Raw genomic sequence first — 115,343 nt, forward strand, 5'->3', positions numbered from 1 at the left:
ATAGAACATTGATTTGTTACTAAGAATAGTACACGGTCCGGATAACGATGTGTTAGCCCTGGAACTGGTGAATCTTCGTCTTCGTGAAGTGGGTCTTCTAAATCATATTTTGTTTTATATAACTCTTCCGAAATCGGTACTGATTGCATCCGAATCGGACAGCGTGGATCATCAGGATTCATTAGCCAAGCATAGTACGGTGTAATGTTTAACGGGATCGTTTTCGTTGAAATTTTAACGCCCTCTTCTTCTTCAGGTGTTAAGTTAATCACTTTTCTTAAGTCATCTAACGTTTTGATCGTATTCGTTAATTGCCAAACCCAATCATTCCATTGCTCTTCAGTAACATCTTTCCATAATTCGATATCCTTCCAGTGACGATTTGGTTTGTATACATCATGTAACATTGCTATTCCCCCTTTTTATACGCTCATTCTTTATATAAGCAATAGTTATGCCAACTTTACATTGTTGATAAGTAAATGTGCGGAGAACCCTATTACATAAGCGAAAAAATATTTTTAAGCGTTGTATGAAATCAATACTTAACATCATATTCATTACTTTTTATATATGTAAACGCTCTTTTATTGGTGCAAACACACAAAAACCGCCGATTATTCGGCGGTTTTGTCGTACTTGCTCAGTTTATATTGAAGCGTTTGACGAGGGATACCCAATATTTTTGCGGCTTGTAATATATTCCCTTCCGTTTCAATCAACGCTTGATCTATTAATTCTTTTTCTGTTTGATGAAGTGCTTCTCTAAGTGGCATTATACCCTTCTTCTTCGAAAACTTCTCTTTCCGAAATGTACGTGGTAAACAATTGGCTGTTAATGTATTCCCTTCTGCAATAATAACAGCATGTTCAATCGTATGTTTTAACTCCCGTACATTTCCAGGCCACTGATAAGCTTGCAGTCTATCTTTCGCTTCCTCATCAATTTGAAGTACACCTTTTTTATAACTTTTATTATATTCTTTCAAAAAATAAGATGCTAATAATAGTACATCCTCAGTTCTTTCACGAAGCGGTGGGATATATAATGAAAATACGTTTAAGCGATAATATAAATCAGTGCGAATTTTATTCTCTCGTAAACATATTTCTGGAGGCTGGTTCATCGCGGTAATAACACGAACATCTACTTTTCTCGTCTTATTATCACCAATTCTTCTAATGACTCCATCTTCTAACACTCGTAACATTTTTGCCTGCAAATCAAGAGGCATTGAATTCAGTTCATCTAAAAATAATGTACCACCATCAACAAGTTCAAATAGCCCAGCTCTTTCAATCGCTCCCGTATAGCTTCCTTTTGTCGTTCCAAACAATAAACTTTCTAATAGCGACTCTGGTAAAGCTGCACAGTTTTGTGCAATAAATGGCTTGTTTTTTCTTTTAGAAGCTTCATGAATTGCTTGTACGAACAGTTCTTTTCCTGTTCCTGTTTCACCATATATTAAAACATTCGCGTCTGTTGGTGCTACTTTTTGTGCTAACTCTTTCGTCTGTTTAAACCGCGTATCATTTGTCACTATCGTCTCAAATGCAGCGTGCTTTTTAATCACTTTTTTTCTAGATGATCGCTTTATTTTCGACTGTAAGTCAACAATTGTGTCAGTAAGCTTTTGAATTGTAGAGTAATCCTTTGCAATTTCAACAGCCCCAGCAATATTCCCATCTATAAAAATAGGTAACGTCGTATTTACTGTACAAACATCTTCACCATTTAAATTTTGATAATGTTGTACCTGATGTACGATAGGTTTTTTTGTATCTAGTACTTTCATCAATGTACTCGTTTCCCTTGATAAAGACGGGAACGCTTCTAACAGATGTTTCCCTAACACTTTTTCAATCTTCGATCCATCGTGTTTTGCAGCTACAGAATTATAAAATATTGTAATTCCATTTTCATCTACAGCGTGTATAGCCTCATCAATACTGCCCAAAATCGCTTCAATGACTTCTTGTGTCGAAACTGCTAGCAATGTCATCCCCCCTCTTGCCGAAAATCCAGCAATTACATGCCGAATTTTCGGCACACCTATGTGCGATTGTAAGCATGACGATTCCGTTCTATAATTTTAATCAATTTTATATTTTCATTAGATAACTCGAAACTCTAATTAGTACGGCTTTTTCAAACACCCAGCTCCACCTAACTGTTTTGCTTTACAGCCAAATTTTGAGGTGGAAGTTTTACTGCTTTCGAATAGCTAGATAGATCTTTCACCCATATATTCATATCTTCCAACTTATCGAAAATGTAGCAATTATTCGCCAGTCTTCCTGTATACGTATAGCCTAATTGATGAAAGGCAGCATTCATTCCGAAAGAAAGCGATCGAGCAATTGTATAGGAGCAGAAAATAGATCTTTCTTGAAGTTCTTCCTCTAATTTAATTAGTAAACTTTTCATAAATCCATGTTTACGGTATTCAGGTAAAGTAGCACAATTCGTTAATTCTGCATTCCCTTCCTTTATGTTCATTTCTGCAGATGCTGTACTAATAATTTTCCCCTCAAATTCATACACGTAGTAAATTGTATCGTCTTCTTTCATCGTCTGTAATACATAACTCGCTTCATTTAAAGGTGTCGGATACACTTCAAATACTTTTCCGAATACAGTTGCTAATTCTTCTGCATCTTCTTCAGTCGCTTTTCTCAGCAAAAATTTCTCTGGAACTACTTTTTCTTTTATTTCTTTTCCTTTTACACCGCTTAATATAGTATCTTCCTCAATCCAATGCATACTATTTCGTCTTTCATCATTATTATATTTCACAAAAAAGTATGCATCGTGTCCTTGAAAATAATGAGGTATCGTTGCTTCCAACAAAAAACCGAAAGAGAGCCATGTTGAAACATGCTCTCCCTTTCCTTTAATAATACATTTAGTGAAAGAATGTTTCTCTGCTAGTTCGTCAATTGTCTGTATAATACTTTCAACATTTCCTGTATAGTGATCTACCCGAATACGCTTATTAAAATAATCTAAAACACCTTCTACTGTATAACAATTCGTCTGTTCTCTAAAAGATTCATAGTATTTCATTTTTTCACCTCACACCAATCTAGTAATGTACATGCAATAATTTTTGCGGCAGCTATCATTTTATCAACTTCTATATATTCGTTTGGATAGTGTGCTACTTTCGTCTCTCCTGGACCAAATACTATTGTTGGTACGTTTGCAATTTGTGTAAATAAACCTCCATCAGTCCCCCACGGAGATGCTTCAATAATTGGTTCGTTCCCTTCGATTTCAACAAAGTTGTGATGAAGTGTCGTAATGAGTTCATGATTCTCTTCTAGTTCACCAGGAACCCATCTCGCTCCAAACCATTCTACTTCTACTGGATTTTCAACAAACCAATTGTCCACATCATTTAATTCAGCAATCCAATTCTCAAACTCTTCTTTTGCCGCCTCTATAGTCTCATTCGGCGCAACACCGCATCTTCCTTCTAAAATTAATTCATCGGGAACAGAACTTGGCCAACTCCCTCCTTCAATTTTCCCAATGTTAATTGGAATTGGAATCGGAATTTCTTTAAATAACGGATCTGTAATTCGACTATTTCTTTTCTCCTCTAGCTTTCTTACATGTTCTATAACAAACATACTTTTTTCAATTGCACTAACCCCTTCATAGCGCGTTCCACCGTGTGCAGCTTTCCCTTTTACACGTAGACGAAACCACATAGAACCTTGTTGTTTCGGGAAAAACTTCATATTAGTAGGCTCCGGAATAATGACACCATCTGCCTTATATCCTCGTAATATAGTTGCCAATGTCCCTGCTCCGCCACTTTCCTCTTCTATTACACTTTGAAAATAGATGTCTCCTTTTAATTCAATGTTAGATTCAATAATCGCTTCCATCGCAAGCATAAGTGCGACATTTCCGCCCTTCATATCCGTCGTTCCACGGCCATATATACGATTTCCGATTTTCTCACCGCTATAAGGATGATGTTCCCACTGATTCACATCCCCTTCTGGAACTACATCAATATGCCCATTCAATATCATAGATTTCCCGTCGCCACTTCCTTTTAAAGTTGCTACAATATTTGGGCTATCTGAAAAACTTGTACGGGGTGATACAAAATAAGGATGATCTTTCATTTTAGAAAAAGAAGGCTCCCATATATCGAGCTCTAAACCTAATTCACGTAATTTTTCAATCACAATTGCCTGCGCACCGCTTTCATCACCAGATACGCTCTTTTCTTGAATTAATCGTTTTAAAAATTTCACACTTTCCTCTTCATGGCTCTCAATATAATCACAAACTTGCTTTTTTAATTGCTCCATATATTACATCTCCCTTCATTCAATTACTAGTAAGTTAGAACTAATTTGAAAATCAGCTTCTGTATGTCGTTTTATATCTTCTACTGTGTATGGGCTCATTAATTCTTGTAATATAAGTCCACTCGGAGTTACCTCCATGACTGCCATATCAGTAATAATTAAATCTACACATTTCTTTGAAGTTAATGGCAATGTACACTCTGAAACAATTTTTGCATTTCCGTACTTATCAACATGATTCATTACAACAACGACCCGCTTCGCTTTTTGTGCTAAATCCATTGCTCCACCAATACCTGGAACACGTTTTCCAGGTACAATCCAGTTTGCTAAATCACCATTTTCACTTACTTGTAATGAACCAAGAATCGTTATGTCTAGCAAACCTTTTCGAATCATCCCAAACGCTGTGCAGCTATCGAAATAACTCGCTCCTGTTATAAGAGAAGTTGGTAAACCTGCTGCATTACACAAATTTTCATCTTCATTCCCTTTACTTGGCGTTGGTCCCATGCCGACGATTCCATTTTCCGCATGAAACATAACATTTATGTCGTCAGGCAAATGATTTGGTACAAGCGATGGTATGCCAATACCTAAATTTACAATCATACCATTTTGTATTTCTTTCGCCGCACGCCTAGCAATCTTATCCCTCACTTCTACGCCCATACCCATTTCCAGTTCACTCCTTCCGACGGTACAATATAATTTACGAAAACACCTGGAACGACAATTTCCTCTGGATCTAAACTTCCAAGCGGGACTATTTCTTCTGCTTCTACAATTGTTATATCCCCAGCCATAGCTACATGGGGATTCATATTTCGTGCACTTTTGTCAAATACAAGATTACCAAACGGATCTGCCTTTTTCGCATATACAATTGAAACTTCAGCAGTTAATGCTGTTTCAACTAAGTAGGTCTTACCATTCATTTCAACTGTTCGTTTTCCCTCTTCCACAATCGTATCAACACCAACATCAACTAAAACACCACCAAGACCAACGCCACCAGCGCGAATACGCTCTGCTAATGTTCCCTGCGGAGAAAACTCAATTTGTAATCTTCCCTCGTTTAGTTGCCTTCCTGCATTTGGATTGGAGCCAATGTGAGAAGTAATTATTGATTTAACTCTTTCATTTGTAACAAGACGACCGATACCTACATCAGGAAATCCAGTGTCATTTCCAATTAAATTTAAATTTGTAACGCCTTTTTCTAAAATTGCCTGTATTAAAGATGGAGGGGATCCAATCCCTCCAAATCCCCCAAACATCAATGTCATATCATCATGGAACAAAGAAATTACTTCCTCAATTTCTTTTAATTTACCGAATGTATTTGTAATAGTTGTCATGCGATACTATGCCCTCCTTTTTGCATCATCTCTTCCACACTTTTAGAGAAAATTGAAAGTAATTCATCTAACTCGGAATATGTAGTTGTCATTGGCGGTGCTACAAGCAGTGCACTATCTTCTTTTCCTGCTTGCCCTGAAACTGCTTGGTATAAAAGCAGACCATTTTTAGCTGCAACTGAAATAAGCTCTGACGCTTTTGTAAACGGTTGCAATTCTACTCCGATTAGCAACCCTTTTCCGCGCACATCAGCAATGATTGTCGATTGTTGCTGAACTTTCTGTAAGCCTTTTATTAAATACTCTCCCTTTTCTGCTGTTTTTTCAGGAAGATTATGTTTCTCCATATATTCAATAACAGCTAAAGCCGTTGCTGCAGACAATGGATTTGCACTTAACGTATGACCGCTCATTACTGAACGTGATCCACGTAATATTGGTTCCATAACACGATCACTTACAACTGTCGCTGCCATCGGTGTATATCCCGCTCCTAACCCTTTACCAAGTGTCATAATATCCGGCTCTACGCCCCAATGCTCCATCGCAAACCATGCTCCAGTACGACCAAGCCCAGTCATTACTTCATCCGCAATAAATAAAATATCGTAATGGTCGCAAATCTCTTTAATGACTTTATAATAGTCTTTCGGCGGAACAACCGCGCCTCCAGCTGCTCCGATAATCGGCTCAGCAATAAAAGCAGCAATATGCTCTGCACCAATTCTTTCAATTGATCTTTCTAGTTCAGTCGCACATGCCAGCTGACAAGTTGGATATACCTTTTGAACAGGACATCTGAAACAATATGGAGCTGGTATAGTCGGATAATCTTCCAAAATAGATACGAAGCGTTGTCTACGTAGTGGATGCCCAGACATCGATAAAGCACCCATCGTAATACCGTGATAACTCATCCATCTTGATAAAATTTTATGTTTCCCTTGAATACCTCGCTCTTGAAAATGCTGAATTGCAATTTTCATAGCTGTTTCATTCGCTTCCGTACCACTATTTACAAAAAAACTCCAGTTCAAATCTCCTACACTTAAATCACTTAACTTCTTCGCTAATTTTTCAGCTGGTTCACTCGTAAACTGTGATCTATAAACAAAAGCAATCTCCTCAGCTTGCTTTTTAATAACGTCTGCAATCTCCTTTACGCCATGCCCAATACCTGCCGTAATTGCTCCTGACGAACCATCAAAATATTTATTGCCATTTTGATCATACAAATAAACACCTTTTCCATGTGAAATCATTGGATACGGCTGACCAACAAGTGGTTTAATTAAGTAATCGCGCATAGCGCTCCCCCATTTCTCCAATTTGTATATATATATGAAGAAAATTGACGTTTCTTTCATAAAAAAGAATCCTCTGCAAAAGCAGTGAATTTATCAAAAAACTATTATAAAATATACAAATGAGTGCTTAAAAATTTTTATAAAACAGAAAATTCAGAACTAAAAACGAAGACCAACCCTTTTCTATACGCCCAAATACCCCTCCCTTTTATATGAAATGAGTACATCACCAAATGTTTTTATAGCATAATGCCAGCTGTCCTTAAATGCCGACATTCTGTACACTTCGACGGAACTCCCGTTAAACTCCTTCCTATTATCCTACTTTAAATTGCATATTTTAAAACAAATTTCGACACCCACCTTACTAATCAATTCAGATTCCTATTCATTATGTAAACTTTTCAGTTTTAAACTATAAAAAAAGAACCGATTAACCACACTAATCAGTTCGTCATGACGCTCTCTTATGGGTTAATACTGTCAATTGCTAAAATAAATAGAAAAATGAAGTTTACAAATTCATCCTACAGCCTATAACACAAAACCTTTTCATAACTTCATTCACAATTACTATCGGGATATCCCTATCCCGAAGTGGCACTCCTTTCCTCAGATTCAAAGTATCTTTCCTTTATAATTTATGTAGGACAATTATCACTTTGTATGTGTATTTGCCTATAATTAAAAAAATCCCTAGTTTTCTAGCGATTTTTGGACATGTATTCAATATGTTAATTGAAATGCACTTTCAACTTGGCATTTATTTTACTTTCGTACAGTCATATGTACTGCTTTACTCTGCGAAATTCTCGTAAGCACCAGCACCTCTTTATGAAAACATATTTGTTGTCAATTTTTAATTTTCCCTTTATAAAATCATTTTTTTTGCATAACCGCTTTCTTGCTTCGCATATAGTTTTAATGATGACAAAGGAGGAATGTTCATGTCTCAATCTGAAATCGAAAAATATGGACAAGAAGTTACACAATACGAACAACTCGCACGTTACTATCAGTTTCGTAATCCTAAAAAATATATAGAATTATATATGAAATATTACGATGCACTATCAAAACTTGTACAGGCGTATGAAACAAGAGACTCACAAGAAGCTGCTTTACCGTCACATATAAGAATTTTTCATGCCGATCCAAATATACCAGCGGTTGACATTTTAGTAAACGGACAAACGGTTATTAAAAATATTTCATTTAAGCAATTCAGCCCTTATTTATCATTAGTGCAAGGTAAATACCGTATAGATATTGTTCCTGTCGGAAATGAAACTCCAATCTTTTCAGCGTTGGTACCAATAATGGGAAATCATACTTATACTCTCGCTGCAATAAATAGTGATAATCACCTACAATTACAGCCTATACTTGATAATACACATTTACCAGCTGGTCAAGCCAAAATACGGTTTGCACATTTCTCTCCAGATACCCCTGTTGTAAACGTAGATTTAAAAGATGGGGATCATTTATTTGAAAATGTACTCTTTAAACAAATAACAGATTTTTTGCAAGTTAGCCCTGGTACAGCAGATATTGAAATTTCACTCGCAGATAATAAAAACGTTTTATTGACTATACCGAAATTCAATGTTGAACCAAATGTTATTTATACAATTTCAATAGTAGGTTATTCAACTAAAGATCCTAAATTAGAAGCCCTTATACTCACAAATTAAAACAGTCTACACCATTCATTTGGTGTAGACTGTTTATTTTTGAAATGCAATTTGAAATTCTGTCCAATCGTTATCTGATCGACACATAATGGATCCATTATGTTTTTCCACAATTTGTTTACATACAAATAATCCAATACCAGTTCCTAACTTTTTAGTAGTTACAAATGGTTCAAAAATCGTTTCTACATTTTCAGCTGGAATCATTGGTCCATTATTTTTTATCACAATTCGAATAGCTTGATCTTCTTCAAATACATCAATGATAATTTTTCGTTCTTCTTTCATTGATTCAAGAGCATCAATTGAATTCATTAATATGTTTAAAAATACTTGCCTCACTTCACTCCGATAACCAACAAGCGGAATTGGATACGGTAAATTCTTTTCAATCAAAACATTCGCATTGACCAAACTCGGATATAAGAATTGTATAATGTCTTGAAACAAGTCATTAAGCCAAAACCGTTCCGATTCATTCCACATTTCTTTTTTCGATACGAGTAAAAATTGCGAAATACGAAAATTTAATTGATCTAATTCATGCGAAATAATATCTAAATACGATAAACTCGGATGATCCGCCTTTAATAATTTAACAAACCCCATAATGGAAGTAAGCGGATTACGAAATTCATGTACAAAACTAGCTGACATTTGCCCTAAAATCGTCAGCCTTTCTTTATGTGTTTCGTTAATATATTGCTGTTTTTCCTCTAAATTCTTCGATATAATTTCCGAGTATTTTAAAACGGTATAATAAATTAATTTGTCAAAACAAGTATGTATTTTTGCCATAATTGGTTTCAATTCACGAGCGCTAACATCTAATTCACACATCGCTTCGAAAAGTTCATTTCTTCCCACGTTTGCGTTATAAACAAAATCTCCAATATTCGCATCTGCTCCAGCACGTTCAATAGCAATTTTCTCACATAACGGTTGAAGATAATTTATATCTTTATCTTCCATAGTAAGTTCGATAATTAACTCTAGTAAATCCTCTCCATTTTGAACTACTTCTAGTTTAAATGGATCTTTTTCGGAAATTATCATTTTGTTTTTCCAGTTCTCTACGAATTGGTGCCTATTGTTTTTCAAGTGTGAACAAAATATTTCTTTAATATCCTTATCGATTGGAAAAACCTCCATTCCCTCCATTTCCATACGACGAATACCCTTTATATTTTGAATATTAACACAAAAAATACGATTCGTTAATAGATTTTTGTCACATTTTGTTAATTTCTGTTGATAAAATTATTTTTTCTTTCTTATTTAACTAATTGTATACAAATCCCCTTTTTCCTTCACATATTTTCATTATTTCCGTAATCAAAACGACTTTTTTTTGCATCATTTTTAATTCTTGCGTACAATAGAAAATGAAAGGTGTGAAAAATATGGTAAATAAAAATGTGGAAGATTATCTCCAAGAAGGCATTTACGGCCAAAAGCAAAACAAACCAGAAGAACGTAATATGTATTTAACTACATTACGTGAGCGTGTGGAAATCGCTTTAACAATCGGTCAAGTAATGCAAAGTAATGTATACTCTGAAGTAGCGGGTAGCATGCGCTCTTCTCAATCATTACAACTCCTCCTAAATGGTGGCATTGCTTACCCACATTTATCAAAATACATTAAATTAGCAAACGAAAAAAATGTTCCTTTTACAATTGTTCAAAATAAAGATACAAAAACACCAATCGGTTTAGTATTAACTCATGCTACTGCTATAGATAAAGAACAAATTTATGTAGAAGATACTATTTTCAAACAAGAAATGAAGTAAAAGTTACACTTAATTAAATAGTTACTAGAAGCGTAAAAAACGAGTATGGAATCGTAAACATTTCCTACTCGTTTTTTAGTGCAAGTTTTAAGTTTTTCCACTTTATTTTTTAATACATACTAATTTCATTTCTGTCATTTCTTCTATTGCATATTTAATTCCTTCGCGTCCCGTGCCACTTTCTTTCACACCACCATAAGGCATATGATCTACTCTGAACGTTGGAATATCATTAATCATGACACCACCAACCTCTAGCTCATCAATTGCACGCATTGCTTTAAATAAATTATTTGTAAATACTCCTGCCTGTAAGCCGTAACGCGAATTATTTACTTGCCCAATCGCTTCATCAAATTCTTTAAATGTATTTACTGTCATGAGTGGACCGAATACTTCTTGGCACTGCACAGATACATGATCTGGAACATTTGTTAATACAGTCGGTTCAAAAATTCTTGCATCCCGCTTCTTACCACCGCATAAAACAGTTGCTCCTTCCTTAATTGCTTCTTGAACCCACATATCAATTCGCTCTACATCTCTTTTTGAAATTAAAGCTGATACATCCGTTTCCTCAAGCAGTGGATCACCAACAACAACTGATTCCATCGCTTTCTTTAGCTTCGAAAGAAATTCATGCATTTTCGTTTCATGTACAAAAACACGTTGTACTGAAATACAAACTTGCCCATTATTAACAAATGCTCCCCATTTTACACGTTCAATTATTTCATCTGTTAACTCTACATCTTCATCAATGATAACAGCAGCATTTGAGCCTAGTTCTAACGTAACTCGTTTTAGCCCAGCCTTTTGTTTTATTCCGATTCCAACTTTTGGACTTCCGGTAAAAGTAATAGAAGCAACGTAATCATTTTTGACGATTGCCTCACCAACCGTGGAGCCAGGGCCAGAAATGATATTTAAAGCTCCATTTGGCAATCCTGCCTCTTCAAATAACTCAACTAATGCATAAGATGATAATGGCGTTTGATCAGCTGGCTTTAATACAACTGTATTTCCGGCAGCGATTGCTGGTCCAACTTTATGCGCTACTAAATTTAATGGGAAATTAAATGGTGTAATAGCCCCTATAACCCCAATCGGCTTTCGGATTGTATATGCAATACGCCCATCTGCACCAGGTGCGGCGTCTAATGGCAATGTCTCACCATATATACGCTTCGCTTCTTCAGCTGCAAATTTGTATGTTTGAACAGTACGATCTACTTCTCCCCTTGCAGCACGTATTGGTTTTGCAGCTTCTTTTGCAATAATCTCTGCAAATTCTTCTCTTCTTTCATCCATTTTTTGTGCAACTTTCTCTAAAATAGTCGCACGATCATATGCAGATAATGTATTCATTTTTGTCATTGCATTTTTTGCAGCGGTAACAGCCTCTTTTACATCTTCTTCCGTGCCTTGTGCAATTTCCGCTAATGTTTCTTCAGAATATGGTGCGTATAATGGTTTATACGTGTTTACAGATTTCCAATCTCCATTTATATATAAATGCTTTTTCATACTTCTGCTCCTTCCAAATATATGTATACAACAATACTTCACCTAGTGAAAGGTTTGACTTATGTCATTGTATCATAGCCCTTATCCCTCAAAAAACATTATGCTCAAAAAAACTCTGCTATATAGCAGAGTTTACGAGCTAATTTGCTCTTGTAACGAAATTTGTTTTTCATCTTCTAAAATAACAATCGATTCTACTATCTTTGTAACTTCTAATCTTTTTATATAATGTCCATCTAATTCTTTCACACAAAACTTATAATTTTCAATTTCAATGGAATCCTCTTCAGCAATCTCTATATTCTTCGTTAAAATCCAACCACCGATTGTATCAACACCATCATCATCAATCCCTAAACCAAATAACGTATTCACTTCACTAACAAGTACTTTTCCCTCTAGTATCGTCTTCGTTTCACTAACTTGTTGAATTTCTGGCTGCTCATCCGTATCAAACTCATCCTGAATATCTCCAACAATTTCTTCCAGAATATCTTCAACAGTAACAAGTCCAGATGTTCCACCATATTCATCTATCAATATAGCAATATGTGTTCTTTCTTTTTGCATTTTCAAAAACAAATCATGAATTGGAATAGAATCGATAACTAAAATAATTGGTCTCATATATTGCTCTACTGTCTTCTTATTAACAGCTTTATGTTGTACAAATTCAGTAAAAATATCTTTAAAATTCACAAAACCTATTACGTGGTCTTTGTCGCCATCAACAACTGGATACCTTGTATATTTTTCACGAGACATTTTTTGCAAAGCTTCTTCAGCAGGCATCTCTTTACTTATAATATTCATTTCAGTTCGAGGTACCATTATTTCTTTTGCAATCCGATCATCAAATTCAAAAATTTTATTCACATATTTATATTCAGATTGATTAATCTCACCATTTCTATAACTTTCTGAAACTAACAACCGTAATTCTTCTTCTGAATGAACCTCATCATGCCCCTTCGGCGGTTTCAGCCCTAGCAGCTTCGTAATGATTCGAGCTGAACCATTTAATAGCCAAATGAATGGGAATGCAATACGATAAAAGAAAATTAACGGTTTAGAAACAAGCAAACTCACTTGTTCAGACTTTTGAATTGCAAATGTTTTTGGGGCCAATTCCCCTATTACAACATGTAAAAAAGTAATTAACAAAAATACTAAAATTACAGCAAAAATGTCTGCTAGTTGAGTAGAGATATTCCAATTTGCAAAAAGCGTATCAAACATTTGCTTTAACGCAGGTTTACCAAACCACCCAATTCCTAAAGCTGTAACAGTAATTCCTAGCTGACAAGCAGATAAATATTCGTCTAAGTTTGTAATGACTGTTTTGACCGATGTTGCACGATTATTTCCTTCTGCAATTAAATAGTCAATTCGTGAACTTCTCACTTTAACAATTGCAAATTCTGCTGCAACGAAAAATGCCGTTAAGGCAATTAAAACAATCACTATACTTATACTATATATGTCCAAATACTTTTCCTTACTTACTTTGTAAGCAAGGAAGCCACCTCCTACTTAATTTTATTCAAGTGAAGTAAGCATTCTAATACTCTAACAAAATTCTACATTAGCAACCACCTTTTTATATATTATATGCATACATAAAAAAGATATTTATCATTATGATAATCTAATTCATTTACACTCGTCAAATTATTCTAAATGTTACGATAAGACATTTTTATTTAAAAGAACTATTCTCCTCAACTCAATTTCGTGAAAAAACACTTTCTTTGCCGATTCCACACTTCTTTTGTCGCACTAGAAGGGAACTTACTTCATAGCTCGAAATCATTCAACAGGATATATATAGGAGGGATTATTTTGGAATATAAAACACCATTTATCGCAAAGAAATTAGGTGTTAGCCCAAAGGCTGTTGTCCGGATCGCACAACAATTAAATCTTACGATAGAGAAAAACAAATATGGCCACTTTATTTTCACACAAGAGGATGTCGATCAAATGTTAGAACACCATCGATTTCAAATAGAGCAATCTCAAAATTCTCAATCTACTCAAAAGGCTTCCTCAAATGAAGTTGAGGAATTAAAAACTCAAGTTAATACAATTGTTCAAAACATATCATCGAATGATTTTGAGCAATTAGCTAATCAATTAAACACTATTACGAGAAGACTTGATCGAATGGAAGAACAAATGCAAGATAAGGCAAATGATGTCGTCACGTACCAACTTTTACAACACCGTCGTGAAATGGAGGAAATGTTAGAGCGAATTCAAAAGTTAGAAGCTGCCCTAACGAAAGAAGAACCCATTTATATTACTCCGGATTCAAAACCAACATATGAACGAGAAAAGAAACCGAAGCGCCGCAAAATGATTTTTAGTATATTTGGATTATAATTTTTAGACCCTTATTAAAATAATAAGGGTCTTTTTTAATGAAGAGTTATATCCTATACAAATATTATTCTCTTTATTATACATATTCACTTCGCTTTATTTCGTTAACATAATATTTTTACTGTATTCTGTAATTAATGCCTGTGCATGAGCATTCCCTTGAATCACATCACGAAATTCTTTTAAAGAATACAAATGCGTAACCCCTTTTCGAGCATGAATTCTTACTGGTACACCTTGTAAAGTATCATGAAACTGAAAAGGATTATCTATTGGTTCAATTGGAAAACCAAGTGTAAGTAAATACATATACATTCTTTTTGTTACTGCTGCAATGTACCATTCAGCTTTTGTTTCTAACGCATGTATAAATAAAATAGCTGTTAGCCTTTTGAAATGTCCTCTTCCACGAGACGTTTTCGAAATACTTAACTTGCCTATTTCATATACATTCTTCAAATCTTTTACTAAATCATTTTTAGAAAACGGATAGAAAAACTCAGAATTTGATTGTTCAGGTACCGTATACTTAATACATTCTACTGTACCAATAGGATGTTCATCTTCTATTAATAAAAATCGTGATGGATTTAAATTACGTTCTACGAACATTAAGTTTCTTTCTTCACAAAAATCTCCCCATAGTTGCTCGAACCCAAAATGTTCTTCCTTTGTTTGAACACGCTGGAACATATTTAACCGCCTTTCCCATCGCCGCTCTGTTTTTTGATAACGCTTTCACTATCTATCATATAAGAACAAATCTTCGTATGCAACTAAAAATATTTATGACTTATTATATTCTGCAAAATGAATTAGATTCCAATTTAATCGACTTTTATCCCGCGCTCACATTCCTTTTAATAACACATTTGTAGCACTTTTCAAATCTCAATTACACTACGTTTCTTTCCATACAGCATATAATTCTTCTTAATCTAAAGAAATCCTTTATGAAAAAGGATTTCTTTTACTTCTTAATGCTTTTTAGCCATTTTTCAAAAATTTGTACCATCCCATGTTTTCCAGCTAATTTCTCTTCCCCTTGTTTCGTCTTATATGGATATAACTGCAAGAAAACACCGCATCCAGACTCAATTTTTTTACTATGCATATGGCTTCCTGGATATACACAAATGACTTCATAAATTGACCTTCGATAATAGACTCGCTTTCCATCCTGTTCTTCTACATACTTTATAGACCAGTACTTATACATTTGCTCAGTTGCTTTCGTATTTCCGACGTGCTGAAAAATATTGTACATTGGACTATACTTCACTTCAATAATAATAGAAGATTTATATACGTATTTCCCATCTTCTTTTACATAACAGTCTAAGCGAATATCTGGCTTCTTCGTATCCTCACCATTGTAAAAATTACTACCTTTACTTAATGCAATAAGAGGATGTGTTTCAATTAAGTCATTAAATGCGACATGCACCTTTATATCATCTCGTTCTAAAACTACTGTCGTTCCATCTTGTAATCCATCTACATAAAAATGTTCTTGTATTTGTTCACGGATGGAGTTTCTAGCCTCAAAACCAATTTGCTCTAAAAGTGAAATAACGATAAAAAAAGCGTAATATTCATACACTAAAAACGTTGGCTTATAAACAAATAATAATGATGGAGATTGATCCGTATATTGCGGGAGTACTTCTAAATGATGTAGTAATTGTTGATGTGGTATCGGTAAATCATGTAAGTTCATGTTACTTGTTTCAGTAACTTCCCTCCAAAATGAAGAGTGCATTAACATTTGAAAGTATTGTACATTTTCATGCACAATATGCGCCAATATTTTATATTCTTGTATTTTCATTGAGCTCTTTCGTAAATCGGCTTCTTTTAGTAAATGTATATTTTTATATTTTTGCTTCTCTCTATCGGTTACTGATCCATTACGCTCAATTGTTTGTATAATCGTTTTTACAGCTTGAAACTCTTCTGATTTTTTCTTTTTTTCTCTTTCTAAGATTTCAATTGTTTGACGTAAAAAACTTTTAGCTTCAATTAAATAATGATAAAATTGCATCGCTTTATATTTAAGAAATGCATTTTCCTTACTATTTTTTTGTTCCATAAACTTACGATTATAATGTTTGGCATAAGGTTTTCGTTCTGCCACTATAGTTCCTTTTCTTGTTGGCTTTCGCTCTTTTCCTTCCCATTTATATTCATTTATAAAAGTTGAGCTTGATTCTATTTTCTTAAAGATTTGCTTTATCATTTTCATTTTTTGCGGTAACTTTCTAAGTAACACTAAATAAGAAGAATCCTCAATATCGCTAAGTGCAGAGAAGGTCTTTTTATAGTAACCTCTATCCAAAATCAACTCATTTAAAATTGACTTCACATAGTCTTGAATCATTTCAAATTGATCATCAAAAAAGTTTTTCGGTACGATTTGAAATGCGCCATAATACGTTGTATCTTCTATACGCACTTCAAAATGGTATAGACCACAGCGCCATGGATAAAAGAATTCTGTTTTCCCATGTTCATATATTAATACTCTTTGTTTTTTTTCATTTATTTCATATTGAGCCTCTTTTATATTTTTCTGTCCCTCATATACTTTATTCCATATAAAAGTAATATTCATTGGGATTTCATAATTGTACTGTAATCTTATTGGTTTTAATTCTTGTACTTTATAAATACATTGAACTAATGCTGTAGTAGATGTACAAAGACGATTTAATAAAATATAATCTCCTTTCCCTTCATTTCCAATGATTAACTTTAATACAAAAGGGAACGTTTCATTCGTATCAACGATTTTTGTTTCATAACGCCCTTCATTTTGCATATCCATACAACTCCAGTTCTCTACGTTTTTCTCGTATATATGCTAAAGAGTGTTCAAATGTAGATACTCTGTTTGCAAGTGTAGATTGCAAAAGAGGTACTAAGGTCGCCCCCCTTTTTGCTTCTTCAGAAAGTAAAGGCCCAACCATCATTTCGGTCCCTCTGATTTTCGTCAATACACGCTGCTTTATTTGTAAATCAAACCCCTCTTCTCTACTAATCATATAGGTATGGTTATTTTGAAACGGTATGTTTTGCAAATAAGTCGCAATTGCATTTGCACATCGGAAAGAAATTCCCTTAGACGCGTCATGTGATGACAATACGACATGCAACTTATCTAATAGCTCTAATTCTTCTTCAGAAAACACTTCAATCATCGCTTTATTTCTCATCCAATTTATCCGAAATTCTCCCGCCGTTACTTTCAAAGGTGGATGTAATACGACTTTCCCCTGTTCCATGCCCATCTCACAAAACGGAATTTTCTGTAACGTTATTAGGTTCGTTCGGTCTAATAATCGATCAGAGAGCTCTTTCGTTGTTTCATCAAAATTTACAGTACCTACAAATATAATATTTTCTCCAATTTCAATTGTTGATGGAATTGAATTCTCTATGTCCTGTACACCCTCATACAAGTTTAAAATACGATTTTTTGTTTCAAGTTCAAGAACAGATAGAAACGGAGTAAACCAATGCTCAATATGAGACATGTTCATTTCATCAAAAACGATTATATACAGTTGATTTGGATTTTCTTTCGCCTTCATTAACGTCCTAACTAACTTCGCTTCAGATTCAATAAAAGTACCATTTGGATGAAGGTAACCAAGTAAATCATGTGGTTCTTGATACGATGGCGAAATTGGAATCCAAACCAACTCTTCCCCATACTGTAACCCTAATGCTTCTGCATAAGTTTGCACAAAACGTGATTTTCCAACGCCCGGTATACCACCAAGAATCGTTAACATATTTGTTTTTACACTTATATGGAAATTATAAATATCCGTTTCATCCAAATATAACCCTTTATTATGCACCATACTTTGTACATACTGTAAAAAGGACGATTCACGCTCATCCCATTCCCATTCATCTTTTTGTATTTTTATATCCTCTACTTCAACTAGCTTACCTTCTTCATGCATTCGTTTTTTTAATTGCTCATACACATAATCACTTACAAAATATAATTGATCTTCTACCGCTATTTCTACATACTTCGTCCAGTCACTGCAGTTTATATATTTACATTCACGTTTCTGTTCAAAATAGGCGATTGAGCTAATTGATGACTTTAGGGATATGTTTCCGTACAGTCTTCCATCGTGCCACAATAATTCAGGAGGCTCAAAGTCTTTCGGAAATTTTGGCATAAGAAATGATAAATAACCGTTGCTAAGTTTTCGCTCTAAAGATTCTCTTTTTTTATGATTTGTAACTTTAGGTGCCGGAATCATTTTATAGCTGCTTGCTATTTCTTTCGGTTCTTCTGTACATATTAACTCCACGTATACATTTCCTCTTTCATAATAAAGACGAAACATTACTAATTGCTTTTCTAATTTCCTCTTCTTTAATTCCGAAAAGATTTTTTCATTCTTTTTATTGCTACATAACCCTTCAAATACATATGGTTCATTTATAAATTGTTCCTGTAAAGTGAATGGTATTGGCGATAAGCATTGTACAAAAAAATTCTCTCCACTCTTCTCTTTCTCAGCTTTTGTAAATTTCCCTAAAAATCTCATATAGTACATTCGTTTTATAAAACTTGGCTGAAGAGCTTTATGTAATTTCACCTTAGTCACCTTCTTTTTTCATACTATTCTTAGTGTATGAAAGAAACGAAAAACTAGAAATAAAAAACCTGACGTTATCCGCCAGGTTCAAAATAAAAACTTATATTAATGAGAAGGAAATGCTTTTTTCTCTTGTAAAATTGCATTATGAGCAATTTTCATTTTCGCAAGTACGTAACGTAATCGATCTTCAGCGTTTTCATCTTTACTTATTTGTAATTCCGCCAAATTTTCAACAGAACTTGCTAAATTTTCAATGACTCCTCTTAGTTCAGGATGATGATTAAAAAAAGATTCTTGCACTAATACTTTCCTTAACTCACTAGCTAAATCAATTATTCTAGACAACTGTTCTTTTTCTTCCATTCTCATCCCTCCTGAATATCTTATGTAGTAAATATTCTCTAAACAAAGAAAAAAGCCCTTTAAATGAAAAGGACTTTTTACATTTTTATATTTCCAGTTAATAACATATATATGGATGTGATAGCCGCAACAATAATTGCCCACATCACATACTTCTCTGCACCTACAAAGCAACGGTTCCCTTGTTCTTTTCTTGCAAACGTGTAAACAATAATTCCAATTCCATACACAATTGAAACGAGTAGTAAATTCTTTAAACCAGCTGCATAAAGAAGCCATACAGAGTAAATAGAAGCAATTAAAGCTAACGCTCCATTTTTTAATTTAGCGTCTTTTAACTCGTTTGTAATGACTAATTTAAATTGGAATAACGCTGATAATAAATATGGTAATAAAATTGATGTTGATGCAATGAAATACATAATTTGATATGTTGATTCCGAAAACAAAACGATGATAAATATAATTTGGGCAACACCATTTGAAATCCATAATGCCATGTGCGGTGTTTGCTTCTTATTTGTTTTCGTAAAGACTCTCGGAAATACGCCATCTTTTCCTGCTACATGAGAAATTTCAGAAACAAGTAAAAACCAGCCAATTAATGTACCGACAAGTGAAGCAACTAATCCGATGTTAATCGCAACTGCACCCCATGGACCAACAACGTGCTCTAATACATGTCCCATTGACGGAGTTTCTAACACAGAAAGTTCGCCTCTTGTCATAGCTCCCATTGACAGGACAGAAATTAAAATATAAATGGACATTACTAAAATAAGTCCCAATACTGTTGCCTTACCAACATCTCGACTATTCTTCGCTCTTCCAGATAATACAACCGCTCCTTCAACTCCAATGAAAACCCAAAGTGTTACAAGCATTGTATTTTTCACTTGACCAAGTATAGCGGAAAGTGAGATCGTTCCTTCTCCCCAAAAATCATGTGTAAATGTGTCCCAGCGAAAGGCTGTTACCATTACAACAATAAATAAAACGATTGGAACTAACTTCCCTATTGTTGCGATCACATTCATAATAGAAGCTTCACGGATTCCAAATAAAATTAAAAAATGAAGTGTCCATAATAAAAGTGATGCCCCAACGATAGACGCAACATTATTTCCTCCTTTGAAAATTGGAAAGAAATAACCTAATGTACTAAACAGTAACATAATTGTTGCGACATTACCTAAGATTCCTGCTAGCCAATATCCCCAAGCACTATTAAATCCAATGTATTCACCGAAACCAGCACGTGCATAACTATAAATTCCACCTTCAAGTTCCGGTTTTTGTCTTGCTAACGTTTGATATACGAGCGCAAGTGGAATCATTCCCATCGCTGTAATACACCAGCCAATTATTATTGCACCACTGTTTGCTCCTACTGCTAAATCATGCGGTAAACTAAAAACACCGCCACCAACCATTGTTCCAACTACTAATGCGATTAATGGAAAAAATCCTAACTTCTTTTCTATTTGTACCACCCCATCTGTCATTCTAGGTGTTATGTTCGTTCAACTATTAAAGTCACCTTTTTCTCTAATAGACGTTTCTCTTATATTTTTTCAGGAAAACATTACTTATTCTAAAAGAAAATGAGCAAAAATGGAATACTTTTTTGAAAAAATGTATAAGTATGCACAAAAAAACCGCTCATTTTGTAATGAACGGTCATTTCAAACATATAAATTTGTATATTTCTTGTAAATTTAACGAAGTAACTTCTCTTTTTGTAAAAATTGTTTTGCGACTTCTTCACTACTTTTACCATTTACGTTAACTTCATAATTCATTTTTCGCATTTCTTCATCTGTAATCTTTCCAGATAATTTATTTAATACCTTTTCAAGTTCAGGATATTTCTGTAACGTTTCTTTTCTTAATAATGGTGCTCCTTGATAAGGTGGGAATAACCCTTTATCATCTTTCAGCACTTTCAGTCCGTATTGCTCCAATTCACTATCTGTTGAATATGCATCAATTACGTTAACATCTCCAGATTCAATTGCGCTATAACGCAGCTTCGGCTCCATCGTTTTAACATTCGAGAACTTATAGTTATATAATTTTTGCATTCCTTTATAACCATCTTCACGATCAGCAAATTCCAATGTAAATCCTACTTTGGCTTCCTGCGCAACATTCCCTAAATCAGAAATTGTATTTATATTCTTTTGATCTGCTATTTTTTTCGGCATAGCTAGTGCATATGTATTGTTATACTCCATTGGCTTCAACATAATCATATTATATTTCTTTTCCATTCCAATGCGAGCCTGCTCATATACTTCATCACGATTTGTACTCTTTGGTTCTTCTTTCACGAAAGTAGATAAAGCTGTTCCTGAAAATTCTGGGTATATATCTACTTCCCCTGATTTCAACGCTTCAAATACAAATGCTGTTTTTCCAAGACCTGGTTTTAATTGTACGTGTAAATCTGTATCTTGTTCAATAAGCTGCTTATACATTTGAATTAAAATTTCAGGTTCTGATCCAAGTTTGCCCGCAATAACAATATCTTTCTTTTCTGTACTCCAAAGAAATGGAGAAGCAATCATTATACAAACAATACATATCGTCAATATAACACGCTTAGAAGAGCGTTTCGGTCGTTCAAGTATGCGAAGTACTATATCAAAGAATAAAGCGAGTAACGCGGCTGGTACGGCCCCTAAAATGATAAGTGCATGATCATTTCGATCTATACCTAATAGTATAAGCTTACCGAGCCCACCAGCACCAATGAGAGCTGCTAATGTAGCCGTTCCAACAATTAATACCATCGCTGTACGAATACCGGCCATAATAATAGGCAATGCAAGAGTAAGTTCTACCTTCCACAATCTTCTCCAACTATTCATCCCCATAGCTTTCGCGGCTTCTATTAGAGATTCATCTAATTCCCTTATTCCTGTATATGTATTTCGTAAAATAGGTAATAGTGCATACACAACTAATGCGATAATCGCTGGAAGTTTTCCGATTCCTACTAACGGAATTAAGAGTCCAAGCAATGCAAGTGATGGCACTGTCTGCATTACTGCAGAAGTTCCTATTATAAATTCAGCCATTCGTTCTTTTCTTGTTAATAAGATGCCAAGTGGCACTGCTATAATTACTGCAAAAAATAATGAAATAAGCGATATTTGTAAATGCTCACTTAATGCAGTTAGTAATTCTATTTTTCGTTCTTGGAACGTTTGTATAAAATTAGTCACTGTTTAGCCTCTTTCCTTCATTTGTTCAACAATGTAATTGACAATATGACGACTTGTTAACGCTCCAATATATTGACCGTTTTCTTCAACTGGAACGACCTCTTCATCACGCACACGAACTAGTGCTTCTTGTAAGGAAGAATGTAATGATAGCGCCTGCCCTTCTAATTGCACACTTTGATCAAGTGGCAATACATCTGCTACACTTTTCCCCTCATACCAAGTTCGCCCATGATTTCCAATGAACTCCTCTACAAATTCATTTTTCGGATTATGTATAATTCCTTCTGGTGTATCTAGTTGAACAACTTTTCCTTCTTTCATAATACAAATGCGATCTCCAAGTGATAATGCTTCTTGCATATCATGTGTTACGAACACGATTGTTTTTTGAATCTTTTTTTGCAACTGTACAATATCCTTCTGAAGCTGTTCCCTACTTAATGGATCTAACGCACTAAATGGTTCATCCATAAGAACGATTTTCGGGTTTGCGGCTAATGCTCGCACGACACCGACACGTTGTTTTTGTCCTCCTGACAATTCATCAGGCATACGATCTCGATATATATCCGGCTCTAATCCAACCATATGTAACAAGTCATCGACGCGTGCTTTAATTTCTTTTTTGCTCCATTGCCTCATTTCAGGAACAACTGCAATATTTTCAGCGATTGTCATATGAGGAAACAAAGCAATCTGTTGCAACACGTATCCTATATCCCAACGTAATTCGTTTATATTATATTGTTGAATATCTTTTCCATCGATTAAAATCGATCCTTCAGTCGTTTCGATTAAACGATTAATCATCTTCATTGTCGTTGTTTTCCCGCAACCACTCGGACCGATAAGAACAAAAAATTCTCCCTTTTTAATTTCTAAATGCAATGAATCCACTGCTTTCGTGCCATCTTCATACGATTTTGACACATGATTAAATTGAATCACAAATACAACTCCTTTACTGTTGTTTCCTTTATTTTGATGGAATATGGCATTCATTTCAAATGATACGCTTTTAAATTAAAAAAGAGCTCACATTTGAGCTCTAACGGTCGAACAATATTGTTTTCATAATAGCAGCATATTCGCGAACATACATTTTTCTCTTAGAACGAATTGGTGTTTCAGCAGCTAGTGCCTCCATCTTCATGCCTAAACGCTTTGCAATTATTTTCGTTCGATATAAATGATACGTATTACTTACAACTACCGCATGTTTCACATTATATAAATCCATACTAAACTTTAAGTTTTCATACGTATTTGTAGATTGATCTTCTATTAAAATACGACTCTCATCTATACCGTGTACCATTAAATAGTTTCTCATGCTGTGAGCTTCCGGTATATCTTCATCTTCTCCTTGACCACCTGAAACAATTACTTTCGCTTCAGGATGGGAAAATAAATACTCCAACGCTACATCCAAACGATTTTGAAGAGATAAAGACGGTCTATCTCCAAATAACTTTGCACCCAGTATAAGAACGTACGGAGAGTGATAGCTCAACTTTTCACGAGCAACTTTGTTCATTCTAAACGTCATATAAATGATGTATAGTGGCGGTAATAATAAAATGATAAGAAAGATCCATTTGTTCATAAATAAGTTTGCACTCCCTTTCTTTTTATTATACAGAAAAAGAAAGGGCGGCAGAAGTGTTTTTTTAAACGATTGATTTATTAGAAACATTCGCCGCTACTTTACGTTGTGATAGTACATAATAAATAGCGATTCCTAATGAGAAGATCAATATGCAGCTTAATACGTAAAACGGAAGCATTACTCCGGCTTTAGATACACCCGCTGTAAACAGCATTAATAATACAATTCGTATTCCAGTACCAATTAGGCGAAATAAGCTGTCTACACGTCCCATTACTTCGTTTGGAATTTCCTCCATCATCAATACATTTCTCGCCACTCTTGTACCCGCATTTCCAACTGCATGAAAAATTGCAAGTCCATATAAGAAAATTACGGAAGGTTCAATAATCATTGCGGTAATTGAAATTACATAAATGAACATCGTCATAACGATTGAAACTTCTGTTTTGATATATTTCATTATGAGTGGAATACAGATTCCTGCAACAACCGCTCCAACCCCGTACATCATCCCCTCTATTGCGTATACAGAGGCATTGGCTTTAAGTATATCCGAAATATAAACTGGTATTAAATAATTTGCCATCATAACACCTATAAACGGCATATAAGTGGCCAGTAAGAACCAAAAGAGCTTAGGACGTTTTTTCATAAAGTGAATTCCTTCAAACAATTGCTTCTTAAATGTTATTTTTCTTTTCACTTCTTTTTTCTTTACGTACGGTATACATAAGAAAAGAAAAAATGCTCCAGCAAAAGTTAACATGTCTACTAACAAAATCCACTTCAAAGATACAATTTCAATTAAGAAGCTCGCAGCCGCTCCAGAAATAACTTGTGTTAACTGTCCTTGTATTTCCATCGTTCCACTTAAACTTTTATAATGTTCTGCTTGAAATATCTCTTGGTTGAACGCAAATATTGTAGGATAAAATAATAAATAGTAGAATGATCCGGCTATATAAATAAGAATATAGTGAATAGAATGATAAGGTTGCCCAGCAAATCCCCATATAACCATTATTCCGATTACGGCTATTCCGATTCCTTCGTTACATAGCAATAAAGATTTTCTTGAAAAACGATCAATACTTTGCCCAATGAATGGTGTTAATAAAAACATAATGAGGGTTGCAATGATAGAAACATAACCAAATGTTGTCTCTCCTCCACTCTCTTTAATTAACAGCCAAGGAATCGTTATCATAACAATTCCGGAACCAATAGCAGATAGACTATTGGCTCCTAGAATGTAATACAAGCGAGAATCATGATAAAGTGAGGACATATCACTCCACTCCTAGTTGTTTTTTCACCTCTTTATATACGCTCATATATGCTTTCAATTCTTTAACTACATCATGAATTAATGGTTTTGCATCTTCCCCAAGTTCACCATCTTGCACATGTAATCCATCAAGCACAACTTGTTTTGGAATTGCATTTGCATAAACACCTCTAGCGACCGTTCGCATGCTGTTTAATGCATTTATTCCACCTTTACCGCCACCAGCAACCGCTAACAACGCAACTGGTTTATGAATAAATTCACTACTACTTAAGTAATCTAAAGAGTTTTTCAGCGCACCGCTCATCGCATTATGATATTCTGGTGTACATAATACAACCCCATCCGCAGCTTTCACTAACGTTTTTAATTTTTTTACTGCCTCTAAATCACGTTGCGACTCTTCTCCATTGTATAAAGGTAACTCCTCAATTGCTAAATCATATAATTCCCCTTCAAATTGATCCGCAATATATTTTGCCACCACGCGAGTTCTACCAAATTTTCTTGGTGTACCGTTAATAACGACTAGTTTCATGATTATTTCTCCCCTTTGTTTTCAAGTTCTACTTATATATTATCAGAAATTTCTATACAAAACACAATATAAAGAGTTAACTTGTTTCATAAAATAGTATGATAAACAAAAAAGAACTCATACTTTCGTATGAGTTTCGTACAATTACTTTGATTCATCTCTCATGCTCAATGTACCTAAACTTTCATTTGCTTCAAAATGATTATATGCTTTTTCCGCTAATCTTTTCCGTTCTTCTGGTAATTCTATATATTTCATTACGTTTTCAATTATTTTTTCGTACGGAGTAAATACAATTCCTGGCCACTCTACCTCATCTTCTGGATTACTATTTTCGGAAATAATAAATTTCTTATTTGCGACTGCATAAGATACGCGAGGTGTTTCAAGAATTCCTGATAAGTAAAAATGAATATTTAATATAATTTTAGCTCTAGCAATCAATTCATTTCGAACAATTCCCCACGCATTATTTTTAAAAACTATATTTAAATTCGGGGCAATCGCTTTTAGATGATCAAAAATAGCTTGTCGCCTCGGATTAAGAGCACCTATAAACAGAATATCAATATCTTCAATAATCTCATCTTCAAACGCATCTTTTTTTATTTCCAAAGTTGGAGCATAGTTCATTTCTACATGTTTTATTTCTTTTCCTACCCCTTTTTGTTTAAGCCATTCTATATTTTGTTTACTATAATCCCAAATCACTCTATCTTTTAATAATATTAAATAAAGGGGATGCGCATATGGACTTCCTTCGTATAGCTGTTCTAAATTATAAATAATTGCATCTTTCGGAAGAAGGTTCGGGTTATATGCGTATGTATGGGCTCCAAAAACAACTGTATTCTTTACATTTTCCAGTATTGTTTCTGATATAATTACTGTATTTCCCTCCTGCTCCAACCTCCACTTTAAAGCTCGCGCAACATCTATGAAACTACCGTATGTCTTTGGGCATATAAAAAGACAATAATCATATTCTTTATTCAAATAAACTTCCATTAATCTTAAATTATTTTTATATAGATCTACATCCGGATGTTTAAGTACCAACTCATTTGCATGTTTTCTTGCTACTTTATATAATCCAGCATAATAAGCAGCGATGCATCTTCTTAATTCGATTCTTTCCCGGTCTTCATCTAATACATCCATGTTTAAAAGAAGATTTGCGATACAATACGCTTTTAAATGATCACGATCATAATAATAGTCTAGTAGTGGCATCAATTCTTCATACGTATTTCCATGCACCGATTCTCCTAGTTCAATCGCCCATCGTATTAATTCCATGATTACTCCACTACTCCTTTAATCGAAAATGTATTTAATAAAATTTCGCATTATTCTCTACTATATTTGCTATATGAAATGGAATCTTTTCTTTTATCGATTCCAAATACTTTTGCGACACCGCCCCTAAATGTTTTTTATGAGGTATATAGAAAGCACTAATAGAAATTTCATAGTCAAATAAGTAATCATACACATGATAATCTACAAATAGTAGATCATCCTTTGGAAAAGGAATTTCCTTCCCTTGCAGAGCATACATCAAAGCAATATTGTTTTGAGATCGTAATCGATACAACCTTGCAAGTTGGTATAATGGTTCAGCCCGGGTTGGTCTATATTCCCAAGCTTTTTGAAAATAAAAAACAGCTAACGCTAAATATTGCTCTTCTTGCCCTTTAACAGTTTCTTTTTCATCAGCATCTGTCACTTCATTTTGTTTATTTGCTGAACGATTTGCTAACTGCTCATAACAAAATCCTATTCGCAATAACGAATAGAATACCTCTTCAACCCATCCTCCTGCTTCCACACGTTTTTTATACCATTTAATTGAATTCTCAAATTGACTTAAATGAAAATAAGTCTGAGCTAAATAAAATAAATATCTTATATGCAAATCTGGCGTTGTTTCTGGGTCGTTTATTCCCTGTAACAACAACCTCTCATCTCTTTCAAATTTATCAGCTTTGCTCCCGCCATCTCCGGGATCATTCACGACAAGAGTCTCTAACCGAGCTACCCTCGTATTGTAATTCGCTCCAACTTTTGAACGATCTATATCCCAATACTCATGAGTAACACCGACAGATTTCCATGGTAAAGAAGCTTTTAAAAGACGTGTAAGCCAATATTTAATATGAACATCATATTGTAATGTAAGATAATGATCTTCCGTTAAGCTCGTTTTATCGAAATTCGGATCAACCTCTAAAATCATATCCGCATCTAATATTAATAAATAATCTGCTTCTGGATATGTTTTTTGCGCTAATGAAACAGCTAAACTTCTGTTATAACCAAAGTTTTTAAACGGCTCATGATGAACCGTCCCAGGTATCTCATTTTCCTTACACCAATTTTCAATAATTTCAGGCGTATTATCCGTCGATCCAGTATCACAAATAGAAACATAATCTACAATTGATTTTGTTGCATTTAAACATCTTTCCATAATTCTAGACTCATTTTTGACAATCATACAAAGACATAACTTTTTTTCTTCCTTTACAGACTTCACTTGCTCATTTCCCATTTAACCACCTCATATTTTATTAACACGCTCTTCTCATATGTAACAACATTTTTTAGCTATACTGATGACATAAGCACCCTTTTACTATTTATGAAAACTTCATTTTATTTATTCTTACTTTTATGTTGGGACATATTTCATGCTTCGCTTTATATTTGATACAATCAATACAAAAAAACATAATACGGAAATCCGTACCTTTCAAAGTCTAAGAGGAGGTTATATTTTGTTGGATTACATTTGGCTAGATGATAAATCACCAATTTTAGAACAACTACCAAGTAATTTTAAATCTGCAGCTATATTGCTACATCCATTTGTCCAAATGCCTTTAGGATGGGAAAAGTCTGTGAGAAAAAGACCATATGAGCACATCTATCCTAGCGCTGAAGAAATCATTCACAATGGGAAATCCGTTTCTTGGAAGGAAATGATGTCTTGTAGTGGATTACATTCATACGCAGACCTAGCAATGGCCATGTTGACTTCCATTAGTGCCTTTTCAGAAGAATATAAAAGAGAGGATTTAGCTGAAAAGCTACATTCAAACTTTAAAAAAAATCTTTATTATCCAACAGAAGATTATACGTCTATATTTTTATTACACAAATTACTTAAACTCCTCGGTTCTAAAGGTGCAAAAAATCTATATTTCTCTGAACCAATTCTTAATACAAACGGATTATTACAGGTAAATAATACTACTCCATTAGATATTTGGGACATTAGCAATAATGAGTTAATTATTACTGGAGAAGACAATGAGTATGCGTTTATGAGTATATACGATTCCTTTACAACCTTATTATTAGCTAAAGAAGAAAATATAGAATATATTGTTCAATCAATGAATGTTGAAGCTGTCATTTGTGACAAAAAAACGATGATTGATTGGTATTTTTAAATTAGTAATTTCTTAAACTATAAAAAAGAAACTTGCGCTTATGCACAAGTTTCTTTTCAAAAACATCCTTATTTTTTCACAACTTCATGTCCACCGAACTGATTACGTAGTGCTGAAACTACTTTTCCATGGAATGTATCATCTTCCTGAGAACGATAGCGCATAAATAATGACATCGCGATTACTGGTGCCGCTGCTTGTAACTCAAGCGCAGTTTCAACAGTCCATTTCCCTTCTCCTGAAGAGTTCATTACACCTTTAATGCCATCAAGTTTAGGATCATCTGCAAATGCTTTTTCAGTTAAGTCCATTAACCAACCGCGGATTACTGATCCGTTCGCCCATACTTTTGCAACATCTTCATAATTGAAATCAAAGTCACTCTTATCTAGTACTTCAAATCCTTCAGCAATTGCTTGCATCATGCCGTATTCAATACCGTTATGAACCATTTTTAAGAAATGACCACTACCAACGCGGCCAGCATAAGAATAGCCATTTTCTACTGCTAAATCTTTAAATAAAGGTTCTAATTGGTCGTAAATTTCTTTTTCCCCACCAACCATTAAACAAGCACCGTATCTAGCTCCTTCTACACCGCCAGATGTACCGATATCTACATAATGTAATCCGAAGCTTTTTGCTTCTTCAGCACGGCGTAACGTATCTTTATAGAATGAATTTCCACCTTCAATAACGATATCACCTTCATCTAATAACGGATACACATCTTTTAATACTGACTCTACAACTTCTCCTGCAGGCACCATTACCCAGATTGTACGAGGAGCTTCTAGTTCAGCGATCATTTCTTTTAATGTATGACGTGCAGTAATTCCTAGTTTTCCTGCCTTTTCTACAAGCTCTTTATTTACATCGTATACAACTACTTCATGCTTGTCTTCATGTAAGTGTTCAGCTAATGGGAATCCCATTTTTCCTAATCCAATTAATCCTAGTTTCATATTAATCAATCTCCTATTCTATACAAATATATTTAATATCGAAATTAGCCCAAGTGCTACTACAGATAATATAGTCTCCATTGCAGTCCATGTTAATAATGTTTCTTTCACAGTCATTCCGAAATACTCTTTAATCATCCAAAATCCTGAATCATTCACGTGTGATAAAATTAATGACCCTGCACCAGTTGCAAGTGCTAATAATTCAACATTTACACCTGGTGTGCTTGCTGCAATCGGCGCAACAATACCAGCTGCTGTCATCATAGAAACAGTTGCCGATCCAGTTGCAATTCGGATTAGTGCCGCAATTCCCCACCCTAATAATATCGGTGAAATATGTGATTCTTTCGCCATATCTGCAATTGTCGTTCCAATTCCAGAATCTAATAATACTTTATTAAATGCGCCGCCTGCACCAATCACTAACAATATGTTTGCAATAGGTCCAAGGCAATCATTTGTAAATTGTAACACTTTATCTTTTGAGAAACCTTTTGCATATCCAAGACTAAAGAAAGAGTAAATGGTTGCAATTAATAAAGCCACAATCGGATCTCCAATAAAGTGTAATACTTGTGCTAGTTGACTCGTTTTATTTAATGCAACTTCTGCTATTGATGCACCAAGCATAAGAAATACTGGAAGTAAAATTGTAAACAATGTATTCCAAAAGCTAGGAAGCTCTTTTTTATTATCTTTTTCAACAAATTGCTCCGCTATATCTAATGGTACTTCCTTATGTATACGAGCACCAATCCATTTCCCGTAAAGTGGACCTGAAATAATTGCAGTTGGAAGTCCGACAATTAACGCATATAAAATTGTCTTCCCTACATCTGCTTTAAAAATACCAACTGCCGCCATTGCCGCTGGATGCGGTGGAACAAGTCCGTGTACGACTGACAGTCCTGCTACTAGCGGAATACCAATTGTAATAAGTGATACCCCAGTTTCTAACGCAATTGTAAATACTAACGGAATTAATAGTACAAATCCAACTTGGAAAAATACCGGAATCCCTACTAAAAATGCAACGAACATCATCGCCCAGTGAACTCGTTTCTTCCCAAAACGATTAATTAATGTGTTAGCGATACGTTCAGCACCACCAGATTCGGCCATCATTTTTCCAAGCATCGTTCCTAGTGCTAAAACTATCGCTAAAAACCCTAACGTATTACCAAGCCCTAGTTTAATAGAATCAATAATCCCTGGATCTTTTGGTGAAGTTCCAATTAAAGGCATTCCCATTGCTAATCCTACACCAATTGCTGTTAAAATTAATGCGACAAATGGATGCCATTTTACTACCGTAATAAGTAAAAGTAGTATGACAACTGCCGCTAGTACGATCCCAACTACCATTTCTCCCAATCCCCCTATTGTTTACGTTGGAAAGCAGCTATACAATCAAATTCTTCTTTCAAGCGATTGTAAAGTCGTTCATACATATAAAACATTTCTAAATATATAGCCGTATTTTCTTTATTCGGTACATGGTGATGGACAATATCAATCCAATCCTTTACCTCTTCAAGAGAATCAATTTTTCCTACAGCATATAAAGCAACTGCCGCTGCCCCAAGCGCAGATGCTTCATGACTTTCAGGTACAAGCAATTCTTTTCCCATCATATCGGACAACATTTGTCTCCAAAATGCAGATTTTGCAAACCCTCCTGAAACTCGTATTTCAGTAAGTGGCCCTGTACAATCCCTGATTGCGAGTGCTACTGAATATACACTCATACAAACACCTTCCATCACTGCACGTATAAAATGTTCTCGCTTATGTTGAAGATTGATTCCAAAGAATGTACCACGAGCATTTGCATTCCAGTAAGGTGCGCGTTCTCCAGATAAGAAAGGTAAGAACAATAGCCCATCCGCTCCAGCTGGTACGCTTTCTGCATATTTAATTAATAAATCATAAGGATCAATGCCGAGCTTTCTTGCTACTTCTTGCTCTGGACTACCAAATTCATCACGTAACCATCTCAGTAATATTCCGCCGTTATTCGTTGGACCACCGATTACCCAGTGCTCATCTGTTAATGCGTAACAAAACGTTCTCCCTTTCTCATCTGTATTTATATTTGATGAGATTGTTCGAACCGCACCACTCGTTCCAATCGTAATTGCAGCCGCACCCGGTGATATCGCACCAACTCCTACATTTGCAAGAACCCCATCACTTGCTCCGATGACAATTGGTGTTTCTGCACTTATCCCCATCTTCTGTGCTAATTCTGGCTTCATACCTGATAAAATATATGTAGTTGGTACAGGGGTTGATAATTGTTCTGGTGACATATGTAACATAGTTAAAACATCTTCATCCCAGTTTAATGTTTCTAAATTAAATAACCCCGTAGCAGAAGCAATCGAATAATCAACTACGTAGCGTGAAAATAATTGGTAAATCACATACTCTTTAATGGAAATGAATTTATAGGCACTTGTATATAACTCTGGTTCCTCTTCTTTCATCCATAACAATTTAGAAAGTGGTGACATTGGATGAATCGGTGTACCTGTACGTCTATAAATTTCATGCCCATTCATTTGTTGTAATAATTTTTCTGATTGCTTCGTACTTCGATTATCTGCCCAAATGATAGAACGCGTTAATGGCGCACCATTTTCATCTACTGCAATTAATGCGTGCATAGCTGTACTAATACCGATTGAAGAAATATCTTCTGGTAATACATTACCTTTTTCAATGGCAACGCTTACACTTTTGTATACAGCGGCACATATTACATCAGGATCTTGCTCAGCCCATCCTACATTCGGTTGAATAATTGGGTAATCGATTGCATGTGATGCAATGACTTTTCCTTTTTCTGTGAACACAACCGTTTTTGTACTTGTGGTACCGATATCAATCCCGATTACTCTCCCCCTTGTTTCCATGCGAATCTTCCCTTCATTTCTAGCAAAATACGATTTAGTAAACCGTTTACATGAATTAGTATATAAAATATTTTTTCGTTTATCAAGTTATAAAAAGAAAATTTTTTTCATATCAAAAAATAAATCCCCTCATTCCATTTCACTTATATACTAAATTTAGCTTTTCCATGCGGTAAAATGACGTTATATTCGTTACGCAATACACTCTTTCCTCTCATTAACAACACATACATAGTCCTCCATACGTTCTACTTATTTGCTTGAAGAAAGAGTTGAAAAGCAATATTTATTTTTAGCGGTCACGTAACATCACCATCAAGCCAAGAAAAGTAACTAACCGCAGAATGAGAATTCTGTGCATTTTACTCTTATTTATTGTTTTAGGTTCACTAGTCTTTTGTCTTGATAAACATAGAGCGTGACCCCCTATTATCACTTTTTTATCTTGTAAATATATCTTGCATACTATAAAACCGAAAAGTATTTTTATTTTTCAGAAAAATAAAAACAATAACACGAAATTTATTGTATAATGTTGTAAAAAGATGTCGGAGGGATTTAATGTTAAATAAAATATCTCAATTCACAATTAAGCTTTCATCAATTCTTTTATCACTCTTACTATTATTAAATTTACCTTATTTATTTATTACTCAACAAGGATTTACCTTTCAACCAATTTATTTTTTTAATCAGACCGTTACTATGTTAAAACAGGTTTTTTCCCCTGAATCATTAGTGATTATAGGATCAGACCCGAAGTTTGGCCATTTCAAAAAAACACCATTATTTCCAACTGTTTTAGAACCTTACCTATATTCATTTACTATATTATTTTTAGCCTTTTTTCTTGCTCTCTTTTTATCATCTAGCATGGCATTTTTTTATTTTTTAGCAAAAGATTATATAAAAAAATGGATAAACCGAATTGTGTTCATATTAGAAGCTGTCCCTGATATGATGATGATGATTTGTTTGCAAATTTTTTTCATATGGGTACTTCAGAAATTTGGGGAATCTCCTGTCACTATTATTTCCTTTAATGAAAATCGAGCTTATTTACTCCCTATTTTATCATTAGCTGTCTTACCTACATTACAAATGTTTCGGATGATGGTGTTATACATAAAAGAAGAGCAAGGAAAACATTACGTAGAGGTTGCATATGGAAAAGGCCTTTCATCAAGTTATATACTATGCATTCATTTATTCAAAAATATATCTATCCACTTCTTCCACCATTTAAAAACGATTTTTGTTTTCTTACTTTCTAATTTATTCATTTTAGAATTTGTTTTTAATATGGAAGGCATTATTCAATTTTTATTTAATAAGGCGTTTGTTTCACCTCCAGCTGCATTTATCATACTTGTTATGATTATTTTACCATTTTATGCTATTTTCCAAATAGTCTCATTCATGATGAATAGATGGAAAAAGCAATTGAAAGGAGTATCATTATGAAATCTATTTGGAAATCAAAACGCTTTTTAATCGGCTTTACTTATCTATTCATACTTATTTCAGCTAGTTTTATTTATAGTTGGTTCTTTAAAGATAACATCCCAAAACCTCCTCAGTTACTTTACAATGACAATAACGAATTACTTGGAAAGGCCCCCTTTCCGCCATCGTTAATTCCACCTTTTGGATCTGATCGTTTTGGAGAGTCTGTTTTCTTACAAATTGTAGAAGGAGCAAAATTCACTATTTTATTAGCCATGGCAATTAGCTTCTTTCGAATTTTATGCGGAACATGTATAGGAATCCTCTTAAGTTTATTTGCTCCAAAACTCAAGAGATTTTTCCAGTCATGCTCAGAAGTTTTTTATTATATTCCAACTCTATTTATCGCATTCATACTCATCACGCCCGTTAATATTATAATCACATCAAATGCTGATGGGGTAGATCCAAATATTTCATTTACGTTTTATCAAGTACTCGTACTTATTTTCGTCGCTCTGCCTACACTTTCTTTATACATATCCTCAGAGGTTGATGAATTTATGAAACAAGATTACATCTTAAGTTCACAATTACTGGGGGCTAGTCGTTTTCATATTATTAAAAAACACTTACGAGTCTTATTACTTGACCGCTTATTTGTATTATTTATGGAACATATCGTCCAAACACTCATACTCGTTATCCATTTAGCGCTGCTTAACATTGTAATTGGCGGCATACAAATGCGTGAACTCTATGACGGAGTGCTCAAACCTGTTTCTCTATCTAATGATTGGGCAGGTCTTATTGGATTAAATCGTAATGAAATGAATCTTTCATGGTGGATTATTTTTTATACTCTCGCTTCATTCTTTATTACGATTCTATTTATTAAGCTTATGACCATCGGGATTCAAGATGCACTGAAAGCAAGAGATTCGCAAATTGTAGCAATTCAAAACGTTCCAGATCATAAAAAATTTGTTAAACATAAAGATTCCTTTTCGTTTGCCAATAAAGTAAACCTTTAATCATTTCTCATTAATCAAGTATTAATTGGCATCGATATTAGTAGAAAATAAAGAAGATGATCCCTATTAAATACAGGGATCATCTTCTTATGCTGTCTAGCTTTTTTACATGTCCTTTGCTAGACTCATGCTTTTTATATTTAAAGTGAATTATTTGCAATCACAATTATGTTTTTTAAAATCAATTACCATACGCCCTTGAATTCTACCTTGTTCCATTTCTTCGAATACATTTTGTACTTTATCTAGAGAACAAGTTTGAACAACTGGCACTACTTTTCCTTCTGCCCCGAACATAAACGCCTCTTCCAAATCTTTACGAGTACCAACTAGAGAACCAACTACTTCAATTCCATCCAGTACAAGTCGTGGGATGTTTAAGTCCATTGTTTCTACTGGTAGCCCTACTGCAACTACTTTACCGCAAGCACGTACTGCATCAACTGCTGAGTTAAAGGCTACTTTAGAGACTGCTGTTACTACCGCAGCATAAGCGCCACCAAACTCCTCTTGCACAATTTTATCAGCAGGACCTTGAGAAATTGGATTGATAGTCATATCAGCACCAACTTCTTTCGCTAAGGCTAATTTGTCGTCATTAATGTCTACTGCGATTACCTTTGCACCAAATACATTTTTAGCATATTGGATAGCTAAGTTACCTAATCCACCGCAGCCATAGATTACAATAGGTTGACTAGGTTTAATATCTGATACTTTAATAGCTTTATATGTAGTTACACCAGCACAAGTAATTGATGATGCTTGAGCAGGATCTAATCCTTCTGGTACTTTTACCGCATAATCAGCTGTAACGATACATTGTTCAGCCATACCACCATCCACTGAATAACCAGCGTTTTTAACTTCACGGCAAAATGTTTCTCTACCAGTTACACAATATTCACAACGTCCACAAGATTGGAACATCCATGCAATACTTACACGGTCACCTATCTTTAGTGAAGTAACATCATCAGCTATTTTCGTAACAATACCTACACCCTCATGACCAAGAATACGGCCATCAGTGTTACCAAAATCATGATTCGCAACGTGTAAATCAGTGTGGCACACTCCACAATACTCTACATCTACTAACGCTTCACCTGAGTGTAACGGACGTAATTCTTTTTCAATCACTTCGATGTTTGCTTTGCTGTTTTTATTAACCACTACTGCTTTCATATGTGATCTCCCCTTTAGTGTTTTAGCATTTTAATGAGTTTATCTCACAACTACTTTCTTCACTACTTTGGCTAGTTATTGTACCAAATTTAAGTGTTCAATCATCATTACATCTTCATCATAACATGACACTTCATAAACAACTTGTGAAATTATGAACAATATTTGAATTATTACACAAATCGGTCTTTATTTTAAATTTTTAAAAATGAGAGTTTATCATTGACTATAAGTAAGTCACATATTTCTAAAACAAAATAAAGTAACAAACTTCTCACCGATAAAAAAGCTCTTCACTCAATATTTTCTACATGTAAACACTTAGTTTCACAGTAATATCCTTTGCCACCAACATAAACTTTTTCTATTTTATTTTTGCTATTGGTTGCTAATTTAACTAATATTTCAGAAGGCGAGTGTAGAGAATAACCTTGTTCAAATACATAGACTTCTTTTTTCAAGTAGTCCTGTTCATAAAGGTAGCAAGCTAATGCACCGTTCGAAGTTCCAGTCGCTGCTTCTTCATTGATGTCGTATAGCGGAGCAAAATTTCTGCATATAATTCGATTGTCATTAAAAGTATATAAATGCATCCCGACAACATTATAATACTTGCTGATTTCTTTAATTTTTTCAAAATTAGGTTGCAGTGCATGTAATTGTATTTCGCTTTTTATAGGAATTAAAATATCTTTTAAGCCCGTGGAGACAATTTGAATTGGGTATTTATTGTCTATATCTTTACTATCAAAACAGTCGGTGAACTCATTTGGAGATACAACATCATAGAATATCGGTTTATTTTGTTCCATGAATATGATGTCATCTGTTATAGTAATAGTAAGAACACCGCTGTTCGTTTCAATCGTATAGCGATTCCTGAAAAGTTTATTTAAATGCATCAGTATCGCGAAAGAGCCAATTGTGGCATGACCACATAAATCAACTTCTTCTTTTGGAGTAAAATACTCAAATTTATAATCAGCAAGTTCAGATTCTGATATAAATGCGGTTTCCGCATAACCCAGTTGTTTGGCTATTTCCATTTTTTGAGTAGTGGTCAATGTATTTGTATTCTCAATAAATACCACTCCTGCTTTATTTCCGCCTTTATGATCCTTGCTAAATGCACTTGCAACATAAACAGATATTTTCATAAGACATCTTCCTCACTTATAGTAAATTATAGTATAGAAAGCACTACATATAAATTCCATTGGATAAATTATCCCTAAAATAAGAAACAAACTATTTTTAGCATTTGAACTCTCCAAAAATAGTTTGTCTACAGTCTGAAAGCTCTTCATTTGAAGAGCTTTTTTTATATTCGCTTCATCGAAATCGTTTCACGTATACTTTGTAAATTTTTTAGAGTTTCCTCTTGTCGCTGCAACGACAACCCTACATACAAAGTATCTAATAAGCTTAACTGTGCTAATCGTGATGAACTTGCTTCTGTGCGGAATTCAGTCTCACGTGTTGATGTATATAACGTTATATCAGCAAGTTGACTTAATGCTGATTTCTTATAGCTCGTAATCGCAATAATTTTGGCCCCTCTTGCTTTCGCTACTTCTAACGCTTCAAGTAATCCTTTATTGCTACCAGAATGAGAAATACCAATAACAACTGAATTTTCCGAGAGTAAACCTGCTCCCATAATTTGAAAATGCGAATCAGTATGAGCGATACAAGAAATACCCGTTCTCATAAACTTATGATACGCATCCATTGCAATAATACCAGAGCCACCATTTCCATAAAACTCAATTCGACTTGCTTCTTGTAAGGCTCGTACAGCCTGCTCAAGTGCCGTTTCATTAAGCAAATGTAAAGTATCTTGCAGTCCTGTAATATGCGAATGAAAAACTTTTTTAGCAACAGTTACCATACTATCTTCTGCTGATACCTCTTCATGGATATTTTGCATCGGTGTATGTACAATTTCACGAGCTAATGTAATCTTTAAATCTTGAAAACCTTGCAAACCAAGGTTTTTACATAAGCGGAATATCGTAGCTTCGGAACTATTCGTAACTTCAGCTAATTCTGTAATAGATTTATGTACAACATCTTGTGGATGTTTCAAAATATGTTCGGCAATACTTCGCAATTTCGGTGATAAACCATTTAACGAAGCCTGAATCTTTCCAATCCCACTTCTTGTACCAGGCATAGCATATCCTCCCCTTCCATCGTAGCTTTATCCTGTAAAAACCGATTAGTTAAACTAATCATCAGTGGGGATGGTCCCCCACTGATTAGAGTTTCACTTTATTGTACCTAATTATCGAAAGAAGAAAAACCTATATTAGGGATTACTATAAATTTTAATTGCTCCTATGTATTCTGTCATACGATATAACAGAATTATTCATGCTTATGAATAATTCTCTCCATGTTTCACTGCGTATAATGCGGCTTGCGTACGATCATCCACTTCCAATTTAGCTAAAACGTTTGAAACGTGTGTTTTCACAGTTTGTTCTGTAATATGAAGTTCTGCTGCAATCTCCTTGTTGCTTCTTCCTTTCGCAATTTCGCGAAGTACCTCTTGCTCTCTTTTCGTTAACATTGAAAAAGGATTTTCTACTTCCTTCTTTACTGCAGAACGCCCCATTAATGCAGGTGTTACTTTCGGGTGAAAATTCGCATTTCCTTGATGTACTGCAATAATAGAAGCGACAAGTTGCTCAGGTTGTACTTCTTTTAATTGATAACCATCTGCTCCAGCTTCAAGTGCTGGTATAACATAATCTTGCTCTGAAAAACTACTTAATATAAGTACCTTTATTGTCTCATCATATTGCTTTAGACGTTTTGTTGCCTCAATTCCATCCATTTTCGGCATCGATACATCCATTAGTACGACATCTGGTCTTTCTTTTTGCACGAAATGTAATGCCTCTTCGCCATTTTCCGCTTCCCCAATAATTTCAAATTCTTCTCTCGTTTTCAAAAAGAATACAAGTCCTCTTCGAACGATATGATGATCCTCAACTAGTAGCAGTTTAATCTTCAACCTTATTCTCCCCTTCAAATCGGCAATTGAATTTCTATTTTTGTACCCTTTTTCAGCTCTGTTATAATTTGAAACGATCCCTTCATTAACTGAATACGTTCCTTCATACTTTTCAGGCCAAGTGCTGATTCCCTTACTTGTTCTTGTATAAATCCTATTCCATTGTCTTCTATGTAAAAATGTAACTGGTTATTTTCTATTTTCAAAAGAATATGTACCTTTTCACACGAAGCATGCTTTTTACAATTATGTAGCGCCTCTTGGCTAATACGCCATAAAACTTCTTCTATTTCATCCCCAATTGAAACCATCCCATCAATTCGAACTTCCACTTGAACTCCTAATAACTTCCCGTAATTTTGAATTGCTTCTGCTAATCCTTTCTCCAATCCTTCAGGTCTTAATTGCCAAATTAATAGCGTCATCTCTTGTAATGCTTCTTGTGATAATTCCCCAATATAACTTAACATCTCTTGCAATTCTCTATCTTGCGTCATATTCAGAGTACCTTTCGCCGTTAGCATAATAGAAAATAACAATTGTTTTACTGAATCATGTAAATCACGTGCAAGTCGATTTCTTTCCGCTACCACTACATATTTACGTTCTTTCTCAACTAATTGAATACGTTGTATTGTCGTTCCAATTTGAAATGCAATTGATTCTAATAAGGCTAACTCTTCCTCAGAAAAATGAGTCTTATGAGGTGCAGCCACATTTAGTAGACCAAATTTTTCTGATCCAGACCTAAGCGGAATTGTCGCATGATGTGTAACATCTTCTGTCTCTCCCCAATTACATTCAATTGCATCTTCTATTCGCTTACATTCAATAATATTAGTCGCTTTTTCCAATCTCCCATTCACAAAACGTTCTACACACCAACAGTTTCCTTCACACATCGGCTTCTTCTTTTGCCACGTAAGAGCCTCTGGTAAATTTTCGTCTACAAGCATGCTGTGCTTTCCACTTTCATCAATAAAGAATATCCACCCTGTTTGTAAATTCATTACTTGTAACAATGTATGCAACACTTTTTCCAACATATGCTGTAAGTTTGTTGCTTCATTTAATAATTCAGCAATTTCTTTTAATGCTTCTAAACGACGCATCTCTTTTTCTTCAAAGTTCATTCTCATCACCAACTACAATTATAACATTAAGAAATTTCTAAATTCTATAAATAAAAAAAGAACCGAATTCCTTCAGCCCTTTCTTTATATCAATCATTTTATTATTGTTATTCTATCCAATGTTGGAAGCAGAATTTTTGTTAACAAACGATTCTACTTTAGCTGTCCGATAAAGATTGTCCACCATGGATATGCTGTAAACCTTCAGTAGTAACAACCATATTCGCTGCTGGCATTTGCACTTGATTCTTATGGAACATAGACATTAATTCAAATCTTACTTGTCTAGAAGTTTCAAAATAATCTTCTGGCTTTATTAAACCTGTAATACAAAATTCATAGCCAACATATTTCAAGTTAGGATTTAAGTCTGTAACACCGACGTATTTAAATGGTTCAACAGCCTCATCCTCTACTCTATAAAGAGTTTGATTCAATTCTTCATTACATATAATACATACTTCTTCTAACAATTCCTTCACTCTTGTTGGATCTTCCTGATAACTTACCGTGATGCGTTCAATTACACGCATCCATCCTTTATTAAAATTTTGTATCGTTCTAATCTCTCCGTGCGGGATGGTAAGTAGTTTTCCTGACCATTCACGAATTTGCATAAAACGAATACTAATCTCTTCAATAGTTCCTGAATTTGTTCCGTTAAAAGTTACAAAATCACCAACCCGAAACTCTTTGTCCGCTAATCTTGCAAAGCCTAATATAACATCTTTTAGCATCTGTTGTGCAGCAAAACCGATGACAACTCCAGCTATCCCTGCACCTGCAATAATACTTTTTATATCTACAAATTGGCTAATTAAATATATGATAAGACTGATGATAATGATATATCTAAAAATAGATCGAATTACACTTTGAATCGTCTGCTCTACCTCTTCATCAAAAAAGCTTGATTTCCTAAAAAACCAATCAATAATACGGTTTATTACAAAAGAAATAATGATTAAAACTAAAGCAAATAGTAAAAATCTTAAAAGTAAAAACTCTCTTACATAATTAAAAAATTCTTCAGTATACGTTAATAAGCTCATTTAACCACTTCCTTACTAATTAAAAAATTCATAATCGCCTAAGTTTGTTCCAGAAAAATCTATTATCCTAATCTAAAATGCCACTATCCTTACTATGTATTTTGACTCTATTACTAATTCACCTTAAACAGTATGTCTAGGTGTTCTTTTTCCTTTCCCTTTAAATATACCCTTTTTAATAACCTAAGGGGGGAGCAAATCGTGAAATTTTTTTATACGTTAAAACTTTATTCATCTCATTACGATTTCAACTCATTTATTCATTAACTACGTAAAAAAAGAGCTGAATTTATCAGCTCTTTTATTCAATATTAATTGTTGTCTTACTACTTTTTTCTTCTTTCAATTTTGGCAATTCAATTGTCAATACGCCATCTTTATAATTTGCTTTAACATTTTCTTCCTCAACTTGTTTAAAATTAAAGCGTCGAGTTACAGAACCTATAGAACGTTCTTTACGAATATATGTGCCATTCTCGTCTTTTTCTTCTACTTCATTATGATTCGTTGCTTGGATCGTTAATATATCTTGTTCAAAATCAACTTGAATGTTTTCTTTTTGAAAACCTGGTAAATCTGCTTTCACAGTATATTTACCAGATTGCTCATGAACATCTACTTTAAAAGTATCCATGTTCAGTGGCTTAAAGAAAGCATCTGTCATCCCTTCTAATAAAGAAGGCCCAAAATCAAAAATGCCATTTTGACGTTTTGTTATCTCTGGAAATAAATTACGCATATTTTTTCCTCCTTATTATTTATGAATGAAAGATTATCTCTTTCTGCCTTTATTATAACATTTGGTCAAAAAAGGTCAAAGTTTTTGTTTGACCTTTTTTGATGTATATTTTACCAAATAAAACAAATAAGTTATATGTCATCTCTCCCCTTATAAAGAGGAATATATCTACATAATAACGAATAGTTTATTTGCTCTTATTTTTTCTTACGGAGGTTACATACAATGGGATATATTGAAGAACTTAGAAAAGTTGTCGGATCAAGACCACTCAATCTAGCAGGAGTTGCTGTAGCTGTTTTCAATGAACAAGGACAAATAAAAGAGACCTTTTTTAAAGGCCTCTTTTTTCACTTCACTTCTGCATGTAAGCATGACTTAAAATGTCCAAGTGCATATTCATGCCCTTGTGCATTAAAAGATGCAACCGCCTTTTCATAAACAACAATTTTAAACCCTTTATTATAAGCATCTACTGCTGTATGAAGAACACAAATATCGGTACAAACACCTACAAGATGAACTTCTTCTATTCCTCTTTCTCTTAGCTTCATATCTAAATCCGTTCCAGCAAATGCACTATACCGTGTTTTATCCATATAATATACATTCTCTGCATTTTTATATGTTTCGTACACATCTTGTAATTCACCAAACAAATCTCTTCCACTTGTACCAGCTATATTATGGGGCGGGAATAACTTTGATTCTGGATGATATACATCATTTTCTTCATGTTTATCAATAGCAAAGACAACGTAATCTCCATTTTCAATATATTGCTTCGTTATATGTACAATTTCCTTCTCAATTTCCTGTCCTGGTTTCCCGCAAGTTAAAGCCCCCTTTTCCGCTACAAAATCATATGTATAATCAATATTAATAAGAGCTCGTTTCATAACCACTATCTCTCCTTCTTCTGTTTCACAGTAAACAATAGAAAATTTGTTATTACGACATCGTATGTACTATTCGACATTTCAAATGAAATACCTACATTTTTCTTCTGAAACTTACCTTAGTCCGAGTTTATCATATAATAGATAAACAATGGTAAAACAAATAACTCCTATTAACAAGTCATGAATTTGATAATTGAGCGTTATTTGCATAAACTCTTGTATCGTAAACCAAATTACTGCCATCATTAGGCTAATCAAAATGATACGAATACACCAATTCACGTATTCAACCTCTTTCTCTGTCATAGTAGTAACAAGTGATTACTTCCTATTTAATCGTATTAGAAAATGAAATAAGTTATTCACTCTTGCACACTCTAGTCCAAACAAAAAAGCACACTACTTTTTGAGTAATGTACTTTTTATTCTTATTAAGACGCAGGTTTTGTCTCAAATGTTGCTTGATTAAAACTAATAACCTTTCCTTTCGGATCATTGTTTTCATACTGAACTGCAGTAATTGTATGACTACCTGTTTCCAGCGTTTTTTCTTTTAACTGCACTGTTGTCTGCGTTGTACTAGTTACTTGATGTTTATCTGTATACATTTGATCTACAAATACGAATGTTTCTTTATCACTTTGAAAATTAGAAAGTTCTAATTCAACTTGCTGAATTAACGTATCCTTTTTGATGAATACAGTCGGTATATTGCCGTTTTCAGAAGTACCATCTGGAGTAATAACTTTTACTTTCCCTTCTCCAATTGACATTGCTCCTTCAGGAAATACAACCATATTCTCATCACTTGCGTTTACAACTTGTTCTTCCTGTTTTGATTGCGCGTCCTCTTTTTCCTGTGGAGCACCGCAACCAACTAATAACAATACAGACAATCCAGTGATTATGAATTTTTTCAAAATTCATCCCCCCTGTAACTTCATTATAATTTATTATACAAAAATAACTTTTAAATTTTGAGACTACATTCAACACTTTCATGAACAAATAGAATCCTGCTCACGATTAATGTATCATACTTTCCTTAATAGAACATTAATTTTTTTTATGAAATAAATAGTAATTCCCTCTTATCTATCATTTTAGCCCAACATATGAATTACATACCCTCAAAAATAAAAAGACATTGTTAATTCAATGTCTTTTCTATACAGCAATTAAAAAACAAACGTTGTAATCTCATCTACTTCTTTTCTTGGAAGTTTCTTCGGTTTATCTTTCGGAAATCCGAGTGAAATAACCATATTTATTTGTTTTTCAGGCTCAATTTGTAAATATTGGCGCAGTTCATCTTGAGCTAGCAATACTGGCCCTGTCATTGGACAAGTACCAAGTCCCTTTGCATGTGCAGCTAACATTAAGTTTTGTGCCGCTAAACAGCTACTCTTAATGCCTTCTTCTTCCCAAACTGAATCTGGAACAAAAGCAATTGGATCAAATATCTTTTCACGGAACTTTGATTCATATGGTGTTGCCAAACATACGATTAATACTGGTGCCTCCGAGAAAGCTGTTGCATATGGTCCGAAAGAACGTGTAAGTAATTTCCCTGCTTTCTCTTCTCCATTTTCTGCTGCTTTTGCCGCAAGTTTATGTAATGCATCCCATGTCATTTGTTCAATTTCTTTAATCTTCTCTCGATTCATGATAACTAAGAATTCCCACGTTTGTGAATTCGTATCACTTGGTGCGTAACGAGCACAATCAATTATTTCTTTTATATCATTAGTAGATACTTCTTGATCTGTAAACTTTCTAACACTTCGTCTTCCGTGAATTACTTCTTTAAAATCTTCATAATTCATATATTAAATCCCCTTTTTACAGCGTTTTCAAAACTTGTCCTATGCTTGAATTATATCATGAAAAAAAGCTGGAAGAATACCAGCTTTTTTCTTCATGATTAATTTGTCACTTTCAACAAACGAATACTCTCTTCGTATGCAGCTTGTAGTTTTTTCGTAATTGTTCCTCTTTCACCAGCCCCGAACTGTTCATCACCAATTTGAACGACTGGGAATATTTCAAGTGGCGTCGCTGTAAAGAAGCACTCCTCAGCCTCATATACTTCTTGTAATGAAAACTCTCGCTCCTCTACATCGATATGTAACTCTTTCGCTAATGTAATTACATAGTGACGTGTAATACCATGTAAAATGAAATGATCCGCTGGATGTGTAATCAACTTATTATTCTTCACGATAAAGAAATTGGAATGACACCCTTCAGTCACAATACCATCTCGTACTAATATTGCTTCTTGATACCCTTGTTCATTTATTTTGTTTTTGATCATGATATTAGGAAGCAAATTTAAAGATTTTATATGGCAAAACTTCCACCTGATGTCCTCTTCTACTGTCACCTTAATCCCTGCCTCCATTGAAGCAACTGGTCTTGGGAACGAAACAAGATTTGCAAAATATGTCGGTTGTAAATCTGATTCATATAAATGATTGCGCGGTTGTGCACCTCTTGATATTTGTAAATATACATTCCCATCTTCCTGAAATTGATTTTTTTCAATCATTTGATATAACTCTTCTACTAATTCTTCCTTCGTAAATGGTGGAATTAGTTTTATTTCTGCCATAGAGTTAAAGAATCGTTCCAAATGTAAATCTAATAAATGAGGCTTGCCATCGTATAGTCTAAATACTTCATAAATCCCATCACCAAATTGGAAGCCTCGCTCTTCTAATGCTACCATCGGCTGTTCTTCTTTCGTATTAATCATTCTCCCATTAAACAAGATCCAATCTTTATGAATAGCTTTCATTCTTCCCCACTCCTTTATCACATGATTGATTTTATTGTACAACTTATGACACCCTGAAAGAAGGAATTTTCTGTATTTTTACAAACTAAAAATACATCACTTCGTAAAAGTGATGTATTTTATCATTTATTTAAGGAAATATTTTTCAATATCATCTAACATAAGGTTCGCAGCTTTAATACCGCCTGCTGTATTCCAAATTACCTCATCTACTTGGAATACTTTATTATTTTTAGAAGCCTGTAGTTGCTTAAAGAGTGGATCTTCTGTCCATTCCTTCGCTAACGAATTTCCTTCATTATTCTTATCTGCATCTTTATCAGACGTGAAATAGAATAAGTAGTCTCCGTCCATATTTGGAATCTGCTCTTTTGTAATTCCTTTTATCGCAAAATCATCTTTATCTTGTAATGGTGGTCGTTTAAATCCAATATCATTTAAAACAACGCCCGAGAATGAGTTTTTTTGATAAATACGAACATCACCTGGCACGAAACGAATAATAGAAACTTTAGAATTCAATTTATCGCCCAACTTCTCTTTCATTCCTTCAATGCGTTTTTTATAATCATCAAGAGCTTTTTGCCCTTCTTTTTCTTTATTTACAGCTTTTGTATAAAGTGTAAAGTTTTCTTTCCAATCACCGCGTAATGTTTCTGCATAAACAGTTGGTGCGATTTCTTTTAGCTGATCATATATTTTTTCATGACGCATTTTATTTCCGATAATTAAATCTGGCTTAAGCTTCATTACAGCCTCTAAATTAATATCACGTTCAGTTCCTACAACTTCCGTGTTTTTTAACTCTTTCGCTAAATGAGGATACCATTCATCACCAGCACGTGGTTTCGTAGTCCCCACTGGCGTTACGCCCACAGCTAGGAGAGCCTCTGCGCCTTCATTTGTTAAAACAACAACTTTTTTAGGTGTACCATTTACTGTCGTTTCACCCATTGCATGCTTTACCGTATATGAATCTTTTGCTTTCGCTGATATATTATTTTCTTTTTTCTCTTCTTTACTACATCCTGCAATTACAACCATGAGTATCATAATGCAGAACATAATTAGTTTTTTAGTATGTATCATATGTCCTCCCTAGATGAAATCGATTATCATTAACATTTAAAGATTAATGTATCTTACATACATTGTCAATGTATATCAGAAAACTTTTTTAATATATACTATTTAGATTCTATCCGCTTTTCTAATGTTTCTTTTTAAAACATAGTGCATAAGTATGAAAAAAAATGTTGTTATTAAAATGCGTACCCTTGTTATACATAACAAGGATACGCATCCATATTGCACTATCATTTCAATTCCTAATATTGAGTATACTTAATATACGCTGGGTCATTATATACCCACTGATTTCCACCAAGGTTTAACCAACCATTTTCATTTATATATACTAAATAAGATTCTGGAGAATTTAATTGGCGGATAACTGCAGATGTAGTTGATGGACCACTTCTTAAATTTACATTCATCCCTTGTATATATGCAACCCCAATCGGGCTTCCATCACTATTGCTTGTCTTTACAAAATTAATGTAAGAAGAATCATTATACACCCATTGTCCATTCCCCAAATCTAGCCATCCATTACTTTCTTGATATACAACGTAAGATTCTGGAGAATTTAATTGACGAATAACTGAGGAAGAAGTTGATGGACCATTTCTTAAATTTACATTTTTCCCAAGAACATAAGCGATTCCCTTCGTTTGAGGTGTCGGTTGTGGGTTAGGAGGTTGTGGATTTGGAGTTACTCCAAAAATAGCTGCTATTCCATTTGCATACGCTTGACTTAGATCTTCAATAAATTGTGGATTTTTTAATAAATTTGCATCAAAAGCTGTATCAATAAAAGCAGTCTCAGTTAAAATTGCATCCATTGCGGTTTCTCTTAATACCGCATAATTTTCTTTTTTTGCTCCTCGATCACGAAGACCATATTTTGTTAATACAGGATTGACAGCTGTATGCATTTTTTGTTGCTTTGCATATGCAGTGCTGCTATTGGATAACGCATTATAAATATAACTTTCAAAACCTGTACCCCCGCCGCTATTAATATGAAATGAAATAAAATAATCCGCACTGAAAGCATTAGCAATATTAGCACGTTCAGATAAAGAAATAAACACATCACTATCACGTGTCATTTTAATTGTAATTGGGTAATTTACCGTTAAAATGTCTCGAACGCGTCTAGCAATTTGAAGTGTTAAGTTTTTTTCTACTAAACCATTACCAACAGCACCAGAATCATATCCACCGTGCCCTGCGTCTATAACAAGTTTCATTTTATTGCCCCGCCCCTTTCTTGTAATATGTTTGCATTTCTACTCGTCCTATTTTATGTGAAATGTACAGGTTCTGTTACAATTGCAAATAAAAAAACCGCCTTATGTAAGGCGGTTTCTATCATCTTGCTTTAACCAATTTAAAATAAATATATACGATTGATAGTGAACATAACGTATGCAAAATAAAATAAATAAAAGTGCTATTCCAACACCACTATAAAGTAAACCAAACTTTAAAAAAACATTTACAAGTGGTGGAAAGTTCATTAAATTTTGTAATGTACTAAGCATACAAAACATAATGAAAAAGACAGGGATGTATTGTAATTCATACGGCTTTTTTTTCTTACTCATTCTTTTCCGAATGATTATATGACATAATTCTGCTACTATAAAGCACCCTCCAATTAATACAAGACCAGAAGTCATCGTCATACATCCACCTGCCTTATATTTATTGTATCGCATAAATAATCATCGTTATATTTTCTTTACATACTCTTCATCTTCTGAAGCAAAACCAAAACTCTCTATGAAAGACTTCGCCTTTTCTGTTAATTTCTCTTGTAGCACTTTTATTTCTTTCACATTTCTTTGTTTCATCATTTCTTCAAATGTAAAATACGTATTTGTACCATAACCGTAACCTTGGTAATCAAAATGAATAATTAGCTGTGATAAAACAGCCCGTTCCTCTTGTACACTATAATCTATTACACCAATATATGTATCATCAACTTTCACACAGTACTGTACCTTTTTCTCACCTAAACTATGCGATTTAAACATTTCTTTAACAACGCTTTCATTTTCTACAGTAACTTTCTCAAACGTAATCATATGTTGTCCATCCTTTTACTATTATTGTATCAATAATACTTCCTATTTATGAAAAAAACCTTAAGACCGTATGCGATCTTAAGGTTTTTCTAATTAAACTAAGCTATACGCACGTTTTGTTTCTTCATGGAACTTATTCGTATCGTATTTATGCTCAACATAAATTTGGTGCCATACCATAAACGCAAGTACAGTCCAAATTTTACGGCTATAATCGCCTTTATCTGCACAATGTGCTTCCAGTAAGTTTAATACATACTGTTTGTCGATTAAATGCTCTGTCTTACTTTCGTTTATAATATTTATAGCCCAATCATGCATTTCGTCTTTTAACCAGTGACGAATTGGTACTGGGAATCCAAGTTTTTTACGATCTAATACGTGATCTGGAACGATTCCGCGTGCTGCTTCACGTAAAATAGCTTTCGTAGTTCCGTTAGCAATCTTAAATTCAGTTGGAATTTTAGATGCAACATCGAATACTTCTTTATCTAAGAACGGTACACGAAGTTCTAATGAGTTTGCCATTGTCATTTTATCAGCTTTTAATAAAATGTCACCGCGTAGCCATGTGAACATGTCAATGTACTGCATTTTACTTACATCATCATAATCTTTAATCTCGTTATACAATGGTTTCGTGATATCCATATAGTTAACACTTTCATTGTAATACTTCATTAATTCAGCTTTTTCTTCTTCACGGAAGATTTTAGCATTTCCATAGTAACGCTCTTCAATTGGTGTACATCCACGCTCTAGGAAGCTCTTACCTTTAAATCCTTCTTTAAGAGCACCACTTAATGCTTTTAGAACGCTCTTACCTGGGCTAGGAATGTAAGAGAACATTTTTAGTGAGTTTGGCTCACGGTAAATGTTATAACCACCAAATAGCTCGTCTGCGCCTTCACCAGAAAGAACAACTGTTACATGTTTACGTGCTTCTTTCGCAACGAAGTACAATGGTACAGCTGCTGGATCAGCTAAAGGATCATCCATATGCCAAATGATTTTTGGGAACTCATCCATAAATTCTTTCGCTGAAATGAATACGTTATGGTTTTTAACGCCTAATTTCTCAGCAGTTTCTTTCGCAACATCAACTTCACTGAAACCACGTTGCTCAAAACCAACAGAGAATGTTAAAAGATTTGGATTCATTTCTCTTGCGATAGAAGCGATGATAGATGAATCGATACCACCAGATAAGAATGAACCTACTGGTACATCACTACGCATATGCACTTTTACTGAATCATATAACACATCACGAATTGCTTGGATATGCTCCTCTTTCGTTGCACTTGAAGCATTGAAATAAGGTTTCCAGTAGCGATGGATTTCCATCTCTTTACCGATTTCTTTTACGAAATAATGACCAGGCTCGATTTTATTAACATCAATTGTTAAAGTTTCTGGCTCTGGACCATATTGGTACGTAAAGTAATGTTGTAGTGACGTTGGATTAACGCCTTTATCTTCCATCACATGCATAATACTTTTCTTCTCAGATGCGAAGAATGTAGTATCACCTTGTTGTGCGATGTATAAAGGTTTAATACCGAAGTGGTCACGTGCACCGAAAAGTTTCTTTTCTTCACGATCCCAAATCATAAATGCAAACATACCACGAAGGTAGTCTACACATTTTTCTTTCATATGTGCATACAATGCAATGATAACTTCTGTATCAGATTGCGTTGCAAACGTTGCACCTTTTTCAAGTAACATTTCACGTAATTCTACATAGTTGTAAATTTCACCATTAAAAATAATTACATATCGATCATTTTCATAAGTTAGCGGCTGATGTCCTGCCTCTAAGTCAATGATGCTTAAACGGCGGAAGCCAAATTGTACATGTTCATCACGAAAATATCCTTCGTCATCTGGACCACGGTGGAAAATCATCGTGTTCATATTTTCAAATTGATGTTTTTCTGTTTCTGAAAACTCTCTAGGGTTTTCACATAAACATCCTACAAAACCACACATACTTCTTACCCTCTTTCAGTTTTCATTCTGTCTCTATACTACTATATCAACCCTATTTATACTAGCATAATCAACTGAATATGGCGACCAAAAACTATAAAAAAATCACTCCATTTCACATTTTTAACAATTTTTTATGAAAACATGAAAACTAGGCACTCACCTTTCTCCGCTTTTGTCATATGATATTGCAAATTGATTTCTAGGAGGGAATACCATGAGTGAAGAAAAAAAAGATTCTTCTCGCCCACCGGTTCGTAATTACTTAAAGCAAATTGATGATTTCTTCGAGCAAACACCTCTTCGCAATGTAATCGCTGATTTAAATCATTTTTTCCAAAAAGGAAACCGTTTATTAACATTCCCTGTAGATTTATATGAAGTTGGTGAAGAACTCGTTGTTACAGCTGAACTACCAGGTATACAAAAAGAACAAATCCAAATTGAAATACAAAGTGAATACTTAAAAGTCTCTGTAAAAGAAGAGATACTTGAAGAGGAAGAAGAACAAACATCCCATAACTATTATCGCCGAGAACGTTCCATTTCAGAAGCATCAAGATTGATTAAATTGCCGTATTCAATTAATAAAAAAGCGGCAAAAGCTTCTTATCAAAACGGCGTATTAGAAATTCGGGCGCCGAAACTTCCCCAGCAACATGACATTTTATCAATAGACTAATGCAAAAAAATAAGGGTGCTATGCACCCTTATTTTTAACCCACTAATCGCTTCATATCACGTATAATGTCTTCGTATGGCGTATTACTAATGCCACTATACTTTTTCATTACTTTTCCGTTTTGATCAATTAAATAAAATGATGTACCATGCATGACCTGACCGTTCTCCGGCTTATCTACAAGTGATTGGAAATTATCTTTTGAAAACTTTGTAATATCTTCTAACGAATACCCCGTTAATAAATTCCAGTTACTAGTATCCTCTGTAAACTTTTGAATAAAAGCTTTCAGATTTTCTGGCTTATCAAGGTCTGGATCTACACTAAATGAAACAAACTGAACGTCTAATTTCTCTTCTTTTGCCATCTTTTGAAGCTTGGCCATATTTGCAGTCATTGGTGGACAAACTGTCTGACAATTTGTGAACATAAAATCTGCAACCCAAACTTTCCCTTTTAAATCTTTTGTACCAAATTGCTTTCCATCTTGATTTGTAAATTGGAAGGTTTCTAAATCCCAATTTAATGGTTTACGAAGCTTTGAACCTGATTCACTACATCCAGCAAGTACAAAGAGACAAAATACAACCATAAGACCAATTATTTTTTGATAACGCTTCATTTATAAACCTCTTTTCTCTATCCTAAATTTAAATAGGTTATGTTTATAATAACAAAAGTTAACACTACGAGAAAATTGTTTACTACATTTGTTCACGAAATCGTACGAATTTACGTATGTTACTTCTTTATTTCAAGCGAATTACTAGACAAAATATATTTTTTTACTATTATTTCTCTAAATAAAAGTGATAAAACTAATTTTATTGTTACTTTTGTAAATACCTCTCCCTATTTTTTAACAATTCCTTAAACATTAATCCATGTTTTACACTGTATTCCTTAACAACATTTCGGTACAATACAAATACAACGATTTTAAATGAGGTGATGTTCATGGCAAAGCGCTATGAAAATATGGATAATGTTAGTACAAAAAAATCAATTCGCTCTTTTTTACGCTGGCGTAAAGAACGAAAGCAAAACAAAAAAGATTTTTCTTTCTTAGTAGAACAATCACCCGTTAAACAAAGTGCATTTTTGCAAAGTAATGTTGAAAAAACGACTATCACATGGATTGGGCATTCCACTTTTCTTATCCAAACGAATGGACTTAATATATTAACAGATCCAGTATGGGCTAATAAATTAAAGCTAGTTCCAAGACTTACAGAACCTGGACTCTCTATAGAAGCACTACCTAAAATTGATATTGTCCTTATTTCACATGGTCATTATGATCATTTAGATTTTTCAACTCTTCGTCAGTTGAATGATGATGTTCTATATCTTGTACCTATTGGATTAAAAAAATTATTTACTCGTAAGAAATTTAAACATGTAGAAGAGTATAAATGGTGGGAAAGTACGATAATTAACGAAGTTTCTTTTCACTTCGTACCTGCTCAGCACTGGACGAGAAGATTCTTATTTGATATGAATACGTCTCACTGGGGCGGATGGATTATTGATAATGAAACGACTATGGAAACCATATATTTTTGTGGCGACAGTGGCTATTTCCAAGGTTTCAAAGAAATTGGTGAACGCTTTTTAATTGATATTGCTCTTATGCCCATTGGCGCTTATGAACCAGAATGGTTTATGAAAGTATCTCATGTTTCACCTGAAGAGGCCGTGCAAGCTTATTTAGATTTAAACGCTACACATTTTATACCAATGCATTACGGAGCTTTTGCACTCGCCGATGAAACACCTCGTGAAGCAATAACTAGACTTCGAAATAATTGGAATTTGCGCATGTTACCGTGGGAACAACTGCATGTACTCTTTTTAGGTCAAACTTTTATTTATAGTAACGCAACAAATGATAAGCAAATAAACGAAAAAATTGAAACTTTACATGTGTAACGTAATGACTGATTTTCTATATCCAACATATAATATAGAAAATCCTATAGTGAAACTTTAATTAGTGGGATTTCTTCATCCCCACTGATTATTTGCCTTCACCAATCAAGCTTTTACGGGCAGCCCGCTACCTAACCTCTTTGCTCCAGCTAAATTTGAGGTAGAGAGTTTTACTGTCCGCAAATAGCGGGATAAAGGGTGTTTTCTATGAATGAATATTTACAGACTCGCTATATCATTAGCGGTAGTGCCTGTGTAGCTCTTCTTATTTCTTACTTTCTATTTACATAGAAAAGCTACTTGAAATATATTTTCAAGTAGCTTTTTTATTACTCTGCTAAATACATAAATCCGATTGCGCCCGGACCTGTATGAGTACTAATAATAGGCGTTGTATAGAAAATTTCTGATTGAGCAAATCCACTCACTTTTTCAACCGCCGCTTTCATACTTTCAGCTAAAGGAATTGCTTTCGCATGCGGAATTGCAACAGCTTTTACGACTTTTCCAGCCGTATCTTGCTCAAATAACTTAGCTAATGTTTTTACAATTTGGCCTTGGCTACGAACTTTCGTTACAGGATTATAAACACCTTCTTCAAGACTAGCAATTGGCTTTATATTAAGTAGCGAACCGATAAACGCTTTTCCTTTACCGATACGTCCACCCTTCACTAAGTTTTCTAATGTATCCACTACTACATATAAACGAGTATTCTTTCTTACTTCATCTACACGTTTTAAAATTTCTTCTAGTGAGCGTCCGTCATTTGCCATTTTTGCAGCTTCAATTACTTGATATGCTAAAGCATGTGTAATAAATTGAGAATCAACAACTGTTACTTTTGTATCAGTCATTGATGCAGCGCTATTTGCAGTTGCTACAGTACCGCTCATTCCACTTGTCATATGGATAGAAAGGACTTCGCTTCCATCTTCCCCTAGCTTGTCATACATTTCTACAAATGTACCCATAGCTGGTTGTGATGTTTTTGGTAATTCCTCTGATTTAATCATTTCTTCAATAAATTCGTCAGGTTGTAAATCAACGCGATCTAAATATGTTTGTCCATTTACAGAGATTGATAATGGTAAAACATGAATGTCATACTTTTCGATTACGTCTTGTGATAAATCTGCCGTTGAATCTGTTACAATTTTAATTTTTTGCATACTATACTTCTTCCCTTTCCAATACGCTCTCCTTGTTATTATACTAGTATTCCCATTGCTTTCAACAATTTGGAACGAAATTTCATCAAATTAATTATATTTTCATATCTAAAATAAAAAAGACAGAGTTTACTAACCCTGTCCGTACTTCGTATCATGCATTTTTTTCAAGGGTATTTGTTTTATATACATTTAAATAATCATTCCACTTCAAACAATTTTGTAAATATTCACGGAAAGAATACGAAAATCTTGGGTGTTTTTGTTTTTGAATTTTTGCAATAAATAATTGAAGACGAGACTGAATTAGAAACGATAATGGATGCTGTGCCTGTAGGACAGGGATTTCGAATATTTTAATGCAATCCCCTGTTGAATGAGTGAAATAAAAACTTTTCGTAATCACAATATCAATCCTCTTTTTCATTGGATTTTTGAACTTCCTCTACTTTGCGCTGTAACACGTTGTTTAAAGTGGAGTAAAATCAGACTTATATGATTTCTGTAGTCCTTATGGCTAGAAGATTTATACTCTATTCATCTCCACCTAATTCACCTTCCCGTTCTAAATATCTCTGAGACGGGAATCTCATTATCCATCAATTGTTTAATACATTTAGTATAAGCTTATAAAAGCGCAAAGTTTGTCTAAATTTTGGAGATTCTATAATTTTTTTCTTCTATATATTGTATACGTTTATAGCTATAGTATAACAAATAAATAAAAAAGTGCCTTTATAACGAGGCACTTTTTGACTGCATTTCTTCTCTTTTCTTTTTCCTCTTACTAACAACCTTTGATAACGCAATACTTACTTCATAAATAAAAATAAGCGGCACTGCAACTAAACTATGAGATAAAAAGTCTGGCGGTGATATACAAGATGCAATGATAATTAATGCTACGTAAGCATACCTTCTTATTTTTATTAAAAATTCCGCCGTAAGTATTCCAATACTAGTTAAAAACATTACAACGACTGGCAATTCAAAAATCACAGCAAATGGAACTGTTAAATTAAGTACAAAATGAAAATACTTTTCTGTCGTAAACATCGTATTAAACATTTCATTACCTATCGTAGTTAAAAAGTGAAATAGAAACGGCATTACAATGAAATATCCAAAACATAAACCTGCGAGAAATAATATAGACAATACCGGTATATACATTATTGTCATCTTTTGTTCATTTGGATGTAAACCCGGTTTTACAAATAACCAAATTTGTATAGCAGCAAAAGGAATTGTACAAACGATAGCAAATACTGTAGCAATCGAGAAAAAAATCCACAATACATCACTTGGACCGAGAACAGTTAATTTCATTGGTAAATCTTTTACAAGCCAAAAATAAATATCCTTTGTAAAAGTAAATCCAATAATTAAAAATAGTACAAAGGATAACACCGTATATATTACTCTTTTTCGAAGCTCAACAATATGTTCTACTACGCTCATTTCCCGATCTTCCATCTCGTTCACCACACTTTATTTATCCATTACAAGGAAAATACACTACATTTTTTCTTTCTTTTCCTTTTCTTGAAATGCGTCATCTGTCAATTCTTTCGTTGATTTTTTAAACTCTTTTAACGTTTCCCCTAAAGCCTTCCCGATTTCCGGCAATTTTTTAGGTCCAAATAAAATGAGTACTGCTACTAAAATTAAAATTAACCCTGGAAAGCCAATATTTGAAAACATTTCCCCATCCCCTTTATTAGTAGTTTCCTTGTCCTACTATTACATAATTTTATTTTGTCAAAAAAGTTTGAAAACGTCAACAAATCCATTGTCTTTTGTCAAAAAAATTCAAAAATATAATCAATTATACAAATTTCATTTTCTATTGCTCTTGTGTATGATATGGTAAGGGAAATGACATATTATTTTATGATAGTAGAAAGGATTTGCATTATGACTGAAAAAATGACACGAATGACCCAATTTGTAAAAGAAGAAATTGCAAATGCAATTACACATGGTATCGGTGCCATTTTAAGCATCCCTGCCTTAATCATATTGATTATTCATGCTTCTAAGCACGGTACCGCATCAGCTGTAGTTGCATTTACTGTTTATGGTGTAAGCATGTTCTTACTGTACTTGTTTTCAACATTGCTACATAGCATTCATCATCCTAAAGTAGAAAAAATATTTACTATTTTAGATCATTCAGCCATTTACTTATTGATTGCTGGCACGTATACTCCTTTTCTACTTATTACACTTCGTGGCCCATTAGGATGGACGTTGCTTGCTATAATATGGACACTAGCAATCGGAGGTATCGTCTTCAAAATTTTCTTTGTACGTCGCTTTATAAAGGCTTCAACTTTATGTTACATCATTATGGGTTGGCTCATAATCGTTGCCATTAAACCACTTTATGAAAATCTAACTGGACATGGTTTTTCACTACTTTTAGCAGGTGGAATTTTATATTCTGTCGGAGCTATATTCTTCCTTTGGGAAAAGCTACCTTTCAACCATGCCATATGGCACCTGTTCGTTTTAGGTGGTAGTGCGATGATGTTCTTCTGTGTACTCTTTTATGTCTTACCTACAGCATAATAAAAAAGGATTCAGCTTACTATAAGCTGAATCCTTTTTTATTACTTATGTAATTGTGATGCGATAACTTCCTGTGTATGCTTCGTTAATTCTTTAATATCCATATTCGCATAATCTTCAGGTGTAATCGGCTTAGAAATTGTTACTGTTGCATGAGCTGGCTTCATACGATTTCCATTCGCTTCAAACATCTTATATGTACCATCTAACGTTACAGGTAAAATTGCTACACCTGACTTTACTGCCAGATGAAAACTACCAGCCTTAAACTCTCCAACTTCGCCACCCTTACTTCTCGTTCCTTCAGGGAAAATTACGATAGAATGTCCATTCTTTAATAGTTCAATTCCATCTTTAATCGCTTGAAGAGATTGACGACGATCGCTACGATCCATAAATACACAATTCATAAGTTCCATCCAAGTTGGTACAACTGGGAACTTTTTAATCTCTGCTTTTGAAACGAATCCAATTGGTTTATTTAAGTAACCTAGTAAAACAGGGATATCCATATTACTTTGGTGATTACTTACAACTAGTACTGGCTTGTCTTTCGGAACATTTTCAAGTCCTTTCACTTCTACTGCCCCTCCAGCTACACGTACCATTTTCTTACCAAACCAATTTGTCGTTTTATACACAGCATTATCTTTTTCTTTTGGCGCTATCGTATTTACTTGTCTTTTAAGACGCCACATTCTCGGTGTAATCGCAATTACGATTAAAATTAAATAAAAGATTTTAAAAAACGTTTGAATCATACAGAACCCCCACCTATTATCATTCCGACCTTCATTATACTAGACAAACGAAGGAAAAAGAAGAAAAAAAGTCCAAACAGCAAGTGTTTGGACTTTTTAAGCATTCTATATTAGAAACGTTTTGCTAATTCACGAGCATTAGCAATTGCTGCTTCTTTAATTTCTTGTGCTTTTTCAGGGTTTGCATTCATACCTTCAACTGCGATATATTCAGTATCATTTACACCGATAAATCCTAATACAGTCTTTAAGTGATTGCGACCGAAGTCTACAGCTGCGTATGCTCCTTCAGAATATACGCCACCTGTTGCCTGAATGTGAAGTGCTTTTTTACCTTCTAATAAGCCGACTGGACCATTTTCAGTATATTTGAATGTTTTACCTGCGATTGCTACGTTATCTAAGTATGCTTTTACTACTGGTGGATAGCTAAAGTTCCACATTGGAGTTACGAATACATAACGATCTGCATTCATAAATGTTTCTAAGTTTGTGTTCATTGCTGCTACTTTTTGTTGTTGAACTTCAGTTAAAGCTTCAAAGCCTTCACCTGCTGCAAATTTACCCCAAGCAGCAAATACATCTGCATCAATTGCTGGTACTGTAGTATTGAATAAATCAATTGTTACAACTTCGTCTTGTGGATGTTCATTTTTATAAGCTTCGATGAAAGCTTCCCCTACTGCCATTCCGAAAGAACCTTCTGCTGAATTTGGATTTGCTGTAATAAATAGTACTTTTGTCATTGTATTCTCTCCCTTTTTTCTCTTTATCTTTAATTCAAGATTTATTTTTTAAAAGTTAACAACTTACCTTATGTAAGTATAATACAAAAAGTTTTAATCAATGTCAATAAAAAATAGCTACTTTTTTTTCGTAAGTTAATGATTTACTTTGTTTCCTTAAAATTTAGTATACAGATATTCAGAACTCTTTCATATAAATAGGCTACCTCTACAACTTATAGAGATAGCCTACTATTACATATTATTTTTGAAATACATGTTTTACTTTTTCAGCTGGAATATTACTTCCGCCTCTACCTTTTACATCTTCAATCATCATTGTAATGACCATATCTGGGGAATTTAAATCAAATGCAGCGAACCAACCTAGTTCTTTTCCTTCGGCCTCTTTTGATACTTTTAATTCCGCTGTACCTGTTTTTCCAGCAAGAGTCATGCCATCAATTTTAGCAATTTTCCCTGTACCATCTGGATCATTAATTACTTTCGTCATTGCAGTTTTTAATATATCCTGATTTCCTTTAGAAATTACATTTTCTTTCCAAGCTTTTGGTTGTTTATCTGTTTTAATAATATACGGTGACGGAATCGTTCCATCATTTACAATTGGCGCATACGTTAAAGCTAAATGAAGAGGAGTCATTAATACTTGTCCTTGTCCATATCCCGTATCTGCCATTTGAATATCATTTTTAATGCCGTCATTTGCAATTTTAGAAGCAGGGAATCCATATTCAATTGGTAGTTTCTCATCGAATCCGAATTTTTTTGCTTCACTCATAAACTTGTCTTTTCCGATTTTCAAAGCTTCTTGTGCGAAGTAAATATTATCCGAGTATTTCATCGCCTTATCAAGATCAATCGGATTTGCATCTTTCACACGCGTTACATAGTAATTACCCCAAGAAGAATCTTTTGTCCATTTTAATCCTTCAATTTTCAACTCTTCTTTTGGATCAATCGTTTTCGTTTCAAGACCAATTGCAGCTGTAATAGGTTTAAATACAGAACCTGGTACCGACAATTGTGTAAAGCGATTTGTCATTGGTTTTTTCGGATCATTATTCCAAGCTTCGCGTTGTGCCTTCGATGTCCCTCGTGCAATTATATTAGGATCATATGCTGGACTACTTACTAGTGCAATTGTTTCTCCACTTTTCGGATTAATTGCTGCACTTGAACCAGCTTCACCCTTCATTTCATTATACGTTTTTTCTTGAACAGCACTATCAATAGTTAAAGTTACATTTTCTCCATCAACAGCATCTGTTTTTGCCAAGTTTTTAATTTCTTTTCCTTGCGCATCTTCTACAAAGACACGGCCACCTTTTTTACCGCGTAACTTTTCCTCTAATACTTGCTCTAAACCAGCTTTACCAACTGGGTCATCAGCTTGATAGCCTTTCTTTTGTAGCGTTTTTAAATCTTCAGCATTTACCTTTCCAATATAACCAGTCAGATGAGCTGCCGCTTCCCCTAACGGATATGTACGAACATTTACAGGTTTTGTTGAAACACCTGGTAAATCAATGTACGTATTTTGTGTTGCCCCTTCAGGCAAAATTCCAATTGGTACGAGATACCCTGGTTTTACCCATTTAGCAGCTAATTTTTGATCAATTTCTTCTACAGACATATTTAATAACTTCGCTACTGTTTCTTTCGTTTGCGGAGCAGTATCGCCTAACTTTTCAGGAATCAATCCGATTTCAGAAGCTTTCCCATTCGTTGCAAGACCTTTTCCATTACGATCGTATATTTCACCACGTTTTGGCTGTGTTGTCTGCATACGCACTTTACTATCTTTCGTCATGCCTGGGAAAATAAAATCAGGAGTCCAATCTATTTTCCAAGATTCTTTATCTCCATCTTTTTCTTTCACCATTTTTGCTTCATGACCAAATGTAATTTTACCACCAACTGTATCCATGCTTACTTTAAAAGGAACAGGACCTTCATCTTTTTTATCTTCTTTTACTTCCCCTGTTTCTACCTTTAAGTCTTTCACTTCGATACCAGAATAAATTTTTTCATATTTCTCAGTAAACTCTTTCTTTGAAATATCTTTTTTTGCATTTTTTGATAGTTGATCATACATATCTGCAAATTTTTGTTTATTCCACGCTTTTACATATGTATCAAACGCTTCTTGTGGTTTTTCTTCTTTACCACATCCAACTAACATGAATGCTAAGCAAAGAAAAAGAATCCCCCATATCTTTCTCAATCGATTCTCCTCCTCTTTCTATATTAGTACTTTTGAAAATTTTAGCATTTTTACATGCTACCTATCATTATAGCACTATCGAATCTCATCTATAAACTTATATTAGTGAATATAAATAAAAAGATTGATGCGAATTCTCACATCAATCTTTTTTATTATTGTTGTTTCTCATATACATGGTAATAATACGTATACGGGTTTTTTTCATCCGTTAAACCTTTTTCTACAAAAATCTCTTTCCAATTTGTCATATCTATTTCTGGGAAGAATGTATCTCCTTCAAATGCATGATGGATTTTTGTTATATATAACTTGTCTACATAAGGTAAAAAGAGATCGTAAATTTGCGCTCCACCAAAAATAAAAATCTCTTCTTCATTTTTACATAGTTCGAACACTTCTTCTACAGAATGAACAACTTCACAGCCTTCAACATGATACCCTTCATTACGAGTTACAATAATATTACGTCTTCCAGGCAGTGGTCTACCAATCGCTTCATAGTTCTTTCTTCCCATAATAAGCGGGTGACCCATCGTTGTTTTCTTCACGTATTGTAATTCACTCGGTAAACGCCAAGGTAAATTATTATCTTTACCAATTACTCTATTTTCGTCCATAGCGACCATAAATGAAACAATCATTTTTTCATCTCCTCTACAATTATACTGCAACCGGTGCTTTAATTGCTGGATGCGGATCGTATCCTTCAATCGTTAAATCTTCCATTTCAAAATCGAAAACAGATTTCACATCTGGATTTAATGTAAGTTTCGGGAATGGACGTGGTTCACGTGCCAATTGCTTTTCTACTTGTTCAAAATGATTTGTATAAATGTGTGCATCACCAATTGTATGAACAAATTCTCCCACTTCAAGTCCGCATTCATGTGCAATTAAATGTGTTAGTAGTGAGTAACTTGCAATGTTAAATGGAATTCCAAGGAATATGTCACCACTTCTTTGATATAACTGACAAGAAAGCTTTCCATCTGCTACATAAAACTGGAATAGCGTATGACAAGGCGGTAAGGCCATACTTGGTACATCTTCTGGATTCCAAGCAGAAACGATTAAACGACGTGAGTCTGGTGTTTTTTTAATCATTTCAATTACATCTTTTAATTGATCAAGTGTCTCACCAGCTGTCGTTTTCCAAGCACGCCACTGTTTACCGTAAACGTCTCCTAAATAACCATATTTATTTGAGAACTCATCATCTTCTAAAACGTTCTTTTTAAACAATTCCATTTGCTCGTCGTACTGTACTTTAAATTCTTCATCTTGTTGTGAGCGAAGACCAAAATCAGTCATGTCAGGACCAGTATACTCATCACTTTCTACCCAGCTCTTAAAAGCCCATTCATTCCAAATGTTATTATTATGCTGCAATAAATAGCGAATATTTGTATCACCTTTCATAAACCAAAGCAGTTCACTTGCTACAAGGCGAAACGGTACTCTCTTTGTTGTTAATAAAGGAAAACCTTTACTTAGATCAAAACGCATTTGATATCCAAATACAGATACAGTGCCTGTCCCTGTACGGTCTTCTTTCTTCGTACCATGTTCCATTACATGGCGGCATAAATTTAAGTATTCATTTTCAGCATGTTTCATATGTAGGAAAACCTTCTTTCAATCGTATATGCAATTTATCATAACATGAAAAATGATAAATTTAATAATCCTAATTAATAAAATTTCTTGCGCTAATTCTTACAAAATTATTAACTTTCCGAATATAAAAAGGTTTTCATTTTCTATTACCGAAAGTATAGTGCGGTAGAACAAAATTTATATTTGGAGGTTAGAAGTATGTCTAAAATTGAAACGCCTGTTATGACTTCTTTACAAACAACGGTTGAAAAAATGATGAAGGATTTAAATGTTCCTGGTGCTGCTGTCGCTGTTATAAAAGACGGTGAAGTTATTATTTCAGAAGGTTTTGGCTATCGTAATATAGAAACAAAAGAGGCTGTTACACCGAATACTCGATTCGCAATCGGTTCCTCAACGAAAGCATTTGGCACACTTTCATTAAGCTTGTTAGCACAGCAAAAAAAGTTTAATTGGGATACCCCTATCCAGTCTTATATACCTAACTTTACTTTATCTGAACTACTTGCTAGCTCACAAGTTACAGGACGGGATTTAGCTTCTCATCGAACTGGAGTGAGTCGTCATGAGGCTCTTTGGTACAGTTCTTCCTTATCTCGAAAAGATCTCGTTGAAAAAATAAAACATTTACCACTTGATGCACCGTTCCGAACTGCATTTCTATATAACAACTTAATGTATGCAACAATTAGCTACATTGTTGAAAACATTACAAATCAAACGTGGGAGCAATACACTACAGAACATATTTTAGAACCTTTAAATATGAGACATACAAACTTCTCTGTTAACGATTCACAAACTACAGATGATTATGCTTTACCTTACATTGAAAATGACGGTGAAATAAAAGCAGTTCCATTCCGTAACATCGATACAGTTGGCGCTGCTGGGTGTATTAATTCCACAATTGAAGATATGGCAAATTGGGTACTTCTCCACTTAAATGAAGGAAAATTTGGAGATCATGAATTAATCTCCTCTGAATTATTACAACAAATGTATACACCACACAATTCAATTCCAGACCAACCGGTTTTATCACTCCCTGAATCTCCATTAAATAGTTACGGTCTTGGTTGGTTTATTAGCGCTTATCGTGGTAAAAAAGTGATTCATCATGGCGGTAATATCGATGGATTTTCAGCGCTTGTTTCATTCATACCAACAGAAAACATAGGCCTTGTCATTTTAACGAATGCTGGAGGAACATTACTTCCTACTTATCTCGCTAATCAAATTTATGACGAACTACTTGAATTAGAATCCATTGATTGGCATAAACGTGCTGTAGAAGATACTAAAAAAATGAAGGAAATGATGAAAGAAGCAACTGAATCCCTCCCTGAACAAATTAAAGGGACTACACCTTCGCACAAGTTAGAGGATTATACTGGTACTTTTGAACATCCTGCATACGGAACATTACAAGTATACAAACGAGATGATTCGTTATATGCACAATTTATGGAAATGGATATTCAATTAGGGCATCATCATTACGACATCTTCTCTGCAAAAGTTGACTTATTCCAAATGAAAATGAGCTTATTATTCGCTTATGAAATGAATGTAAGTGGTGAATTCCCATCCCTTCAGTTACATGTACCAGCTACATTAAGTACTCAGCCGCTTACATTTAAGAAAATTAAATAAGTATTTTGATGGTAAAAAATAAAGGTAGGTGCGAATCACACCTACCTTTTCTATTTCATATCAATCTTATCTGGTTGAAACCAAATTGGCTTCGATAACTCAAAGTTATTATGATCCTCTAAAACTATAGTAAGACGCTCTAACATATCCTCTAACATATGCGGTGCTGCTCGTAATGTCCAGACAACTGAGGAGAAAACTGTCATACCAACGTACACTGTGTATAATTTCCAGAACTCCTCTGGTATTTTCCTATTAAAGTATCCTTCTATTTGTCCGATTGAATACGGAATACTAATGTCCCTTGCAAACAGTGCAATTTTCACAAAATCATGAAGTGGGTCGCCCCAGTCGTAGCCATTAAAATCAACAACACCTACATATTTTCCATCCCGTACAATTATATTTTCTAAATGAAAATCATCGTGTTGAAATCGATTTGGGCGGTTCTTTAAAGATATTTCATTTTCTTCAATAAACTTTATGATTTTATCATCATTTTTTATGTTTATTCCACATGTTTTATATGCCTCTAAATATTTACTATGTTTTTTCATTGCTCTTTCATACCATGGAAGTATATTATTAGGAGCTTCATATGTATGCATTTTTGCTAAATCTTTTCCTGCCTCTATACCAATATCATATTGTTCTTTTGGTGAATACGTAGGCAATAGCTTCTTCGCATCCTCCCCTTCTAAATATGAAAAAATGCCATAGCATAAACCTTCTTCTGCCAACAAACCCATTTCAATTGGTTTTTGTGCTTGCACACTACGATTTTGCATTTCATTTAAAATTTGAAACTCTATTTTCTTTCTTTCATACTCTTTTATATCGCCTGTCCGCAATAAATATTTTTCATTATTCGTACTCGTAATTATATATTTCTTATCAGGCGAAAAACCTTTAGAAATTTCTTTAATATCCACTGCATCTTTTACTATTTGTATATTATTTTGCCATGCTGTAATTATCTTCATATCTATTCCCCTTACATTTCTGCATTTGGTGTATAGGCAACTTCTACAATAAATCCATTCGGATCGTAAAAATCAATCGTATAATAACCTTCCGAATAATGATCCATTTCAATTGGACCACGTATTACCTTCACTTTCGTACTAGAAAGAAAATCTGCTACTTCATCAACTACTTCTCTATGAATAGCTTGATAACAAATATGTCTAGGCCCTAACGTCCTTACAATTTCCTCATCTACTTCTTTAAAGTATATTTCACTTTCTCCTGTGCTATATGCTACTTCATTTAACTTTCTCCACCCAATTATGGAAAACAACTTATTATAAAAAGAAATGGATTCCTCTAAATTTGCTACCCAAAATTCAATATGATGAATGCCTGCTCGCAGTGTATTCATATTAAGAATACGCTCCTTGTACTACTTGCACAATTTCCATCGGCTTATGAACCATGTAATCTGGTGCATCTTTTTTCACTGTTTCAATAACATCATATCCCCAAGATACCCAAATTACGTTCACTCCAGCCTTTTTACACGCTGCTACGTCTCGCTGTTCATCACCGACATATAACATATCTTTCTCTGTTATTTTTTTTGATTTCAAAAATCTTTTTATCATTTTATCTTTACCAAACAAATTTTTAGAACAATACACTTCTTGAATATTTTCGATACCATTCTTGTGTAAAAACGCCCGAATATGCTCTTCTGAGTTCGATGATATGACTGCAATTCCGTAGCCTTTTTTATGTAGTTCATCTAATACTTCTTTCATCCCATGGAACAAAACGAGATTTTTTATAGCAGGCTGATATAATTTATAAAATTCCAACGCTAATATCGGTAGTTTATACAGTGGTACATTAAGTTGTTTACATCTCTCTGGCATCGTTAATTTACGTAAATGTTCAATTTCGTCTTCCTTTACTGCTTTATACCCATGTTTTTCAGCAAGTTGATTATAAATCGGTACAAATATATTTTGTGAATCTACTAATGTGCCATCAAAGTCAAAAACAATATATTTTTGCATTCCCATACTCCCTTTGCTTCTTTTTTCTAAACCTATGTTATTCAACAACATAGTTGTCTGTCCCTTCTATAAAAATAAAAAAGAACAAGATTTTCTCTTGTTCTTTTTAAGACAACCATTTCGGTGGTACATTCGTATTCCAATAAATATTTCCTAACTCATGATGTCCAGAGTATCCATCATCAAAACGGTGGTAATGGAAATTAAAATAATAACCATCTTGCGGTGGATGATCTCTTCTTACATGGAAACGCAATAAATCATTTCCAGATTTCGTATCGTAGACGTGAAAAATCTTCTCATTATTTCCACCAGCTGGTTTTTGAGAAATCGCTAATGATTGTAGTGAATCTTCTGGTACATCACTAGCAAGCTCAGCAATTGCCTCTTCAATTTTCGGTAATATTACATCTTTAAACTCATCTTCAATTACTGGACCAATTTTAGTACCAAACTTTTGCATCGACTGCTTCTCTGCTTCTTGCATTGCATAAGTAATAAAAGTATCGGTGGTTAACCTGTCATTCGTTTCTTCATATGTATAGGACGTGCTCTCCAAACTTTGTTGCCCAGCTGTGCTCGTAGGCTTGTCCGCAGCTTTGGCATTATCAAGTAATATGGAAGGAGGCGTCACTAAACCAAATGTAAACACGGTAATTAATGCGACTAAGGTTTTTCTAAACCAATTTGGCATTTATGTTCCCTCCCCTTTCACTCATTATTTTTTATATAACGGTGGTTTCTTCTATTATACAAAATGATTGTAATTTTTGCACTTTACAATTTTGTTAACGTTCACATATTTTTCACTTGAATATGAAATTGTAAGGTTTCATACAATAAAAATACAACAATAATAAGGAGGCGATCAGATGACTTTAGATGTCATGTATTCCGCCGCAAGCATACTCGTTTTAGTATATTTTATTTATCAATGTGTTACAGACTAGAAAAAGAGCCGTCAATGGCTCTTTTTTAATGGTAAAAATACAATCCATACAATTAATAAAATAAAAATAATGCCACCAATCACAGCTGGCAATAAATAAAACTGGGCAAGTATAACTATTCCATACAAAAGTATTGCTGGTAGTAGTAAATAACGATTTGCCTTCCATCTTAACAAAAGTAAGTTCCCTTCATCACAATATAAATGAAGAAACATCTTATTCGTAAATTCATTCCAATAATCACGTGCATAGCGAGAAATTGCAACTACAGCAAATACGAGAACAATAGCTGCAATCCACCTAGGAGTCATAATTATACTTGCAGTACTGATACATACAATTTGAATATAAAATATTCGTGCAGTACTTGTACGGAAAAATTCTTTCAAAAAAGATTCGACAATACGAGAATCAGCTTTTTTTCCTAAAAGTCTTTTAGAGTACGGAAACATCCACGGTTTTTTATTCGAACTACTCGGTTTAGCCGCATGACCACCAACTTGCATAATTCCGCTCGTCCAGCGCATGCTTTCCTCCTTTTCTTTCTCAATTTCTTTAAAAAAAACTTTTTATAATTCATTTTCGCTTTTACTAATACACTACTTAAGAAAATTACTAAACCGATAAATAGAATTGAATAAAATGAATTTTTATAAATAAAAAATAAACTAATTCCAAAAAAGGACACGCTCATAGAAAATACTACATTTTTTACAATCCATAAAACCCATCGTTTCTCCGCATGTACATGAATAAATCTCGTTAACAACGACATCATAAATCGAAATATAGTAAAGAATACCCAAAATAATAGGACTTGTATCTCTGTTACTCCGATACTTTTCATCAACACCGGTAACATAATAACGACTAATATTATATTCGTTATCGCTATTCGAACAAATGTGTACATCATGCCATACTGGACTAATTTTTGCATATGTGTTGCATACGAAATTAAAAATAAACTATCCGCTTGCTCAAAAAATGAACGAACTCCTCTCGGATATGTTACTAGATAAAATGCGAGTAATCCTAATCCGAAATAAATCGTCTCTTCCGTTGATAATTCATTTATCCATAGTGACCTATAATAGATTCCCATAAATATAAGTGCTGGAATAATAATATATAATGCGACTGTCCAATCTGTTACCGAACGTATAGACTTCCACTTCCGCTGAAGCTCATGGCGTAATCTTTTATAAAATTGTTGTTTAATCATGTTGTTCACGCCTTACGATTACATCAAAGCAGTCTAGTAATGAGCTACCCGGCATTTCCGCTAACATTTGAATAGATTCTAAATGTCCATCTGCGACTAATGTACCTTGTGAAATGAGTAAAAATCTTTCACAAATTTTTTCAGCAGTATCCAATACGTGCGTACAAAGTAAAATTCCTGCTCCGCGCTCTTTTTCTTTATATAAATAACTTAAAAACTCTTTCGTAGCTACTGGATCTAAACCGATAAAGGGTTCATCAATGATATAAAAATCTGGCTCAGTTAAAAACGCCAATATTAGCATCGATTTTTGTTTCATACCTTTTGAAAACTTTGATAAATACTCATGTTTATGCTTATCCATTCGAAAAGTATGTAATAATTGTTCCGCTCGTTCTTCCCAGCTTCCCATTTCACTTCCACGAGCAGCCATTAATAATTCAATATGTTCCCAGAGCGTCAAGTAATCATAGTATGTTGGATGTTCTGGCACGTATGCATACGGATTTTTCTTTTCACCGAATGATATTTCACCGTCCATATTTACAAGTAATCCGAGCATCGTTTTTATCGTCGTACTCTTCCCAGCACCATTCGCTCCAATAAGAGTAACTAGTTCACCTTTTTCGATAGAAAAAGCTATATCATGAATTGTTTTTTCGCCTATTTCATATCCAGCTGAGCGGATATTTACTTCTAACATGTATTTCCCCTCTTTCCATTTCTAATACAATCAAGGAAAATAATAACATATAATTATCTATATATTATTATAAAATATTTATTTTCATAGCAGGAAAAAACATTTTTTAACAGAATATTAAATGTTTGATTACATTTTATTGGAGTTGATAATATGTCTTTTCAAATTCGTGAAGCAACGATAGATGATATAGACGCACTTTGTTCTTTAACGAAAGAATTAAAAGGTTCCTCTATTTCCTATGAAGATATGAACAACCGCCTACAATTCGTACAAATGAGTCCGTTTGATTTTTTATATGTTTACGAGGAAGAAGAATCTATATTTGGATTACTTGGATTTCGTATACGTGAAAATTTAGAAGATGTAACACGTTATGGAGAGATTTCAATTATTAGCGTTGATTCTAACATACGACGGAAAGGCATTGGACAAGTTTTGATGGATTATGCCGAGCAATTAGCAAAGAAACATAATTGCATTGGCACATGGCTAGTTAGTGGAACAAAAAGAGTAGAAGCTCATCCTTTTTACAAAAAATTAGGTTATGAAGTAAATGGCTACCGATTTGTAAAATATTTTTAAACTACTTTATAAAGTGAAGGGACTATAACTATGACAAACATTAAAGCAATTTTCATTGATCGTGACGGTACAATTGGTGGTGACACTACAATACATTATCCAGGATCCTTTACATTATTTCCATTCACAAAAACATCCTTGCAAAAACTAAAAGCTAAAAATATAAAAATTTTCTCTTTCACAAATCAACCCGGTATCGCAGATGGAATAGCAACTGTAGCCGATTTTGTACAAGAATTAGAAGGCTTCGGTTTTGATGATATTTATGTATGTCCTCATAAACACGGTGATGGTTGTGAATGCCGTAAACCAAGTACAGGCATGCTGCTTAAAGCAGCAAAAAAACATGGACTTAATTTAACACAATGTGCTGTAGTTGGTGATCGTTGGACTGATATTGTTGCAGGAGCAAAAGTAAATGCGACTACGATTCTAGTCCGAACAGGCGCTGGGTATGATGCTTTGCATACGTACCGAGACAAATGGGCACATATTGAACCAAACTACATTGCAGATAACTTTGAAGATGCAACAAACTGGGTTTTAAATCAACTATAATACAAATGAAAATTTTGATTCACCCGAAATAATTTAAAACATAGTTAAAATAGCCTTTTTGGCAAATAATTGTATTCCACAAAACAGATCACCTCAAAAGGTAGCAAGTTCCCTTTTGATACGCAAACATTGCAATTCAAATTATATTTTTTATTAGTAACAGCAATTAACGTAAAGAAGGAATAGCTTAGTGGCTATCCCTTCTTTATTGACTTCTATTATTTACATTTGTTATCTGTTTTTATTGAGTATTCTCATCGTTTTTATACTCCAAAATATCCCCTGGCTGACACTCCAAAGCTTTACATATCGCTTCTAATGTTGAAAAACGAACCGCTTTTGCTTTCCCATTTTTCAAAATAGAAAGATTCGCCATCGTAATTCCAACCTTCTCCGAAAGCTCCGTTACACTCATTTTTCGTTTTGCTAACATGACGTCAATATTAATAATGATTGTCATATCCGCCACCTCAGACCGTCAAATCATTTTCTGATTTTATGTGAATTGCTTCTTGTAGAAGTCGTTGGAGGATAGCAGCAAAAACGGCGATAACGAGCGAAGCAAAAACGATAATGAGTCCCACTAGCCCAATAGGAGGGTCCATTTTTTTCGCTATAAAATGAAAAAGTGGCAAACTTAATACATACAAACCACTGATTGTAATTGCACAGCGCTTTATATTCTTTAACGCCTTTACTGATAATTCCGAGAACGCTGTGTTCTCATCAATGTACTGTAAAAGATTGAAAGCCTGATAAAGAGCAACGTAAAAAGGCACAGCTGCTCCATACATCACAATGAAAACAAGATATTTCATCGGAGCAATATTAGGATACAAATTTGCTGCGAAATTCGCCATTTCCGGCACTAAAAATATGCATAAAGCAAGTACTGAAATTCCAGCAAGAAAAATAATTACTTTTAAGAACGTTGTTGAACTTCGTTTAAGATTCATTTACAATACCTCACTTATTTAATGGCAACATAATTTTATCACAATATTTATTGTTTAACAATAAATAAATATCGTTTTATTTTTGTCATGTTTTTTAATTTAGGCAAAAATAAAAAAGAATTTCTCATTACAAAGAAATTCTTTTTCTTGAAAATGCCTCTTTCAACTTAATTTTTTAAAACGTTAATTCGTAATGGAAATAACGATTATCTCTCAAATAGCCATTTTCAGCGTATAATCGTTGTGCTGATAAATTATCAATCTCTGTTTGCAATTTTACACCTTTTGCTCCATTTTCTAATGCGTATTCTTTAGCAGCTTCTAATAATTTTTTACCTGTTCCGGCTCCACGCTTCGCCGCTTGTACAAATAAATCATTTAAAATCCATAATTCTTTCATTGAAATGGAAGAAAATGATGGATATAGTTGCGTGAATCCAATATATTCGCCGCCTTCAACTGCTACGAAAATAACGGACTCTTTTTTCTCAATTCGATTTCGTAAAAATACTTTTGCACCTTCTAAATCAGAATCCTGCCTATAAAACATGCGATAGTTATTAAAAACTGATGCTAGTCCATCTAAATCTGCAATTGTTGCCTCATATATTCTCATTTTACTCCATTCCCCTTCCAATACTGTCTCATTATATCCGTTGCCCATTTAGGCTGGTGTATTTCTTCTTTCGGCATAAACTCTTTCATTATTGGTTTTATATCCAATATAGGAGTGCCATCAATAGCATCTAATCCCTCAACAATAATTGATTTACCTTCTCTTTTGATCACCTTTACAATTGTTACACCTATGCGATTTGGGCGATTTTTCCCGCGCTGTGCAAAAATACCTACTTCAGGATAATCCTTATTATTTCTAGGATGTCTAGCAAAATACTGAATTTGCTCGTCAGTTACTTTATGAAAATAAAAAACAACTTCAATATGAGAAAAATCTTCAATCCCTTGTATACTTTCTTCTGCATACATTTCAGTTAAAGTTATACGGGATCTTACTTCTCCCCACTCATCATCTTTTATTTCCTTTCTTTCATTATGTACAAATGCGATTGGTTGAACTGAAAACATACGCATTCCCCCTTAAATGTAACCACTTACATTATAAAATATTTTCTGAATGTTTTCCAGATATACGAATTAAGTTTACATAATATAATTATAATCTATTTATCTAAAGCTACCTTGACTGCTTCAATTGCATGTATATGGGTCGTATCAAATATCGGGACTGATACGTTTTCTTGCTTTATTAATAAACCTATTTCCGTACAACCTAATATAATTCCTTGTGCTCCTTCTTGTACTAATTCTTCTATAACCCTTTTATAATACTCTCTAGATTGAACTACTATTTTTCCTAAACATAATTCTGTATATATTACTTCGTTTACTTTTTCTCTATTTGTTCCTGATGGTACTATTATTTTTATATCATGCTCTTCAATACGTGACTTATAGAAATCTTGCTCCATTGTATATTTAGTTCCAAGCAGACCAACCTTTTGAATGTCTTTTCTTTTAATTTCTTTTGCAGTTGCATCAGCAATATGTAAGACTGGAATATCAATTTTCGCCTTTATTTTTCCAACTACCTTATGCATTGTATTTGTACAAATGATTATAAAGTCTGCTCCCCCCTTTTGTAATGAATATGCCGCATTCCCTAGAATTTCTCCAGCACCATCCCAATCTCCGCTAGACTGACATCGTTCAATCTCTTCAAAATCCACACTATTAATCAAACATTTTGCTGAATGTAGCCCTCCTAATCTCTCTTTTATTTCTTCATTAATAATTCGATAATATTCAGAAGTTGATTCCCAACTCATACCACCTATAAGACCTATCGTTTTCATATAAACAAAACACCTACCTAAACTATTTTTATAAAACTAATAACAATGTTTTATTATGTATATTATACATAATAAAACAAGACTTTAAGTTTGGAATATAAAGTCTTGTTTTAACGGAATAATAAAGAATAATTCTACTTTCATTTCCAAGGGAATTTTTATAGAATATTCTGAAATTAACAATCTGATGTTTTTATAAATTCTTTATACTTATAATTAAAACACTCTCGATACAACTCTTTGATTTCATCATATGATGGAACACGTGGGTTATTAGCTGGGCTACCACTTTCAATTGCATCTGATGCCATTTTAGAAATAGCATTTTCAAATTCAATTTCATCGATTCCGTATTCTTTTAAATTTGGAATACGAAGATCAAAGCAAAGTTTTTTTATTTCACCAAGTGTGTAGTCTGCTACTTCCTCATCAGAATTCGAATACAAATCCTTATTTAAACTACGTCCAATTTTTGCTAACCTTTTTATTGCACTTGTTTTTGTAAACTCTAACACTGTAGGTAATAGTATGGCATTTGATATTCCATGCGGTACATGAAATAATGCTCCCACTGGCCTTGACATTCCATGAACTAATGTAACTGATGCATTAGAAAATGCAATTCCAGCTTGTAAGGAAGCAATCATCATCGCTTCTCTTGCCTCCATATTACGTCCATCTTCATATGCTATACGTAAATATTTCATAATACTTTCAATAGCTGAAAGAGCAAGTACATCTGTAAGTGGTTGTGAAACTTTAGAAATATACGCTTCAATCGCATGACATAACGCATCTATTCCTGTTGCTGCCGTAATTTGTGGGGGTAACGAACTTGTCAAAACTGGATCTATAATTGCTACTTTCGGTATAAAACTAGGATGCTTCATCATCATTTTTACATCTGTTTTTTTATTCGTTATTACTGCTACACTTGTAACTTCCGATCCAGTACCAGAAGTTGTTGGAATTGCAATAAGTGGTAGTGGATTGTTTTCTATTTCAATATCCTTTTGGACATAATCCTCAACTTCTCCACCATTTGTATATAAAACCGCTACTGCTTTCGCAGCATCAATACAACTTCCACCACCAATACCGATAATAAAATCGCACTTTTCCTCTTTACAAAGAGATAACGCTTCTAATACGTGTATATTTGTAGGCTCAGCATCCACTTTATTATATGTACTAACAGTAATACCTTTCTTATTTAATTGTTGCATACACTTTTCAGCATATCCTAATTTTTCCATAATTGTATCAGTAACTATAAAAGCTCTTTTCCCTAACTTTTTTGATTGTTCTCCCAGTTTTTCAAGCGAATTCCTTCCATATAATACCGACTTTGGCATACGAAACTCAGAAACCTCTTGCAAGTCCCCCACCCCTTCTTATCCTAATTAATATTTTATAACATAAATTATCGATTTGATGAATCTTTACGATTCGAATGTTTAATAGAGTCCTGTTAAAGTATAGAATGCGATAACTAAAAATACAGCAACCGTTTTCAAAATTGTAATAGCAAATATATCTTTATATGACTGTTTATGTGTTAATCCTGTTACTGTAAGAATAGTAATAATAGCCCCGTTATGTGGTAGTGTATCCATTCCTCCTGATGCCATTGATACGATACGGTGCATAACTTCTAATGGAATATCAAATTGATTGGCCGCTGCAATAAATTTATCTCCCATTGCACTTAATACTATTCCCATTCCTCCTGATGCCGAGCCTGTAATTCCAGCTAAAATATTCGTCGTTACTGCACCATTCACTAACGGATTTGTGAAAGTAGCAGAGATGCCATCTCTCATAATTGCGAAACCTGGAAGTGCTGCAATGACACCACCGAATCCAAACTCAGCTCCTGTATTCATCGTTGCAAGTAGCGCTCCACCAATACTTGTATTCAATCCAGCTTGGAAACCTGTTACTACTCGCTTCCAATATAATAATAACGTTGTTAAGATCCCTATAATAAGTGCCAATTCTACAGACCAAATTCCTACTACTGCACTTAATTCTACTTTTCCAAATGCTTTCATACCAATTGCAGAAAAATCAAAACCGCTTGGATACCACTTCGGTATCATAATAGTAAACACTTTATTCATTACACCTACTAAAATAAGTGGTATAAATGCAATAAGTTGTTGTGCTCTTGTGATTTCAATGTTATTAATTAATGGCATATTTTTTTGTTCTACTTGCAAAGATGCTGCCATTTCAGTATTTCCATCATTAAAACCAAAGTATCCTTCACCTGCCGCTTTTGCCTTCTTACGTCTACTCTCTAAATATAGTAAACCTAATGTAAGAACAAAAATTGCTCCTACAATCCCAAGTATCGGTGCAGCATAAATATCCGTTTTAAAAAATGTTGTAGGTATTACATTTTGAATTTGTGGTGATCCAGGTAACGCATCCATTGTAAACGTTACTGCTCCAAGAACAATCGTTCCAGGGATTAAACGCTTTGGAATATTAGCTTGTCGAAACAACTTAGCTGCGAACGGATAAACAGCAAACACTACTACATACACACTAACACCACTATACGTTAAAATAGCCCCCATTAATACAATCGCTAATATAGTACGTTTTTCACCAACTAACTCAATAATCGTTTTTGCGATAGAATCTGCAATTCCTGACATTTCCACTACTTTCCCAAATATTGCTCCTAATAAAAACACAGGAAAATATAATTTTATAAATCCAACCATTTTCTCCATAAAGATATTAGAAAAGAAAGGTAATACATAACTAGGTTCTGTCAAAAATACTGCAAATAATGCAAATATCGGCGCGAATAAAATAACAGAAAAACCTCTGTATGCTACGAACATAAGTAAACTTAGTGCTAATAATATAATAACTAACTCCAATTTTACCCCTCCATTAAACAGAATATTCTAAATTTTATTGATAAATTTCTACTAACCTTTTAATTCTGACATCCCTCCTCTTATTCATACAAATTTTTATGCTAAAAATGTCTAATTATAATTATTCGATTACATATGAAAAATCCCTTTAAACAGAAACGAATTCATCGTCATACGTTATAAAGGGATTGCTAGAATCTATATTTACTGCTTTATTAAATTTTTCTCTACACAAAAATGATACAGTTCTTCAACATCTTTCACTATGTAGGTCGCACTAACTTCAGTCAGTTCTTTTTCACAGCCATAGCCATATAAAACACCAATTGAAGCAATTCCATTCTGATTTGCACCTATTATATCGTGCTTTCTATCACCAATCATTATCATTTCTTCTTTATTTAGTTCTTCATTTGTTTGTAAAATATGAGCAATTATTTCTTCTTTTTTTATTCTCGTACCATCTAAATTACTTCCAATGATGTCTTCGAAATAATTCGTTAATTGAAAATGCTCTATAACTTGTTTCGCAAATACAGTGGGCTTTGAAGTTGCTACGAATATGCGATTCCCTGAACTTTTTAATTGTTGCAAGAGCTTCAGAATCCCCTCGTATACATTATTTTCAAACAATCCACGCTGCTTTAAATACTCACGGAAGTAAAAAACAGCACGTTCAACCTCTCCTTCACTCATATTATATCTCTCTATGAATGATTGCTGAATAGGAGGACCTATAAATGAATCTAACTCACTTATATGTACTTCTTCAATTCCTACTTTTTTTAATGCATATAAAACCGAGTTTACAATCCCTTCTTTCGGATCCGTTAAAGTTCCATCTAAATCAAATAAAAATGTTTTATACATGCTTCATTCCTCCACTTAATTTGCTGTATAACTAAGTGCTAACATCTCTTCCACTTCTCCCTATTATACTATCATTATCTATTTTTTCGAAAAATCAATTTCCATATGTCACATACTTTCAGTTACAAAATACGATAGATATGATACAGTAAAAAAGTTACAATTATTTTAATAGAAACTGGTGAAACAAATGTCAATTACGTTAATTTTTATAATGGCTTTCACAATTGTAATCCACGCAGTTGAAACAAGCTCTTATAGTATTCGATTAGCGGGAGTTCGTTTAAAGAAGATTGCTGTCGCATTATCCGTCGTAGGAATCGTATTACTCATTTCAAGAACGTCAAACTTACTACAAGCCTTTTTACTTGGCGGGATTGTGGACGAAGCAAAACTAGATCCTTCTATTGATTTAGAGCATATTATACGTCTTGTACTATTATCTGCTTCTATCGGTACATTGCTTGCGATTATACTGTATCCAACTTTGACAAAACTATTTGGATATGTCATTCAAAACTTTGAAACAGACGGTTCTTTCATTCGAATGATGAAAACGAATAACATTCAAAAATTAAAGTACACAAAAAAATATGTCCGCTTTCCAAAGTTAGAAATGATTCATAGACTGCGTATCGGCGGTATTCCAAAGCGTATAATGCTTATTAACATGTTCGCTACTGCAATTTATACAGCGGGAGTTCTTTCCGCACTATATGCTTCTTTTTTAATTCCAGCTTTCGCAACAAAAGCCACTACAGCTTCTGGTCTTATTAATGGTTTTGCTACTATTTTATTAACAGTGCTACTAGATCCACGTATTGCTCTTTTAACAGAGCGAGCTCTTCAATCAGAAGAAGGTGCTGAAGCAATGAGTAAAATGTATGCTTGGCTAATGATTTCTAGACTTTTTGGTACATTACTTGCTCAACTGTTATTCATACCAGGTGCTTACTGGATTACATGGATTATAAAGCTTATGAATTAAATTTACTCTCTAAAAAAAGCAGGTGAGATAACAAATGACTATACAAACAGAACAAGATATCATTCGCTTAATAGAAAACGACGAATGGATGATGAATGTATTACAAATGGCAAAATCACTAGAGTTACCTGATTGGTGGATTTGTGCCGGATTTGTTCGTTCTAAAATTTGGGATACTTTACATGACTATGAAGCTAAAACGGCTATGCCTGATGTTGATGTAATTTATTATGATAGTCTACATCAAGATGAGATATACGAACAATCATTAGAAACGAAATTAATGAATATTGATGCTACTATCCCTTGGTCTGTAAAAAATCAAGCTCGTATGCATGTAGTGAATAATATGCCACCATATTCTTCTTCTGTTGATGCTATTTCTAAATTTCCTGAAACAGCAACGGCATTAGGAGTTACACTTGATGAACTAAACAACGTCATATTAACAGCCCCATGTGGTATTGAAGATGTCCTTTCCTTACAAGTGAGACCAACAGCTCATTTTCTTGAATCGAAAGAACGATTACATATGTACAAAAACAGAGTTATAAAAAAGAATTGGCAAAGTAAGTGGCCTAACATCACAATCACATATCCAGAAATATAGAAAGGGTGCCTCTCATTTATAGAAGCACCCTTTTCTTCATTTCAAAAAATGTATGACTGTTTCTGCAAACCTATCTGCTTCCTCATAATGAGGTGAATGACCGCTCTCTTCAAATACGATATACTTGCCGTTTCGGGCATCTTTATTAAATGTTTTAATTTGTTCTTCACACGTTACTACATCATGTTTTCCTACAATTAATAACATTGGATTCTGTACTTCTTTTATTTTATATAATAATGATTTATGACATGCACCCTCTAATTTTAATCTATCAAAATGAATTTGAGAGCGATTTGAAAATACTTCCCACTCTTCATCGCTATATAAACTATAGTCTGTCTCATCTTCCTTATAATTGTAAATCTCCATTCTTTTTTCTTCTAATTCAGCGCTTAATCTTATATAGGCTTCTAACAACTCTTCTGAACTAGCATAGCTAGATGAATAAGCAAAGCACTCTTTTGCTACTTCTTCTTTTTCATGCTTTTTTAATAAATGCCCTGTCTTTTGTAACAAAGCTCTACTTGTTAATGCAAAGTCGAAAGTTGGCCCTTCAAATATTATTTTCTCTATTGAACTTGGATATATCGACGCATATAACAATGCTAAATAGCCACCGAAAGAATGTCCAATTACAGACCACTTTTCAATTTGTAATGCTTTTCTTAGTTCCTCACAGTCTTCAATTAAATCATTTAATCCAAAAGCTTCATCCTCAGTAATTTCTTCTGAGCGACAAACACCCCTTTGATCTATCATCATTACATATAAAGAATCTTTTAAACGTTCCGCTTGATGAAATGAAAAATCATAGCAACTCTCTCCTGGTCCACCATGCAAATATAAGACTGGTTTATCTTTAGGATTTCCATGCGTTTCAACGTATAGCTTTTTCCCTCTAATATTCATGTATCTCCCTGCTTCTATCAAATTTGCCTTTATGATCATCACCTCCCCTTTTTTACTGAATATTATAACATTTAATGTTAAATAATCCCTATTACATTTAAGAAGACGATAATTATTGCAAGTGGTGCTACAAATCGAAGTAAAAATGCCCAACAAGTAAATACTTTCTTTCCATAATTACCACCTACAAAAAACTCTGCTTCTAGTACCTTCTTCTCCATTTTGAATGAAACGAAAATACTAATAAATAGTGCTCCAAGTGGCATTAATATATTACTAGATAAAAAGTCTACCGCATCAAAAATATTCTTTCCAAAAATCGTAATATCACTCCATACTCCAAATGATAACGCAGATGGTATACCTACTAAGAAAATACAGAAACCAATGATCCATGATAGTTTCGTTCTTCTTTCTTGTTCACCATTTGCTAATGCTGAAACAACAGTTTCTAGTAGAGAAAATGCCGATGTTAATGTCGCAAATGTAAATAGTGCAAGGAATACTGTTAAGAAAAATCCACCGAATGGGATTTGACTAAATACAGATGGTAATACGATAAATAGTAATCCAGGTCCTTCTGTCGGCTCCATTCCTAATGAAAATACGGCCGGAAAAATGGCAAGACCCGCAAATAAAGAAACAAATAAATTCAATCCAACAATTGTTATTGCTGATTTTGGTAAACTTTCTTTTTTATTTAAATAGGAACTATACGTAACCATAATTGAAATCCCGATACTAATTGCAAAGAATGATTGCCCCATTGCGAACAAAATACTTTCCGAAGTAATCTTTGAGAAATCTGGTTGTAAGAAAAACTTCACACCTTTCATTGCATCATCAAGTGTTAACGAACGAATAATAAGAGCGACAAATAAAACGAACAATGCTGGCAACATATATTTACTTGCTTTTTCAATTCCGTTTTGTACACCCTTTGATACAACCCATATCGTAATGAACATAAAAGCGAAATGTCCCATAATAGCCCAAGCAGGATTCCCAATTGTTTCAGTAAATAATGTACCGTAATTTTTTCCTGGAGTAATCAGTTGTCCAGTTATTCCTCTGAATAAATAAATTAATACCCATCCACCTACAACACTATAAAACGAAAGTAGTATAAAACAAGTTCCAACACCAAGGCGTCCAATCCAATGCCATCCTGTATTTGGTGCGATGCTTTTAAATGCTCCAACTGCTTGTTTCTGCGTACTGCGTCCAATCATAAATTCAGCTATAAGTAGCGGTAGTCCAATTAAAACAGTAAATAATATAAATATTAAAAAGAACGCTCCTCCCCCACTCTTCCCAGCGATATAAGGGAACTTCCATATCGCACCAAGTCCAATTGCTGATCCGGCTGCCGCCATTATAAAACCTAATTTCGAAGTCCATTGCTCCGTCTGTTTCATCTCATTTTCCTCCTAATTAAATCTTTTTATATAAATAAATAAATTTTATAAACCTATTCAAATAAACCCTCCATTTCTTCTTCCATATAATAAAAAAATGGCCTAGCATCTCTATATAAAGAGACGCTAAGCCATTTACTTAACGCGGTACCACCCTTATTGATTCCATTATGAATCCACCTTAGTAGTAATCGTTTGATTACAAACCTAATATCGAAGGTTAACCGTTAAGATTTACTAAGAATGTGATTCCGTTCCACCTTACTGCTCCTAGGCGAGTTCAGGATGTCATTTGACTATGTCGCACCAACCCATAGCTCTCTGCACAAATACATGACCTTACTACTCCTATTCAACACATTGTAATATTTAGAATATATTTTCTTTTGAAATTAATATGAAGTATATCGGTTATATTTGTAACTGTCAAGGGGTATATTGATTTTTTTGTCGAAATGGTTCATATTTCAACTGACTTTTACTAAGCTTATTAGAAAAAGAAAGAATCTATATTTTCACCTTTTCAAACGAACTATAAAAAAAGAATCTTCGCGATAATCGCGAAGATTCTTTTTACGGTATGAGACGAGTACAATCTCTCGGAAAAGCACTCGCCTCTCGTACATTTGTTAATTCTAAAAGTTTATATACAACCCTTTCTAACCCAATTCCGAAACCTCCATGTGGTGGACAACCGTATCGGAATGTATTTAAATAAGATTGAAATTTATCTGGGTGTAATCCTTTTTCTTTAAACGAAGCGAGTAACATTTCATAATTATGAATTCGCTGTGCCCCTGACGTTATTTCTAATCCTTTATATAATAAGTCGAATGAATCAGTAATAGCTGGATTCTCTTTATTCGGCATCGTATACATCGGTCTCGCTTTTTTCGGATAATGCGTAATAAAAACAAATTCACTATTATATATTTCCTTCACATATTTCCCTAGTAACTTTTCACCTTCTGTATCTAAATCCCCTACAGGAGATTCTTTACGATACTTACTTTTCAAAATTTCTTGTGCTTCTAACAATGTAATTTTAGGTATTTCAGTAATAACAGGTACTTCTATTTGTAATAGTTGTAGTTCTATTTCACATTTTTTCGCTACTTTTTGAAACATATATCGTAAAACATCCGTTTCTAGTTGCATCACTTCATAAAAATCATGAATAAAACCAAGCTCTAAGTCTAACGATATATATTCATTCAAATGACGGGAAGAATTATGATGTTCCGCTCTATATACAGGTGCAATTTCAAAAACTCGTTCTAACCCACCTGCCACCATCATTTGCTTATAGAACTGTGGTGATTGTGCTAAATAAGCTTCTTTTTGGAAGTATGGAAGCTTAAAAACATTTGCTCCTCCTTCTGCCCCTTGCGAAACAATTTTCGGCGTAAAGATCCGTGTGAAATCGTTCTCTATAAGAAATTCACTAAAGCTCTGAACGAGTGTAGATTTCACTTTAAAAATCGCTGCGGTTCGCTCATGCCTTAATGATATTACTCGCTCATTAAGTAGTTGATCTAAGCCAACTTGTAACTTCTTTTTATTTATTTCAAATGGAAGTGGCTCTGCACCGTTTATTACTTTCACTTCATGAGCAAGTACTTCAACACCCAATTCTGTTTTCGATGTCTCGACTATTTCACCAATTACGTGGACGACACTTTCTACATCAACTTTATATCCAGCCAATTCATTTTCTAATACACATTGAATTACTCCTGTTCTGTCCCGTAATAATAAAAAACTAACATTTCCAAGATGTCGAATCTTTTTTACCCATCCTTGAAGTAATACAACCTTTCCACTTTGCTTTGTACATTCTTTTGTGAGTGAACGCTTCATTATTGAATCCATTATTTTTCCCTCCAGTAATTTTATATTTATTTACGTTATTGTTGTCATCGTCATCATCCACGGTCACTCACCCCCTTTCAAAGAATACAAAAATCCGCCCCTATAAATAGGGACGGATTTTTTCCGCGGTACCACCCAAATTGTCATATTGACCATCTTAGCCCTGATAACGGTAGGTACCGTTTGCTTTTACTAATAATCACGTTCAAAGCAACACTCACAGGTGTCTTTCCATCATGCGGTATCGCAACCTTCCCAGCAATCGGCTGCTCTCTGTAGACCTTTGCACCATGTACTTTTCCTGATCATCACTTTTTATATTTACAGAGTATTCTAACTCCTCACCTTATAAAACGCAAGCTTTTTTTGAAACATTCTGGTTTTATAACTCCTAACTTCTTCTAAATTGTGAAAAGTTAATTTTGTAATACATATTCTTATGTATTAAATCCAAAATTACACCTTTAATATTTTCCAATTTTTACATAAAAACTAATTCATTTACGCATATTAATAAAAATTTTAAAGCGAGGTGTGTATATGCAAAAAGCAATTAGTTTCTTTCTCCTTTTGTTTTGCTTAATTGTAGTAAACGAAACGTATGCCTATTCACCAAAATCTTTACCAATCTCTCAAAACTCTGATCAATGGCAAGTGAATATTGATAAACCGAAAAAAACAAACAAGAATATGCTTCAAGCTAAAAAAGATGAATTTCAAACATATCATTTTTCAGTAAAGAATGTCGGGAATAGTGAAGTATATAATGTAAACGTCGAAGTATTCCGCAACGAACCAAATAAGAAAACGAAATATGAACTCTTTTCCCTAAAGGAAAGTCGTTTGGCAAGTGGAAAAACTGGATTTGAACACGCTAATTTACCCGTTGCTACAAAAGCAGATGAAGTTGATGTTATTATTACATGGCAAGAACACCCATTCCAATCGATGCGAAATGGTCAAAAAGTTGAATCTAGAAAATTTAAAGAGCATTTTGTTTTTAAAGAAGCTAAAAAGTAAATGGGATACGGATATATTCACACTATCATTGATATAGCTTTATTTACTAGTACCAGTTCGTAAGCAAATTAAAAAGTCGTGGCTTATAATGCCACGACTTTTTATATTAATTCGTACTAATGCCTCTCGCTGCCCAAATGCGATCGATATCAGCAGCATGTTGTCCGCCATATAAAAGAGCATCCGCTTGCTTAATCGCTTTCGCTCCATCACTGAATTTAGAGTTTGGTGTTAATGACCAGTGTGATTGTAAAATGATTTTTGTTGCTACATCACGGCCAAAAGCTTGTGCCATTTCGTATTGGCCTTGAGCCCAAATTTCACCATCATCATGCACTTCATTCGTTATATCTTTCGGATATACTTTATTCGTATCTAATCGGCGTAAGCATGTTGGATCTGAACTAGAATAAGCTGTCGCATCCCATTCTCCAACACATGCTTTACCATATCCAGTAGTCGATACTGCATCTTCATATGTAGCACCTAAGAAGTCGCCAAATCCTTCTCCCATCGCTCCACCTTCTGCTGAACTACCAAAGCCAGGAACTTGGTTATCTTGAATCGAATGCCCATATTCATGTGCGATAATACCAGCATCTTCTGCATCATCAACACCGCCAGTACCGAAAGTCAAAGCTTTTGTTGATGGAGAATAGAATGAGTTATCATCAGTTGTACCATTAACATTCACTTTTATCGAACGGTTATTAATATTTTTAAAACCTAGACTTTGAATGTAACGTTGCAATGTGTCGATATGATAGTACGACATAACATCTTCAAAGCTATCATTTGCGCGTGTATAGTTAAATTGTAAATTCGTAGATTTTGTTTTCGCTTTTGAAGAAATCGTTACATATTCTCCAATTAAAAATCCTGTTCCATCTAAACCTTTTAACGTAACAGTTTTCAGTTGGTTCGTTAGAGCTGTTGAATCTGCATCGTTATTATCTTTTAAGCCTACTTTACTACCGCTAGATACGACTGGGTTAGGTAAAAATACTTTTCCTGACCCTTCAGCTTTTCGGTTTATATCAACCTTTTTAATTAACTTTCCATTTTCTGCATCAATAAATGTTTCCCATGCACCAAATGGATTATTAGAATGGACTACAACTTTATATACTGGACGAGCAATTCCTTCTTCAACAATATATCCGAACTCTTTATCTGTAGGAGCCCATAAATTTTGCTCACTTGCTTCTCCAACATACGCCATTGATTTTTGTATTGCATCTTTTTCACTAATTTTTGTCGTTACTTCCTTCACACCTGTAACAGGCTGATAATCAGAAACAGCGAGTACTCCCTTTCCCTCTCCGTTAAGCGTAACTGTTATTTGTTTTGAAAATACAGGTGCACCATTAACAACTTGTTGGAACCTAACATATGAAGCTACTGACGTTTCTGTTGTAGAAATATATTGCAAGTCTGAAAGATCTGTTTTCAATCCATACTGCGCAGCATTTTCTTTTAAATATTCAGTTGCTTTTTTCTGTGGCGAATAAGCTTCTAACTTTACTTGCTGTTGTTTTTCCAATGCCGAAACCGTAGAAATTGTCCCCATTACTAACGGCACAGTCATTGCCATTGCCACCATTTTTTTATTAAACATAGAACCACTCCCCCTAATAAAGTAGCTCAACCTTATCCCATTACCACTAGGCAATGATTCCCCGCAAAACGGATGGATAAAAATTGAATCTACGAGTAATTCTCTATGAACACTTCTATTACCTTTCCATTTAGGGTAAGTGAAATTTTCTCAATATTTATGTGTAAAGTGAACACAATACTTTAGAAAGAAATTTCTAAATCCATTCCTTATCCCTAAAGCTTTTCATATTACTGTTTAAAAAAATAGGCTATTTTTTACCTAACGGTAGGTTGAAAAAATCACTTGTAAATGATACGATTTAAATAACCTTTTTTTAGGAGGATCTATATGAGTAAAAGTGAAGAAACACTCTCTTCAATAATGGAAGCAAGTTATCGCCTTTTTGCTACGTACGGTATTGTTAAAACAACTTATACAATGATTGGTGAGGAGGTTGGTATCGCAAAACCATCTATATATTACTACTTTAAGTCTAAAGATGCTTTAATTGAATGTATTTTTACTGAATTATGTAAAGCTATGCAGTTCTCTTCGTATTTCCATACAGAAGAGTTTACAAAATCAAATTTTATTGAAAAATGTATTGCAATTGGCCTTAAAATAATTGATGAACAGCGAAACGACCCTTATTTTAACCGAGTGCTACAAGAATATGTATTACTATCTTCAAGAAACAAGATGTACAAAGATCGATTACTAACTGTGCAAACAGAATATTTACATGGATTTGAAGTACTCCTTACAAAAGCAAATGAACTTCAATTAATTGAAAATAAAAATCTAGTTTCAAAAGCTCATATGTTAGCATTAGTGCTTGATAATATCGGAAATTTTATGATGATTGATGCAAAGATAGATTATAAACAAATTTGGATTGAAGCTGTAAATAACATTTTTGAAAGAAGGGGTTGAAGTGAATATAAAAAAACGCATTATCGGCTTAGATTTGGCTAGAGCTTGGGCGATGTTTGGTATGCTACTTGTTAATTTCATGGTGATAACAGGTGCAGAAGGAAATGGTCCCCCTTTTTTAATAACCTTCATGTCACTATTTGAAGGTAGAGCCTCTGCTTTGTTTGTTATACTTGCTGGCATCGGTATAACTTTAATGACTAGGTCAGCCGTTGCTAGCAATGAACAAATAAAAATTTCTAATAGCCGAAAGACCATATGGAAACGATCACTTTTCTTATTTATTTTAGGATTACTACTATATGTAATGGAGTGGACTGGGGATATATTACACTACTATGGTGTTTACCTTTTCGTTGCTGCATTACTCATGACAGTACGCAAAAAACTATTACTTTTTCTTTCTATCATTATTTTATTGTTCGCACAATCTCTTCAGCTTACTTTCAATACTTTCGAGGGTTGGGTAGGTCCAACTCCATTTATAAATTATGTAGACTTCTGGACAATAAAGGGTTTTCTTCGCAACTTATTCTTTAATGGCTATCACCCTATTTTCCCTTGGTTCTCGTTCTTCTTAATCGGTATGTTAATTGGCAGGTTAGATCTTCATAATAAAAAAATAAAAAAAAGATTACTCTTACTCGGTATTACAATCACAATATTGACAGAACTTTTATCAAAAGGACTTACACACTTTTTTATTCCATACATCGGCAGAGAGGCCGCCACATTTTTATTTAATACAGGACCCATCTTACCAAATGTATTATATATTTTATCTGCTACAGGATCCTCTATTGCTATATTAATCATTTGCCTCTATATCGCTGAAAAATATAGAAATAATTGGTTTGTCACTTCCATTGTACAAACAGGACAATTAACATTAACTCATTATGTCAGTCATGTATTTATCGGTATTGGGACATTAATTCTATTAAATAGAATGGAAAATCAATCACTACTATTCGTTTTATTATTTGCTACTGCATTTTTCATTTTCAGCATTTTAATTAGTGTGTTATGGAGAAAGAAATTTTCTAGAGGTCCTATCGAATGGATTATGAGGAAATTAGCCGGATAAATTTCCATCATACAAAAAGGAAGTTGGAATCATTCCAACTTCCTTCTCCTTTAATGAGCCGCGCTTAATTTAATTCGAACTTTCGTTTCACCTAAAGAAAGTTCATCATCTTCGTTCGTTAAGTGACCAAATGTAAATTGTTTAACGAGTAAGTTTTCTTCCAATAAATCTTTATGGTTCGTTAACGTTCGCTGTAGCTCTACTTCTGTATCAAGAATAACATCCACTCGTAAATTAACTGGTAAATTCAACTGTTTACGATATTCTTGAACCGCACGAATGAATTCACGCGCTACTCCTTCTTGCAACAATTCTTCCGTTACATTCGTATCTAACATAACCGTATATTGTCCGTTAGTCGTATTAGAGAATCCTGATTTTGCAACTTTCTCAACTAACACATCTTCAGCAGTTACAACTACTTCTTCTCCTGGTGTTGCTTCGTAAACTGCTCTTCCTGTTGATACAAAGTTTTGTACTTCTTCTTGTGATAATTGTTTTAGCCAACCATTCACTGCATTCACATTTTTACCGAATTTCGGCCCCGCTGTTTTAAAATTAAGCTTCAATTGATATGATGTGTATTTTGTTTCATCGAGTTCAACATGGAATGCTTTTACATTTAACTCATCCATAACGATATCACGATAAGATTCCCAATCCATATCATTCTCGTTATGCTCAAGTAATACAAGTTCTGCTAGCGGCTGTTTTACTTTTAAAGAATGCTGATTACGGTTACTTCTTCCAAGTTCAACAACTTGTAAAACAGCATCCATTTCCGCTTCTAATTTCGGTTGAAGTAGTGATTCATTTACAACTGGATAATCAGCTAAATGAACGCTGCCTCCTTCTAAATTTAGATGAATGTCTTCCGCGACAAACGGTGTAAATGGTGCAATTAATTTACTAATTGTTACAAGCACTTCATGAAGTGTCTCATACGCAGCTGCTTTCTCAGCGTTCATACCAGATTCCCAGAAACGATTACGTGAGCGTCTTACATACCAGTTACTCACTTCATCTACAAGTGCTGCAATTTCACGAGCTGCATTCGTAAATTGATAATCATCAAGTGCAGTTCTCACTTTTTTCGTTGTACTATGCAATCTTGATAATACCCATTCGTCTAATTTTGTAAGCTTTACATCATACGTTTCTTTCGGATTATATTCATCTAAATTTGCATATAAAACGTAGAAGCTATACACATTGACTAATGTATCTACAAATTTAGATTTCGCTTCCAGTACTGTTCTCTCAGAAAAACGCTTCGCATTCCACGGGGCACTATCAACAAGTAAAGCCCATCTTAGCGCATCTGCACCAAATTTATCTACTAAATCAACTGGATCTAGTGCATTTCCTTTGCTTTTAGACATTTTCTGCCCTTCTTCATCTAAAACATGCCCTAGTGATAACACTCGTTTATACGGTACTTTTCCCGTATATAGTGCTGATACTGCTAATAAACTATAAAACCAGCCGCGTGTTTGATCAATTCCTTCAGCAATAACATCCGCTGGAAACTGCTCTTCAAATAACTCTTTATTTTCAAATGGGTAATGATATTGTGCAAATGGCATAGAACCACTATCAAACCAAACATCAATCACTTCTGGTGTACGATTCATTGTGCCTCCGCATTTCCCGCAGCACACTTGCACTTCATCTACATAAGGCTTATGCAATTCCAAATCTTCTGGTGTTTCTTTCGTACTATGCTTTCTTAATTCGGCAATGCTTTTCGGTGCGAACTGATGATCACAACTTTCACATTCCCACACGTTTAATGGCGTTCCCCAATATCTATTTCGGCTAATATTCCAGTCCACCATATTTTCTAAAAACTTACCAAAGCGCCCATGTTTCATATGATCCGGATACCAAGTAACAGAATCATTATTTTGTAAAAATGTATCTTTAATTGCAGTTGTTCGGATTAACCAACTTTCTCCTGCATAATAAAGTAGTGGTGAATCACAACGCCAGCAATGCGGATAGCTATGTTCATATTTTTCTTTATGATACAGTAAACCTTCCTTCGCTAAATAACGAACGATATCCACGTCACAATCTTTTACAAATTTCCCTTTCAAAAATGGTACTGCCTCTGTATACTCACCTTTTTCATCTACAACGTGCAAGAATGACAATCCTTCACTTTGAACAACTCTATAATCGTCCTCTCCATATGCTGGAGCAATATGAACAAGTCCTGTACCACTATCTCCCGTTACAAAATCTGCTGCAATAACGCGGTAACCATTTGTAACTTCTTTCATCGGAAATGGCGCTGTATAAGATGTGTTTAATAATTCTTCGCCTTTATGAACAGATAATACTTCATAGTTCTCTTTTAATACTTCTTGTACACGTTCTTTCGCAACAATGTATACATGACTTTCTTGTTTTGCTTTAACGTATTCCATATTTGGATGGACAGCAAGCGCAACGTTTGCTGGAAGTGTCCAAGGTGTTGTGGTCCAACCTAAGAAATACTCATTTTCACTATCTTTCACTTTAAACTTCACAGTTGCACTTAAATCTTTTACTGTTTTATACCCTTGTGCAACCTCATGTGAGCTCAATGAGGTTTGGCAGCTTGGGCAGTATGGTGAAACTCTATGTCCTTTATATAACAATCCTTTTTCATGGATTGTCCCCAAAATATGCCATACACTTTCGATATATGGATTCTTTAAAGTTACATATGGATCATCCATATCTACCCAATAACCAATACTTTCAGTGAATTCACGCCACTGCTTCTCATATGTGAAAACACTCTCTTTACACTTTTGAATAAATGGTTCAATACCATATTCTTCGATCTCATGTTTACCAGAAATACCAAGTTGCTTCTCAACGCCTAATTCTACAGGTAAACCATGTGTATCCCATCCCGCTTTTCTTAACACTTTATAACCAGCCATCGTTTTATATCTTGCTACTAAATCTTTAATTGTTCGTCCAAGTGCATGACCTACATGCGGTAGTCCGTTCGCCGTTGGTGGTCCTTCATAAAATACGAAAGACTGTGCGCCTTCTCGATTCTGAATTGATTGTTCGAAAATATTTTGTTCGTTCCACTGTTTGCGAATTCGCATTTCTCTTCCTACAGCTGATTCTTTTACATCTACTTTTTCCATATACAATCACTCCTTTGAATATTTTAAAGCACACAAAAAACCCGTCCCTATAAAGTAGGGACGGGTTTACCCGCGATACCACCCTAATTCTATTAGCATTTTCACTAATAGCACTTAGCAACGTACTATCATACGTGTTCTTTGTAACGGTAGACATCCGTCCGGGCTTACTTACTTTCAGCCTCGGCTCCTCGGAGATGATTTTCAAATAACGTCTGCACACCGGCTTTCAGCAATATACCGGCTCTCTGGAGAACAGCTCACTATTTTACTCTTTCTCGTCTTCAGATTTGTATACTTTGTTAAAAGTTATTTTATGCCATTTAGCAACTAATTGTCAACTAATTCAAAATATATCCTTATCTTTTTTCCCTATTCTTATACAATTACTTTTCAAATTCTCGCAATGCTGCTAAATTTTCATCATCCTCAATAAGTTCAGCAAAGAATCCCGATTCATCCTCACGAAGGACAAATTCAAGCTCTTCCTTCGCCTCTTCATTTCTATTTAACTGCGCTAAATAACAAGCACGATCATATCTTGCTAACAAATCACTCGCGTCAATTATTAATACTTCATTTGTTATTTTTTCTGCCTGTATCGTTTGGCCGGCACCATGATATGAAGATGCTAAAGAAAGAAGAATTGCTGTTTCATTTGGATGATGTATAGAAGCATTTTCTAATACATGAATTGCCTCTTCAAACCTTTCTTGACTTTGATATATTTCTCCTAAAGCAAGAAATGCTCTACTTACAAACGGTGTTTGCTCTGTTAATTGTAAGATAATCTTTTCTGCTTTTCTTTCTTCCCCTGCTTTAAAGAATACTTGTGCTTGCAGAAGAAGAGTATCATAATCATCTGGTAGTTCTCGAACCATTTGTTTCGTTAATTCCAAAGCATCTCTTAACATATCTTCTTCCTCGCACTCAACGAAAAGATTTACAAGTTGCTTCGCTACGTCATAATCCCATTTATTTTCTAGTGACGTGTGCAGAATCTCTATTGCTTCTTTATTCATCTCTACATTCTCATAAAATAGCGCAAATCGCTGTGCTGCCATACTATTTTTCGGATTTAACTTTAAAGAGATTTCATATAAATCAATTATCATAGTAACCATTGAAATTTCTTTCGCACGATTTTTCATACGATAAAAAGCTCTCGTAATGATAGATCGTTTTGGCTGTTCATGCAGCTGGCGTTCAATCCATATTTCCGTAACCGCAGCTGCAGCATACATGAATGCTGTACTCCTTTCTGCTTTTTTCACCTTTAACGTATGAAGAAAATCTCGTATGTTAGACAATTTTTTATGTTGCTCTACTGCTTTTACATAAACATCAAATATACGTTCATTATCAAAATCTTTTTGTATTACTTTCATTGCAACTTCAATTGCTTTTACATTTCTTTTTTTCACTAATACTTTTGCATAATGATATAGAACTTCTATATGCTCACCATCTAATTGTAGTGCGTATTCAACCTGTGCTTGTTCTTTATCTATTTCATTCATCGCTCCGTACACATACGCAATCGCATCTAAACGCCATATTTCAGGTACTTCGTCCGCTAATTGTTCTAGTTCAGTCAGCAATTCTTCCTGAAGATTCATATCTACTGAAAGCTGTGCTAAATATTCCATATTAATATGCAACGGCTCTTCTTTCATCGCCTGAACCATATGACTTTGTTCTTTAGAACGGTTTTCTTCTTTTTCGTATATTTCCGCAAGCTGTAAATGTACACCTACGAAATTCCCATCAAGCTCTAAACATGTTTCATACGCTTGTTTTGCTTCCGTCAATTGCCCTAATGCCATAAGTGTTTCACCAATTCGGTAATACGGTAATGCCGTTTCCATTTGTTCTATCGCCTTATTATATCTTTTCATCGCTTGGCCGTACTGTCCAATAGATTCATATAAAATACCTGCATAACAACCGTACTCACTTACTTCATTTCTTTCTTTGTGTAACGTTCTTAAAAATGCTATACCTCGTTGTACAAATTCCGTTCCTTTAATTCGATTCACATATTCATCTAACGCACTTACTACATTATAATCACTTTTCTTTATACCATTTTCTAACTTAGATAGTGCTACTTTAAACCCTTCTTCATTTCCACCAAGTTCAATTTCAGCATCCCATAAAACCATTCCTGCATTCATGAGGAAATCTTGGCTCTTTTCAATTTGCTTCTCAAGACCAAGTATATATTCTTTTGCTTCCTTATATTGTTCTCTTGCCATATAAACTTGTGTAAGTCCGAAGTGAGAATAAACATCCTCATCATTTTCTTCTAAAGCACGCTTATACAATACTTCTGCTTCTTCCAAGCTATCATTTTGAAAATGATAATCACCTAATTTTACGTAAAGAGGTGCTTTATCATCACAATTCTCAATACCGTTTAATAAAATTTCTTTCGCACTTTCCTCATCCTTCAAATCAGATTCGTATATTTCCGAAAGTTTCGTATAAATGTAAGGTGCATTACTATCCAAATGAATCGCTACTTTAAGCCCTTTTATTGCTAAATATAATTTCCCTAGTTGATGTGCACATCTCGCTCGTTCATACCATACATGCGCTTCATATTTATACTCTTTTAACAAGTCATTAAAGATTTCATATGCTTCTTCATATCTTTCTAAATCTATTAATATTAAACCGTGATTTGTTAAAGTGAACCTTTCAGGACTACGCTCTAATGCAACTTGAGAGTATTGCAATGCTTTTTCAGATTGATCAATATACATATAGGATAAAGCGAGAAAACTCCAAGCAATAGGCTGATCTGCGTCTAATTGTAACGATAAACGAAAGCTTGAAATCGCTTCTAGATAACTTTCCTGTTCAAACGCATATCTTCCGTTTATTAAATGATATAAAGCACGATTATTTTTCTTCTCAACGCTTGTCAGCATTTGCTCCGCTTTCTCTACTTCTTGAAAACGAATAAAACATTGTGCACCATGCAATTTAACAAAGTCCGAGTTCGGAAACTTTTCCATTAACTTATCGATACAATATAAAATAAATTTTTTATCTACTTCAACATCTAAGTGCTTTATCGTATATAACCACGTATTTGGATTATCACTCGTTTCTTTTAAAAATTGTACTAAGTTACTAATTCCCTCTTTGTCATGTTCATCTAAATGATCCGTAAGAGAAAAAATAGATTTAAAGTAACGATTTTCTTCCTCACTTAGAAACGCTAGTTGCTCCTTCTTTTCTTTCGGAACAAACGTGATTGCTAAACAGCCTGTATAACGATATTTTTCTTGTAATTTACTATATTCCACAAGAACTGGTTCTATAAAGTTTGGATCTTGAACATAGAAAGCTTGCAATGTATCATCATATCCAGATAGAACTTGTACGTGTGAAGCATGCTCAATATCTATACTTAATAAAACAGGAATTCCTTCGTCAATCAGTCTCTTATAATTCTCTTCGTTCCCTTTAAAATAACGATATTCATAACCTAATTCTTCTAAATAAGAAACAGTATCTGAAAACTTCGATCCTGTCATATCAAAAATAAACTCTGCTATTTCATCTTGTGTACGTTTCTCTCCCCATATACGCAACATCATCTCTAAACTTGTCGGAACACAATAATTATCCTTTTGTACAATTGGAACTATCGGCAAGTGAACCTTTTTTCCATCCGGATTTTTTTCTAAATTATGATATAAAGATTCTTTTAAACTCTTTTCTTCTTTTAATAGTTTTTGTAAATCTGCAAATTTATTCATTTTGTACAGTGCTTCTGCACGTAAATGTACAAAGTAAGTATTATAGGCATGATATGGCAGCTGAGTATTTATGTTATCTATTACCGCTAACATCTCTTCATATTGCTCTAAATCTAATAAATACTTTATCTTCTCAAAATGAAAATATGGTACTTGTGGGAATTTTACAATCGCATCATCGATTAACTGTATCGCGCGTTTTTGTTCTCCTTTATTCGCATACAATTGTGATAATAAATAGGTAGATAACTCTTCACAATCTTCATGCTGCATGCCAGCAATAAATTGTTCTTCCGCTTTCTCCCATTCACCTGTATGCATATAAACGTAGCCCCATTTATCAAACACTGCGCGCGCACTGTACTCCTCTGCTTTTTGCATATACATTAACGCTTCTTCGTTTCGTTTCATTTCTAAAAGACATCGTACTAACGTAAAATATGTTTTCGCTAAAAAATCTGCATCTATTTCTTCTTTACTTAACTCTTCTAAAGAAGATTTTAACAACTGCTCTGCTTCAAGAATTTTCCGCTCATCAATTAACTCATCACAATATAAAGAGAGCGTTCTCATATTTGGGAATTTTTTATAAGCGTAACGAATGAGGAATGAACTGTATTGGTGCATAAGCCCTTCATCAGTAAGGCGAATTAATATATCGAACTCCTTATGCGAAGGAATATTGGCAAGCCAATTCTTCACATAGGATAAAGTATTCGTTTCTTTTATATATGCAATTTCATTATTTATTTCCTGTAATCCATCTACAAATCTCTTGTCTTTTAAACAAGTTTCTAATTGCTTAAAATCTAGCATGCATTCACCTCGAATTTATATTTAAACTGCTACTTGCTTAGATTTTACACACCATATAGTATGTATTCAACTAAAATCTCTTAAAATGGATGGTATTAATTAATATTATTCAAATTTATAACAAAATATAGTAAAAACGATTGTTTTTCTCCGTATTTTGTTTAATTATATGGAATAACGTAACATGCGGTTTTTATCTTGTAGAAGCTGAAATTAGTACATAAAATTATATCGGCGATAATTCAAATATATCAGCGATTCTTTCATTTTATCGGCGATTTTCAAATTATATCGACCGATTCTTAACATTTATCAGCGATTATATGTCGAATATCGATTTATCGACATTAAACGACAATCCTTATACATCATACCTTTTAACAAACTATGTCACCAAATGTAATTTTCATATTGGGAGCGTATACAAAAGAAGAATACACATGAAATATGTTAAAAAATCGTAGTTCAGCTTCATATTGAGCTAGCGCATTATCATATGTTAATCCTCTGGCTATTAAACGTTCTACAAATTGTTGCTTATCACCCGGATCACCTGCAATCCCCTCTTCTTTTAATGATTGATACAAATCGTTTTTATCATTGTGATGCATATTTGAATCTAAAAAGTTCACTTTATCGCTTACTCTACATTCAATATTTTTCACACCTAATTCACTTAAATATATCGGTATTTTCATGCCTATATTGCCATCTTTACCATTTCTTTGCGTATCACTTTCAAATAATTTCTGCAAAACACCTAGCTGAATAAATTCCGATTGTTTCTCCCCATCTAGTAAATAAGAAGCCATATTAGAAATCCAATGTGGTTCAAAACAGATTATTTTCCCACCCTTTTTAACTGAATGTATCATTTTTTCTAGCATTGTTTCTGGAGTAGTCATATGTAATAAGAAAGCATGACAGATTGCTATATCGTATTTATCGTTCAGTTCAATTTCTGTAGCATCTCCTTCAAGAAATTCTGAATCATACGGAAGTAAACGAAACAACTCTCTGGCTTCAGCTAATAATGTTTCTCCACTATCAATACCTGTATACTTTGAACCTTCTGGGAGTAATGGCATTAATACTAATCCTAAATAACCATATCCACAACCGTAATCAACGATATGTACAGGCTTAGTAATCTTCCAAACTGTATTTACTAAAAAGCTTACATAATCGTCGTTGTAATATAAATCTCTCGTGTTTTTTAAATATGTTAGTTTATTGTTCCAATCATACGTTTCCAACATCTAACGCCTCCTTTTATATACAAAACTAAAGTTCTCTATATAATAGCCGTATTCCTACACTTTTCTTAAAATTTCAAAGCAAAAAAGCTAGTGTATTTTTAATAATACACTAGCTTTTTATTTGGAAGAAAAATTTAACAAGTACAATCACAATCAAAACAATCCGTACAGTCTAAATCGTCACAATCTGCTTTTCTCTTTCTTTTGTTTCTTTTAAGATAATAATACAGTAGCCCAAACAATAGTATACAAATAACAAAAGCTATTATTGCTTCTGTATACTTATTTTGAATCATAAAACCAATTCCACTTCCGCCTGAAATAAAAATTAGAATTAAGTAAATCCAGAACATCTATGTAAATACCTCCATTACTATATATCTTAAGATAATATCCATATAACACTAGAGGAAATGAATAATCCCATACCATTACCGCTTAATACACCAGTAGTTATTCTTAGCAAATTTGAGCTACTTCTCCATTTCCACTTTTGGGTGAACCCATCGATAAGTAACGGAATTTGAGCGAAAAATGATAGTATGATTGCCAAAAGAAATGAAGGTGTCATATAAAAATAAATTGGAAACATTAAAATACCAATAAGCATGCCTGTACAACGCGCACATAAAGGTATGTACTTTTGTAGTTTAAAAAAACTCCTATCTAATCTTCTATGACAAGGAATTTGTAAAATAAAAGTTCGAATCAATATGAATCACCCTCTCTAAAAAGATTTTAATTGATTTTGCAAAAAAAATATATATCCAATAAAAAAACAAACCAGGTTTATACTAGACCCAGTTTGTCAGTTTACTACTATGTTACATTTCCTCAGGTGCCTCCACCCCAAGTAAACGTAATCCTTCTTTTAATACAACCGTCACAGCATAAACCAATGCGAGTCTGCTGTCTTTTTCTTTGCTCTCTTCTAATATACGAACATTACCGTAATATTTATTGAATGATTGTGCTACATCTAATATATATTTCGAAATAATCGATGGCTCATTTTTATTGAAAGCTGCTTCAATTATTTGCGGGAATTTATTTAGTAATTTTACGACACTCCAGCTATGATCGTCTTTTAAAGCAAATGTACATGTTTCAAATTCTACACTTTCTTTTCTTAAAATAGAACAAGCACGTGCATGTGTGTACTGTACGTAAGGTCCTGTTTCTCCTTCAAATTTCAGCATATTTTCTAATGAGAATTCGATATTATGCATACGCTCATTTTTTAAATCGTGGAAGATGACTGCACCAACACCGACTTGCTTTGCTACTTCTTCTTTCTGTTTTAAGTTTGGATTTTTCTCTTCAATATTTTGTTTTGCAAGTTCGATTGCTTCTTCGAGTACTTCTTCAAGTAAAATAACTCTTCCTTTACGTGTCGACATTTTCTTACCATCTTTTAAAATGAAGCCAAACGGTACGTGTTCCATACCATCAACCCAAGTATAGCCAAGTTTTTTTAATACGGTGAAAAATTGATTGAAATGTAAGCTTTGTTCTGGACCAACAACATATAGCGCTTTATCAAACCCATAAGTGTTTTGACGATATAAAGCTGCCGTTAAGTCACGCGTTGCATAAATCGTCGCACCATCTGATTTTCTAATTAAACAAGGCGGCATTCCTTCTTCTTCTAAATTAACGACTAATGCACCTTCTGATTGTTCAAGCAACTCATGTTCTTCTAAAATCCCAATAAAATCTTCCATTAAATTATTATAAAATGCTTCTCCCTGAAAATTAGTAAATTCTACGCCGAGAAGTTCATAAATGCGAGAAAATTCTTTAAGGGACTCATGACGAAACCAATTCCAAAGTTCTACCGCTTCTTCATCACCTTCTTCTAGTTTCTTAAACCAAGCACGTCCTTCTTCTTCTAGTTCTTCGTCGTCTTTTACCTCTTCATGGAATTGGACATATAACTTAAATAGCTCACGTATTGGATCTTCTTTAACTACTGCTTCATTTCCCCATTTTTTATAAGCCGTAATTAACTTTCCAAACTGTGTTCCCCAATCTCCTATATAATTAATCCCTACAACTTCATAGCCACATTTTTCAGCGATATGTTTCAGCGAATTTCCTATCATTGTAGAACGTAAATGCCCCATCGAAAAAGGTTTCGCGATATTAGGAGAGGAATAATCAATTACTACTGTTTTTTCACAGCCAAAGTGGTTTTGACCGAACTCTTCTTTCTCCGCTAAAACTGTTTTTAATACTGCATCACTTACAGTTTCACGATTGAAAAATACATTTACATAAGGACCAACGGCTTCTACTTTCGTAAAAAACGGATCATTGAATTTCTCAGCAACTTCCTTTGCGATAAGAGCTGGTGCTTTTTTATATTGCTTCGCTAATGAAAAGCATGGGAACGCTGCATCTCCAAATTCATCTTGTTTCGGTGTTTCAATTAAATCTAAAATTTGTTTTTGCGTTAATTCATTCGTGAAAATATTAGATAAACTTTCCGCAAACTGCATTTTATAATCCATGATACAACCTCCTTATTTTTTAAAACACAAAAAACTCGTCTCTAAAAAAGAGACGAGTTTTAACCCGTGGTACCACCCTTGTTGTTCGTTACGAACCACTTTCCCGTTTATAACGAGGACAGGGGGCCTCGGCTTTCTCTACTATTCGTTCAAGAAGCATCTCCGAAGTGCGCTTCATCTTTTTCTTCCGTACTAGGCTCACACCATCCCTAGCTCGCTTTCCTTCTAAAAAAGACTACTCTCTTCATCACAGACAGTATATTTAATTAATTATTGCTTATTATACATCTTTTCAAACAATTAGCAAGGGTCAATTACACCAAAGTGAAACTTAGCACTTTTTCTTTTGTATACATAAAAATTGTGTTTTTCAAATCTAGAACTACGAAAATGATCTTTTAAAACGACACGTTTTCTCGCCACTCGTTTTGCCTCCGCAATTGTTTCGTCAGTAATATCATGATACAAAGCGAAGTGTTTTAATCCTTTAATTCCATCGGATTCTATGACAGTTTCTTCAAACATCGGATCAAGGTAAACGACATCGTAACTATTGTCTTCACATTGCGCTAAAAATGAAAAATGCTCCGTTTGCTTTACTTGGATTCTTTGCATTGCTTCATCAATTTCAGAAACAGATGAAGACCATGTTTTCAAACCATTTTCCATAATATAAGCCATATACTCATTGCCTTCAAGTCCTGTTACTTTTCCGCTTTCCCCAACAACATAACTAGCTACAATACTATCTGATGCCATCCCGAGCGTACAATCTAACACTGTCATTCCTCTCTCTAATTGCGTGGCTTGTACAAACGGATCGTGTTCTCCACGCATTAACCTTTTCACACGAAACATCGCTGAGTTCGGATGAAAGAAAAACGATTCTTCCGTACCTTTTGGATAAATAGCTAATCGGTTCTTCCCTACGACAAGCACATCTTGTTCATACTGCTCATGTAGCTTATGTACCGGTATGTCATTACGTTTAACGAAAGAAGCATTTAATTCTGCTGCTACCTCGTTTGCATAATCTGTCATTTCTTTGTTCGTTCTTCCTGCTGTTGTTACGATCATTGTTTCACCTCTATATAAAGAAAAGAGGGAGATTTACTCTCCCCCTTCTTTAGCAATTCTTTTCGAAAGCTTGTTCTAAGTTCGTAATAATTTCGTCCATAGTTGCACCTTCAATTTCATGACGGTGAATAAAGTGAACAACTTCTTTTCCTTTTAATAATGCCATAGATGGTGAAGATGGAGGAATTTCTCCGAAGTATTCACGCATTTTTGCAGTAGCATCTTTATCTTGACCTGCGAATACAGTTACAAGATGATCAGGTTGTTTTTCAGCACGAACAACCGCTTGACCTGCTGATGGACGTGCTAAACCAGCTGCACAACCACAAACAGAGTTTACAACTACTAAAGTTGTACCTGATGTATTTTCCATAAATTCTGTTACAGCTTCTTCTGTAGTTAACTCTTCAAACCCAGAACGCACTAACTCTTGGCGCATTGGGATTACCATTTGGCGCATGTATTCTTCATAAGCATTTGACATCTTGTAATCTCTCCTTCAACTTTCATTCCAAATTCATCATATCACGCTCTATTAATAGGTGCAAAAGAAAGATAACGATGATTTCATTTTTTTGTAGGGATTTCACAAACCCCACCGCGGCAATGTCCCACTGGAACAAGTTTTCTATTATTAGCGATATAATCGTATACTTTACTTCCAAAACCAAGTACGATAGATAGCTTTATAAAAGGAACTGCAAACCAATAAGATGGAACGGCCTTTGCTAATACATCTATGCTCTGAATACCGTCATACCACTTATTATTTTTAAAAATATACAGTCTTTGTTCCATCTTACTTTGTAGTTCTTGAGAAAGCTCATACTTCTCAACTACATCTTCATTTCGAAATGAAACAAATTTCATCTTACCCTTTTTATCTAATTTTTTCGTACGTTCTGCAACGGCCGTACACATCGGACACCAACTATCATAGAAAACAATCATACATTATTCCCCTTTACGAGACTCCGTCATTTGTTTCCATACAGAACCTTTTGCTTCTTCTCCGCCTTCAATACGCTCTAATGCTAGACGTGCTTGCATGGCTACTTCAAACTCTGGATCATCTTGCGCTGCTTTTAATGCTGGAATCGCACTTTCATCTCCAAGTTCAAATAAGAACATCGCTGCACGCCAGCGTACTAATTTACTTGGATCTTTCAGAGATTTAATCATAACGAACATCGCTGCCGGATCACCTACATCTGATAAACAATCTCCTGCAGTACGGCGAACACTTACAGAGCGATCTAACAAAGCTTTATATAATAACGGTAATACTTCATCACCTTTTACCATACCTAAATAAGCTGTTGCTAAACGGCGTATTGAAACTTTTTCATCATCTAACGCCATCTTCAACACTGGAATATCTTCTTCAGTAGGATCCATTTGTTCTAATGCTGCAAAACGATTTTTCCAGTCAGAATCTTTCATCATCTCTTCTGTTACTTTATATGGCTCACGCTTTTGAATCGTTACTTCAACAGCACCTGCTTGATTTAATAATTCTTTAACCGTTTCATTTACACGTTCTTCTGAATAAGCAGCAACAATCTCTTCCACTACTTCTTTCCCAATTTCTTCAAAATTACCGTAACGTGTACTTTGTTCTACCCATTTACGCTCTTTTACAACGTTTGGTGCAGACATTTGCACTTTCATAATTGATTCTTTAAAACGATCTGGTAAGCCAACACGTTCTTCCGATGTTCCATCTGTTAACTTTACTTGCATTGGAATTGTAAAGAACATTTGAACAAACACTTTCACCTCTCCAAAATGAGACAGTTGTTGTTCTTCACTTTCTTCCAATACTTCTTCGCCGAAAACCGCACGAACTTGTTGTAATAAAACTTTCCAGTCATACTTCGCATTTCGCTCCACTGCTAAAAAGTCGGCTACATGATATACACCTTTAATGCCTTCAATTTTCAAAATTTCTTGCACTTGCATTGGTGCTTGTTCTTTATTTTCATTTGTATAATTATTACGTGCTCCTGATGGTAATACTTCATTCAAAATAACTTTCATTGTATTTGGACTTGGCGTCGGTTCAATTGCTTTAATCTTCACGTAAAAAACTCTCCTTTATTGCGTGTTCTTAGCTGTATTGTAACATGTTATCACTCTATACTCCTACTGGGATGCTTAATTTTACTACTTTCTTCCCGCTACCATACTATTTCATTCTTTTTACATTTTAAATTAGGAACGGGATTTTAAAAGCTTTCGTTTCCGATGATTTTTATTTTTTATCCATTTCTTGAGGTACCACCAGTATAAAAAAAAAAAACACGCTAAGCAAAAAAATATATTAAGCTATCCATATGGATAGCTTATTTACATAATTTTCGTTATCGGTAGCAACAAAAAGGAGGATTCCTTACTCTCAGAAGGAATCCCTTTTTTATTTTCTATCACTCGATTCATCTTTTTATACATTCCTATCCTGTGATGGGTTTTACGGTTCTCGTTTGTTACTGGATTAGCCAAAAAACGTTATAAAATTTTGTATACTCTTTACTTGTTTTTTCAAAAAAGCTGGCGGTATCCCCTCTTTAAGTTTATTAAAATACTTTCCACAATTTTTTCCGAAGCTATTACTTCAAATCACCTTTTATTACGATGCCCCCTCCCGCCTTCTCTCCAAAAAGGTAATACTCTCAATCACAACTTCAGTTCTATATATTCTCTTGCCTTGTTCATTATCGTAATTACTAGTCTGAATACGCCCTGTAATCCCAACGAGTGATCCCTTTTTACAATATTCAGTTACATTCTCAGCCGATTTGCGCCAAACAACACAATTAATAAAATCGACTTGTTGTTCACCTAAACTATTTCGAAATCCTCTATTCACCGCAACACATATTCGTGCATAAGCGACGCCTTGTTTTGTGTAGTATAATTCTGGCTCCTTTGTCAATCTACCGATTAATACAACTCGATTCATCATAAGTTATACCACCTCACATGTTTTTCTTCATTGTAAGGAGAAATGTTTGAATGGTAAAAAGCACAAAATGATATATCCGTAAGTAAAAAGTATTATTTTAGACCTTACAAAACAAAAAAAGAAACCATACATAGTTCAAACATGTATGGTTTCAAAATTTATTACACTTCAGTACAAGATATGTAATATCCTCCGCGAGCCATCTTTATTTCAGCACGGTACATTACATTTTCTAAGTAAAAAGTAATCGGTTTAACTTTACTCTCAAATTTTAGTCTTTCATTGCATTCAGTTGCATATCCTTCAATCGCTGAAGTAATAACTTCTGATGATGGATACGTTAAAGCTTCATCTAGTTCTATGAAAAAACTTTTAGAAAATAGTTTTTTCATAATCCCCTTCTTCTCTTTCATCATATTCCATCTCCTTAAATTCAAGTTGACAATATCCACATTATACCATACGTTCAATATATCTTTGAAAATAAAAAAAACCTGCATTTTTCATGCAGGTTTTTTTTATTAGTCATTTTTCGTAAAGTAAGAAACGAAACGAAGAATTTCTAAGTATAACCAAACTAATGTAAGCATTAGTCCCATTGCAGTGTACCACTCCATATATTTCGGAGCTTGACTACGTACACCATTTTCGATTAAATCGAAATCTAGTAATAAGTTTAATGCAGCAACTACAATAACAACTGCACTAATAATAATACCGATTGTACCACCTTGGTGAATGTATGGAACAGTTACACCAAACATATTTAGTAGGAATACGACTAAATACATAACCATAATTCCAAGTGTTGCTGCCATAACGCCTGTACGGAATTTATCCGTTACTTTTACTACGCGTGTTGCATATAACACTAACATTGCAAATAGAATTGAGATTGTTAGTAATACAGCATTTAAAACGATAGAATCGCCAAATTTCATTGTATAAACTGCTGAAATACTTCCTAACACAACCCCTTCTACCGCCGCATAGATTGGTGCACCAAAAGGTGAAATACGCGGGAAGAACATAGACGCAAATGCGATGATTGCTGCAACGATTAAAGCACCAATTAATACTGGCATCTTCATCGTCCCCTGCATCATCTGTATGTATGAATAGACAGACGTTGCAAGTAGCAAGATAAGCATAATGAACGTTTTGCCTACTGTTCCGCCAATTGTCATCGCAGAAGCGCTTGCTCCCTCTTTACGGAATGCCTCTTTTTTCAACATTGGATTAGATGTTCTCATTTTTTCCCTCCTAAAATAGGTTCTACCAATAGTGTAAAGTTTTTCTCTTTACTTTTCAATATATGCAGCTTGTTTTTATTTTAATCCTTCAACGATGTCTGATAGTTCACTCCATCTTTCCATCTTTTTTTCTAGCTCTTCTTCTGTTTTCTGCTGTGCTTCAGATAATTCTTGTGCCTTTGTGAAGTCAGATCCAACTTTCGCAAGTTCTTCTCCAATTGACTCAATTTTTTCTTCAAGTTCGGCAATTGTATCTTCAATCGTTTCCCATTCACGCTGCTCATTGTATGAAAGTTTACGTTTACGTTGTTGTTTTGGAGCTTCTTCTACTACTTTTTTCTCTTTTTGAACTTCCGCTTTCTCCATAAGTTCTCTCGTTTTTTCCATTTCTAAATAATCTGTATAACTACCTAGGAACTCACGCACTTCGCCTCCGCCAGTAAAGATGAACAGTTCATCTACTACTTTATCTAAGAAGTAACGGTCATGCGATACAGTTAAAACGACACCTGGGAAATCTTCTAAATAATCTTCTAGTACTGTTAATGTTTGTGTATCTAGATCATTCGTAGGTTCATCAAGTAAAAGTACGTTTGGTTCTCCCATTAAAATACGTAATAAATATAAACGTCTTCTTTCACCACCAGATAGTTTACCAAGCGGTGTACCATGTGAATGAGTCGGGAATAAGAAACGTTCTAACATTTGAGATGCACCAATTACTTTTCCATCTGTTGTATGAATAACTTCTGCAATCTCTTTAATGTATTCAATCATACGCTGATTTAAATTCATCTCTTCATTTTCTTGCGTATAATAAGCAACTTTTACAGTTTGCCCAACTTCAATTTCACCACTATCAGGAGATAACTTACCTGCAAGCATATTTAATAGCGAAGATTTCCCGCTTCCATTCGCTCCAATAATTCCGATGCGATCGCCTGGTTTCACGATATGATTAAAGTTGTTTAATACCGTTTTATCACCAAATTTTTTCGTCACATCTTTTAACTCAAGTACTTTTTTCCCAAGACGGCTACCGCTAAGTGCAATATCAACTGACTGTTTTGCAGCTGGCCCTTCTTGACCCTTTAGCTCATCAAATCGTTGAATACGTGCCTTTTGCTTTGTTGAACGGGCTTTTGCACCGCGGCGGATCCATGCTAATTCGCGGCGATATAAGTTTTGACGTTTTGATTCTTGCGCAATTTCTTGTTCTTCACGAAGTGCTTTCGCTTCTAAAAACGTACTGTAATTCCCTTCATAACTATACAGTTTTCCATTATCTAATTCGAAAATACGATTCGTCACACGATCTAAGAAATAACGATCATGGGTTACAAGTAATACTGCACCATTATATCGAGCTAAATATTCCTCTAACCATTCCACTGTCTCATGATCAAGATGGTTCGTAGGCTCATCTAAAATTAATAGATCCGGTGTTTCAATAAAACATTGCGCCATCGCAATACGTTTTTTCTGTCCACCAGATAAATTTCCAACAGTTGCAGTGAAGTCCGTAATTCCTAATTTCGTTAAAAGAGATTTCGCATTTGCATTTGCTTCCCATGCACTCATTGCATCCATACGTTGCTGCACTGCAAATAATTGTTCCTGTACTTTTTCATTACTTGGATCTTTTTCGATATGTAATAGCGCCTTTTCATACTCACGAAGAAGACGAATTAAAGGAGTATCACCATGGAAGACTTGCTCTAGCACTGTTAGTTGTTCATCAAACTCTGGTTGCTGTGATAAATAACTAATTGTATACCCACGAGAATGAGTCATATCGCCTGTATCAGGAATTTCTGCCCCTGCAATAATTTTTAATAACGTCGATTTACCAGTTCCGTTTACACCGATAATTCCGGCACGGTGTCCTTCTGCAATACTAAATGATAATCCATCAAATAACGGTTTTTCTCCATATGATTTTGATAAGTTTTCCACAGTTAACATTTTCATATTTGTGCATTCCACTCTTTCATAAATTGTTCAATAAACTGTTCCATATAACGATGACGAACTTCCGCCTCTTGTTTTGCTGCGTTCGTGTTCATTAAGTCTTTTAATTTCAAAAGTTTTTCATAAAAATGATTTAAAGATGGATCATTATTTTTTCTATACTCTTCTTTCGTCATTTCTTCACGCGGCGGAATAGTTGGATCATACATTAATCTCCCTTTCGTCCCGCCATATGCAAATGTACGAGCAATTCCTATTGCGCCAAGAGCATCTAAACGATCCGCATCTTGAACAATTTTCCCTTCAAGTGACTCTACTGTGCCGCCATGGCCACCTTTATAAGACATATTGGCGATGATATGAAGAATATGTTTACTTTCCTCTTCTTCAACACGTAGCTCTTCTAACCAATCAGAAACTTTTTTCATTCCTGCTTCTTCACTTTCATTTAGCTTTTCATCTGCCACATCGTGAAGTAATGCTGCCATTTCAATTATAAAACGATTTCCACCTTCTTGCTCAGATAAAGAAATCGCCATTTTATGTACACGTTCAATATGATACCAATCATGCCCACTCGCATCTTTTTCTAAAATATGTTTTACAAAAGTAATTGTTTTTTGAATTTTTTCTTGTTTTGTCATTTTATCTTCACCCAGTTACTTATTGTAACACGCCCGCATTTTTTCATCACATATTTTCTTGTCCGCCCATACACTAGGTGGTAGGCATCATCATGAAGGAGGAATAAACATGTTCTATAATAATCAACCGCCTTATCCAAGGCAACCATTGTATCCTCAACAACAAGAACAGAGATACACAGAACAATACGAAGAACAAGAGTTACAGCAGCAAGAGCCACAATATGACGAAAATCCATATGCAACAACGCAAAACCAAGAAACTGAATTTCAACAAAATCCATATGACACACGTCCAAATTATGAATATCCTCAAAATCCATATGCAGCACCACAAAATCAAGAACAGCGATATCCTCAAAATCCATATGTAATACCACAAAACCAAGAACAACAATATCAACAGAATCCATATGCAGCACCACAAAACCAAGAACAACAATATCAACAAAATCCATATGCAGCACCACAAAACCAAGAACAACAATATCAACAAAATCCATATGCAGCACCACAAAACCCATACACAACTCAACCACAACAACCGCAATACCAACAACAAATGTATCAACCAAACTACGACGCACGTGTCTCACCACCTAAACCACCAACAATAGATCCAACTCAACCACAAATCTTACCACCTGGACCAACACTAGACATTACACAACCACAAATCTTACCACCTGGACCAATTACTGAACCAACACAACAACAAATTCAACAAGTTGTCGGTACACAGTTTTTACCTTTCAAGAAACCCGTACTAGATTTCGTAAAACCATGGGTAGATTACGGTTTAAATGAAGCAAAACATACATCACATGAACACGCATTAACAGAAGTTGCTGCGATTATGTTTTTAGTTGGTAAAGGCTTCAATCCGACGATCGCACATTATATCGTTGAATCTTGGGAGAAGAATGAACAGTTTTAGAATTGTTTATTTGATAAAATATAAAAAACACAAAAGTGCCAAACCCCTTATACCACAAGGGTTTTGGCACTTTTTAATATCTAAAACAAATTTTATTGAAATAATTATTTTTATAGATTTTCATACTTTTTTATATAGTACGTGAACAAAATGTGTGCAAAATGTGTGCAAATATACGAATCGCATTTCGCTGTTGTTGCACCGGTTATTTAAACCAATTCTCAATTATGAGATTTATATGAGAAACTAACACTTTTTCCTGTTGACACTTGGACAGTTTCTTGATAGCAAGCCACACGCAGAGATTATTATCGATGGAATTGATATACTAGAACATTATCCTTTATATTATTTCAAATATAATTCGGTCGTAATTAAAATAAAACAAAAAGAGGACGTATATATCACGTCCTCTTTTTGTTTTAGATATGCTCACCATGATCAATATAAGTATCGCCGTATTCGTATGCCGGCGCAGGTGGTCTACCGTGATCAAAATCGGCCACATTAGAAATATAATCTGGTCTTTGTGGTGCAGGTGGTCTACCATGATCAGCTTGTGATGTAAAAGATTCTGTAAAACTTCCAATAGTTAAAACAGCAGCAAAACTAAAAAATCCTATTAGTACTTTTTTCATTTTAACGCACTTCCCTTCTGAAGTAATTCTTTAGCATCATAAGATATATTAAAGTATTGGCTAGCCTTCTCATGATTACCTTCTTGATAAAGTTTTTTCGCTAAAATTCCAGAGTACTCTTCCATAAATCCATAAAGTTTTTGGGATTCAAAGTAATCTAGTCCATCTGCAATCGTTGTTTCTAGATTCTGCTTATAATTTTCATCGTATTGTGCTCGAAGTATTCGTAAATGATGTGTATATTCAACATCAGCTAATTCAAAGCCTTGAGTCAAAAATTCTTGTGCTTTTTCAATTTCATTTACTTTGAAATGTTCTCGAGCCAGTAAGAATACAGTTTTATGATATGGTTTTTCAGATTTATACACATCCATTAAATGTCGAATTGCAGTTGCGGATATACCTTGTTTTGCATAAAGAAAACCTAAGTTGTATTGAATTAAGGTAATTAGTCGAGTACAGTTATGTTTTTTAGCCATATCCAAGCACTTAACAAAAAGCTCTTCTCCTTGTTCAAACTGACTTAAAGTGACACTTGCCAATCCTAGGATTGTATCGCATTCAATTTGATTTATTACATAATCTTCATGTTTTTTGTATATGTCTTTTGCTTTCATAACATGCTTAATTGTTAATAAAGGTTGTTGAAGGTGGTAATATAGTTCACCAAGTTTATAATTAAATTCAGCTTTTTCAATGTCATTAGGAATATACTCTAAAAGTCGTTCAGCTTCTTCAAATTGCTCCATCGCTTCCATATAGTTAGCAATCATAGTGTTATGCACAGCTTTATAGAAATGGTAGTAGTATCTTAAATACTCATCAATAGTTTTTGTTGTAAGTTTTTCAACTGCATCAAAATCACTACGAGTTACATATGATTTATTTATTAACACTTTATAACTATAATCTAATAAGGAATAGTACAATAAGAGATTTTGATCTTGTAAATCTCGATTTTGTTCGACCATTAAGACACTAATCTTTTCATCAACTTCTTCTTTCATTCTTGTCGCCTTTGTTATTTGTTTAGATAGAATAACCTTATACCATTCATTTAATAGTCTGGTAACTTTTTCATTATTCAGAATTATCATATCACAATCTCCTTTATTTAGTTTATATAAAAACAATCATAACAAAGTTTAATTGTAATAAGTTGCAAAAAACAATTTTATAAATAATATTCAGAATATTTAATTTTATTTTTATCAATTGACGTAAAAACATCGGTAAATCGTTAGATTGTAAAGAAAGAATTATCTATATAAAACTAATTGTAATGCTAGTAATGGTATAGCGTGAACCTTATTTGTCGAAAGGTTTTGGTAATTATTTGGTTTAAAAGTATTTATTTCCCATCATTTCGGGGTTAATATCTGAATTATGCTAACAAATAAAGGTAAATTAGCATGATATTGTCTTAATTAATATTTTAGGAGGTATGAAAAATGAAAAAGATTAGTAAAGTTTTAAGTGTTGCAGGATTATCTCTTGCTATGTTCGGAGGAGGAACAATTGCAAGCGCAGCTGAGAATAACACAGTTGATTCTACTATAAAAAAAGGTAATGTATTAGATTTAACAGATCAATCGAATGTACAAATAGGTGAGGTACTAACGTTTGGGGAACTTGTTAATCAAATTGCTGCAGATACCAATAAACCTAGAGAAGAAATTTCTCAGCAACTCATGGCTCAGGGGAAAGCTCGTGGACAATCATCTGCTGCAACACTTGCCGCTACGTACAGAACACTAACAACCAATTTTTCAGTAACACCTTTCTATAGCCCTTCATTAAGGTTTTATTGTGAAACAAATGAATGGGGTGGAAGCTTCAGGGGTATTAAGGAAATAAAACATATCAATATGAATAGAGATGCAAATGGTCTTTCTAAAACGTTCAGTGGTACAGTTCAAGCGAATTTAGAGGATCCTAACAGAATTTTCTATATTGTTAATGGTGATTTTCATAATAATGGCACAACTACTTTTAATGGCAATGTATCCATTACTGTAGGGAAGACAGGAAGTGTAGGTTTTAGTGCATCTTATGCGACGAGTCACTATAAATATACTTATAAAGAAGGATATGTATATTTTTAAAGTTGATAAATTTTTAAATGATCGATTACTTCTTAATTACATGTTAAGTTCATTATACATGCTAATTTAATGGAGGTGATCTCTCTGCAACCTAAATATATTCTGTTCATTCAAATTCTAATAGGAATACTAATAATCATGGCACCAATTATTATTACTGGTGAATTATATGATGTTTCAAAGACTATGGGTGATTTGCTAGTTGCTGAATTAATAATAAGAACACTTTCTTTCATAATAGGACTTGTAGTTATTAGCAAGGGGTTTGAAAATTATTCTAAATAGTTATTAGTACGTTATTTTCTTGAAACTTATAAAAAAGGTCTACTCATATAATCTGTACCCTTTGTAAAGGACATTTTGAAAAAAGTTAGGCAACATCAAGAAGATGATTTCTGTATCCTGATATGATCCCCTTATAGTAGACAGTTGAAAGAAAGTTACTTACTGTTTATTATGGAGGGGATTTTTTATGGGGAAAATTAGAAGAACTTTTTCAATTGATTTTAAAATGAAAGCTATTGAATTGTACTCACATAGAGGAATTGGAAGTAAATTAATTGGAAAGGAATTAGGAGTTACATATTCAGTTATAGATAGATGGATTAAAAAATATGAAAATGAGGGGATTCTGGGCCTACAAGAAAAACGTGGAAGATCTAAACAAACAAATGAAGTCAGTCAAGACGCTAGAATACAACGATTAGAAGCGGAAAACGCATACTTAAAAAAGCTATTAGCTACGAAAAAGGAGATGAGGTCAACAAAAGTAAATCAGTAGAATACGAAGTCATTCATACCTTAAAACAGAACTTTTCAATTGTATTGCTTTGTGAAATTGCAGGTGTTTCAAGAAGTGGATATTATAAGTGGGAAAAAAGAATCAACGATCCCTCTGAAAAGATGAAAGAGGATCAATTTATCATGTCTAAAATAGTAGAATGCGAACGAGATCCAGATATAAATGGAAGCTATGGTTACCGAAGAATTTGTATATGGCTTAAAAAGTATTATGGTTTACAGATAAATCACAAAAGAGTATATCGTTTAATGAGGAAAATGGGGATACAAGCTAAGATTCGAAAGAAAAAGTGGAGGCATTTTGGTTTAAAAGAACAATGCGTCGTGTCGGAAAATCTGTTAAACAGAGAGTTTTCAACTACAAGACCAAATGAAAAATGGGTTACAGATATAACCTATCTTACCTTTAACAATAAGCGCATATATCTTTCCGTGATACTAGACCTTTACAATAACGAAGTTGCGGCCTACCAAATGAGCGAATACAACAATTTAAAATTAGTTACAGACACAGTCAATAAAGCCTTAAGAAAAAGAAAAGTCCACGAAACAGTATTACATAGCGACCGAGGTTATCAGTATACGTCAAAAAAATATAACCAATTACTTAAAAAGCACAAAATAACTGTGAGTATGTCTAGGAAGGGAAATTGTTACGATAATGCATGTATAGAGAGTTTTTTTAGTCATTTTAAGGCAGAATGCTTTTATAGACATACGTTTCATGAAAAAGCAGAAGTTTTTAAGGCTACTAAAAGATATATGGGCTATTACAATAACAAAAGATTTCAAAAAAGATTAAACAACCTTAGTCCTATTGAATTTGGAACTAAGGCTGCTTAATGAAAAGACACCTAATCTATTACTGTCTACTTGACAGGGGTAAGACCATCCAACAGGAGTCATCTTTTTTAAATCCCATTGATATCTATAATGATTATAATACGTCATATATTTCTTAATCTCTTGTTTCAATTCATTAAAGGACACGCAAGGTTTTATATGAGCTTCATCTTTCAGATGACCAAAAAATGATTCTTGTGGGGCGTTATCCCAACAGTTTCCTCTTCTTGACATGGATTGTCCAAGGTTTAGCTTTTTAACTAGCTTTTGATAGGTAGGGCTTGTGTAGTGTGGGATCCTTGATCTGAATGAATATAAGCACCTTCAGTCAATCGAATCCGCGGATTCCTTTTTAGTTTATGGAGAGTTGTGGTTACGAGCTCTAATGTCATCTGTTCTGAAACATGGTAAGCTAAAATTTCATTAGTTGAGCCGTCTAAAATTGTAGATAAATAGGCCCTTTGATTCTTACCGTAAACTAAATAGGTGATATCTGTAAGAAGTGTTTTCCCTAGGGTATTTTGTTTAAATTCCCGATTTAATTGATTCGGTACTATTCGATGTTCTTTTGTAGCTTTAAGCATTCTTTTATAAGGATTCGCTTTGCGAACCGGACAGATAATCTCGTATTTCTTCATAATTCTACGGATACACTTTAAATTGTAGACAACTTGAAACTGACCCGCCAATGTCATCTTTATCTGACGAGCCCCCTTGTTTCTATTTCTAAATCGAAGTGCTTTTAATATGGTTTCCTTCAAGATTTCATCTCGATCACTCTTTTGTTTCCGTTGTTCTTGAGATGAAACTGAAAAGTAATTATAGTATCCCGAACGGGATACACCAGCTACTTTACACAAATGACTGACCATATTCCTTACGTTGTATTTCATGATGACAGAACGAATCAAGATGAATTTCTGACTAGGTGGTAGTGTTATTTCCTTCTCATCCTCCCTTCCATAAGTTTGATTTTTTTTAGCAATTCGTTTTCCGCCTTTAGTAAGTTTCGTTCAGCTTCTAAACGGGCATACTTTTCTTCTAACGTAAGCTCTCTCTCAAGAGTTCTGCCAGCGTTTTCGATACGTGTATCCCTTAAACCCAATACACCATTTTTTCTATAAGCAGCACGCCATCTACTTTCCGATGACATAACTCGTTTCATTCCAATCATATCTATATCAAAACCACAATCTTCAAAAATATTTCGAGGTAGCTTTCCTTTTTCATTTTCCTCAATAAAAATATGCTTAAATTCCTCTGTATAAGTGATACCTTTCTGACTTACAGATTTTACGTATAGGTTATTTGATAGAATTTGAATTTCTCTTTCTGTAAATAGTTTTTTTGTCATTTTCAACATTCTCCGATCTCAATTTTCCTTTTATTATACAAGAAATACCCTATAGAATAGACTTTTTTCAAGTGTCTATTCTATAGGGTACATTTTATATTTAATTCCACCTTTTTTAAATTTCATTATATTTCTTTTTAGAGTCTCGAGATTTCTCTACTGGATATTTTTTATTATTTTTTCTATTTTGTTTATAATAATCTCTTCTAAGTCAATATCCAATTGATCTGCCAACTCATCTTTCATGTCTTCTTTTTTTGTTTCTACAGCTTCCTCACTGCTTTTCCACTGAAAATTCTCCAACAACTCACTCGCCTCTAAAGAAAGAGAAATAGCTAAATCTTTAGGATTGTGGAACTGCTTCCAGTTCCTATCATCCCGAAATTTTAGGACTTTCTCTAAAATAGTTTGATTCATTTTTTGAATCCCCCAGTTACTTTTCATTGGTAAACTCTTCTATTTATCAGGTAAACTATCATAAAAACGTTCAATGGCCGCTACTAAAACTAAATCTTCTAAATGAGCAGTTTTAGGGTTGTTTATTTTTAAAAACATCAAAAATACCAAATCCCTTATATCACAAAGGATTTGGCATTTTTAAGTATCTAGAACACACGCTAAATTTAAGGAGAAATTAACAGACATGCGTCCGGCATAATGCCGTGTCCACACCCAAGGATCGGTTACATAAAATAACGTATCTAACATGGGAAGTCTATTGGTCTTTTCCCCTTATAGTAACACTCTCTTCTACTAAGACCTTTTCTTTCTAGGACCTACAATTAATTTAATCGCTGTTCTTTCTTCATTATTGATAGAAATCTCTTGAAATGCTGGTACGAAGGCTAAGTCAATACCACTTGGAGCGACGAACCCTCTTGCAATCGCAATTGCTTTAATCGCTTGATTTATA

110 protein-coding genes, 3 pseudogenes and 4 other annotated features (2 of these 117 cut by a window edge) are annotated in these 115,343 nt (G+C 34.1%); of the genes and pseudogenes, 23 read left to right on the forward strand and 90 right to left on the reverse strand.

All coding sequences use genetic code 11. From position 1 onward, the window contains the following. The 7 genes from ablA to HMAS_RS13115 form a co-directional block, all read right to left on the reverse strand. A protein-coding gene (gene ablA, locus HMAS_RS13085; protein WP_000902142.1) for a lysine 2,3-aminomutase crosses the window boundary here: on the reverse strand, positions 1 to 407 show its beginning. The gene continues 1,015 nt to the left of window position 1, outside the view; the window shows 407 of its 1,422 coding nt (coding positions 1-407); the start codon lies at positions 405 to 407; the stop codon falls past the left edge of the window. Between the two features lie 210 nt (positions 408 to 617). Then, a complete protein-coding gene (gene rocR / locus HMAS_RS13090; protein ID WP_098906032.1) occupies positions 618 to 2,003 on the reverse strand; it encodes an arginine utilization transcriptional regulator RocR in 1,386 nt (461 codons plus the stop codon). A 164-nt stretch (positions 2,004 to 2,167) separates the two neighbouring features. Continuing rightward, positions 2,168 to 3,067 carry a putative beta-lysine N-acetyltransferase gene (gene ablB / locus HMAS_RS13095; protein WP_000878594.1) on the reverse strand — a complete coding sequence of 300 codons (900 nt, stop codon included), beginning with the start codon at positions 3,065 to 3,067 and terminating at the stop codon, positions 2,168 to 2,170. Continuing rightward, on the reverse strand, positions 3,064 to 4,332 hold the full coding sequence (locus HMAS_RS13100; RefSeq protein WP_000436698.1) for a peptidase: 1,269 nt from the start codon (positions 4,330 to 4,332) through the stop codon (positions 3,064 to 3,066). Before HMAS_RS13100 ends, ablB begins: the two co-directional genes overlap by 4 nt. Positions 4,333 to 4,347: 15 nt before the next feature. Next, entirely contained in the window at positions 4,348 to 5,010 is a 663-nt protein-coding gene (locus tag HMAS_RS13105; RefSeq protein ID WP_000525277.1) for a CoA transferase subunit B, read from the reverse strand. Further along, positions 4,995 to 5,693: an acetate CoA-transferase subunit alpha gene (atoD, locus tag HMAS_RS13110; RefSeq protein ID WP_000208102.1), complete on the reverse strand. Its 699-nt coding sequence runs from the start codon at positions 5,691 to 5,693 to the stop codon at positions 4,995 to 4,997. Before atoD ends, HMAS_RS13105 begins: the two co-directional genes overlap by 16 nt. Then, the gene (locus HMAS_RS13115) at positions 5,690 to 7,000 is read right to left on the reverse strand and encodes an aspartate aminotransferase family protein (protein ID WP_001205882.1); all 1,311 of its coding nucleotides are present in this window, start codon (positions 6,998 to 7,000) and stop codon (positions 5,690 to 5,692) included. Before HMAS_RS13115 ends, atoD begins: the two co-directional genes overlap by 4 nt. A gap of 947 nt (positions 7,001 to 7,947) precedes the next feature. On the opposite strand from HMAS_RS13115, the gene HMAS_RS13120 reads away from it, so the two are divergent. Continuing rightward, positions 7,948 to 8,697: a DUF4397 domain-containing protein gene (locus HMAS_RS13120; protein ID WP_000083285.1), complete on the forward strand. Its 750-nt coding sequence runs from the start codon at positions 7,948 to 7,950 to the stop codon at positions 8,695 to 8,697. Between the two features lie 33 nt (positions 8,698 to 8,730). On the opposite strand, the gene HMAS_RS13125 is transcribed toward HMAS_RS13120, so the two are convergent. Continuing rightward, positions 8,731 to 9,864 carry a BA2291 family sporulation histidine kinase gene (locus HMAS_RS13125; protein WP_000425086.1) on the reverse strand — a complete coding sequence of 378 codons (1,134 nt, stop codon included), beginning with the start codon at positions 9,862 to 9,864 and terminating at the stop codon, positions 8,731 to 8,733. 236 nt (positions 9,865 to 10,100) lie between these two features. Between HMAS_RS13125 and HMAS_RS13130 the strand changes: the two genes are divergently transcribed. Further along, on the forward strand, positions 10,101 to 10,493 hold the full coding sequence (locus HMAS_RS13130) for a YueI family protein (RefSeq protein ID WP_000247558.1): 393 nt from the start codon (positions 10,101 to 10,103) through the stop codon (positions 10,491 to 10,493). Between the two features lie 102 nt (positions 10,494 to 10,595). On the opposite strand, the gene HMAS_RS13135 is transcribed toward HMAS_RS13130, so the two are convergent. Next, a complete protein-coding gene (locus HMAS_RS13135; RefSeq protein ID WP_000716460.1) occupies positions 10,596 to 12,020 on the reverse strand; it encodes an aldehyde dehydrogenase family protein in 1,425 nt (474 codons plus the stop codon). Between the two features lie 132 nt (positions 12,021 to 12,152). Further along, positions 12,153 to 13,508: a hemolysin family protein gene (locus HMAS_RS13140; protein ID WP_000356250.1), complete on the reverse strand. Its 1,356-nt coding sequence runs from the start codon at positions 13,506 to 13,508 to the stop codon at positions 12,153 to 12,155. Positions 13,509 to 13,862: 354 nt separating this feature from the next. On the opposite strand from HMAS_RS13140, the gene racA reads away from it, so the two are divergent. After that, complete coding sequence (gene racA / locus HMAS_RS13145; RefSeq protein WP_000456023.1) at positions 13,863 to 14,405, forward strand: chromosome-anchoring protein RacA; 543 nt, start codon at positions 13,863 to 13,865, stop codon at positions 14,403 to 14,405. Between the two features lie 96 nt (positions 14,406 to 14,501). On the opposite strand, the gene HMAS_RS13150 is transcribed toward racA, so the two are convergent. The 12 genes from HMAS_RS13150 to HMAS_RS13205 form a co-directional block, all read right to left on the reverse strand. Continuing rightward, positions 14,502 to 15,098, reverse strand: a complete 597-nt coding sequence (locus tag HMAS_RS13150; protein ID WP_000487796.1) for a hypothetical protein — start codon at positions 15,096 to 15,098, stop codon at positions 14,502 to 14,504. Between the two features lie 277 nt (positions 15,099 to 15,375). Beyond that, positions 15,376 to 17,226, reverse strand: coding sequence for a hypothetical protein (locus HMAS_RS13155; RefSeq protein WP_044307249.1), 1,851 nt, complete (start codon positions 17,224 to 17,226; stop codon positions 15,376 to 15,378). Then, entirely contained in the window at positions 17,216 to 19,033 is a 1,818-nt protein-coding gene (locus tag HMAS_RS13160; RefSeq protein WP_000766194.1) for an AAA family ATPase, read from the reverse strand. The genes HMAS_RS13155 and HMAS_RS13160 overlap by 11 nt, the downstream gene beginning before the upstream one ends. Positions 19,034 to 19,138: 105 nt before the next feature. Next, positions 19,139 to 19,399, reverse strand: a complete 261-nt coding sequence (locus HMAS_RS13165; protein ID WP_000391445.1) for a hypothetical protein — start codon at positions 19,397 to 19,399, stop codon at positions 19,139 to 19,141. A 77-nt stretch (positions 19,400 to 19,476) separates the two neighbouring features. Next, complete coding sequence (locus tag HMAS_RS13170) at positions 19,477 to 20,904, reverse strand: basic amino acid/polyamine antiporter (protein WP_000129451.1); 1,428 nt, start codon at positions 20,902 to 20,904, stop codon at positions 19,477 to 19,479. 213 nt (positions 20,905 to 21,117) lie between these two features. After that, positions 21,118 to 22,629 (reverse strand): ABC transporter permease/substrate-binding protein, encoded by a 1,512-nt coding sequence (locus HMAS_RS13175; protein WP_114555651.1) that lies wholly within the window; start codon positions 22,627 to 22,629, stop codon positions 21,118 to 21,120. 3 nt (positions 22,630 to 22,632) lie between these two features. Further along, the gene (locus tag HMAS_RS13180) at positions 22,633 to 23,580 is read right to left on the reverse strand and encodes an ABC transporter ATP-binding protein (protein WP_000614082.1); all 948 of its coding nucleotides are present in this window, start codon (positions 23,578 to 23,580) and stop codon (positions 22,633 to 22,635) included. Positions 23,581 to 23,680: 100 nt separating this feature from the next. Continuing rightward, complete coding sequence (locus HMAS_RS13185; protein ID WP_001045713.1) at positions 23,681 to 24,238, reverse strand: YdcF family protein; 558 nt, start codon at positions 24,236 to 24,238, stop codon at positions 23,681 to 23,683. Positions 24,239 to 24,302: 64 nt separating this feature from the next. Next, positions 24,303 to 25,532 carry an MFS transporter gene (locus HMAS_RS13190; protein WP_000097159.1) on the reverse strand — a complete coding sequence of 410 codons (1,230 nt, stop codon included), beginning with the start codon at positions 25,530 to 25,532 and terminating at the stop codon, positions 24,303 to 24,305. Position 25,533: 1 nt separating this feature from the next. Beyond that, entirely contained in the window at positions 25,534 to 26,070 is a 537-nt protein-coding gene (locus HMAS_RS13195) for an NADPH-dependent FMN reductase (protein ID WP_000780355.1), read from the reverse strand. A 144-nt stretch (positions 26,071 to 26,214) separates the two neighbouring features. Continuing rightward, positions 26,215 to 27,369, reverse strand: a complete 1,155-nt coding sequence (locus HMAS_RS13200; RefSeq protein ID WP_046392663.1) for a hypothetical protein — start codon at positions 27,367 to 27,369, stop codon at positions 26,215 to 26,217. Between the two features lie 34 nt (positions 27,370 to 27,403). Further along, positions 27,404 to 28,624, reverse strand: a complete 1,221-nt coding sequence (locus HMAS_RS13205) for a glycosyltransferase (RefSeq protein WP_000526230.1) — start codon at positions 28,622 to 28,624, stop codon at positions 27,404 to 27,406. A 139-nt stretch (positions 28,625 to 28,763) separates the two neighbouring features. On the opposite strand from HMAS_RS13205, the gene HMAS_RS13210 reads away from it, so the two are divergent. Further along, entirely contained in the window at positions 28,764 to 29,528 is a 765-nt protein-coding gene (locus HMAS_RS13210; RefSeq protein ID WP_046392662.1) for a DUF2711 family protein, read from the forward strand. A gap of 68 nt (positions 29,529 to 29,596) precedes the next feature. Here the strand turns inward: HMAS_RS13210 and gnd are convergent, their stop codons facing one another. Genes gnd through gntK form a run of 3 tightly spaced genes read right to left on the reverse strand, consistent with a single transcriptional unit; the run spans position 29,597 to position 33,414 of the window. Next, positions 29,597 to 30,493 carry a phosphogluconate dehydrogenase (NAD(+)-dependent, decarboxylating) gene (gene gnd / locus HMAS_RS13215; protein WP_000765981.1) on the reverse strand — a complete coding sequence of 299 codons (897 nt, stop codon included), beginning with the start codon at positions 30,491 to 30,493 and terminating at the stop codon, positions 29,597 to 29,599. Positions 30,494 to 30,511: 18 nt separating this feature from the next. Beyond that, positions 30,512 to 31,861 carry a GntP family permease gene (locus HMAS_RS13220; protein ID WP_000260208.1) on the reverse strand — a complete coding sequence of 450 codons (1,350 nt, stop codon included), beginning with the start codon at positions 31,859 to 31,861 and terminating at the stop codon, positions 30,512 to 30,514. Positions 31,862 to 31,875: 14 nt separating this feature from the next. Beyond that, entirely contained in the window at positions 31,876 to 33,414 is a 1,539-nt protein-coding gene (gene gntK / locus HMAS_RS13225) for a gluconokinase (protein ID WP_000449999.1), read from the reverse strand. A 561-nt stretch (positions 33,415 to 33,975) separates the two neighbouring features. Between gntK and HMAS_RS13230 the strand changes: the two genes are divergently transcribed. Both HMAS_RS13230 and HMAS_RS13235 read left to right on the forward strand, forming a co-directional pair. Further along, on the forward strand, positions 33,976 to 34,878 hold the full coding sequence (locus HMAS_RS13230; protein WP_000932683.1) for an ABC transporter permease subunit: 903 nt from the start codon (positions 33,976 to 33,978) through the stop codon (positions 34,876 to 34,878). Continuing rightward, the gene (locus HMAS_RS13235) at positions 34,875 to 35,894 is read left to right on the forward strand and encodes an ABC transporter permease (protein ID WP_000836565.1); all 1,020 of its coding nucleotides are present in this window, start codon (positions 34,875 to 34,877) and stop codon (positions 35,892 to 35,894) included. Before HMAS_RS13230 ends, HMAS_RS13235 begins: the two co-directional genes overlap by 4 nt. Before the next feature lie 150 nt (positions 35,895 to 36,044). Here HMAS_RS13235 and adhP read toward each other — a convergent pair whose 3' ends face one another. The 7 genes from adhP to HMAS_RS13270 all read right to left on the reverse strand — a co-directional run bounded on the left by adhP (position 36,045) and on the right by HMAS_RS13270 (position 43,028). Further along, positions 36,045 to 37,082: an alcohol dehydrogenase AdhP gene (adhP, locus tag HMAS_RS13240; protein WP_000649119.1), complete on the reverse strand. Its 1,038-nt coding sequence runs from the start codon at positions 37,080 to 37,082 to the stop codon at positions 36,045 to 36,047. Positions 37,083 to 37,375: 293 nt separating this feature from the next. After that, complete coding sequence (locus tag HMAS_RS13245) at positions 37,376 to 38,239, reverse strand: PhzF family phenazine biosynthesis protein (protein WP_000704323.1); 864 nt, start codon at positions 38,237 to 38,239, stop codon at positions 37,376 to 37,378. 164 nt (positions 38,240 to 38,403) lie between these two features. Then, on the reverse strand, positions 38,404 to 39,258 hold the full coding sequence (locus tag HMAS_RS13250; RefSeq protein WP_001119646.1) for a MurR/RpiR family transcriptional regulator: 855 nt from the start codon (positions 39,256 to 39,258) through the stop codon (positions 38,404 to 38,406). Between the two features lie 204 nt (positions 39,259 to 39,462). Then, entirely contained in the window at positions 39,463 to 40,104 is a 642-nt protein-coding gene (gene casR / locus HMAS_RS13255) for a two-component system response regulator CasR (protein ID WP_000694629.1), read from the reverse strand. 14 nt (positions 40,105 to 40,118) lie between these two features. Beyond that, the gene (casK, locus tag HMAS_RS13260) at positions 40,119 to 41,216 is read right to left on the reverse strand and encodes a two-component system sensor histidine kinase CasK (protein ID WP_170871709.1); all 1,098 of its coding nucleotides are present in this window, start codon (positions 41,214 to 41,216) and stop codon (positions 40,119 to 40,121) included. Between the two features lie 179 nt (positions 41,217 to 41,395). Continuing rightward, positions 41,396 to 42,289: a mechanosensitive ion channel family protein gene (locus HMAS_RS13265; protein ID WP_000055426.1), complete on the reverse strand. Its 894-nt coding sequence runs from the start codon at positions 42,287 to 42,289 to the stop codon at positions 41,396 to 41,398. Positions 42,290 to 42,590: 301 nt separating this feature from the next. Next, positions 42,591 to 43,028, reverse strand: a complete 438-nt coding sequence (locus HMAS_RS13270) for an Hsp20/alpha crystallin family protein (protein WP_016122429.1) — start codon at positions 43,026 to 43,028, stop codon at positions 42,591 to 42,593. A 225-nt stretch (positions 43,029 to 43,253) separates the two neighbouring features. On the opposite strand from HMAS_RS13270, the pseudogene HMAS_RS28100 reads away from it, so the two are divergent. Then, positions 43,254 to 43,349, forward strand: a pseudogene (locus tag HMAS_RS28100) (DNA mismatch repair protein MutT); the annotation flags it as partial. Positions 43,350 to 43,378: 29 nt separating this feature from the next. Here the strand turns inward: HMAS_RS28100 and HMAS_RS13280 are convergent. The 10 genes from HMAS_RS13280 to asnB form a co-directional block, all read right to left on the reverse strand. Then, a complete protein-coding gene (locus HMAS_RS13280) occupies positions 43,379 to 43,927 on the reverse strand; it encodes a cysteine hydrolase family protein (protein WP_000816761.1) in 549 nt (182 codons plus the stop codon). A 114-nt stretch (positions 43,928 to 44,041) separates the two neighbouring features. Beyond that, a complete protein-coding gene (locus HMAS_RS28325) occupies positions 44,042 to 44,236 on the reverse strand; it encodes a hypothetical protein (protein WP_033686798.1) in 195 nt (64 codons plus the stop codon). A gap of 125 nt (positions 44,237 to 44,361) precedes the next feature. Further along, positions 44,362 to 44,850 (reverse strand): hypothetical protein, encoded by a 489-nt coding sequence (locus HMAS_RS13290; RefSeq protein WP_000713496.1) that lies wholly within the window; start codon positions 44,848 to 44,850, stop codon positions 44,362 to 44,364. Positions 44,851 to 45,108: 258 nt separating this feature from the next. Continuing rightward, the gene (locus HMAS_RS13295) at positions 45,109 to 45,756 is read right to left on the reverse strand and encodes a nitroreductase family protein (protein ID WP_001105284.1); all 648 of its coding nucleotides are present in this window, start codon (positions 45,754 to 45,756) and stop codon (positions 45,109 to 45,111) included. A 98-nt stretch (positions 45,757 to 45,854) separates the two neighbouring features. After that, positions 45,855 to 46,730 carry a D-amino-acid transaminase gene (gene dat / locus HMAS_RS13300; protein ID WP_000643832.1) on the reverse strand — a complete coding sequence of 292 codons (876 nt, stop codon included), beginning with the start codon at positions 46,728 to 46,730 and terminating at the stop codon, positions 45,855 to 45,857. A gap of 126 nt (positions 46,731 to 46,856) precedes the next feature. Next, a complete protein-coding gene (locus HMAS_RS13305) occupies positions 46,857 to 47,819 on the reverse strand; it encodes an ABC transporter substrate-binding protein (RefSeq protein WP_000581989.1) in 963 nt (320 codons plus the stop codon). A 239-nt stretch (positions 47,820 to 48,058) separates the two neighbouring features. Beyond that, entirely contained in the window at positions 48,059 to 49,045 is a 987-nt protein-coding gene (locus HMAS_RS13310; RefSeq protein WP_025709730.1) for an N-acetylmuramoyl-L-alanine amidase, read from the reverse strand. A gap of 102 nt (positions 49,046 to 49,147) precedes the next feature. Next, positions 49,148 to 49,477: a hypothetical protein gene (locus HMAS_RS13315; protein ID WP_000200459.1), complete on the reverse strand. Its 330-nt coding sequence runs from the start codon at positions 49,475 to 49,477 to the stop codon at positions 49,148 to 49,150. Between the two features lie 51 nt (positions 49,478 to 49,528). After that, on the reverse strand, positions 49,529 to 49,888 hold the full coding sequence (locus HMAS_RS13320; RefSeq protein WP_000627522.1) for a GNAT family N-acetyltransferase: 360 nt from the start codon (positions 49,886 to 49,888) through the stop codon (positions 49,529 to 49,531). 93 nt (positions 49,889 to 49,981) lie between these two features. Beyond that, on the reverse strand, positions 49,982 to 51,883 hold the full coding sequence (gene asnB, locus HMAS_RS13325; protein WP_000333816.1) for an asparagine synthase (glutamine-hydrolyzing): 1,902 nt from the start codon (positions 51,881 to 51,883) through the stop codon (positions 49,982 to 49,984). 217 nt (positions 51,884 to 52,100) lie between these two features. On the opposite strand from asnB, the gene HMAS_RS13330 reads away from it, so the two are divergent. Then, entirely contained in the window at positions 52,101 to 52,565 is a 465-nt protein-coding gene (locus HMAS_RS13330) for an Hsp20/alpha crystallin family protein (RefSeq protein WP_001288085.1), read from the forward strand. 34 nt (positions 52,566 to 52,599) lie between these two features. Here HMAS_RS13330 and HMAS_RS13335 read toward each other — a convergent pair whose 3' ends face one another. After that, entirely contained in the window at positions 52,600 to 53,187 is a 588-nt protein-coding gene (locus tag HMAS_RS13335; RefSeq protein ID WP_000833335.1) for an SCO family protein, read from the reverse strand. Between the two features lie 335 nt (positions 53,188 to 53,522). Here HMAS_RS13335 and HMAS_RS13340 point away from each other — a divergent pair, with 335 nt between their 5' ends. Further along, positions 53,523 to 54,497, forward strand: coding sequence for an MBL fold metallo-hydrolase (locus HMAS_RS13340; protein ID WP_001129628.1), 975 nt, complete (start codon positions 53,523 to 53,525; stop codon positions 54,495 to 54,497). A gap of 329 nt (positions 54,498 to 54,826) precedes the next feature. Here the strand turns inward: HMAS_RS13340 and HMAS_RS13345 are convergent, their stop codons facing one another. From HMAS_RS13345 to HMAS_RS13360, 4 genes are all read right to left on the reverse strand, one after another. Next, entirely contained in the window at positions 54,827 to 55,669 is an 843-nt protein-coding gene (locus HMAS_RS13345; protein WP_001169472.1) for a DegV family protein, read from the reverse strand. Between the two features lie 154 nt (positions 55,670 to 55,823). After that, positions 55,824 to 56,075, reverse strand: a complete 252-nt coding sequence (locus HMAS_RS13350; RefSeq protein ID WP_000629012.1) for a DUF2535 family protein — start codon at positions 56,073 to 56,075, stop codon at positions 55,824 to 55,826. Between the two features lie 329 nt (positions 56,076 to 56,404). After that, positions 56,405 to 57,145, reverse strand: a complete 741-nt coding sequence (gene tatC / locus HMAS_RS13355) for a twin-arginine translocase subunit TatC (RefSeq protein ID WP_069604970.1) — start codon at positions 57,143 to 57,145, stop codon at positions 56,405 to 56,407. 42 nt (positions 57,146 to 57,187) lie between these two features. Beyond that, positions 57,188 to 57,373: a twin-arginine translocase TatA/TatE family subunit gene (locus HMAS_RS13360; RefSeq protein WP_000492443.1), complete on the reverse strand. Its 186-nt coding sequence runs from the start codon at positions 57,371 to 57,373 to the stop codon at positions 57,188 to 57,190. Positions 57,374 to 57,586: 213 nt separating this feature from the next. Here HMAS_RS13360 and trhA point away from each other — a divergent pair, with 213 nt between their 5' ends. Beyond that, complete coding sequence (trhA, locus tag HMAS_RS13365; protein WP_000136889.1) at positions 57,587 to 58,243, forward strand: PAQR family membrane homeostasis protein TrhA; 657 nt, start codon at positions 57,587 to 57,589, stop codon at positions 58,241 to 58,243. A gap of 41 nt (positions 58,244 to 58,284) precedes the next feature. Here trhA and HMAS_RS13370 read toward each other — a convergent pair whose 3' ends face one another. From HMAS_RS13370 to HMAS_RS13390, 5 genes are all read right to left on the reverse strand, one after another. Continuing rightward, positions 58,285 to 59,004 carry a lysophospholipid acyltransferase family protein gene (locus HMAS_RS13370; RefSeq protein WP_116344873.1) on the reverse strand — a complete coding sequence of 240 codons (720 nt, stop codon included), beginning with the start codon at positions 59,002 to 59,004 and terminating at the stop codon, positions 58,285 to 58,287. Between the two features lie 110 nt (positions 59,005 to 59,114). Next, positions 59,115 to 59,750, reverse strand: a complete 636-nt coding sequence (locus tag HMAS_RS13375) for an FMN-dependent NADH-azoreductase (RefSeq protein ID WP_000170024.1) — start codon at positions 59,748 to 59,750, stop codon at positions 59,115 to 59,117. A gap of 241 nt (positions 59,751 to 59,991) precedes the next feature. Further along, positions 59,992 to 61,977 carry a penicillin-binding protein 3 gene (gene pbpC, locus HMAS_RS13380; RefSeq protein ID WP_086389039.1) on the reverse strand — a complete coding sequence of 662 codons (1,986 nt, stop codon included), beginning with the start codon at positions 61,975 to 61,977 and terminating at the stop codon, positions 59,992 to 59,994. Between the two features lie 155 nt (positions 61,978 to 62,132). Continuing rightward, entirely contained in the window at positions 62,133 to 62,621 is a 489-nt protein-coding gene (locus HMAS_RS13385; RefSeq protein ID WP_000637205.1) for a dihydrofolate reductase, read from the reverse strand. A gap of 19 nt (positions 62,622 to 62,640) precedes the next feature. After that, on the reverse strand, positions 62,641 to 63,597 hold the full coding sequence (locus tag HMAS_RS13390) for a thymidylate synthase (RefSeq protein WP_000679609.1): 957 nt from the start codon (positions 63,595 to 63,597) through the stop codon (positions 62,641 to 62,643). 198 nt (positions 63,598 to 63,795) lie between these two features. Here HMAS_RS13390 and HMAS_RS13395 point away from each other — a divergent pair, with 198 nt between their 5' ends. Then, positions 63,796 to 65,253 (forward strand): serine hydrolase, encoded by a 1,458-nt coding sequence (locus HMAS_RS13395; protein ID WP_114555965.1) that lies wholly within the window; start codon positions 63,796 to 63,798, stop codon positions 65,251 to 65,253. A 50-nt stretch (positions 65,254 to 65,303) separates the two neighbouring features. Here the strand turns inward: HMAS_RS13395 and HMAS_RS13400 are convergent, their stop codons facing one another. The 6 genes and pseudogenes from HMAS_RS13400 to HMAS_RS13425 form a co-directional block, all read right to left on the reverse strand. After that, the gene (locus tag HMAS_RS13400) at positions 65,304 to 66,236 is read right to left on the reverse strand and encodes an aminoglycoside phosphotransferase family protein (RefSeq protein WP_000692085.1); all 933 of its coding nucleotides are present in this window, start codon (positions 66,234 to 66,236) and stop codon (positions 65,304 to 65,306) included. A gap of 11 nt (positions 66,237 to 66,247) precedes the next feature. Beyond that, entirely contained in the window at positions 66,248 to 66,634 is a 387-nt protein-coding gene (locus HMAS_RS13405; protein WP_001094666.1) for a VOC family protein, read from the reverse strand. A 1-nt stretch (position 66,635) separates the two neighbouring features. After that, positions 66,636 to 67,271, reverse strand: coding sequence for an HAD family hydrolase (locus HMAS_RS13410; protein WP_025687389.1), 636 nt, complete (start codon positions 67,269 to 67,271; stop codon positions 66,636 to 66,638). A 106-nt stretch (positions 67,272 to 67,377) separates the two neighbouring features. Beyond that, the gene (locus HMAS_RS13415) at positions 67,378 to 67,965 is read right to left on the reverse strand and encodes a YpjP family protein (protein WP_001134421.1); all 588 of its coding nucleotides are present in this window, start codon (positions 67,963 to 67,965) and stop codon (positions 67,378 to 67,380) included. 267 nt (positions 67,966 to 68,232) lie between these two features. Continuing rightward, positions 68,233 to 69,446 (reverse strand): annotated as a pseudogene (locus tag HMAS_RS13420) (ABC transporter permease). Then, positions 69,439 to 70,149, reverse strand: coding sequence for an ABC transporter ATP-binding protein (locus HMAS_RS13425; protein ID WP_114555962.1), 711 nt, complete (start codon positions 70,147 to 70,149; stop codon positions 69,439 to 69,441). The pseudogene HMAS_RS13420 and the gene HMAS_RS13425 overlap by 8 nt, the downstream one beginning before the upstream one ends. Before the next feature lie 153 nt (positions 70,150 to 70,302). On the opposite strand from HMAS_RS13425, the gene HMAS_RS13430 reads away from it, so the two are divergent. Together HMAS_RS13430 and HMAS_RS13435 are read left to right on the forward strand one after the other, a co-directional pair. Beyond that, the gene (locus HMAS_RS13430; RefSeq protein ID WP_006925122.1) at positions 70,303 to 70,734 is read left to right on the forward strand and encodes a GNAT family N-acetyltransferase; all 432 of its coding nucleotides are present in this window, start codon (positions 70,303 to 70,305) and stop codon (positions 70,732 to 70,734) included. 30 nt (positions 70,735 to 70,764) lie between these two features. Continuing rightward, positions 70,765 to 71,292 carry an HAD-IIIA family hydrolase gene (locus HMAS_RS13435; protein WP_000181785.1) on the forward strand — a complete coding sequence of 176 codons (528 nt, stop codon included), beginning with the start codon at positions 70,765 to 70,767 and terminating at the stop codon, positions 71,290 to 71,292. 241 nt (positions 71,293 to 71,533) lie between these two features. On the opposite strand, the gene HMAS_RS13440 is transcribed toward HMAS_RS13435, so the two are convergent. The 8 genes from HMAS_RS13440 to HMAS_RS13475 all read right to left on the reverse strand — a co-directional run bounded on the left by HMAS_RS13440 (position 71,534) and on the right by HMAS_RS13475 (position 77,889). Beyond that, a complete protein-coding gene (locus HMAS_RS13440) occupies positions 71,534 to 71,752 on the reverse strand; it encodes a helix-turn-helix domain-containing protein (RefSeq protein ID WP_000152534.1) in 219 nt (72 codons plus the stop codon). Between the two features lie 10 nt (positions 71,753 to 71,762). After that, positions 71,763 to 72,248 (reverse strand): DUF2975 domain-containing protein, encoded by a 486-nt coding sequence (locus HMAS_RS13445; RefSeq protein WP_006925119.1) that lies wholly within the window; start codon positions 72,246 to 72,248, stop codon positions 71,763 to 71,765. Between the two features lie 175 nt (positions 72,249 to 72,423). Beyond that, positions 72,424 to 72,864 carry a GNAT family N-acetyltransferase gene (locus HMAS_RS13450; protein ID WP_006925117.1) on the reverse strand — a complete coding sequence of 147 codons (441 nt, stop codon included), beginning with the start codon at positions 72,862 to 72,864 and terminating at the stop codon, positions 72,424 to 72,426. After that, positions 72,861 to 73,334, reverse strand: a complete 474-nt coding sequence (locus tag HMAS_RS13455) for an SAM-dependent methyltransferase (RefSeq protein WP_000493250.1) — start codon at positions 73,332 to 73,334, stop codon at positions 72,861 to 72,863. The genes HMAS_RS13450 and HMAS_RS13455 overlap by 4 nt, the downstream gene beginning before the upstream one ends. 95 nt (positions 73,335 to 73,429) lie before the next feature. Then, positions 73,430 to 74,122: an aspartate/glutamate racemase family protein gene (locus tag HMAS_RS13460; protein WP_000848568.1), complete on the reverse strand. Its 693-nt coding sequence runs from the start codon at positions 74,120 to 74,122 to the stop codon at positions 73,430 to 73,432. Positions 74,123 to 74,298: 176 nt separating this feature from the next. Further along, complete coding sequence (locus HMAS_RS13465; protein WP_116344874.1) at positions 74,299 to 75,501, reverse strand: iron-containing alcohol dehydrogenase; 1,203 nt, start codon at positions 75,499 to 75,501, stop codon at positions 74,299 to 74,301. A gap of 78 nt (positions 75,502 to 75,579) precedes the next feature. Then, positions 75,580 to 77,019, reverse strand: a complete 1,440-nt coding sequence (locus HMAS_RS13470) for a GntP family permease (RefSeq protein ID WP_000424327.1) — start codon at positions 77,017 to 77,019, stop codon at positions 75,580 to 75,582. Between the two features lie 204 nt (positions 77,020 to 77,223). Next, positions 77,224 to 77,889, reverse strand: coding sequence for an HAD family hydrolase (locus tag HMAS_RS13475; RefSeq protein ID WP_000278481.1), 666 nt, complete (start codon positions 77,887 to 77,889; stop codon positions 77,224 to 77,226). Between the two features lie 190 nt (positions 77,890 to 78,079). Here HMAS_RS13475 and HMAS_RS13480 point away from each other — a divergent pair, with 190 nt between their 5' ends. Both HMAS_RS13480 and HMAS_RS13485 read left to right on the forward strand, forming a co-directional pair. Then, positions 78,080 to 78,877, forward strand: a complete 798-nt coding sequence (locus HMAS_RS13480) for a lipid II flippase Amj family protein (protein ID WP_000028911.1) — start codon at positions 78,080 to 78,082, stop codon at positions 78,875 to 78,877. A gap of 34 nt (positions 78,878 to 78,911) precedes the next feature. Next, positions 78,912 to 79,487, forward strand: a complete 576-nt coding sequence (locus HMAS_RS13485; RefSeq protein WP_006922721.1) for a nucleotidyltransferase family protein — start codon at positions 78,912 to 78,914, stop codon at positions 79,485 to 79,487. 36 nt (positions 79,488 to 79,523) lie between these two features. Here the strand turns inward: HMAS_RS13485 and HMAS_RS13490 are convergent, their stop codons facing one another. The 3 genes from HMAS_RS13490 to aspS form a co-directional block, all read right to left on the reverse strand. After that, positions 79,524 to 80,399, reverse strand: coding sequence for an alpha/beta fold hydrolase (locus tag HMAS_RS13490; protein ID WP_016122414.1), 876 nt, complete (start codon positions 80,397 to 80,399; stop codon positions 79,524 to 79,526). Between the two features lie 77 nt (positions 80,400 to 80,476). Then, positions 80,477 to 81,817, reverse strand: coding sequence for a sodium-dependent transporter (locus HMAS_RS13495; protein ID WP_088867729.1), 1,341 nt, complete (start codon positions 81,815 to 81,817; stop codon positions 80,477 to 80,479). A 116-nt stretch (positions 81,818 to 81,933) separates the two neighbouring features. Continuing rightward, positions 81,934 to 82,182 (reverse strand) — a binding site (T-box leader). Between the two features lie 208 nt (positions 82,183 to 82,390). Next, complete coding sequence (gene aspS / locus HMAS_RS13500; protein WP_048535818.1) at positions 82,391 to 83,689, reverse strand: aspartate--tRNA(Asn) ligase; 1,299 nt, start codon at positions 83,687 to 83,689, stop codon at positions 82,391 to 82,393. A gap of 105 nt (positions 83,690 to 83,794) precedes the next feature. After that, positions 83,795 to 84,007, reverse strand: a binding site (T-box leader). 222 nt (positions 84,008 to 84,229) lie between these two features. Between aspS and HMAS_RS13510 the strand changes: the two genes are divergently transcribed. Further along, positions 84,230 to 84,709, forward strand: coding sequence for a hypothetical protein (locus HMAS_RS13510; protein ID WP_001167910.1), 480 nt, complete (start codon positions 84,230 to 84,232; stop codon positions 84,707 to 84,709). Between the two features lie 106 nt (positions 84,710 to 84,815). On the opposite strand, the gene HMAS_RS13515 is transcribed toward HMAS_RS13510, so the two are convergent. Continuing rightward, complete coding sequence (locus HMAS_RS13515) at positions 84,816 to 86,327, reverse strand: M36 family metallopeptidase (protein WP_000482274.1); 1,512 nt, start codon at positions 86,325 to 86,327, stop codon at positions 84,816 to 84,818. Positions 86,328 to 86,657: 330 nt separating this feature from the next. Between HMAS_RS13515 and HMAS_RS13520 the strand changes: the two genes are divergently transcribed. Then, complete coding sequence (locus HMAS_RS13520; protein WP_000045224.1) at positions 86,658 to 87,242, forward strand: TetR/AcrR family transcriptional regulator; 585 nt, start codon at positions 86,658 to 86,660, stop codon at positions 87,240 to 87,242. Between the two features lies 1 nt (position 87,243). Next, positions 87,244 to 88,329 carry a DUF418 domain-containing protein gene (locus HMAS_RS13525; protein WP_001022159.1) on the forward strand — a complete coding sequence of 362 codons (1,086 nt, stop codon included), beginning with the start codon at positions 87,244 to 87,246 and terminating at the stop codon, positions 88,327 to 88,329. 50 nt (positions 88,330 to 88,379) lie between these two features. Here the strand turns inward: HMAS_RS13525 and ileS are convergent, their stop codons facing one another. From ileS to HMAS_RS13600, 15 genes are all read right to left on the reverse strand, one after another. After that, positions 88,380 to 91,481, reverse strand: a complete 3,102-nt coding sequence (ileS, locus tag HMAS_RS13530; RefSeq protein ID WP_016122411.1) for an isoleucine--tRNA ligase — start codon at positions 91,479 to 91,481, stop codon at positions 88,380 to 88,382. Between the two features lie 53 nt (positions 91,482 to 91,534). Beyond that, positions 91,535 to 91,775: a binding site (T-box leader), on the reverse strand. A 92-nt stretch (positions 91,776 to 91,867) separates the two neighbouring features. Further along, entirely contained in the window at positions 91,868 to 96,070 is a 4,203-nt protein-coding gene (locus HMAS_RS13535) for a tetratricopeptide repeat protein (RefSeq protein WP_116344875.1), read from the reverse strand. Positions 96,071 to 96,447: 377 nt separating this feature from the next. Next, entirely contained in the window at positions 96,448 to 97,326 is an 879-nt protein-coding gene (locus HMAS_RS13540; protein ID WP_025709739.1) for a class I SAM-dependent methyltransferase, read from the reverse strand. Positions 97,327 to 97,463: 137 nt separating this feature from the next. Next, entirely contained in the window at positions 97,464 to 97,682 is a 219-nt protein-coding gene (locus HMAS_RS13545; protein WP_000498601.1) for a hypothetical protein, read from the reverse strand. A gap of 29 nt (positions 97,683 to 97,711) precedes the next feature. Further along, positions 97,712 to 98,041, reverse strand: a complete 330-nt coding sequence (locus HMAS_RS13550) for a DUF2085 domain-containing protein (RefSeq protein WP_000621475.1) — start codon at positions 98,039 to 98,041, stop codon at positions 97,712 to 97,714. Between the two features lie 112 nt (positions 98,042 to 98,153). After that, a complete protein-coding gene (gene argS, locus HMAS_RS13555) occupies positions 98,154 to 99,842 on the reverse strand; it encodes an arginine--tRNA ligase (protein WP_000384910.1) in 1,689 nt (562 codons plus the stop codon). A gap of 45 nt (positions 99,843 to 99,887) precedes the next feature. Next, positions 99,888 to 100,102, reverse strand: a binding site (T-box leader). Between the two features lie 40 nt (positions 100,103 to 100,142). Further along, positions 100,143 to 100,919, reverse strand: coding sequence for a class I SAM-dependent methyltransferase (locus tag HMAS_RS13560; RefSeq protein ID WP_000637459.1), 777 nt, complete (start codon positions 100,917 to 100,919; stop codon positions 100,143 to 100,145). 49 nt (positions 100,920 to 100,968) lie between these two features. Next, on the reverse strand, positions 100,969 to 101,403 hold the full coding sequence (locus HMAS_RS13565) for a BrxA/BrxB family bacilliredoxin (RefSeq protein ID WP_000063706.1): 435 nt from the start codon (positions 101,401 to 101,403) through the stop codon (positions 100,969 to 100,971). An 83-nt stretch (positions 101,404 to 101,486) separates the two neighbouring features. Continuing rightward, positions 101,487 to 101,870: a thiol-disulfide oxidoreductase DCC family protein gene (locus HMAS_RS13570; protein WP_000634884.1), complete on the reverse strand. Its 384-nt coding sequence runs from the start codon at positions 101,868 to 101,870 to the stop codon at positions 101,487 to 101,489. Between the two features lie 3 nt (positions 101,871 to 101,873). Beyond that, positions 101,874 to 103,001: a conserved virulence factor C family protein gene (locus HMAS_RS13575; protein ID WP_000692566.1), complete on the reverse strand. Its 1,128-nt coding sequence runs from the start codon at positions 102,999 to 103,001 to the stop codon at positions 101,874 to 101,876. A gap of 547 nt (positions 103,002 to 103,548) precedes the next feature. Next, entirely contained in the window at positions 103,549 to 103,884 is a 336-nt protein-coding gene (locus HMAS_RS13580; protein ID WP_000982019.1) for a single-stranded DNA-binding protein, read from the reverse strand. 161 nt (positions 103,885 to 104,045) lie between these two features. Continuing rightward, positions 104,046 to 104,300 carry a DUF4318 domain-containing protein gene (locus HMAS_RS13585; protein WP_000975133.1) on the reverse strand — a complete coding sequence of 85 codons (255 nt, stop codon included), beginning with the start codon at positions 104,298 to 104,300 and terminating at the stop codon, positions 104,046 to 104,048. A gap of 105 nt (positions 104,301 to 104,405) precedes the next feature. Next, positions 104,406 to 105,137, reverse strand: coding sequence for a Bax inhibitor-1/YccA family protein (locus HMAS_RS13590; RefSeq protein WP_001260655.1), 732 nt, complete (start codon positions 105,135 to 105,137; stop codon positions 104,406 to 104,408). A gap of 75 nt (positions 105,138 to 105,212) precedes the next feature. After that, on the reverse strand, positions 105,213 to 107,108 hold the full coding sequence (locus HMAS_RS13595; RefSeq protein ID WP_000783191.1) for an ABC-F family ATP-binding cassette domain-containing protein: 1,896 nt from the start codon (positions 107,106 to 107,108) through the stop codon (positions 105,213 to 105,215). Next, the gene (locus HMAS_RS13600; RefSeq protein ID WP_048536256.1) at positions 107,105 to 107,752 is read right to left on the reverse strand and encodes an HD domain-containing protein; all 648 of its coding nucleotides are present in this window, start codon (positions 107,750 to 107,752) and stop codon (positions 107,105 to 107,107) included. Before HMAS_RS13600 ends, HMAS_RS13595 begins: the two co-directional genes overlap by 4 nt. Before the next feature lie 109 nt (positions 107,753 to 107,861). On the opposite strand from HMAS_RS13600, the gene HMAS_RS13605 reads away from it, so the two are divergent. After that, positions 107,862 to 108,689: a hypothetical protein gene (locus tag HMAS_RS13605; protein ID WP_070757438.1), complete on the forward strand. Its 828-nt coding sequence runs from the start codon at positions 107,862 to 107,864 to the stop codon at positions 108,687 to 108,689. A gap of 422 nt (positions 108,690 to 109,111) precedes the next feature. On the opposite strand, the gene HMAS_RS13610 is transcribed toward HMAS_RS13605, so the two are convergent. Continuing rightward, positions 109,112 to 109,327, reverse strand: a complete 216-nt coding sequence (locus tag HMAS_RS13610; protein ID WP_000756629.1) for a hypothetical protein — start codon at positions 109,325 to 109,327, stop codon at positions 109,112 to 109,114. Further along, positions 109,324 to 110,424 (reverse strand): aspartate phosphatase, encoded by a 1,101-nt coding sequence (locus tag HMAS_RS13615; protein ID WP_000584829.1) that lies wholly within the window; start codon positions 110,422 to 110,424, stop codon positions 109,324 to 109,326. The genes HMAS_RS13610 and HMAS_RS13615 overlap by 4 nt, the downstream gene beginning before the upstream one ends. Positions 110,425 to 110,778: 354 nt before the next feature. On the opposite strand from HMAS_RS13615, the gene HMAS_RS13620 reads away from it, so the two are divergent. From HMAS_RS13620 to HMAS_RS13630, 4 genes are all read left to right on the forward strand, one after another. Next, complete coding sequence (locus tag HMAS_RS13620) at positions 110,779 to 111,432, forward strand: hypothetical protein (protein ID WP_000724008.1); 654 nt, start codon at positions 110,779 to 110,781, stop codon at positions 111,430 to 111,432. A 69-nt stretch (positions 111,433 to 111,501) separates the two neighbouring features. Continuing rightward, entirely contained in the window at positions 111,502 to 111,717 is a 216-nt protein-coding gene (locus HMAS_RS27690) for a hypothetical protein (RefSeq protein WP_033665752.1), read from the forward strand. 187 nt (positions 111,718 to 111,904) lie between these two features. Next, on the forward strand, positions 111,905 to 112,213 hold the full coding sequence (locus HMAS_RS13625) for a helix-turn-helix domain-containing protein (protein ID WP_000516502.1): 309 nt from the start codon (positions 111,905 to 111,907) through the stop codon (positions 112,211 to 112,213). Further along, positions 112,168 to 113,076: an IS3 family transposase gene (locus HMAS_RS13630; protein WP_240325951.1), complete on the forward strand. Its 909-nt coding sequence runs from the start codon at positions 112,168 to 112,170 to the stop codon at positions 113,074 to 113,076. The genes HMAS_RS13625 and HMAS_RS13630 overlap by 46 nt, the downstream gene beginning before the upstream one ends. A gap of 45 nt (positions 113,077 to 113,121) precedes the next feature. Here HMAS_RS13630 and HMAS_RS13635 read toward each other — a convergent pair. The 3 genes and pseudogenes from HMAS_RS13635 to HMAS_RS13645 form a co-directional block, all read right to left on the reverse strand. Further along, positions 113,122 to 114,439: pseudogene (locus HMAS_RS13635) on the reverse strand (IS3 family transposase); the annotation flags it as partial. Positions 114,440 to 114,586: 147 nt separating this feature from the next. Continuing rightward, positions 114,587 to 114,874, reverse strand: coding sequence for a hypothetical protein (locus tag HMAS_RS13640; protein WP_002025705.1), 288 nt, complete (start codon positions 114,872 to 114,874; stop codon positions 114,587 to 114,589). Positions 114,875 to 115,183: 309 nt separating this feature from the next. Further along, a protein-coding gene (locus HMAS_RS13645; protein WP_000427801.1) for a stage V sporulation protein S crosses the window boundary here: on the reverse strand, positions 115,184 to 115,343 show its 3' portion. The gene runs 116 nt beyond the window's last position; only the last 160 of its 276 coding nucleotides appear in the window; the start codon falls outside the window, past its right edge; the stop codon is at positions 115,184 to 115,186.

Source organism: Bacillus sp. HMA207, assembly GCF_003402455.1.
GTDB lineage: Bacteria > Bacillota > Bacilli > Bacillales > Bacillaceae_G > Bacillus_A > Bacillus_A cereus.

Excerpts from the sequence above, each read along its gene's own strand:
- rocR (WP_098906032.1), bottom strand. The coding sequence starts at position 2,003 with ATGACATTGCTAGCAGTTTCGACACAAGAAGTCATTGAAGCGATTTTG.
- ablB (WP_000878594.1), bottom strand. The coding sequence starts at position 3,067 with ATGAAATACTATGAATCTTTTAGAGAACAGACGAATTGTTATACAGTA.
- HMAS_RS13100 (WP_000436698.1), bottom strand. The coding sequence starts at position 4,332 with ATGGAGCAATTAAAAAAGCAAGTTTGTGATTATATTGAGAGCCATGAA.
- HMAS_RS13105 (WP_000525277.1), bottom strand. The coding sequence starts at position 5,010 with ATGGGTATGGGCGTAGAAGTGAGGGATAAGATTGCTAGGCGTGCGGCG.
- atoD (WP_000208102.1), bottom strand. The coding sequence starts at position 5,693 with ATGACAACTATTACAAATACATTCGGTAAATTAAAAGAAATTGAGGAA.
- HMAS_RS13115 (WP_001205882.1), bottom strand. The coding sequence starts at position 7,000 with ATGCGCGATTACTTAATTAAACCACTTGTTGGTCAGCCGTATCCAATG.
- HMAS_RS13120 (WP_000083285.1), top strand. The coding sequence starts at position 7,948 with ATGTCTCAATCTGAAATCGAAAAATATGGACAAGAAGTTACACAATAC.
- HMAS_RS13125 (WP_000425086.1), bottom strand. The coding sequence starts at position 9,864 with ATGGAAATGGAGGGAATGGAGGTTTTTCCAATCGATAAGGATATTAAA.
- HMAS_RS13130 (WP_000247558.1), top strand. The coding sequence starts at position 10,101 with ATGGTAAATAAAAATGTGGAAGATTATCTCCAAGAAGGCATTTACGGC.
- HMAS_RS13135 (WP_000716460.1), bottom strand. The coding sequence starts at position 12,020 with ATGAAAAAGCATTTATATATAAATGGAGATTGGAAATCTGTAAACACG.
- HMAS_RS13150 (WP_000487796.1), bottom strand. The coding sequence starts at position 15,098 with ATGTTCCAGCGTGTTCAAACAAAGGAAGAACATTTTGGGTTCGAGCAA.
- HMAS_RS13155 (WP_044307249.1), bottom strand. The coding sequence starts at position 17,226 with ATGCAAAATGAAGGGCGTTATGAAACAAAAATCGTTGATACGAATGAA.
- HMAS_RS13165 (WP_000391445.1), bottom strand. The coding sequence starts at position 19,399 with ATGGAAGAAAAAGAACAGTTGTCTAGAATAATTGATTTAGCTAGTGAG.
- HMAS_RS13170 (WP_000129451.1), bottom strand. The coding sequence starts at position 20,904 with ATGACAGATGGGGTGGTACAAATAGAAAAGAAGTTAGGATTTTTTCCA.
- HMAS_RS13185 (WP_001045713.1), bottom strand. The coding sequence starts at position 24,238 with ATGAACAAATGGATCTTTCTTATCATTTTATTATTACCGCCACTATAC.
- HMAS_RS13190 (WP_000097159.1), bottom strand. The coding sequence starts at position 25,532 with ATGTCCTCACTTTATCATGATTCTCGCTTGTATTACATTCTAGGAGCC.
- HMAS_RS13195 (WP_000780355.1), bottom strand. The coding sequence starts at position 26,070 with ATGAAACTAGTCGTTATTAACGGTACACCAAGAAAATTTGGTAGAACT.
- HMAS_RS13200 (WP_046392663.1), bottom strand. The coding sequence starts at position 27,369 with ATGGAATTAATACGATGGGCGATTGAACTAGGAGAATCGGTGCATGGA.
- HMAS_RS13205 (WP_000526230.1), bottom strand. The coding sequence starts at position 28,624 with ATGGGAAATGAGCAAGTGAAGTCTGTAAAGGAAGAAAAAAAGTTATGT.
- HMAS_RS13210 (WP_046392662.1), top strand. The coding sequence starts at position 28,764 with ATGCTTCGCTTTATATTTGATACAATCAATACAAAAAAACATAATACG.
- gnd (WP_000765981.1), bottom strand. The coding sequence starts at position 30,493 with ATGAAACTAGGATTAATTGGATTAGGAAAAATGGGATTCCCATTAGCT.
- HMAS_RS13220 (WP_000260208.1), bottom strand. The coding sequence starts at position 31,861 with ATGGTAGTTGGGATCGTACTAGCGGCAGTTGTCATACTACTTTTACTT.
- gntK (WP_000449999.1), bottom strand. The coding sequence starts at position 33,414 with ATGGAAACAAGGGGGAGAGTAATCGGGATTGATATCGGTACCACAAGT.
- HMAS_RS13230 (WP_000932683.1), top strand. The coding sequence starts at position 33,976 with ATGTTAAATAAAATATCTCAATTCACAATTAAGCTTTCATCAATTCTT.
- HMAS_RS13235 (WP_000836565.1), top strand. The coding sequence starts at position 34,875 with ATGAAATCTATTTGGAAATCAAAACGCTTTTTAATCGGCTTTACTTAT.
- adhP (WP_000649119.1), bottom strand. The coding sequence starts at position 37,082 with ATGAAAGCAGTAGTGGTTAATAAAAACAGCAAAGCAAACATCGAAGTG.
- HMAS_RS13245 (WP_000704323.1), bottom strand. The coding sequence starts at position 38,239 with ATGAAAATATCTGTTTATGTTGCAAGTGCATTTAGCAAGGATCATAAA.
- HMAS_RS13250 (WP_001119646.1), bottom strand. The coding sequence starts at position 39,258 with ATGCCTGGTACAAGAAGTGGGATTGGAAAGATTCAGGCTTCGTTAAAT.
- casK (WP_170871709.1), bottom strand. The coding sequence starts at position 41,216 with ATGCGTCGTTTAGAAGCATTAAAAGAAATTGCTGAATTATTAAATGAA.
- HMAS_RS13265 (WP_000055426.1), bottom strand. The coding sequence starts at position 42,289 with ATGAGCTTATTAACGTATACTGAAGAATTTTTTAATTATGTAAGAGAG.
- HMAS_RS13270 (WP_016122429.1), bottom strand. The coding sequence starts at position 43,028 with ATGCGTAATTTATTTCCAGAGATAACAAAACGTCAAAATGGCATTTTT.
- HMAS_RS13280 (WP_000816761.1), bottom strand. The coding sequence starts at position 43,927 with ATGAAACGAGCTCTTATTAATATTGATTATACATATGATTTTGTAGCG.
- HMAS_RS28325 (WP_033686798.1), bottom strand. The coding sequence starts at position 44,236 with ATGACAGAGAAAGAGGTTGAATACGTGAATTGGTGTATTCGTATCATT.
- HMAS_RS13295 (WP_001105284.1), bottom strand. The coding sequence starts at position 45,756 with ATGAATTATGAAGATTTTAAAGAAGTAATTCACGGAAGACGAAGTGTT.
- dat (WP_000643832.1), bottom strand. The coding sequence starts at position 46,730 with ATGAAAGCTATTCATAAAGATTGGATCTTGTTTAATGGGAGAATGATT.
- HMAS_RS13305 (WP_000581989.1), bottom strand. The coding sequence starts at position 47,819 with ATGATACATACTAAAAAACTAATTATGTTCTGCATTATGATACTCATG.
- HMAS_RS13310 (WP_025709730.1), bottom strand. The coding sequence starts at position 49,045 with ATGAAACTTGTTATAGACGCAGGGCACGGTGGATATGATTCTGGTGCT.
- HMAS_RS13315 (WP_000200459.1), bottom strand. The coding sequence starts at position 49,477 with ATGACTTCTGGTCTTGTATTAATTGGAGGGTGCTTTATAGTAGCAGAA.
- HMAS_RS13320 (WP_000627522.1), bottom strand. The coding sequence starts at position 49,888 with ATGATTACGTTTGAGAAAGTTACTGTAGAAAATGAAAGCGTTGTTAAA.
- asnB (WP_000333816.1), bottom strand. The coding sequence starts at position 51,883 with ATGTGTGGTTTTGTAGGATGTTTATGTGAAAACCCTAGAGAGTTTTCA.
- HMAS_RS13330 (WP_001288085.1), top strand. The coding sequence starts at position 52,101 with ATGAGTGAAGAAAAAAAAGATTCTTCTCGCCCACCGGTTCGTAATTAC.
- HMAS_RS13335 (WP_000833335.1), bottom strand. The coding sequence starts at position 53,187 with ATGAAGCGTTATCAAAAAATAATTGGTCTTATGGTTGTATTTTGTCTC.
- HMAS_RS13340 (WP_001129628.1), top strand. The coding sequence starts at position 53,523 with ATGGCAAAGCGCTATGAAAATATGGATAATGTTAGTACAAAAAAATCA.
- HMAS_RS13345 (WP_001169472.1), bottom strand. The coding sequence starts at position 55,669 with ATGCAAAAAATTAAAATTGTAACAGATTCAACGGCAGATTTATCACAA.
- tatC (WP_069604970.1), bottom strand. The coding sequence starts at position 57,145 with ATGGAAGATCGGGAAATGAGCGTAGTAGAACATATTGTTGAGCTTCGA.
- HMAS_RS13360 (WP_000492443.1), bottom strand. The coding sequence starts at position 57,373 with ATGTTTTCAAATATTGGCTTTCCAGGGTTAATTTTAATTTTAGTAGCA.
- trhA (WP_000136889.1), top strand. The coding sequence starts at position 57,587 with ATGACTGAAAAAATGACACGAATGACCCAATTTGTAAAAGAAGAAATT.
- HMAS_RS13370 (WP_116344873.1), bottom strand. The coding sequence starts at position 59,004 with ATGATTCAAACGTTTTTTAAAATCTTTTATTTAATTTTAATCGTAATT.
- HMAS_RS13375 (WP_000170024.1), bottom strand. The coding sequence starts at position 59,750 with ATGACAAAAGTACTATTTATTACAGCAAATCCAAATTCAGCAGAAGGT.
- HMAS_RS13385 (WP_000637205.1), bottom strand. The coding sequence starts at position 62,621 with ATGATTGTTTCATTTATGGTCGCTATGGACGAAAATAGAGTAATTGGT.
- HMAS_RS13390 (WP_000679609.1), bottom strand. The coding sequence starts at position 63,597 with ATGAAACATGCTGAAAATGAATACTTAAATTTATGCCGCCATGTAATG.
- HMAS_RS13395 (WP_114555965.1), top strand. The coding sequence starts at position 63,796 with ATGTCTAAAATTGAAACGCCTGTTATGACTTCTTTACAAACAACGGTT.
- HMAS_RS13400 (WP_000692085.1), bottom strand. The coding sequence starts at position 66,236 with ATGAAGATAATTACAGCATGGCAAAATAATATACAAATAGTAAAAGAT.
- HMAS_RS13405 (WP_001094666.1), bottom strand. The coding sequence starts at position 66,634 with ATGAATACACTGCGAGCAGGCATTCATCATATTGAATTTTGGGTAGCA.
- HMAS_RS13410 (WP_025687389.1), bottom strand. The coding sequence starts at position 67,271 with ATGCAAAAATATATTGTTTTTGACTTTGATGGCACATTAGTAGATTCA.
- HMAS_RS13415 (WP_001134421.1), bottom strand. The coding sequence starts at position 67,965 with ATGCCAAATTGGTTTAGAAAAACCTTAGTCGCATTAATTACCGTGTTT.
- HMAS_RS13425 (WP_114555962.1), bottom strand. The coding sequence starts at position 70,149 with ATGTTAGAAGTAAATATCCGCTCAGCTGGATATGAAATAGGCGAAAAA.
- HMAS_RS13430 (WP_006925122.1), top strand. The coding sequence starts at position 70,303 with ATGTCTTTTCAAATTCGTGAAGCAACGATAGATGATATAGACGCACTT.
- HMAS_RS13435 (WP_000181785.1), top strand. The coding sequence starts at position 70,765 with ATGACAAACATTAAAGCAATTTTCATTGATCGTGACGGTACAATTGGT.
- HMAS_RS13440 (WP_000152534.1), bottom strand. The coding sequence starts at position 71,752 with ATGACAATCATTATTAATATTGACGTCATGTTAGCAAAACGAAAAATG.
- HMAS_RS13445 (WP_006925119.1), bottom strand. The coding sequence starts at position 72,248 with ATGAATCTTAAACGAAGTTCAACAACGTTCTTAAAAGTAATTATTTTT.
- HMAS_RS13450 (WP_006925117.1), bottom strand. The coding sequence starts at position 72,864 with ATGAGAATATATGAGGCAACAATTGCAGATTTAGATGGACTAGCATCA.
- HMAS_RS13455 (WP_000493250.1), bottom strand. The coding sequence starts at position 73,334 with ATGTTTTCAGTTCAACCAATCGCATTTGTACATAATGAAAGAAAGGAA.
- HMAS_RS13460 (WP_000848568.1), bottom strand. The coding sequence starts at position 74,122 with ATGAAAACGATAGGTCTTATAGGTGGTATGAGTTGGGAATCAACTTCT.
- HMAS_RS13475 (WP_000278481.1), bottom strand. The coding sequence starts at position 77,889 with ATGTATAAAACATTTTTATTTGATTTAGATGGAACTTTAACGGATCCG.
- HMAS_RS13480 (WP_000028911.1), top strand. The coding sequence starts at position 78,080 with ATGTCAATTACGTTAATTTTTATAATGGCTTTCACAATTGTAATCCAC.
- HMAS_RS13485 (WP_006922721.1), top strand. The coding sequence starts at position 78,912 with ATGACTATACAAACAGAACAAGATATCATTCGCTTAATAGAAAACGAC.
- HMAS_RS13490 (WP_016122414.1), bottom strand. The coding sequence starts at position 80,399 with ATGAATATTAGAGGGAAAAAGCTATACGTTGAAACGCATGGAAATCCT.
- HMAS_RS13495 (WP_088867729.1), bottom strand. The coding sequence starts at position 81,817 with ATGAAACAGACGGAGCAATGGACTTCGAAATTAGGTTTTATAATGGCG.
- aspS (WP_048535818.1), bottom strand. The coding sequence starts at position 83,689 with ATGGATTCAATAATGAAGCGTTCACTCACAAAAGAATGTACAAAGCAA.
- HMAS_RS13510 (WP_001167910.1), top strand. The coding sequence starts at position 84,230 with ATGCAAAAAGCAATTAGTTTCTTTCTCCTTTTGTTTTGCTTAATTGTA.
- HMAS_RS13515 (WP_000482274.1), bottom strand. The coding sequence starts at position 86,327 with ATGTTTAATAAAAAAATGGTGGCAATGGCAATGACTGTGCCGTTAGTA.
- HMAS_RS13520 (WP_000045224.1), top strand. The coding sequence starts at position 86,658 with ATGAGTAAAAGTGAAGAAACACTCTCTTCAATAATGGAAGCAAGTTAT.
- ileS (WP_016122411.1), bottom strand. The coding sequence starts at position 91,481 with ATGGAAAAAGTAGATGTAAAAGAATCAGCTGTAGGAAGAGAAATGCGA.
- HMAS_RS13535 (WP_116344875.1), bottom strand. The coding sequence starts at position 96,070 with ATGCTAGATTTTAAGCAATTAGAAACTTGTTTAAAAGACAAGAGATTT.
- HMAS_RS13545 (WP_000498601.1), bottom strand. The coding sequence starts at position 97,682 with ATGTTCTGGATTTACTTAATTCTAATTTTTATTTCAGGCGGAAGTGGA.
- argS (WP_000384910.1), bottom strand. The coding sequence starts at position 99,842 with ATGGATTATAAAATGCAGTTTGCGGAAAGTTTATCTAATATTTTCACG.
- HMAS_RS13560 (WP_000637459.1), bottom strand. The coding sequence starts at position 100,919 with ATGATCGTAACAACAGCAGGAAGAACGAACAAAGAAATGACAGATTAT.
- HMAS_RS13565 (WP_000063706.1), bottom strand. The coding sequence starts at position 101,403 with ATGTCAAATGCTTATGAAGAATACATGCGCCAAATGGTAATCCCAATG.
- HMAS_RS13570 (WP_000634884.1), bottom strand. The coding sequence starts at position 101,870 with ATGATTGTTTTCTATGATAGTTGGTGTCCGATGTGTACGGCCGTTGCA.
- HMAS_RS13580 (WP_000982019.1), bottom strand. The coding sequence starts at position 103,884 with ATGATGAATCGAGTTGTATTAATCGGTAGATTGACAAAGGAGCCAGAA.
- HMAS_RS13585 (WP_000975133.1), bottom strand. The coding sequence starts at position 104,300 with ATGATGAAAGAGAAGAAGGGGATTATGAAAAAACTATTTTCTAAAAGT.
- HMAS_RS13590 (WP_001260655.1), bottom strand. The coding sequence starts at position 105,137 with ATGAGAACATCTAATCCAATGTTGAAAAAAGAGGCATTCCGTAAAGAG.
- HMAS_RS13595 (WP_000783191.1), bottom strand. The coding sequence starts at position 107,108 with ATGAAAATGTTAACTGTGGAAAACTTATCAAAATCATATGGAGAAAAA.
- HMAS_RS13600 (WP_048536256.1), bottom strand. The coding sequence starts at position 107,752 with ATGACAAAACAAGAAAAAATTCAAAAAACAATTACTTTTGTAAAACAT.
- HMAS_RS13605 (WP_070757438.1), top strand. The coding sequence starts at position 107,862 with ATGTTCTATAATAATCAACCGCCTTATCCAAGGCAACCATTGTATCCT.
- HMAS_RS13610 (WP_000756629.1), bottom strand. The coding sequence starts at position 109,327 with ATGAAAAAAGTACTAATAGGATTTTTTAGTTTTGCTGCTGTTTTAACT.
- HMAS_RS13615 (WP_000584829.1), bottom strand. The coding sequence starts at position 110,424 with ATGATAATTCTGAATAATGAAAAAGTTACCAGACTATTAAATGAATGG.
- HMAS_RS13620 (WP_000724008.1), top strand. The coding sequence starts at position 110,779 with ATGAAAAAGATTAGTAAAGTTTTAAGTGTTGCAGGATTATCTCTTGCT.
- HMAS_RS27690 (WP_033665752.1), top strand. The coding sequence starts at position 111,502 with ATGGAGGTGATCTCTCTGCAACCTAAATATATTCTGTTCATTCAAATT.
- HMAS_RS13625 (WP_000516502.1), top strand. The coding sequence starts at position 111,905 with ATGGGGAAAATTAGAAGAACTTTTTCAATTGATTTTAAAATGAAAGCT.
- HMAS_RS13640 (WP_002025705.1), bottom strand. The coding sequence starts at position 114,874 with ATGAAAAGTAACTGGGGGATTCAAAAAATGAATCAAACTATTTTAGAG.